The organism is Christiangramia echinicola DSM 19838, from assembly GCF_000423065.1.
Classification (GTDB): domain Bacteria; phylum Bacteroidota; class Bacteroidia; order Flavobacteriales; family Flavobacteriaceae; genus Christiangramia; species Christiangramia echinicola.
In genome coordinates this window covers 115,343-226,671 of record NZ_AUHG01000016.1, presented here as the reverse complement: position 1 = coordinate 226,671, position 111,329 = coordinate 115,343, and the positions used below count along the sequence as shown (strand labels likewise).

Genomic DNA, 111,329 nt, shown 5'->3' with positions numbered 1-111,329 from the left:
GAGACCGTTGGCAACAAGCTAAACATAATTCTAACTAAAACTTAACTTTGAAAAAAGCTGTCATTCTAATTTTAATCTTCATCAACTTAATTAGTTGTTCAAAAAATAATCAAGTTAATTTTGATACTGGTAATCTTTGGAAAATAACTTCTAAAAGTGGAACAGAATCGTTTATTTTCTCAACTATACATTTATATCCTAAAGATGAATTGGACATTGCCCAAGAAGCAATCTCCAGTCTTAAGAAATGTAATACTCTAGCACTTGAGTTCAATATGTTAGATTCTTTGGAACTACAAAAAATTAGTACTTACAAAATGCCTAAATCTTTATCTAATGGATATAGTGCGCTACTTTCAGAATACGATCCAAAAGAATTGAGTTCAATGGAAATTCAATTAATAGAAATTGCTAAAAAACATGAATTAAAAATTATTGGACTTGAATCGGCAGATGAAATGTTAGCTAATCTTGACAAGTTTAAAGAAACCGAAGATTCTAAAAAAGAAATGAGCAATCAATTGTTAATTGAAAATTTTCAAATGGCTTTTAAAATGTACAGAGAAGAAAATATTCATGGTATAAAGAAAAATATGTCGCAAGATGAACCTACTATGACAGAGATAATAGTTGATCAAAGAAATAAAAATTGGATTGAAGACATAATAAAAACCATTGAAAAAGAGAAAACCTTTATTGCAGTGGGAATGGCACATTTTGGTGGGGAAAATGGAATATTGAATCTACTACATAAAGAGGGTTTTAAATTAGAAAGAATAAAAAATTAATTGGTAACCCGCCAGTTGCCAACAACGATTCATCGCAAATAGCCGGTACCGTTAGTAAGAAAATAATTAAATTCACCAACAAACCAGGTCTAATCCGACAACACCGCGTTCCCTACTCCGCCAACTTGCGATAATCGAGAACGTTAGCTGCAATTATTTTTAGAGAAATTTGAGTAAAAAAGAAGAACTTAAAATGGAAATTGAAAAGGTCTGGCACATTTATACATATGCTAATGAATGCTTTCAAATTTCATATTACCTTCATAAACCAAATTCAGAAATAGAATCTGAATACGTAGAGAAATCCAGAATATTTAAATTTACAAAACATTCATTTTGGAGATTAACAGTAATTGAACTTGCGAAAATTTATAGTAAATCTAAAAATAGGGACCGTTTTAATCTTTTCCATATTATTTCAAAACTTCAAGAAAATGGAGATTACAGAAATTTGAAAATGAATCCTCAAATACTGAAAAAATGGGATACTCAATTAAAACAAAATGAGGATTCTATTAGAGAAGTATTGATTTTGAGAGATAAAATTTATAGTCATACTGATCCGAATAAAGAAAAATATATAGATTCAGATATTACTTTTGAAAAAACTGAAAAGTTGTTTTGGATAATAAGAATGGTTATAACTGATATTTACCTTGAAATATTTGATTCTGATCCACATTTTTCTAAATCATTAATTGGCGCTGACAATATAAAATTTGTAAAAGTTTTAGCCGATAACAAGAAAAAAGTAAGAGAAGAAACAGTTCGAAAATATATTGAAGAGGCTAACAAAAATAAAAGCAGCTAACAACGGTTAATCGCCAATAGACGGTAGCGTTAGTAAGAAAATAATTAACTTGACCAACAAACCAATACTAAGCCGACAAATCCGCGTCCCTTACTCCGCCAACTGGCGATAACCGGGACCGTTGGCTGTAATTATTTAGAGTGAGTATAACTAAAGCACTTTTATTAACCCTTCTATTGATATTCAACTTTCTCTTAGTTCAACTTGGAGTAATTGGTTTATTTGAATTATTTGATCAACCAATATCATTATCAAATTCCCATTTAAAAGGTGTCAGCAAAATTGTTGGGTTCATAATTAGCTACTTTGTTTTATTTAAAGTTTTCTGGAAAGTAGAATTTCCGAGGAAAGTTGACTTCAAAATAAATAATTATAAATTATCAATTCTAATATACTTGATAATAATGTCTATAGGATTAGAACTAATCTATCAGCCATTATTCGATATAGATAAATTAATGGAATTCTACAAAAATGGGTTTCTAGATATTCAAAATGAAAATTATTCAAATAATCGAACAGACTTAATTTACCAATTCTTAGCCGTTATATTAGTAGCTCCAATTTTAGAAGAACTATTTTTTAGAAAATTTCTAATATTAAAGCTTTTAAAAAAGAATAAGAAAATCACTTCTTTATTAATTTCAAGTTTTTGCTTTGCCTTAATTCATATAGAAACTCCTATTAACTTGATCCCCTCCTTCTTTTTTGGAATATTAAGCGGATTAATCTTCATAAAAACTAGAGAGATTCTGTATTCGATAATTTTTCATGCTTTGATCAATGCTTACTACTTGATATTTCTGGTAAATGCTACCAATTACAATAATTGGGTATATAACTTAAATTTTAATTACATCTACTGGAGTTTAGTGATATTAGGTTTAATATTAACTTTCGTGGGTGTGAAGAAAATAACTTCAGCCAACAACGATTCATCGCAAATAGCCGGTACTGTTAGTTAGAAAATAATTAAATTCACCAACAAACCAGGTCTAAGCCGACAATGCCGCGTTCCCTACTCCGCCAACTTGCGATAATCGAAACCGTTGTAAACAATATTTATATGAAGAAACTGCTTAAATTTTCTTGCATTATTACACTGATATTTTTTTCAAATTTCAGCATTGCTCAGAAAAACGAAATAGCTAAAAACCATAAATCTTCAGATTTCTACGAGTTATATAAACCAGATACAACAGAAGCTGTTTTAGTGCTTTTTGGGGGATATCCGGAAACTGCAGAAGATATTAAAAGAGAATTTGCTATAAATGAACTTGCTAATGAGAAGAATGTAGCGGTTGTATATTTAAACTACAGCGGTAAATTATGGTTAGAAGAAAATGAAAAAATAGAATTAGCAGAATCAATTAATAAATTATTCAAATCCAATGAACTTCCAATCACTAAGGTATTTCTTGGAGGTTTTTCAAGTGGAGGAAATATGGCACTCTTAATTAGTGATTTTCTAATTGAAAACTCCAATTCAATTAAACCAGAAGGGGTTTTCATTGTAGATTCTCCCATAGATTTATTAGCATTATATAACAGTGCAGAAAAAAATATAAAAAGCAATTATTCTCAACCAGCAATTCAAGAAGCAAAATGGATAATTAAGACGTTAAACGAGAATTTTGGGGAACCTGTAAAGAATTTAGATCAATATGAAAATTATTCAGTTTTCACTTCTAAAACAGACAACATTAATAATTTAAAAAATTTGGAAAATACCCGAATTCGATTTTACACAGAGCCGGATATTCAATGGTGGAAAGAAAATAGAAAAGCCGATTATGATCAAATGAACGCTAATTTTATTGAAAAACTTTCGCAAAATCTAAAAGATGCTGAGTTTGATCAAGTTGAATATATTCCCACAGAAAACAAAGGATATCGAGCGAATGGAGAAAGACATCCACATAGTTGGTCGATAGTAGATAAAGAAGATTTACTCCAATGGATGTTAGAGAAATAAATACAGTTTACAACAACGGTTAATCGCCAATAAGCGGCACCGTTAGTAAGAAAATAATTATCTTGACCAACAACAAAACACTAAGCCGACAAATCCGCGTCCCTTACTCCGCCAACTGGCGATAACCGAGACCGTTGCAAACAATGCCCAGAAAAATTCTGCTAGAAGAAAATTACGGACTTATCTCTGATTAAATAAGTTCTAGAAAAGTCATTAGATTCACGTAAAATAAATCATAACTGATAAAGGTAAAATAAAGATCTACTAAAATAATAATTGAAGCTAGACCAACTAAGAATATATAACGTCGTGGTAAGTCCGGAAGAAGTTTTTTGTAATAAATTCCACCTAATAATAATGATAATAGAATTACAATTAGAATATGTATTGCTTCTAGATTCTTCTCTTCTTCACAATAAACTCCTAGAATCATAAAAAAGGAAAGGGCTAAATAGCTATTAGATAAAACAGTTGAAATTGACTTAAATAGAAAATTCTTGAAAAAAACAGCTCCTACAAGAAAAATTGAACTGAGTAAAATTGGAAGTAGATAAAAAAGCCAGGATAAATACTCGAATTGTAAAAAAAAACGATTAAAAATGAAAAGATCAATAGTCAAAACATAGAAAAATAGAACTATGAAAACTATCAATATTAATTCAAGAATGAATTTCAAAAATTGGTTCAAAAAAAAAGAATTTATATTGATCGAATTTAGAAAAAAGAATCAACTATTAACCAGAATCATAAGAACTTAATTCTGCAAAGGCACAGTTAGCAACAACGGTTCACCGCAAATAACGGGTAGTTTTCTAAAAATGTTTATTTTAGAGACCAATTATTAAAAGAACTAATCCGACAAGTCCGCGTCCCTACTCCCGCAACTTGCGGTAACCGAAACCGTTGTAAACAATGCTCAAACATGTACTTTCCTGAAATAGGTTGACTAGAAATTAAACCTTTTAGTACTATACCTAATGAAACAACAAAATGAAAATTGTCGAAAAACTTCCTACAAAAAAGTAGGGTACGATCTTAAGCTGGTTATCATCGATCAGATTCAAAACGCACAGATATCTATCAATCATGCTTCCGATAAATATCAGGTTTCCAGAGCTTCCATCTATTACTGGTTGAAAAAATACAGTACTTTAGAACAAAAGAAACAAAGGATGAGTAAGAAAGATGAAATCAAGAAACTCAAAGAAAAAATAGAGGAACTGGAGTTTGTAAAAGACTTTCAACAAGACATTATTGCTGATATGGAACTTATCACCGGAGTCGATATGTCAAAAAAGTCATTGCCCAAAACATTAGCAGACGAGATCGAAAAAAAGAAGCAAAACCGTTTAAAAGAAAATGGTTGATCCAATGTTTTGGGGTTTCCAAACAAGCTTTCTATAAGCGGTTAAAATCTCATCAGAAAAGGCAAGCACAGCAACAGCTAATCATTCGGCTTATTAAAGAGTATCGGAGTCAGTATGGTCTGCGCACCGGTGGAATTAAACTATATCAGGAATTAAAGGCTGATATGAACCGACTCGGTATTAAAATAGGAAGGGATAAATTCTATCGTGTAATGCGAATGAATAACCTACTCGTTCCTAAATTAAAGCGATTCCATATCACAACCGATTCAAAACATCGATTCTTTAAATACAAGAACCTCGTAAAAGACAAAGTTCCCACCAGGCCGGAACAACTTTGGGTAAGCGATATTACCTATATCAAAACGCAGAACGGACACAGCTACCTGGCATTGGTCACAGATGCCTATTCTAAGCAAATTATGGGGTATAAATTAGCAAGCCATATGAAGACATCACTTTGCATCGATGCCCTTAGAATGGCCATTAAAAATAGAAAATACAAGAATCAGAAACTCATTCACCATTCCGATCGTGGAATTCAGTATTGCAACCCGCTATATACAAGCTTTGCTGAACAACATGGAATATTGATGAGCATGACCGAAAAGTATGATCCGTACGAGAACGCCGTAGCTGAAAGGGTTAATAGAACCCTTAAGTATGAATATGATTTAAAACGTACTATAAAAAATACTAACTTAGCTAAGAAGATGGTCAAAAGGGCTGTTGAGATTTACAACAACAAAAGACCACATTTTAGTCTCAAATTGAACACCCCTAACTTTGTTCATTTGAATAGAAATGTAGACTATCATTCCTACAAAAGGAACAAACAAAATTTAGAAATGTTGACTATTTAAACTGTCGAAAACTAGATCAAAAAAGGTCAACCTATTTCAGTACAATACATAATAGAAAGCAATCCCTTTGATGATTCAGCATCGGAAAGAGCTAAATACTGTAGACATCTACGAAATCTTCGATTCTCAGAAAATGAAATTGATATAAATGCTTTTAAAAAATATCCTAAACAATAAATACTAAACTTCAATCAAAATTCATCGCCCTAAGACGATAACCTTAGTGAAAAAGTAATAATTTCACTTATAACCAATTCAACGCTTAGCCTTACTGAACTACCTTGTCGGGGCGCAGCACATAAAAAACAAAAATTAGATTAATAATTTAAATTATGAATAAACACAATTATCAAGTAACTATAGAATGGACCGGAAATCAAGGCAGTGGAACTTCTGATTATAATTCATATAATAGAAATCATAAAATTAGCTCTGAAGGAAAATATGATCAAATTCATGGTTCATCAGATCCTTCATTTTTAGGAGATAACGCAAAATATAACCCTGAGGATTTATTTCTATCCTCTTTATCTGCTTGTCATATGCTTTGGTATTTACATGTATGTGCAACTAATAAAATTATGGTAATAGAATATGTTGACAATGCAAAAGGAGTTATGGAAATAATGGAAAACGGGATCGGAAAATTTGTAGAAGTAACCTTATACCCGACTGTAAAAATTACCGATAAAAAAATGATATCAAAAGCTAATGAATTGCACGCAGAAGCGGCTAAAATGTGCTTTATTGCTAATTCCTGTAATTTCGAAGTAAAACATAACCCAACAACTACATCTGACTAAAAGTTGCAGGCAATAACAATTCATCGCTAATTGACGGCACTATTAGTAAAAAGAATAAATTCAACGAAATCTGCCAGGCAGTGTCCCTTATTATATCAACGGGCGAAAATCTTAGTTATAGGTAAACGCATGAAATGAGAATGAAATTTTCAAGATTGTGCATATTTAAAATCTAAATTGACTTAGCGAACTTTGATTTAAAATTGATAACAAACGTCTTAGATAAAAATTCTTTAACTTTAATCCACATTAACATTCTGATTTTCAATCACGAATAGATTATTTAAAGATATGCCAGTTGAAAGAGGTCCAAAAAGTCTTCATGAACATAATAAGTCGCTATTATATTCAAACAGACCAAAATTTAAAGAAGATATAAGAGATAATATTTATGTTGATAAAATAAGAATGGATGGTGTATTGTTTGAAAAAATCGAAAAAGATCAATTAGAAAAAGTAATTGCTCAAATTAGAATTAATGCAAAAAGAGAATTATTAAAACAGTTCAAAATGCTAGCTATCTCAATATTCATAACCATTTTGATAATGATCTTTCTAAAAGATTATCTTGATCAAAGCTTTGCAGTTTAAATAGTAAGCAGGCAGTTAAAAAGTACTATCCATATAAACTTTTCCGTCTTTCATAACGAAAACTACTTTTTCAACAGATCCTATAAAGTCCTTTTCAATATCTCCTTTGATTGCAATTATATCAGCAAACGCACCAGGTATTAAAATACCAATTTCATTCTCCTTCTTAAGACTTTTAGCTGAAAGATAGGTAGCAGACTGAAGAATATTTAACGGTTTCATTCCAGATTCATAATAGGTCCTAAACATATCCTGAGAGGAAATTCCACGAGAAACACCAATATCTGTGTAATTATCTGAACCCGCCACGATGGTAACGCCCATTTCTATAGCGTTCATCAATCTTTCTTTCATATTAGACATATAGCCTTCAATCCATTTTAAATCGTCTGGATTACTGCCTGAAATTTTATAATAACGATCCATGTAACTTCGGCTATTTTCAGTTGGAACTAAAAACACATTCTTTTCTGCCATTAATTTCAGAGTAGAATCGGCTAGGAAAAAACCATGTTCAATTCCATCTACACCTGCTTTAATTGCATCCCAGGCAGATCTATTACTAATGGAATGAGCTGTTACTGTCAACCCATAGTCGTGGGCGGTTTCTGTAATCTTCTGCATTTCTCCCCTGGTTAACCTCGTGTTATTTGGTAGGTTATCTGCGCAAATTTTAATAACATTAACTTTCTGATTAACATGTTCACGAACAGCATTAACGGCGTCGTAGGGACTATTTATGATGCGGTATTCAAGGTCTACAATTTCTTCATACCCACTTTGAACTCCATAAATTTGACCGCCAAAACCAGACATGATTTTTCCTGCAGCAAAAATACGCGGACCCTCGATGGTCCCTTCATTAATAGCATCTCTTAATGCAACATCGAGAAATTGCCCTGAATTTCCAAGATCTTTTATTGAAGTAATTCCTACATCAAGATAAGACTTAGCTCTTCTATATCCCCTCAAAGTTCTTAAGGCTTGATTTTCTAAAACTAATGTACTAATGCTATGCTCGGCAAAATCATCTTGAGGTTCCTGATCGAATAAAACATGTGTATGTGCATCAATAAATCCTGGTAGAACTGTATAATCGCTTAAGTCTATAATTTTAGCATTTTCGGGAATTTTAATATTGTTTCCAATATTTGAAATTTTCCTTCCTTCTACATGAATTACTCTATTCTTAAGAATACTATTTTGTTCACTATCATAAACTGAACCGGCTAATATGAACATTTCATTGCTTTGAGCTAATGAACCTATAAATGAAAAAACTGAAAAAAGTAAGGTTAAAAAGGTAAATCTAGGCATGAGTAGAATTAAGAGTTCCCGAAACTGAAAAGATCGATAATTTAATGTGAAAAAGAGATAAAGATAGAAAACTTTGTAAAACAATGATTCATCGCAAATAGACGGCACCGTTATTAAAAAATAATTTCATCAAAATATTAGGGTTATAGCAATTCTATACAGTCAAGAAAATAATTATGGGCTAAATTGAAATCATATTGAAGTTTAACCAAAATAAAAATTCCTGTTTTCAGAGATTCAGGTTAAAAACCGACAGCTACAACAACTCTGATTATCAGTTTTTTACATATATTTACTCTATTAAAAAATTATATGATGAAAAAACTCTACTGCTTAGTTTAACTATTTGATATTCACAAAAATTATTTTCTTACATCTTTTTCTTTTTCCGCAGCGGAAAAAGCCGCAGTTAGAATTTCTCATTTCTCAAACTGAACATTAAATTCTATGCCGAAATTCTATTACTATACAGATGCAGTATTCGGTAATAAAAAATAAAACATGGCGGAATCAAATAATTACTCTCATTCAGCAACAATATTCCCCGTTAGCGACCTGGGAAAATCCATCGAATTCTATTTAGATAAACTAGGCTTCGAAAAGACCTTTGAATGGGGGGAGCCTATGTATTATGCCGTAGTAAAAAAAGGTGGAGTGGGTATTCATCTTACCAAGCGATCTGATGGAGGGAGACCGTCAAAATATCATCGTGCCCTTTACATTTTTGTTAATGATATAGAAAAGGTTTATAAGCAATGTAGAGATCAAAACGTGAAAATTGTGAATGATCTGGAAGATCGTGATTATAAAATGAAAGATTTTGACATTGAGGATCCTGATGGCTTTATAATCACATTTGGTAAAGCAGAATAACCAACCTTCTGCAACTTGTATCATATGATGCGAAGCAAATAATATTTTCTATTAAATACTTTCAGCTGAAAAAATAGAATAAAAATCAGCCACTATACGTCTTCATCGTAAATAATACTATTTCGACCTCCGAAGAATTTCCACAATTAGAAACTTAAAAACTTCTTCTGAAAAAACAATAAAAAAGACTGCCCAACGATTTCAATTCTAAGATCAAACCTTGAGATAAACTGATATGTAAAAAGAAAGGCTCGATGGTTTGTGCAACCTTTCAGCATACAGGAAAATCGGAGATTTAGAATATGATCTCAAACCAGATTTTCAGGAAAAGGCGATAATAAGCGAAGCATTTGTAACTGGAATAGATTATTGATTCAACCAAGCCCTTTTCGAAAAGATCAAGGCTTTTACCAATATTAAATATCCAGGATCTATGAAACTACCGGAAAGAAACATTTTCATTTAAAAAAAATCCCGAAATGATCCAGGTAATCCTGATAATATTATTTTTATATCCTTAAAAAATTGAAAAAGATCAATTAGAAAAAGTAGTTTTCGAAAAGCTTAAATTCATTTGCATTCATGACTAAAAGAATTATCAAGATTAGAAATGCCAACCCATCTGAATTTAAAGAGATTGGAGAGCTTATGGTGATGGTATATTCAAAATTAGAAGGGTTTCCAACACATAAGGAACAGCCAGCATATTATGAATTACTTTTAAATATTGGTGATCTAACTAAAAGACCTAAAACCGAACTAATAGTAGCAGTTTCAGATAAAGAGGAAGTAATGGGTGCATTGGTTTATTTTAGTGATATGAGCTATTATGGCTCTGGTGGTACTGCTACAAAAGAAAAGAATGCTTCCGGTTTCCGTCTGCTGGCCGTAAATCCAGAATACAGAGGTATTGGAATAGGCAAACAACTTACGTTAGCGTGCATAGGAAAGGCTGAAAATGACCAAAATAAACAGCTGATCATTCATTCTACAAGGTATATGAAAGTTGCCTGGGTCATGTATGAAAATTTAGGCTTTAAAAGATCTGAGGATCTTGATTTTATGCAAGGGCAACTACCTGTCTATGGATTCAGATTAAAGCTTTGATTCTTATTAATTTGGAATTAGATTTCAATTTGAATCAGGTTAAATTACTTTTTACATGATCGGTTTCATAATAATATTTTGCTAGCAACTTATAAATTCAAGATATGCTACAATTCCTCTAGGCCTTAAAATACTACATTCAAATTTCATTTTCTGAATTAAAATGTCATTCAAACTTTTTAGAATAAAATGATAAGAATCAGATTTTTTTTCGACCTAAATTCTTAACTTATAAATCGCTTCTAAAGAATAATTTAGAAGTTACAGCCCCCTCTCCCTGGCAGTAATTTTAAGCCAGATAATCTTTTTGCTTGTCTTTATTTACACGCATTTAATGGTATTTGTTCTCTTAATTAAAAAATAGATCGTCATGCAAACCAAAATATCTAATCCCTACGGATGGGAATCTCCCGAGCTCATACATAAGTATTCCGTGATATGGCATTCACGTTTGAACTTCATTCTAAAAGAACTTGAGTTCTTAAAAGATCTTTTAAAGAATAACGTCTACCCTATAGTAGAATCTCACTTAAATAATAAGGCTGAAAATTATCTTGAAGAACTTGATGTTTTGAATAAGGAAGTTTCAAGTTTATTAAAAACTGTTACTCTTCATAAAAATGGAGTAAAGATCCTCTTTGTCAAACAGGTTCCTTATGAGAATGAGTGGAATTATAAGCATGAGCATAGAAAGCTAATGATCAAAATGCATGAATTTGATAGTAAATATCAGATCATTAAAAAAGAAATTTTCAGGCTGGTTAAAGAAGCGATAAAGCATCAAAAGCAAAAAAGAATCACCTGAATAAAGAAAAATGGCAATTTATAATAACAAACGGCCTTCGAATTAGTTCAAAGGCCGTTTGCTTTAAATTCGCCGATCTATCAAGTTTCTATGGTAAATAAGACAAGCCATGTTTAGTCTTCCATAGAAAATATTTCTCGAACAGTACCTTATTGAAATCGTACAATACATTCGGAATCATTATGGCGAATTTTCTTGGCTTAAAGAGCGTGTCAGATATTATGATCACTTCTTTCTTTCCAGCATCCATGACACATATCCCGGGTATTCTTCCCCAAGCCTTTTCTTTCAGTTTAGTTTTCCCTTTAGATAATCGATAAATATTTTCTGCTACTATCTTACCTGTCTCATCTGAGGGATATCCGGTTTTAGGACCTGAAAAAGGAACTTTACCTGGTTTAAAAGGAAGTTTTACATCTACAGCAATACCGGCAGCCCAGACATCTGGATAACTTAAATGTCTGTAATCATTTGTTACTGGTATATATCCGGTTTCAGTAGCTCGAAGTGCCGGTGAATTCTTGACAAAATCCACTCCAATAAATGGAGGCATCAGCATCGTAAATTTACTTGGTAACACTTCCCCACTGGTTAATTCCACTTTATCTGGAAATACTTCTTTTACGCCAACTTCTGTACGGTAATGTATATGGAACATCTTCATAAAAGATTTTAGCATGGTTTCACCGCCAGGCATGCCATCTATCCCAAAATGTCCCAGGTAGGTTTCTGGAGTGGTCCAGTAAAGATCTACCTTTTTACGAATATGTTGCTCACGTAACCATTTTTCAATATTGAATAAAAATTCGTAAGCCGCACCCATACAACCTGCATTCTGTGTCGCTCCTATAACTACTGGACCTGGATTTTCTTTAAACTCTTCAAGAGCAGCTCTTGTCTTCATTGCTCCATTAGGAGTTCCTATATAATGTGCATGCTCCTTAACTCCTGGTGCTACATCATATTTTACTTTAGGTCCTGTTGCTATGACCAGGTGATCATAACTTACATCTCCCATACTGGTTTTAACGATCTTATTTTCAGGGTCCACGTTCAAGGCCTCTGTATTCATGAATTCCACTCCTTTTTTCCGAAGTAACGTGTCTTTTCTAAAAGAAATATCTTTGATCTCTCTTCTACCAAAAGGAACCCAGATCAACGAAGGAATAAATAGAAATAAAGGAGATTTATCTATAACCGTTACTTCATGTTGCTCTTTTCCTTTTCTTTTCAGCTCGAGGGCAGCAGTTAATCCTGCAAAACTCCCTCCAATAACTACTGTTCTCATGGCTTCTAATTTTATATTCTAAAGATACACCATGAGGTAAGATCCTACGGTAACAGGAGTTACAAACCGGTGTCTTTGAAAGCAATAAAAGTAAAATCATACTGATGAAACGTTGAGAATTTATTAATAAACAAAATGCCCTTTGATTTATTTTCAAAGGGCATTTTTATATAATAAGATCTAATTTATTATCTAACCATCTTAACTAATGTTGCCATATAGGTCCATCTTAGGTCTCTTGTAGTTATACCATCGTTCATTTTAGTTTGAAGATCTGGACTCATCCCTCCATCAAATTCCATCGAGTTAAGATATTGTTCCCAATCATCGAACATATTAACTGTCATATGTGTAGTATAAACTTCAGAACCCTGAGGTATTAATACCCTTAATAATTGCCAGTCTCCCTTGGCTCCTGCATCTATATACGTTTTATGATACGGTTTAAAGGTTTCACTTTCTGCTTTTTCATAATCTTCATAACGCCCTTCGGTGGCTTTCATGAGATCCATAGAAGCGATCATTCCTGTTTTCATTTCATAGTCTGCATTGGCCTGGTCAACGACTTTTAGGTACAACCTAACTGCAAGGTCTCTTGACCCACCTGCCAGATTAACTCTATTTTCAAGTTCTTCATCGCTGAGATCTGGATATGCCATTTTAGCGCTTTCCATAATTCCTTCACCAGCTTTCATCATTTTTATTGGATCATCAAATACTGTAACCGTGAGGTATTGGTAACCCTGATCCTCTCCGCCGGGCATCAATTGCCAGAGATCCCAGCCAACAATATCGCCACTAGCTAATCGTTGCTCATGTATCTTCTCCCAGAAGTCCTCGGTTTCAGTATAAAAGAGTTCCTGAGAATTATCAACTTTCATAAACTCAAAGGTCAGGTATGTTTCTCCCTGGGTAAATCCTGCGCTGCTAAATAATACTATTATAATCAAACAAAGTAAACGTCTCATAATTTCCAGTTTTTTACATCTACATAAAGATATTAAAATAACCACAATTATTTGATTATCAATTTTTTAAAAATTTCAAATTAATCAATGTCAATATAATTTATTAAGAAAGCATCTTTTGATTCGATTTAGGTTTTAGGGTGATTTCTGAATTTTATTAGTTAATTTTAATACTGCTCTAAACCTTCAGATAGTATCTCCTTTTAAATTAATTCTGCTATGCGACACCTATTAATTGAATTTAGTAGAAATAGAATTTATCTTAAATTGATACATTATGAAAACCACTGTGAATATATACCTGACCTTCAACGGTAACTGCAGAGAAGCGTTTGAATTTTATAGATCTGTATTTGGTGGGACGTTTCCCCATGTAAGTACTTTTGAGGAAATGCCGCCTCAGGAAGGAATGCCTCCAATTAAGGAAGAAGAAAAAGATAAAATTATGCATATGTCACTACCTATAAGTAAAGAAACTGTCTTAATGGGGAGCGATACATCAGGAGAATGGGCAAAAGGATTTAAACAAGGAAATAATTTTTCCATTTCGGTGAATACCGGGGATAAAGATGAAGCTAACAGGATTTTTAAAGAGCTTTCTAAAGGAGGTGAAATTATGATGCCTATGAGTAAAACATTCTGGGGTTCTTATTTTGGGATGTTCACAGATAAATTCAGGATTAACTGGATGGTTAGTTTTGATGAAAATCCTCATAATTAATTTAAAATAAGCCCATGACTTCAGAAGATCACAACCTTAGAATTTTTAAAATTCTCTATATTATTAAAGGTATTTTGACCCTTGTTTTTAGTATTATCCCGTTGCTATATATCTTTTTTGGAATTTATCTATTTCAGTTTCATGATAAACATGACGATGATTCCACAATTGGTGGTGCTATTGTTATGACCATTGGGATCGTGCTATTTCTATTCTTTGTCGCTATGGGAATATTAACTCTTTTAACCGCAAAATACCTTGGAGAAAAAAGAAATTATGATTTTGTATTTGTGATGGCTATTATCAATTGCCTTACCGGAATCCTGGGTATCATTTTAGGAATATTTACGATCATTGAGTTAAACAAAACGAATGTAAAGCGGCTTTTCGGAAAACCAGTCTAACTAACATTTTCAAAAATTATACATGAGAGATCTTGAACCGGATATTATTAAATCCTCAGGGGAGAAAGTGAAATTCTCATTCTCTAAATTGAGAAGATCTCTTTTAAAAAGTGGTGCAAATGAATCTATTGTCTCCTCAATAATAGATGAAATAAGAGATGAACTTTATCAGGGCATTTCTACCAAAGAATTATACAATCGTGCCTTTGCATTATTAAAGGATCATAAGGGAGCCTACGCTTCACGTTACAGATTAAAAAAAGCTATTTATGAATTAGGGCCTTCCGGTTTTCCTTTTGAAAAATTTGTAGCGGAAATACTAAATTTTGCCGGATATGAAGTTGAACTGAATAGGGTTTTACAGGGCGAGTGTGTTACCCATGAAGTAGATATCATTGCGAAAAAAGGTGGGACTGGACATCTTATAGAATGTAAATTTCATAGTGAAGAAGGCAGGAATTGTGATGTTAAGATTCCGCTATATATAAATTCAAGATTTAATGATATTCATTCTTTTGAGAAAGAAGAGAATCAGGGCTGGCTGGTTACAAATACCAGGTTCACTTTAGATGCCTTAACATATGGAGAATGCGTTGGTCTTAAATTATTGAGTTGGGATTATCCCGAAGAGGAAAGTTTAAAGCTACTAATAGATAATTCTGGTGCTTATCCAATCACTACTTCTACGCTACTTTCAGATTCCGAAAAACAATTTTTACTCGAGAAGGGAATTATATTGGGAAGAAATTTACTGGAGAAGTCCTATCTGCTGGATCACCAGGGAATTTCTGAAAATCGCAAGAAACGGATCCTTTCTGAGCTAAGTATACTCTGTGATATTTCTGTAAACGATGGAGAATAAATTAAAAATAAAATTTCTAGGTGCAGCGGGAACTGTTACAGGCTCCAGGTTCTATTTAGAACATGAGGATTTCAGCATTCTAATAGACTGCGGATTGTTCCAGGGATTAAAAGAACTTAGACTACTTAACTGGGAAGATCTTCAGGTAGATGTTTCTAAAATAGATTATGTGCTTATTACGCACGGTCATTTAGATCACACAGGTTATCTACCAAGATTGATTCAGCAGGGTTTTAATGGTGAAATTATTGCTACCGCGCCAAGTTTAGCCATCGCGGAGATCATTTTAAAGGATACCGCTAAAATTCAGGAAGAGGAAGCTGAAAAAGCGAATAAAGAAGATTACTCAAAACATTCTCCTGCCTTACCTCTATATACTTCTAAAGAAGTCGAAAAGACCATAGAACTCTTTAAGAATATCAACATTGATGAATGGTTTGACCTGGCTGAAAATGTAAAGTTTAGATTCATCAAAGCCGGTCATATTCTGGGAGCATGTTCAATTGAACTTCATATAGGAGAAAAAGTATTTATGTTCTCTGGAGACCTGGGTAGAAATGAAGATGTTTTACTGGAAGCACCTGTAAAACCAGAGTGGGCAGATTATCTTTTTCTGGAAAGTACCTATGGCAATAAATTACATCCAGAGGAAAATATCGATGAAGTCTTAGCTAATTTGATCCACGATACCATTAGGGAAAGAAGTATTCTTCTAATCGCGTCCTTCGCGGTAGAGAGATTGCAACTTTTAATATACATTCTATATAGATTATTCAAACAAAATAAAGTTCCTGAGATCCCTGTTTTTATAGACAGCCCCATGGGAATTAATGCAACACATGTTTTTAGCATGTTTCCAGATTATCACAAGATCCCTGCTCACGAATTTGAGGCTATGAAAAATAGATTTGAACTGGTTTCTTCCTTTAAAAGAACCTGGGAGATCATAGATAAAGAAGGCCCAAGAATAGTGATAGCCGGCAGCGGAATGATCACAGGAGGTAGAATTCTCACCTATTTAAAACAATTCATAGATGAACCTTCTACTCGTTTATTGCTCACGGGATATCAAGCTGAAGGAACCCGAGGAAGACAACTGGAAGAAGGTGTCCATGAAATTAAGATACGTGGGAAATATTATCCTGTAAAAGCAAAGATCTCCAGGCTGGAAAGTCTTTCAGCACATGCAGATCAAAAAGAGCTCCTGGAATGGTGTCGAAATATTAAAAATGTGCCGGAAGAGGTCTATCTTATACATGGAGAAAAACGGGTGACAGATGCATTCAGGGTGAAACTGGTTTCAGAATTTAACTGGAATGTGAAAATTCCGTCTTTAAACGATGAGATCGAGATCATTTTGTAAGTCTTTGTTTCTTCAAAATCATATTTCTTATATTTAGGAATAAGTAAAATCAGTTTCAACAAAACTTTACTCCAATGCGCAATCTTTCAATTTTAATATTCCTGATAATTTCAGGTTCTGCATATGCTCAATCTGAAATTCTTCCAGCCGAAATACAAATTGCCACAGCAATGCTAGCTGCTCCTGAAGATTCACGAAGCGGTGCGATGGTCTATGGATATAATGAACAGGGCGATTTAGTAGTTTTACGTAAAGGCACGAATAACCTGATCTGCATTGCAGATGATCCGGAATTTGATGGAATTAAAGTTACCTGTTATTCAAAAAAGCTAGAACCTTTTATGTCTCGCGGCCGTGAATTAAGCCTGGAAGGAAAGTCGGAAATTGAAAAAAGAAAGATCCGTCAGGAAGAAGTGGAATCCGGGAAATTGAAAATGCCCGATAGCCCCAGCACTCTTTATGTATTTTCTGGTTCTACTGATAATTATGATAAAACTACTGGAGAACTTAAAAATGGAAAATTCAGGTATGTAGTTTATATTCCTTATGCTACAGCAGAGTCCACAGGCTTACCATTAAAACCTGATAACCCTGGAATGCCGTGGCTTATGGATCCCGGAACTCATCGCGCACATATCATGATTAGCCCGGTAAGCAATTAAGATTTAGATCATTTCTACGACCCGTAGAAGCTTTTTAGCGATTTCCCTGGCCGTACCGTTTAGATCATCATTTTCTACAGCCTGCATAGATGCCACAGGATTTACAGCGGCAACCTCGATCTTGTTTTCTTCCCATTCCTGAATAATTACATTGCAGGGTAACATGGTTCCAATTTTATCTTCAGCCATTAATGCTTCGAATGCATAGGGAGCATTGCAGGCACCCAGAATGTGATATCTTCTGAAATCCTTATCCAGTTTCTTTTTGAATGCCTCTTCTAATTTAATTTCGGTTAATACCCCAAAACCTTCTTTCTCCAGTTCTTTTTTCACCCTGCTTTCAACTTCATCAAAAGTAGCCTCCAGGGTTCTTTTAAAATAATATTCCATTTTTAATTCTGTTTATATCTGTTAATCCTTACATACTTAAAACTATTCTAAAATATTGAATACAAGTTATTTAAAAACTGACAAAGGTCATGGTTTTTCTTTTTTTATTGATTTAAATTCAAGAGTGCAAAAAAAATAATATAAACTTAAATCTAAAGTTATGTCACTAGTTAAATCACCAAAACAAAGATTTCCCTGGATGAATGGCGGTATCGCCAGATCCTTTGGATTAGATGATTTCTTTGAAGATGAATTCTTTACTACTAGAAAAGATCTTCCTGCGATGAATGTAATGGAACATGAAGATGACTTTCAAATTGAATTTGCTGTTCCTGGATTTTCCAAAGAAGATTTCGAAGTGAGTATAGAAGATGATCTTCTGTATGTTTCAGCTCAAAAAAGCATGGAAGATATAGAAGATGAAGACGGTTACACCAGGAAGGAGTTCAGCTATTCTAATTTTCATAGAACCCTTCAATTACCAAAAAGTGTGGATACTTCAAAAGATGTAAAAGCCAAATATAAAAATGGAGTTTTAAAACTTCAATTGATGAAAGACGAAAAGGCTTTGAAACCTCATAAAAAACAAATTGAAATTTCGTAATCCAAATTAAAAAAGCTGAACATAAGGTTCAGCTTTTTTATGTTCTCATACCAGGCGTTACAGGCACGACACCCAAATATCCTGTATATAGGGCAGACACAAACAAAATCAGTTATCAGAAAGATAGCGGGAAAAGTTAACAGAAAATGGCAAATGTTCCAGCAATTATTTCCTGCACATAAAGCAAGAACTGACTCATGTTAGTAAAGAGGATATTCATGAAACGGTTGAGACCTTTTCCAATATAAAATCTACCGCTTTTTGAATATGCAGATCTGTGGTCGAAAATAACGGCAAATCAAAATCTTTTTGATCTAGAAGTATTGGTAATTCTGTACACCCAAGGATAATACCTTCTACCCCACGGTCTTTTAAAAGTTCCATTTGCTGCTTAAAAAATTTCTTGGCTTCATCGGTGAATTTTCCCTGGGTAAGTTCCGACGATATATAGTTATGCGCGCTATCAATATATTCAGCATCCGGGATTAAAGTTTCAATTTCATAACCTTTTTTCAATCTATCCTGAATAAAAGAACCTGTCATCGTGGGCCTGTTACCTAGTAAACCGAGTTTCTTAATATTATGTTTCCGAGCCTCCGCTCCTATTGCATCACCAATATGTATAATTGGAATCCTGATTAATGGCTGAACATATTCAAATACCATATGAGGAGTATTAGCGCAAATAATGATCGCCTCTGCTCCGGCATCTTCAAGTTTACGGGCGATCTTCAGATATTCTGCCTTGATCTTAGGAATATTCTGTTCTCGCATAAGTTTGATATTTAAACTGTAAATGATCATCGGTGGATTCTCCCAGCCTCCAATTTTATTGGCAACCAGCTCGTTGATCTTTCTATAATATACCACCGTGGAATGCCATGAGGTACCTCCTATTAAGCCTAAAGTCTTCATATCTAAAGTTTCTAAGTGAATAATTATTAAAATTAGTCCAGATCAATGTGAATAATCATGACAATCGTCATGATTATTCATCTATACCATCTCTAACTTTAAAACATAATTATTAGAAATCCTTTAAATAGATAAGCCATGATTTCCAAGAAAAATCCCAAAGCCGATTTAAATAAATATAAAATGATCTTCTTTCAGATTGGTTTGATCATTACCCTGGGAATTTCATATATAGGTATTGAGTGGTCGTTTGATAATCGTACAGAACTTGATGATCAAAAAGTTCAGGTAAAAATGACTTTAACGGAAGACATCCCAATTACAGAGATGAAAACTCCGGTAGCTCCTCCCCATCCACCTCCTCCGGTTCCTGAAATAATAGAGGTTGTTGAGGACCATCTGGAAATTGAGGAAACTGAAATCCAATCTACCGAGAGCAGTTTGGACGACAGAATGGAATATATCGTTGAGGTTTCACAGGTGGTGGAAGGAAATCTGGAAGAAGAAATAGAGGATATTCCCTTCGTACTTATTGCCAATGTCCCCATCTATCCTGGATGTGAAAATGAAGTTGGAAATGAAGCAAAAAAACATTGTATGTCTCAAAAAGTGCAGGATCATGTGGCCAAAGAATTTAATAATGGGCTCGGAGCCACTTTAGGACTAAAAGGTATTCACAGAATAATGGTTGTATTTAAAATCGATTCCTCAGGTGAAGTAACAAATATTAGGGCTCGGGCTCCGCATAAAGATCTGGAGGCTGAAGCCATTAGAGTGATCAACCTTTTACCAAAAATGACTCCGGGTCATCAGCGAAACCGTCCGGTTGGCGTGATCTATAGCTTACCTATTGTCTTTGAAGTAAGACCTCCCGCATAACTCAACTATAATTCAAAAAAAGGACACTGATGCAGCGGAAATCAGTGTCCTTTTTTTTTAAAAATCGCTGGATTAAGAAATTTGTGAATTTTTTTAAAAAGAATATCTTTTATCTTCTCTGAGTATTAACCTTCCCGAAATGCCTATATCTACTCATATCACACCTAAACCTCTTAACCATTGTTAATTAAATAATAATATTGCAGGCGTTAATTAAGGAGAATCCTGTTAATAGCTTTACCCCTATCTTGAAACCTCCAGCCAGGCCTATTATCTTATACCAATGGCCATCTCCTTAGGATTCGGGATCGTTTTTGCCACCTCGATAATTCTAATTATTGTGCCCTGTTTATATTTAATTTCTGAAGATATCAGGCTGTATTTTGAAAAGGGGAAAACGGTGGAAAAAGAAACAGCAACTTAGGCTTCAATCAAAATTTCTAAGTGGCAACTTCTTAATAATAATTGTATATAAATAATTAACACGACTTGAAATGGCGTTAAAACTTAATTACTTTGCAGGGTAAGTTCCATTACTATGAAAATACTCCACACTGCCGACTGGCATATTGGTAAAAAACTACATAAACACGAGCTAAATGAGGATTTCGATCTTTTCATAAACTGGCTTGTAGATTATATAAGGTCTGAAAAGATAGAGGTGCTATTGATCTCCGGTGATATTTTTGACCTGGCAAATCCTTCTTCTGAAGCACGAAAACAGTATTACCAGGCCCTGGTTAAACTTCAGCAATTAGAATGCAAGATCATCGCCACAGGTGGGAATCATGATTCTCCGGCAATGCTGGATGCTCCTAAGGATCTCCTTAGAGCTTTAGACATGAATGTGATTGGAGGCTTGCCTGTAGACCTTGAAGAAACTTTAGTCCCGATTTACAATAATAAAAAAGAGGTGGAACTTGTCGTAGCCGCTATTCCCTACCTACGCGATGCCGATCTAAGATCGGGCGCAGGGGTAACTAATTATGAGGATAGAATAGAAGCGATCAGGGAGGGGATCAAAGATATCTTTCATACTGTAGCCGAAATTTGTAAAACCAGTTATCCTGATATTCCGGTGATCACCATGGGACATTTATATACTGCCGGTATAGAATCTTCAGAAAGCGAACGGGATATTCAGATCGGTAATTTAGCGGCCTTTAAGGCTTCTGAATTTGGTGATCATTTCTCGTATGTTGCCCTGGGACATATCCATAAGCCTCAAAAAGTAAATGCTGCAATCCCGGTTTATTATAGCGGTTCTCCTATTCCACTTTCCTTCAGCGAAAGAAAGGATGATAAAAGGGTGCTGGTTTTAGATACTCAAAAAGGCTGGGAACCGGAAAGTATTCCTTTACCTGTTTTCAGGAAGCTGATAAGGATAAGCGGTACTATATCTAAAATTCAGCAAAAACTGAATGATCTGGTTGCAACTAATGATCTACATTCATTAATAGAAATAGACCTGATAGAAGATCAATATGACGCTCAGAAAATTTACGCGCTGGATCAACTCGTAAACAATTTTGAGAAACCCGGATTTGTCATTGTGAAGCAAAGAGCACAATTCAAAAATCAAACAAAAGGAACTTCAGAACTATATTCTGAAACTCAACAATTAGAAGATCTAAAACCAAAGGATGTTTTCCTGGAGCTTATCGAGAATCATGAATATGATCAAGAAGCTAAGAAAGAAATTTTAAGTGCTTTTGACGAAATTCTGGAAGAAGTACAGCAATCTGAAAAGCCGGTGCAATGAAGATCCTGAAAATATCTTTTAAAAATATCAATTCCCTACGTGGAGAACATGAGATCGATTTTACAGTGGAACCATTTATTAGCAGTTCGCTTTTTGCTATTACAGGACCAACCGGAAGCGGAAAAAGTACTATTCTGGATGTAATCTCACTGGCGATCTATGGCAAAATTCCCAGGATTCCGGGCAGCAGGCCCATCTCTAAAACAGATATTGAGAAATTCGGAACCATTCTTACCAGAAATCAAAAGGAAGCAATAGCCAGGGTTACCTATGAATGTAAATATGGAACATTTAGTTCTCAATGGAGTATTTCTACCAATCGCAATGAAAAGCTTCGCGATAATGACATGGAAATATATGACCATCAGATACAGGAACTAATCACCGATAAAAAATCTGAAGTTCCAGAGAAAAATGAGCAATTGATAGGCCTTAGTTATGACCAGTTCATCAAAGCCGCTTTGCTGGCACAGGGAGAATTCGCCCAGTTCCTGAAAGTGACCAAAAAAGATAGAGGCGCTTTACTTGAAAAAATTACTGGAACAGGTATATACAGGACTATAGGCCAGAAAATTTACGAAAAAAATAGTCTGTTAAATAAGGATATCGAGCAACAGCTTCATGAGATAAAGATACTTAAGGATAATCTCCTGGCAGATGAGGTCCTTGAACAAAAGAAAGCAGACCTGAAAAGTAAGACTGAAGTCCAGGAAAAGTGTAACCAAGAAATTGAAAAGCTTAAAAGATCCCTGGAGTTAAAAGAAGAAATTCAAAAGAAAACTAAAGCGACAGGAATTTCAAAAGATGAAGGGAATGCTGCAGAAAAGGAACTGAAAGTTTTCGATTCAGCTCATGGTGCTCCTTTAAAGCAGCATGAAAAAGTTCAGGATATTTCGGATTCACTACGAAGTTGGGACCTACTGAAAAAGGAAATCAAAAATTTAAATGCTGAGGTTTCCCAAGTCAAAAAAGATATTGAATCAAATTCAGAAAGAACCGCAACACTGATCGCTGAGGTTTCAGAATTCACGCATACAGCTACGAATTCAGATAATATTTCTGAAAACCTAAACCAATTCAGAACCAGGATCCAGGATCTACTGGAGAAGAAAAAAGAAAAAGGGATTGATTACAGGCTGGAAAAATCTAAACTAGATTCAGAGCTTAATGCCGTTGGACTATCACTAAACGAGTCCAATCCAGATCATTCAAGAAAGGAAATAATACAAGGCATTGAAGAAACCGGCAATTCTATAAGAACCTGGAAGGATAAATTTGAGGTCTCCAGTTCTGATGAAATTGAAGCATTAAAAAATAAACTTCAGCGGGAATATAAAATTACGCGGGAAGCTTCCAGGGAGTATGCTGTGATTGAAGAAAAATATAAGGAACTCAAAAGAAATTCTGTAGAATACGAGAAACTGCAACCTCATTTGAAATCCCTTCCTGCGGAAATAGAAAAGCAAAAAACACAGGTGAACTCAGGTAAAACGGTTCTGGAAAACCTTAAGTTAAAAAGGGAAAATCAACTCTTAAAAGCAAGCCTGGAACAGCACCGACATAAATTAAAAGATGGTGAAGCATGTCCACTTTGTGGTAGTTTAGATCATCCTTATGCTAAATACTTACCGGAAAAAGATGATCAGCTTGAACTGGAAATGAAAAAAGTAGAGACGCAGCTCGAAGAACAATCCCGCAAACTGAATATCTATGTTACCAACTTTTCTAATTATAAAAAGCAAGCAGAGGAACTTGAATTAAAGAATAAAGAAATAAACAAAGATCTACAGGATATAAAGACCGGGTTTAAAGAAAAATTCAGTGAATTAACCGAAGCCGAAAACTTACGTGAACTTGAAGATCGTTGTGACCAGCTGGAAAAAAAGCTTGAAGAATTATCTGAATATGCAAAAGCTCATTCAAAACTTCAACATTTAAAAACCTCCCTGCCAATACTGGAAAAATTACAGGCTATTCTACAGGAAGGAAAACTTCTAAAGGAGAAGCTTGATAAACTATATACCGGAAAAGATATACAACAAGATGTCGAACAATTTCAAAACCGATGGATTAGCCTGGTAAGCGAACTCAAAAATTTAAATAACCATCAGGAGAAACTTACGCAGCAAGTTGGTGAAAAGGAGAAGCAGTTGCAAATTCTGGAGAAAGAACTGGAACAAGTGTTGCTAGAGAAGGGCTTTGCATCTATCACAACAGGATTTTCTGCCTTGATGCCAGATGCCGAGGTTCATAGGTTACGAATAGAACGACAGCAAATAGAAAAGAGAATAAACGATGCCCGGGCTTCAATTAAGATCCTTAAAAACCAGCTGGAAGAATTCCAGAAGAAAGATTCCAATATTAAAGAAGAAGAGCTTAGGGAAAAACTCAAAGACCAAAATGAACAGGCTCAACTAGTAACTGAAACATGCAAGGAGTTGGATCGATTGATTAAGAATCATGAGCATGACCTTATAAAGATGAACAAGCTTCAGGAGGAAATTGCTGAAAAAGAAAAGCAAACCCGGAGATGGCGTATGCTCAATGAATTGATTGGTGATCGTACCGGTAATAAATTCAACGATTTTGCGCAGGACCTCACTTTAAGCCGACTCATAAAACTGGCAAATATCAGACTACAGGGACTAAGCGACCGTTACCTCATTGATAAACCAACCGAAGAAGAAGATGACGGACTGGTAGCCATCGATGAACATATGGGTGGACAGCGTAGATCTGTAAAAACCTTATCTGGTGGTGAAACTTTTATCCTCAGCCTAAGTATGGCTTTAGCTTTATCTGACCTTGCTTCAAAAAATGTAGAGATCAATAGCTTATTCATCGATGAAGGTTTTGGAACCCTGGATCCTGAAACCCTGGATCAAACTCTGGATACACTGGAAAAATTACAGGCAGAAAGCTCAAAAACCATTGGTATTATAAGTCATGTTGACTCATTGAAAGAAAGAATTTCAACACAGATAAAACTCAGTCGAAATGGACAGGGCTACAGTAGTCTCAAGATCAGTTAAAAATGAGCAATAAAAAAACCTCCTTGAAATAGGAGGTTTCCTACTGTTTTAGTCGAGATGACAGGATTTGAACCTGCGACCCCACGCCCCCCAGGCGTATACGCTACCAGACTGCGCCACATCTCGATTCTTCTGCAAATTAAAATGCTTTATTTTAAAATTCAAAAAGAAATAACTTCTTTGATCAATTTATTTGTTCAGAATTTGTCCTTAGGAAAGCTTTTACCTCTTTCAGATAAACTTCTGGCCTGTCCAGCCATCCATAATGACCACAATTACCCATAGTAACTAATTTCGAATTCGGCAGAATATTATGAGAATTCTCTGCGATATCTACTGGCACCACATCCTGCAAACCATGCATAATCAATAAATTCTTTTCAAACTCCTTCATTTCTTCTGTTTTGTCAAAAATATTCAAACGCATATCTTCCCATAACATGGAGTTTATTTCGCGGTTCACCTGAAGTAATCTTTCTGAAATAGTCTCTTCATGCTCGCTACCTACAACATAAGCTTTGGCCATGAACAGGGCTCTTTTCTTCTGAAACTCCTCATTTTCAGGATTTCTTTGTATTAATAGAGAATAATGATCTAAACTGTCATTTTCTGAAGAAGTAAGACCATTACGCACATTAAAACTTGCGACATTTCTCAGGCTCATCCCTCCACTATGGGACTGCACCATTGCTTGAACTCTATCAGGATGTTTAGCAGCATATGCATAAGCCAGCATGCCTCCGAATGATTGGCCCAATATAATCCAGCTTTTATACCCTAAATGCTCTCTAAGCCTTTCAATATCCCCCACCATAAGTTCTATGGTCATATTCGAAGCGCTCATTTCATTAAGAACAGATTTACCGGTACCTCTTTGATCATAAATTATGACTTTATTATTTTCTGAAAGTAATTTTGCCAGAGACTCAAATCCTTTACTATTCATACCCGGGCCACCATTGATTATAAGAACCGGAAATCCCTGACCAAAAGTTTGATAGGCTATCACACCGTCCTCAAATTCAAGGCAATCCTGCTCCTGACATGAAACTGATGAAAAGACTAATAGAAAAATAATAGCTAAATATTTCATATTTGCATTATCTCGGTGAATAGTGATCAAGCATAATTTTCCAGCCCTCCTCTGTTTTTGTCCATAGTAGTGAAAAGATCACTTTAGATTCAGAGATTTCACCCTCACTATTTTTCCAGGTAATTACAGAAATCCCGCGCTGCAAAGCATAATCTCCATCCAATTCCTTTATTTCGATATTCGATAAATTCCAGGTATTTCCACCTTCAAATCTGCCCCAGTATTCTCTTAGATTCTCTCTACCTACAACCTCAGTATTACTTCCAAGCATTACGGCATCCTTCGAATAGAAATCTGCTATCGCCCGGTAATTTTTATTATTGAAAGCCAGCTCCATCTCGCGGTTAACCATAAGAATTTCATTTTGCTTACCGGAATTCTGAAATTGTCTCTCCTTCCCTTCAGCTAACCAAAGCAAAACATTACGCACAAATTGCACATTATTTGGAGCTGCAGGTGAATTAAAACCTATTTTAAAAGTATTCCCATTCTGTTCTACAGTTTGAGCTGTAAACATAGCCGCCTCTCCAAAAACAGCTATTTTTCCCTTTCCAAAATCCAGCAACGCTCCCTGATAGCTACCTGAAAGATCTGTTGTAAGCGTACTATCATTGAATTGCCAGGCAACTTCAGGCTGCAAACATTTATCTCCAGAGCGAAATTTCATAACCGGAATTGCTTCCTTCGGAATTTTAAAAGAGGAACCGGTAAAAGAGACAATTTCATCTATTTTTTCTCCGTAAGTTCCATTAGTAACTGGATTATCTGTTAGTCTCTTGTTAGATATCCCGAATACATCATTCCTGTTCTGCTCTTTAGCTAATTGAGCAAATCCATCGCAATATTGAAATCCAAAACTTTCGGCCAGGCTACTTGCTGCACCTGCAAAGGGCATATGATCTGCTATAAGAAGTAAACGACCACCGCTTCTAACCCATTCATTAATATTTTTCACTTCAGATTCATCAAAAGCATTATAGATTGGTCGTTCCCAATTCCCCTGATTTTTAGCATTTATGGCATTGGCGACCACCAGGATATCAACTTCTTTCAATTCTTCAAGATTACTGGAAGCTTTTACTTTATAACCATCGGCTTCAGCAAGTTTTGCGAACGGACTAAAACCAGTATCAAGTTGATGTAAATTGTTGTGAATCCCGTCTATGTAGATAGTGGGAGCGTCTTCAGAATTAAAATTCGGAAATTCCAGCGAAGTAACAAATGCAGTATCGGCCTGTTGTTGAGAAAATCCAGAATGAAGGCTGAAAAATAAAATGCAGACAGCAATAAAATACTGTTTTGGAAAAGGATCGATGAACATATTCAATTGATTGATAAGCTTAAAAATAGCCGATTTTTTTCAATTAGACTGAATATTCTAGGATTTTGAAACCTTAAATCCTTTCCGAGTCATAGTTCCCCAGCCTGAAGTAATGTCAAAAATCTTTTTATAATACCCTAGCATTTGCCCATACAACAATAAGGGATGGTAGTAAAAAGGTTCAAGGTACGCGGCTAGTAATAATTCTATGATCTGTTTCGGTTTAGTATAATGATCAAAACTCTTAATATACATGAAGATCGCAATGGTAGAAAACACGCAACCTACCAGGTATGCCGCAAACGATAACAGAATGGCAAACGGCCAGTTGATCCAACCAAAAATACCAAATGCAATAAGGCAAATAACTCCCAGAAATTCTACAATGGGAGCACCAAATTCAAAAAGCAGCCAGTAGGGATAATAAAGCATTCCCATCTTCCCGTACTTTCTATTAAATAAAAGATCCCTGTGCAGACTAATGGTTTCCCATAATCCACGGGCCCATCTATCTCTCTGTCTTATTAATATGTTGTAATCTGAAGGTGCCTCTGTCCAGCATAAGGTTTCAGGAAGATAAACCACTTTATACGGGATCTTTTGCTCTTCCATATGTTTTCGAAGTCGAATACACAGCTCCAGGTCTTCTCCCACTGTCTTTGGGTTAAAACCTCCAACTTCGATCACTCTTTTCCTTGGATACATGCCAAATGCTCCTGAGATCAACATTAATCCGTTTACCTCACTCCAGGCCATTCTACCCAATAAAAATGCCCTGATATATTCTACAACCTGGTTCATAGGCACCAATCTGGAAGGCAGTTTTAATTCGGTTAAGATCCCATTTTTAATAACTGAGTCATTTGCAATTCCAATTCCACCTCCACAGCCAATAATTTCTTTATCATCTTCTTCAAGGTAAGGTCTTACCATTTTCAAGATGGCATCCTGTTCGATAATACAATCTACATCTGTAAAAATGACCAGCTCCGTATTTGCGAAATTCACACCGGCATTTATTGCATCAGCCTTACCGCCGTTATTCTTATCTATGACGGTTAGGTGGGTATATTTCTTTTTCCGGCTTTTATAAATATGCTTTACAGAAGCTGTTGGTATAGGTTGAGTAATAAAGGTAGCATCCTGGCGTTTCAGATCGAATTCATCTATAAGCCTTTGCAGGGAATCATCCTTACTACCATCATTTACAAGTATCAATTCATAATATGGATACTGTATGGAGAGCAGTGATTTTACATTCTCAATAATGGTTAAACCTTCATTATATGCTGGTGCTACAACCGTTACAGATGGAATATCTGTGGCGCTTACAACATCCTCTGCCCTTAAAAAAATTGAACGTTGTTTTGTTCGTTTAATTGATCTTCTCGCAAGGAAGATTCCAGATAAATAAAGGGTTAGAAGACTGGCACCATAGCCTATGAAGAGATAAACACTTATCCAGTAAATGTAATAACTCCCAAAAAAGCCTTCAGCACTATCCCACATTTAAAACTGCGTTTGGATATTGCTGATAATAGAATTCCTGAACTTTTTCTTTATACCCATTATTCCAAAGGATCTCAGCGACACTAAGTTTAAGATCATCATTAGTACCGTACAATTGTTTAAGGTAAAAGTCAAGATCTATATCTGAATTTTCATAGATATAATTAAGTAGCTGGCCCTGTTGGGTAGCATTAGGAATTTCATCATAAAGCCTCTTAATATAATCCATCGTCGGGGTAGAAACAGCGAATGTCTGAATGCAATAGATCGCTGTCTCCCTAACCTCGTAATCCGGATGATTTAGATTATTTATAATAAAATCTGTCTCTGCATGCAGCTCATATTTTCTAATGATTCGCATTAGTAATTTCTTACCGAATAATTTTTCGGTTTTATATGCGCGATGCAGCCATTTAAGTTCTGGTTTAGGATAATGATCATATAATTTTTCAACGATCTTGATCTGTTGCCAGAGGGTCATATTACGTTTAAGATAAGGCAGAAATCTAAGACTTTCCCAACCTAAAAATACTACCAGGGCGATCTGAGCCTCACGTCTTACATAGATATTTTTATCGTTTCGGTATTTAAATATCTCATCGAAATACTGGGATTGATTCATTTCATAGATCTCCCTGATTCCACGTGCTTTTCTATACCAGCTCCAACTTGATATTTTCTTAATTGAAACCCCGTGAGGAGGTATTTGAGCGTATAATTTTTGAAGTTTATAAAAGTTACTCCCAAGAATGGTTCTCTGGGTTCTTATCATCAACCTTATTAAATACTGTATATTATTTTTATTCTGCTCCTTAATACCCACATCTCTCAATGTTTGAGTAATTTCAGGTAAGGTAAGAGGATTTTTAGGGTCATTGTATAGATAACGACTCACTATATCTGCAAAGGTTAATTCAATTTGAGTTAGACTCGCAGTTCTTCTCCTTCTGTAAATAATACTTACGGTAATAGATACCCAGTAAATTACCAGAATAGAAAAAATAATAATTATGAAGAATAGTACTGTTGCTTCATTCATTAGTAGGCTTGTATAATGGCTTCAATCTCATCCAGGTCTATGGGAACTGCATAAAATCCAGTTACCCCTCTTAATGCAAAAATTTCTTTTTTAATTTTATCCTGCCCCATATTGGTGACAATCAATAGATTTTTATGCAACAAAACTTCCTGAACCTGGGCAACAAACTGTAATGGGGCAATTCCTTCAAATAAAATATCGGTTATTATGAAATCAAAATTGGTTTGCTGATCTTCTATATTAAGTGCGTCCAGGGATCTAATGGCTTTGCACTCATAGTCGTTCAACTCCACAAGTCTTTCCAGTATCTTAAGGATAATAATATCCTCTTGGATTACCAGGACCTTCCTCATTAGAATTTATTTGCTCTGAAATATACTAAATTCATCTCAAAACCTAGCTTTTTACAGTATTTAACTACCATTTATCCTGTTAATCAAACCAATCTTGTAAGAAATAACTTTCTATTAATTTCTTATATAATTCAGGATAAAACAATCAGTAAAATCCTACGCAAGAATACATTAATTGGTTCAAAATTTTAAAATTTTTTTTCACTTATTATAGAATCAAAAATTTTAAAAATATCCTCCTCAATTTCCTTAAAGCTATTATATTGCGATAACTTTTAGCCTGGCTCAACTGGATTTTAATTTGGAATGAAATCAATTCTTTATTGCTATTAAAAGCTTAAAAACAGGCTAAAAGGCAATAAGCCCTAAATATGAGAATTACCAAAACCTCCCCCCTACTTTTTATACTTTTTGCATTTTTTTCGCTACAATCGCTCACGGCTCAGGAAGAGCTAACTACAGATGAGCTTTTTATAAAGGCCAGAGCGGCAGCATTTGATGAAGATGATTACCCTAAGGCTATTGAGTTAACAAAACTTGCTTTGGAGAAAAGTCCGAACTATGCAGATGTTAGAATTTTTCTTGGCAGATTATATACCTGGACCGATAGGAATGCTGAAGCTCGCGAGGCTTTTGAAAGAGTTCTTAGTGAAAATCCTGGTTACGAAGATGGTTCTCTAGCCTATGCAAATCTGGAATACTGGAATGATAATTCTAAAAAAGCTCTGGAAATTTTAAATAAAGGCATCGAAAAAAATCCAGGATCTGAAGATCTCCTGTTATTACAGGCAAGGGTTCAAAAAGATTTAAAAATGTATGCTGAAGCCAGTACAACCTTGAACCAATTACTTAAAATAAATCCTAAGTTAACCGAGGCAAGATCCTTAGGAGAGTCAATTAGAAACGTCTCTTCTAAAAATCAGATAGGAGCAGATTATGAATATGTATATTTTGATAAAAGGTTTGATGATCCCTGGCATTTAGCCACAATCGATTATTCACGAAGTACTAAAATTGGTTCTATCATAGGTAGAATTAATTATGCTAATCGTTTCAACTCGAACGGAACTCAATTCAATATTGATGCTTATCCAAGTATTTCTGATACCTTTTACGCCTATGTAAGTGGAGGAATTGCAAGTAGCGGAAGTATTTTTCCAGAATATCGCGCCGGGGCTTCACTTTACGCAAATCTACCTGCAGCTTTTGAAGGGGAAGTAGGTTTCAGAATGCTGAGTTTTGATGAAAAAACCTGGATCTATACAGCTTCAGTAGGAAAGTACATAAGTAACTTCTGGTTAAACGCCAGAACCTTTATTACGCCAGATAATGAGAATGTTTCTCATTCCTATTCTCTAAATGTTCGCTATTACATTGCCGGAGCAGATGATTTTCTGAGTTTCGGAATAGGAACCGGAATAGATCCAGACGATAATGCCAATAATATCCAGTTTGGGGGAAGCTCAACTTATAAGCTTCAATCAAATAATATTTCTTTAGGATATCGAATGAGCGTAAAAAGCACGAATGTATTTTTTGTAAACGCCAGCCTGGAAGATCAGGAATATGCTCCAGAGACCAGGGGAAATCAATTTTCAGTAGGTGTTGGGTACTTTAAAAAGTTTTAAATGAGAAAAAAACTTTTCAGAGGAATCATTCTAATCATTCTAGCCATACCCCTTTTCATGTGGCTGGCCTGGCTTGTAACTCCAAATACCAAGCTGGTAATTGCAATTATAGATAAAACGGTACTTACCAAAAAAGGACAGGAACACATCTCTCTGAACTGGGTTCTAAATAACAAAAAATATACTAAAACCTCAGAAGATCCGTATGAGGTGAGCCATGATTATTTTGGCTTCTTCCCTAAGGATAATGAAGAATTCAAATTGAAAGGCCTGGAAAGATTCTCATATCCAAAATTAAATCAGCTAAGTGAGGATGCAGATCTGGTTTATTTCACCGACACCTATGGGATTTATAATAACGAATGGTTTCATGATGGTGATATAAATGAAAGGTCCGGTATATTATACGGTGGCCTCAGTGACAAGGATCTTCAGCTACTTCGCCTGATGAAGGAAAAGAAAAAGCTGATCATTACTGAATTTAATACCATTGGCTCTCCAACGGCCAGGGAGAACAGGGTTAAATTTGAAGAACTATTTCAGTTAAGATGGACGGGCTGGACGGCAAGATATTTCGAAAATCTGGATATACGCAGTAACGATGAAATTCCGGCTTGGCTAGTTAGAAACTATAAAAATGCACATCAAGGAAACTGGTCTTTCAAAAGATCCGGGATCGCTTTCGTTAATGATAAAGATGAGGTTGTGATCATTGAAGAAGGTGTGCATCTAAACAGAGCTATGCCTCAAATTGAGACAAAACAAGAATTTCAGGAAGAATATGGTCTCCCGGAAAGCATCAAATATCCTTTCTGGTTTGATATCATGATCCCTGATCCCAAGGTAAATACCATTGTTTCCAGCTTTGATATTGATCTTACGACAAAAGGAAAAGAAGAATTAAAAAAGCATAAAATCCCGGCATCATTCCCTGCGGTGACCAGGCATCTTCAGGATGACTATAAGTTTTTTTACTTCTCAGGAGATTTCGCAGATAATCCGGTATCAATTGAAAGCTCTTATTTTAAATGGATAGGGTTTTTCAAGAACTTCTTTTATGATCAACGTAATATCATGGAAAGAGGAAGTTTCTTCTGGAATTATTATAAGCCTTTACTAACCAATATCCTAGAGGACTATGATCAGGATAGACCCTGATTACTGGCTATATTTTCTTATTAAACTATCTGGCAAAATCTTTTTACCCTCGATAACCTCAGCATTTTTTCTTTTAAACTGGTTAAATGCATTCCTGAGTTCATCTTTTTTAGCTTCATCCTGGATTGGTTCTTCCTTAAAATCCTTGGTTAAGCGGTAAAGATTGTCTCCATTTAAGTGATATTCCCCCATAACGAAATCTATAAGGTCAGTCTTAGTCTGTTTAAGCGGAATATTATGAATATTCTGAAAACTCCTCGTGGTATCTAATCCTGCCCCTATAAAGCTATTGGATTCCGGAGCTTTTAAAGCATAATTGTTTTTCAGAAAAGAGATCAAACTTGGTGCGACATCAAAATGCGAAGAAACAGATTCAAATTCTGCCTCGCGTTTTAATAATGGGGAATAAATTAGCAATGGCACATGGTACCTGTCTATTTTTGAAGCCATTGGAATTTCAGGGATCCTGTGATCCCCGGTAATGATAAAAATGGTATTATTAAACTTATCATTCTTTTTATATTCCTGGAAAAACTGTCTTAAAGCTTCATCTGTAAAAAGCACACTGCTGTATTGTTTTTGATAATTTCTATACCGTTCTTTCTTCTCCTCGCTGAATCCAAAATCTTCCAGTCGCTCTTCAAACAGCAGTTCATATTTTTCAGTTTCATCAGTTATAAACGGGCTATGCATGCTAACTGTTAGCATTACATCAAGCTTGGGGCTCTTAGGGTCCTTCTTCTTTAAATCGAAATAGTACCGGAACATTTCTTTATCGCCATAACCCCAGGTAAATCCTGAAGCTGAAGCAGGAATCTTTTTATAACTACCAGGAAAGTCATTTTCATCAACAATGCGATCTACCTTATTCTTTTTAAGGTACATAGCCATTTTATCAAATTCCGAATTCCCTCCATAATAGAAGTTAGTATTATATCCATTTTCCTGAAGTAGATTCAGCAATGATAATTCACCCGGCATGTTTTTTTCCATTTCCATAAAACCATTTTCTCCAAATGGCATAGACCCTAATAGAGATGGTAACACGGCAAAGGTTCTACCTCCATTGCTCAGGAAGTTGGGCCAGTAAAGACTTTTATTAGATAGAGAATCCAGAAAAGGAGTGAAATTCCCAAGGTAAGCATCTCGATTTGTAAAGGCTCTACCTAAGCCTTCCACTATAATTATTACTAAATCTGGCGCTTGTTCTTTAGTTTCAAAAAAAGGAGTAAGCACATCTCTCTTTAATTCCTTGCGCAAAAAAGGATAATTTGTCTCATCCAGATATTCTATAGGTTCAGCTATGGAATAATTAGAATTGAAATCTCCCAGGTAACTTTCAGCATAGATATCTACTTCATATAATTCTGGATTAAAATGTCCATACGCGGCGGTATAGAAATGCTGAGATTTATTCCTGATCAGGTTCGATTCAAATTCAGATTTCATATTCGCAGTTCGCAACCTATCAGAAATCCCTAAACCAATGAATAAGAGAGAAATTACGGGCAAGACTAAAGCAATCTCTCTTTTTATAGTTATTTTCTTCGGAAGGAGTACCAGGGAAAAAATTAGAATAGAGATGAATAAGAAAAGAATAAGAAATGGGGTGAAACTTAAACTCCCTGAGGCTCCTACCGTTTGAATGATCTCTTCCAGGGAATACCCAAATATGTCGCTACCAAGCAATAACAAGGTGGTATTAAAATAGAAAACCAGTGAAAATTGAATAAGGAAAAATAATACTAATCCTGTTTTAAATATAATATTGGTAATGCGAGGTATTAATAAATGTAATGGTAAATAAACAATATATGCCGGCAATATAAAGCTGAAAAAGAATTTAAGATCTTCCAGGCAACTCCATCCCCACAGGCTAAAAAAGCTACTTTCAATACTGTGATTAAGTATACCCAATCCTATCTCAACTCCACTAAGAACAAAGAGAAAACCTAGAAATATAAATGATAATAAAGCAAATTTACTGGTAGAAAAAGCGATCTTATTTAAAACGCCGGTTTTTCCGGATTTAGATTTTAGGCTCATAGCAGGTTATTATGGGGCTAACATAATTTAGATTCAAATCAGCTTCGAAAACTGATTTTAAAAGGTTTACAAAAGAATGAAATTTTTTTGACTCATTTAAAATAAGATAGATCATTTCAAATTACCAGTCAGGCTGCTTGAGATTAGAATCTGATAATCAGTTTTTTGAATAACATTTATTTAACAAACAATTCGGTTTTCTTTCACATCCCGACCAATTGGTTGAGCGTAAGTATCCCTGTAAACCAATTTAAATTAATTATGAAAAATTCAATTTTTAAAATTCAAAATTTAGGCTTTGCCTTGATTATTGCTTTATTCTTCGCTTCCTGTTCAGAAGATGACGATTTTATGACCGGAGAAGATATGGATGATGACATGCCTGCGATGGCAACATGTGATGATGGAATAATGAACGGTGATGAAACTGGAATAGACTGTGGTGGAACTTGTGAACCATGTACCGCAGATACCGGCAGACGAGCCGAACTTTATGTTACAAACAATGAGAACGGAAATATTTCTCTTTACAGTGTTACTGGAGATTCACTGGTAACTTTTACAACCAATGCTACTGCAGCTGAAGGTATTTATTATGATGCTGCTAATGATATGGTAGTACAGGCTTCCAGATCTGATATGCGTTTAGATGCGTATTCAGATATTAGTACACTAATGGAGGATAGTGAAGTGACTGCAGCATATAGCAGTTCTGCAGACCTTGAAAGCCCTCGTGAACTAGCCGTAAACGGCTCAACTTATGTTGTTGCTGATAACGGATCGAATAAATTTTTCGTTTATACTAACAATGGTACCGGATTCTCTTTAATGAATACTATAGAAGTACCATTCCCGGTATGGGGAATTACTTTTAAAGGTGAAGACCTTTATGCCGTAGTAGATTCAAGTAGTGATCTTGCTGTCTTCTATGATTTCGAAGCGAATGCTATGGACGGTGAAATGAGGCCTTCTAAAAGAGTAACTATAGAAGGAATTGTTAGAACTCACGGATTAACTTATGATGGTACAGATGATGTAATGATCATGACCGACATTGGTGATGCAGCGAATGGAACAGATGATGGAGCTTTTCATGTTATTGATGATTTTTCTACAAAATTTGATGCCCTTTCAGACGGAGATCTTCTAACTGTAGATATGCAAACTCGTGTTGCTGGTGCGTCTACTATGTTAGGTAACCCAATTGATGTAGCTTATGATTCTGAAGAAAATGCGGTATATATTTCAGAGATCGGAAATGGAAAAGTACTAGGATTTACGAATATAGGTGACGGTGGAGATCTTGCTCCTTCTTATAGTATGGATCTAACTTCTGCTTCTTCTATCTATTTCTCAAGTGATGAGACAGATGGAAATACAGGAATGGCTTCATCTAATATGATGACCGAACTTTATGTAACTAATAATTCTGACGGAAATATTACCGTGTATGATGGTTCTGGTAATTTGATTAAATCTGTAATGACAGATGCGACTGCAGCAGAAGGTATTTATTATTCTGCAATGAATGATGCCGTAATTCAGGCTTCAAGATCTGGAATGATGTTAGAAAATTATTCTGATTTTTCAGGCGTGATGGATGGAAATACAGTTTCGGCTGATTTTACTGGTGATGCTGAATTAATGAGCCCACGAGAAATTGCGGTTTTTGGAAATAAGGTAGTGGTTTCAGATAATGACATGCACATGTTCTATGTGTATTCTTACGACGGTTCTTCTTTCACTTTAGAAAATACATTAGATCCTGGATTTAATGTTTGGGGAATTACCTTTAAAGGTGGAGACTTAATTGCAGTAGTAGATTCATCTAGTGATATTGCAGTTTTCAATGATTTCCTTGATAATGATACAGATGGAATGATCACACCCGATAAAAGAATCACTATTGGAGGTATCGTGAGAACTCATGGTATAGATTATAGTGAAGCAGATGATGTATTGGTTTTAACTGATATTGGTGACGCTGCAGATGCAAATACAGACGGTGGATTCCAGGTGATCCAGAATTTCAGTATGAAACTGGATGCCGCTACAGATGGAGGAATGATCGCTCAAAGTGAACAAACCAGAGTGGCCGGAGCTTCTACCCTTTTAGGTAATCCTATTGATATTGCTTATGACCATAAGACTGAAACAGTATTTATTGCGGAAGTTGGGAATGGTAAGGTTTTAGCCTTTTCTAATGCACTAAACCTGACCGGTGATGTTGCACCAGATGTAAACAATGATCTTGCAGCTGCGTCTTCACTTTACCTTTATAATAACTAAATAATTCCTGATATATAACCTATAAAGCCCTGAGGAGATCCTCAGGGCTTTTTTTATTTATAATTTTAAGACAAAAAATTATAGTATCTGTAACTTTTTCAGGAATTTAAGTCTATTATTATACATAATACTTTAATCTATTAAACAAAATCTAATTCTTATGAGAAAAATGTTTATGCTGTTTTTCCTGTTTGCCGGAATATATTCCGCACTTGCTCAGGAGAAAGAACAGCAAATAGAACAAGCTGGATTCAATGTTCCGGTAGAATATTACAAATTAGACAATGGTCTTAAAGTAATCCTTTCTCAGGACAAATCTTCCCCAACGGTAATAGTAGCAACATACTATAATATCGGGTTTAGAATTGAACCCCGGGATAGGACAGGATTCGCTCATTTGTTTGAACATATGATGTTTCAGGGATCTCAAAATCTCGGGAAAATGGAATTTATTAAACTTGTTCAGGAAAATGGAGGAGTTTTAAATGGTTCTACTCGCTTTGATTTTACGAATTATTTTGAGATCGTACCTAGCAATAAACTGGAAACCATGTTATGGGCAGAGGCAGATCGCATGAAAGGCCTTGATATTACCCAGGAAAATCTTACCAATCAGCAAGGGGTAGTTAAAAATGAGGTGAAAGTAAACGTACTAAATCAGCCTTATGGTGGATTTCCATGGTTAGACATGCCTCAATACGCAAATACCAACTGGTACAACTCCCATAATTTCTATGGCGACCTTAAGGATCTGGATGCCGCAAATTTAGAGGATGTAGAAAAATTCTTTGATACTTATTATGCACCAAACAATGCGGCTTTATCTATAGTTGGTGATTTTGAAATGGATGAAGCTAAGAAATGGATCGAACAATATTTCGGCGGAATAGCCAGTTCTGATGTTCCTCCAATTCCAGATATTTCGGAACCAAAGCAAACTAAAGAGAAGGATTTCGTGAAAAATGATTCTCTTGCTAATAAGCCTGCGCTTGCCATGGCTTACAATATGCCAGAACGTAATTCATCTGAATACTATGCAATGGGACTACTGGATCAAATATTAATTCAGGGTGATAATGCATTGTTACAGAAAAAACTGGTAGATGAATTGGGTTATACGTCAAACGTTAGCGGAGGTATCAATTACCTTGGAAATATGTTCAATTACAATGGACCAATGCATATGATGTTCAATTTTACGTATGACAATGAGACATCTAAAGAACAGGTCGTTACAGCAATAGATGAGGTTCTGGCAAAATTAAATGATGGAATTACCCAGGAAATGTTAGATAATGCCCTTGTAAAAATGCGTTCTCAGTTGTATGATAACCTGGGAAGTACATTTGGTCTTGGTCGCGCAGATCTACTGGCTAGTTTCGCGTTATTTGATGATAACCCAGCAAGAATAAATGACCTGGAAGCAGAATTTAAAAAGATCACACCAGAGGTGATGAATAAAACAGTTGAGGAATACTTACGAAAAACCAATAGAACGATCTTAACCGTAAATCCATTACTGGCTAATAACGAAAATAAGAATCAATGAGAACCACATATTACCTATTTATATTAGCGCTATTAGTTGTATTACCAGCTAATGCACAAAAGCAAACCCCGCCTAAAGGAGGAGAACCAAAAGGTTTTACCCTTCCTGAAAAAGAGGTGATTAGTTATGACAACGGACTGGAACTGGTATTAGTTCCTTACGGAAGTATCCCGAAGGCAACTATCAATATTACCATTAAAACAGGAAATATTCACGAAAAGGAAAATCAGGTTTGGGTTTCAGACCTGCTGGCAGATTTAATGGAAGAAGGTTCAACTTCAGATTATTCTGAAAAAGATAAACTGGCAGGAATGGGTGGAAACCTTAATATAGGAGTAGGTACGCACACTTCTACGCTAAGTACCAATGTACTTGCAGAATTTGCTCCTGAAGCTCTAAAGGTTTTAAGTGATGTACTGGTGAGTCCTGAACTACCAGAAGCTGAATTAGAAAGGCTTAAAAACAATATGAAACGTAATATCACAGTTTCATTATCCAGACCAGGCACACAAGCAAGAAAAGACTTTTTTCCGAGCTGTATCAAGATCATCCCTACGGAAGACTATATCCAACCATCGAGATGGTAGATTCTTATACATTGGCTGACGTAAAATCATTCTACGATGAGAATTTTGGAGCTGAAAGAACTACGGTTTACGTAGTTGGGCAATTTAATGCCGAGAAAATAAAAGAGATGGTTAAGCAGCAGCTTGGTTCCTGGAGAAAAGGAACCGAGGCTAATTATCCTGTAGCTGAAACAAGTTCAAAAGGTTCAGTGAAGATTATAGATCGTCCAGGTGCACCACAATCAACCATCTATTATGGTTTACCGGTAGCTGCTCCAGATAGTAAAGATTACATAGCCCTGGATGTTACGAACTCCTTACTGGGAGGTTCTTTTGGATCCAGAATAACCAGTAATATTCGCGAAGATAAAGGTTATACCTACTCCCCTAGCAGCTCTTTATACACTAACTATAAATCTGGAATCTGGTACGAGAGTGCAGATGTTACTACTGAATTCACCGGTGCTTCCTTAGATGAGATCAAAAAAGAAATAGTTCGTTTACAGAATGAAGCTCCAGGAATAGATGAACTTAAAGGGATCCAGAATTACGAATCCGGGATCTATGTTCTTCAAAATTCAACTCCAGGAGGAATTATAAGTCAGTTAAATTTTCTTGATATTCATGATCTACCGGAATCATTTCTGGTAGATAAAGTGAAGAATATAAATGCTGTTACTCCAGAGCAAGTTCAGGAAATGATGAAAAAATATATTCAGCCAGAGAAGATGACACTTATTGTAGTTGGAGATAAAGAAAAGATCAATGATCAAATCCAGGAAACTATAAAGTTGCCGGAAAATACCAAGAATTAAAATACACACATTTCAATTGAAAAGCCCGGAACTGCCGGGCTTTTTTGATTAATTGAACTACAAAGTAGAGCCGCCTGCAACCTAATTCTACTTAAGTAACATAAGTTACTTTCAGAAATGAAACAGAACCTTATTTTCGCCCTGGTGAGTTCAAATGCCCTCATATCGCTTTTCTTGATTCCCCTTTTTTTAGGGAAGTTATTTATTGTGGATGCCAGTGTGATCAATTTGTTATCTCAGGGACAGGTTTCTTTTGTAAAAAAATATTGTCAGAAGGATCAGTCAGGTGCTCATCTTCAGAAGACCTACGAGTTTCAGCAAGACCTGGACGCCAGGTATAGCATTACTGAAATTGGCAGTTTTTGCACTCCTCAGTTTAATTTCAATGTTTTTAATTGGTCTGCCACATCCATTGAGTTAATAACTAAAGAGGACATATCATTTACTTCAAAATTAAGCTACCTATATCTGGATAGCCAGTCCCCTCCTCCCAGGCTTATGTAATTGAAATTTTAGTGTTTTCTGAAGTCTATATTGATATTTCAGAACAAATTATCAATTACAATAACCTTTATAATGACGAACAAAATTCATATTAGTCGTCGTTCCATACAGTTATTACGAATTCTGGTTAGTGGGATTTTTCTGATCGCAGGTGGAAATCATTTGCTGAATACCACGAAAACAGTCAGCCGGCTTGAAAAGGCCAGTTTTAAAGGAATCGCCTATTTTTTCGGGGATCCAGAATGGCTGGTCATACTTTCCGGAATCGTAATGCTGGCAGCGGGTTTTTTATTCCTAATAGGATATAAAACCAGATGGACGGCAAGTATTCTAATACTCGTATTAATACCAATAACCCTATCTGTCCAAGTAGGGCAAATAAATACACTTGGACCACTTTTTAAAAACATTGCAATTCTAGGTGGTCTGCTGTTTTTTATAATTAATGACACCGATAAACTCTTTAAAATTAAATAATATGAAAACTATTCTTTATAGCAGTGTTCTACTGTTACTAATGCTTTTCACAGGAATTAAAGCCTGTGCACAGCAGGAAAATGACTCCAAACATAATTACGTGGTGCTCACTAAAAAAGTTCCGCAATTACAACCAATTTTATTAACTGCAGAAAAACTCAGGGAGGAAGATGGTTCCCAGTTTGGAAATTTTGAAATCATTATCTGCGGAAAAAACATCGGTGATATCACCGATCCTTCAAAAATGGAAAAATTCATCACTAAAGCTGAAAACTTAGGCGTGCAAATCGTCGCCTGCGGATTCTCACTGAATAAATTTAAAGTAGAAGAAGACGAAGTTCCCAAAAAAATGAAAATAGTTGAGAACGGTATTCTTTATAATTTTCAGCTTCAGAAAAAAGGATATAAAAGTTTAAGCCTGTAGATATATGCATAGATCTAGAACCCAAACACTAAGCTCGCTGAGTTTGTTTGCGCTACTTATTTTAACCCTAAGTTGCAAAACAGATAGAAAAGTTGAGAACAAAACTTCAGGCTCGCAGGATACCCTAAGTATAATTATTCTGCAAACCGCCGATATACATGGTCAACTGGATACGCATCCGGAACTTTTCTGGGAAGACGACGAGATCATCTTTAAGGATAGAGGTGGCCTGGCCAATATAAAAACGCTATTTGAGAAGGAACGTGCAAAGAACCCGAATACCATAATTGTTGATGGTGGTGACCTTATACAGGGAAGCGGCTATGCTGCTCTTTCAAAAGGCAGTATTTTTCCAGAAATCATAAAAAATATGCAATATGATGTCATAATTCCCGGTAACTGGGAGGTAGTCTACGGTAAAGAGATTATGCTCGACGTGATGAATTCTTATGACACTCAGGTTGTTGCACATAATATGTTTCATGAAGAAACTGAGAAACCACTGTTCCCAATATATTGGATCAAGGAAATTGAGGGTATTAAAATTGGTTTCGTTGGTCTAAACGACCCAGATGTTCCGGTAAGACAGAATCCCATCTTTAGTAAGGGCATAGATTTTAGTGGAGTAAATAAAGAATTTCAAAATACTCTGGATAAGCTGAAAACTCAAAAAGGAGTGGATGTTCTTTTCCTGGTGACTCATCTTGGTGTATTTAAACAAGTAGACCTGGCTAATAATCCAGTTGCCAAAAATGTGGATTATATCCTGGGGAATGACACCCATGAAAGAATCAGAGAACCTATCCAGGGAAAATTTGCCAAAGTAACTGAACCCGGTGCTTTTGGTTCCTTCGTTGGTAAACTCGAACTGGATTTTGTAAACGGCAAGCTAGTTAAAGACACTTACGAGCTTATTGATGTTGATCCGGAAAAATTCCCGGCAGATGAGGACTTACAAAAGATGATAGATAGCGCCAAGGCTCCTTATAAAGATAACCTGGAAACAATAATAGGCTATACCAAAACTCCGTTGTACAGGTATCTTACGGTAGAAAATCCCATGGACAATATGATCACTGACGCTGCACGATGGAAAACCGGAGTAGACATTGCAATTTCGAATGGATTCCGTTTTGGTAATCCAATTGTTCCAGAAAATGGAAAGCCGGCCCCCATAACACGGGCAAACTTGTGGAACCTGTTACCCGTGAATGAAAAGTTGAAAATCGGAAAAGCATCCGGAAAGCAGATAAAAGACTGGCTGGAAAAGGAAATGCATAATGCTTTTTCTCAACAACCGCTGGACCGTTTTGGCGGATGGTTAGTACGTTTTTCAGGGATGAAAGTGGAATTTGATAGTAAGAAACCCGAAGGCGAACGCATTGAGAAGATAACAGTGAATGGAGAACCTATACAGGATGATAAACTCTATAGTATTTCGGCCTGTGTGCGACCTGGCGATCCATTAGACAATCTATGCCGAATGACTGATGTAAAAGATGTCGAGCTAATGGATTACACCATCCACGACGTGGTGGAAGAATATTTAAGGGAACATTCCCCGGTCTCGCCAAGTCTGGAGCAAAGGGCTTATTGCCAATCTCTGGGAGAATATTCTTTCTCTACAGTTCCAGGTACTAAATATCAGTTTCAATAAGTCACATTTAGAAACCTGAAATAGTTAAAAACTAAAAGCCTGTTGAAAAATCAACAGGCTTTTTCAATTAATCTTTCCGAATCTTTTTATCCCAGTATATATAGCCTGCAAATAGGACGAGACTCACTATAGATCCCCACAACAAGCCCATTTTCAAACCCTGAGTACTTTTCCCCAGGATGGCTATAAATATGGTTAGGGGAGCAATTCCGGAAATTGTAGCCGTAATGAACTTTCTATAACTCATCTTTAGAATTCCGCCAACAAAACTTATCGCATCATTAGAAAGAAACGGATTTAATCTGGTAATAAAAATTGCCCAGAAACCATAATCTTCCAGAAAATCGGCTACTTTTTTTTCAGTTTTATGGCCAATGATCTTATCCACTATTCCAGGGCCAAAATAACGACCAATCCAATAGCCAACGCTGGAAGCGGTAAATACCGCGACAAATACGATGAGGCTTCCCCAAACCGGTCCATATGCTAAAATACTAACCACCATTAAGGCGATAGTAGGCACTACAATCAGGAACATTTGCGCTACCATGGCGAAAATAAGTACCAAAGGAGCGATCCAGCCAAAATCCTTAAACCATTGCTGAATCTTATTGGTATCGCCGCTTGTTAAAACGCTCCAGGCTTCATCCATAAATCCCTGGGCGGGCGGAATAAAAAAATATGCTGCTACAAGGCAACCTACTATCCCTATAGATAAGTACAATGGTAGTTTACTCTTATTTATATTTTGATCTTCTATTGCAAGACTTTGCATCACTTAACCGGTTTTAATTCTACCTGCAGAATATTCGCATCGCTATCTCCAGCCTCATTAGAAATATAAAGCCTGCCCTCAGTATCAAAACCTATCCCTTCAGGCTGCTCAAATTCATCTTCATCAAAAGTGATTAGTCGCAAAACCTGAAAAGTGGAATTCAATATCAATAATCTGGGATGTTTTGCATCAAGTACATAGAACTCCCCGGTTTTTGGGTTAATTTCAATTTCTGAAGGTCTGAAGGAACCTTTATAATCCTTGAAAATACCTTTTTCGGTTTCCAGTTTAAATGGGATATCCTTTTCAAATTGTTTTGATTTCAGATTAAAACTATACACATTCTTCACCCCATTTTTAACATCTTCATCCTTGGTAAGGAGTAAAAGTTTTTCAGCTTTCTTACTTAGGCAAAGCCCTTCGAAATTTACAGAATGTTCAAGGTCGGGCTCATAAGTAGTTACCTGGGGGGAGCTAAGAAAATCTTTAACCTCGAAAATAACCCCATCACTTCTTAAAATAAAAGCATCCTCCTCTTTGATCGAAATTGCTTCATAATCGCCGTTCCCGCCAAAATCTATTTCGCGTTCAATTTCACCTTTAGCCAGGTCGTATATAAAGATTATTCCATCTTCATCCTGCACTGCTGCCAGCTTATCATTTGCAAAGAAATTTATCCCCGAAACTTCTTCCAGGATTTCCGGGAGTACCCATCTTTTTTCTACAGAGTACTCCCTACTTTCCTTCACTTGTTCGTGAATCTCCTTTTCAAATTTATTGCTGAAGGAAAAAGCGACAATTCCTGCAAGGCCAAGAATAATAACCACGATTCCCAGAATTCTCATGCTCATTTTCATGATTTTTAATCTTAATCCCAAACTGGAATATCTGATGTCCTTTCACCACTGGCGGTAAATACCAGGTTCTTATCTTTCAGCATTTCATCAATTTCTACCTGGTAATATTTTTCACCATTGATATTCATCAGTTCAAAATCGTCATATTTTTTATCTGAAAATTCAGCTTCAAGAATTGAAACGACTGCTTCCGGAAGTTCTGCCTGGGTAATATCTTTCTTAGATTTCAATAGTTTTCCAGCGCTATCCAGAAGTGCTTTATGCTCTACCTCTGCGATCTCAAACTCCACTTCAAAATCCTTTCCCTTCTTTTCCCATTCCAGGTTTTCTGGATTATCAAATTCAGCTTCAAAGGCATTTAATACTACCGATGGGATTTCAGCCTTCGTTACATCTTTCTGTGCACAGCCAGTAATAAAAAATAGGGCCATTGCACTCATAAAAACTAGTCTTCTCATAATTTCAATTTTTAATTTGAGTCAAATATGAGACTGAAAACTGGAAAGAATCTGGAATATGCTAGTTGTGAAGAGGGAAATTTAAACTAAATACGTGCCTGTTATCGAAATTGTAAGAAATATGAATGTTATAGACGTCTGCAATAGCCTTGGAAATGGCCAGTCCCAGGCCCGAAGACTGCGAATTATCCTGAACGCTTTGAAATCTTGAAAACAGGTCTTTTGCTTTGATGGCAATTTCTCCAGGATTAGTGATCTCCCATTTATTATTACTGATGCTAATTTCTATCGAGCCTGAATCAGAATTATGAATAATAGCGTTCTTAATAAGGTTCGTAAGTAGGATTTGTGCCAGATCTGGATTGATCGAAAATTGTAATTGTTCTATTTCATTCAATTCTATTTTGATTTTTTTATGCCGCAGGAAATCATCAAAACTCTCTAGGATTCGATGCGTTAAGTGATTTATATCTACTATTTCAACCTCGGGGAACTGCTTATTTTCAATTTTAGAAAGAAGGGATAAGGACTGATTGAACCTGGAAAGTCGCTCCAGGTTCTCGATAACTGAAACGATCCTGGTGGCTTGCTGTTCCTGCAAATCATCCTCTTCCAGCAGTAGCTCCAGCTTATTGATACTAATAGCAAGGGGTGTTTGCAACTCGTGTGATGCATTTTCAATAAACTGCTTCTGGCTGCGATAGCTGCGTACAGACTTGTTTATGAGGTTTTCTATATTCTCATTCAACATATTGAATTCTTCGATCCTGGATTCCTGTAATTGAATTTCTGAATCCCTTTCAATTTTGAAATTTCCTAGATCATCGATTAGATTATAAAAAGGATTCCAAACCTTTTTAAGGATCAGATTATTAAGAATAATGATACTCAGGATCAACCCAACATATAACCAGATAATTGAGAAAAGAAGATCCTCAATAAGGTCATCTTCCTCTACCATCGAGGTAATCACCTTCACTTTATAGTACTTCTCATCTTTCTTAAATACACTTTCCAGCAAACGAACGGGCTCGTAATCTTTTTCATTTTTCATGTACATGAGAGTATCACGATAAGTATCCTTGAAGCCTTTTGCCGAATACTCACTAATACTATTCAAGGTATAATATCCATCCCTGAAGTCTGATTTCAAACGAACGGAATCCAGGTCTCTTAAATTATCTATTACCAGCATCTTCTGGTTTTCCAGACCATCATCCATGCTATCATAGATCTCGTCCAGCATCTGGAAATAAAATATCACGGCCCAGCCCGTTAGCACAAAAAATAGCAGCCAGGCGAAATATCTGGAAGTGTAATTAAGTAATTTCAAGATAGAGTCAATTTATAACCAATTCCGTAAACTGCTTTAATTTCGATATCTGCTTTGACTTCTTTGAGTTTTTTACGAAGATTTTTTATTTGAGAATAGATAAATTCAAAATTATCAGCCTGGTCTATATGGTCTCCCCATACATGTTCTGCCAGTGCCGATTTACTAACCAGGCGATCCTGGTTAGTAGCGAGATAGGTAAGTATATCGAACTCTTTACGATTAAGTTCCATTTCACCATGTTGGGTTGCAGAAGTATGCTTTTCAGAATCTATACAAAGGTTGCCAATTTTGAGTAGATCACTGCCTTCAAAATTTTTTCTCCTTAGCAAGGCCTTTACCCTGGCATTCAATTCAGCCATATGAAAAGGTTTGGCAATATAATCATCAGCACCGGTATTTAAGCCGCGGATGCGGTCGTCTAAAGAATTCCTTGCCGAAACAATAATAACTCCTTCGGTCTTGTCATTTTTCTTCAGAAAATCAAGAATATCCATTCCGCTGCCATCAGGAAGATTAATATCCAGCAGAATACAATCATAATCATAAACCCCTACCTTTGAAATTGCAGAATCTAGATCGCTCGCCGATTCTACGATATATCCCTGCTTTACCAGGGTATCCTGCATATTCTGAAGCATGTCTTTCTCGTCTTCTATGATTAGAATTTTCATAAGCCTAAATATAGCTCGTTAAAATAGAAAGCAAAACTGGAAAGAATTGGGAATGAACAAAAAAGCCAGTTGAAAAAACCATAGGTTTCGTTGGGATGGCAGAACGAATTCCTGAAAAATTTTATTCTTTTATTAAAAATGAATCGTTTAAGACCTACTTTGTTCATTAGGAATCAAATCATTTGGATCGATTTCCCTTAAACCCATTATTATCTTATTAAACTCTGCAATAGTTTCATCTATTTTAGATTTAATTTTTGTTTCAGAAATGCTTTTATCATCGAAATAACTTTGACATTCCTTAAGCAATTGAATGAGACGATCTGATTGAATGAAATAAGTGGACATCGTACTTTTATGAATTAACTCTGAAATCTGCTTACTGTCTGTAAGTTCTGCAGCTTGTAGAAACTCATCAAGATAATCTGCAAAAGCCTTTGAAGTATTACCAATAAACTTTTTTAAAAATACAGGTTTACTATTTGCCATCTTAACCAGGCGTGTGAGGTTAAAGGATTTTTGAGAAAATTCCAGATCATTTTTGAAATTATCGGCGTCATTAATGGACTCATATTTTTTAATATTCTTTTTTCTTTCGCCTTGCGTTATAATATAATTTGAAATGACCATATGTAAATCTCCCGGCCCAAAAGGCTTACTAATAAAATCATCAATTCCAGCACGATCCAGTTCAGATTGAATATTCTCTCTACTAGTAGCCGATAATGCTAAAATTACAGGCTGTTTATCCAGATTTAGATTCCTAATGGTAGAAGCAGCTTCAAAACCATCAATAACAGGCATATGAATATCCATTAGAACTATATCATAATTATTTGCTTTTACGGCTTCAATAGCCTGTTGTCCATTATTAGCGGTATCAAATTTAATTTTCCAATCATTCAAATATTCCGAGATAACAAAAATATTTATAGCATTATCTTCTACTATTAAAATTTTGGATCGAGCAAGTTTTTGCTTTTTCCTTTTATTTGTATCGATCTCTTTTTTTACTTGTTTTGATCCTGTATATCGCTCATAATTGATAGTAAAAAAGAATTTCGACCCATGGCCTAATTTACTCTTTACTTTAATTTCACTCCCATGTAATTGTAAGATTTTCTGAGAAATACTAAGACCAAGGCCCGTTCCTTTAGGTTCACCATTTACCTGATTATCTGCCTGTGCAAATTCTTCAAAGATACTCGCAACCTTATTTTTTGGAATACCTATACCCGTATCCTGTATGGTAAACTTAAGTTCAACCTGATTCTCATGAAAGGTTTCAAGGTCAAGAAATACTTTTACAAAACCATCGCAGGTAAATTTTATAGCATTTCCCACGAGGTTTGTTAAAACCTGATTAAGTTTAATTGGATCTCCTACAATATAATTAGGGATGTTACTATCAACCTGGGTTAAAAGTTGAATACCTTTTTCTTTGCATCTTATTTCAAAAGTATGGGTTATGCTTTTCACTAACGTACGAATAGCGAAGGGTTTCTTTTCAATCAGTACAGATTGTGCTTCCAGTTTGCTTAGATCAAGTAAATTATTTACGAGTCCTAAAAGATTCTGAGAAGATAACTTCAGGATATCCACATATTCTTTCTGTTTTGAATTAAGAGGGGTCTTGGCTAAAAGGTTTCCAATTCCAAGTACTCCATTTAAGGGAGTTCGAATTTCATGGCTAATGGTTGCAAGGAATTGAGCCTTCTCTTTGGCATTCTTTTCCGCCCTGATTTTCGCATTGAATAATTCCTGTTCGTATTTAGTTCGATCTGAAATATCAAAAACTGAAGCTCTGTATCTATTTTCTTCAGTATTAGAACCCTTTATTTCTTTTACATTTATAAGAGCTGCAAAAGAAGTTTAATCTTTTTTTTGAATTTCGAAATTGATTTCATTGGCAAACCCCTGCATCCTGATTAAAGGAAAAAAATGAGTTTCAAAATATAATCTCCCCCCCATTTTAAAAAAATCGAATATTTTCTTTTTTCCTAAAATCTCCTCTCTTTCATATCCCAGCCATTCTATCAGGGTTTGATTAATATTATATACGATCCCATCGTTTGAAAAAGAAACATAACCACAAGGAGCATCATGATATAACTCTTCTGCAGATTCAAATAATACTGTTTTATGCTTTTTATTATTATTCATTTATTCCTGTCCTTGCAGATATTGTTTAATAGCTCTAACAGTTTGCTTAGGAGCACTTAAGTTTGGACAATGACCTGTAGCATCAATAACTTCTAAGGTACTGGTCGGGATTTGATTATAAACATATTGCGCCACCTCTAATGGTGCAATAACATCCTCCTTGGATTGAATTATCAGAGTAGGTATGTGAAGCTTTGGCAAATCTTCCCGATTGTCTGATAGAAAAGTAACTTGTGCAAAGTGCTTAGCAATTTCAGGGTTAGATTGACAAAAACTATTCTTTAATTCTTCTCCTAATTCTGGTCTTTCGGGATTTCCCATTATAGCAGGGGCCATAGTCGCCGCCCAGCCTAAATAATTTTTATCTAATGTATTTAATAAATCATCAATGTCTTCCTGATTAAACCCGCCTCGATATCCATTTTTATTGACATAACATGGTGATGGACCAATCATGATTATGTTGCTAAATAGTTCCGGTTCCTTATTGGCGGCCAATAATGCAATCATGGCGCTAACTGAATGCCCTACGATTATCAACTCTTTTAAATCCAAAACCTTACATACTTCAAGTATATCATCGGCATAGCCCTGCAGGTTGCCATATTTCTGTTTACTATAGTAGGATTCATCTGAATTTCCTGCTCCCACATGATCCATAAGAATAACTTTGTAGTCCTCCAGAAAATCAGGAATTACAAATCTCCACATATTTTGATCGCAACCATAACCGTGGACGAATAATATAGCTTGTTCTCCATTTCCCTGAACGGTAATATTATTTCTACTTAAAACCTTGGTTTTATCAATTGAAGTCATAGTAGCTAAAAAATTATTTTCGGTAATAAAGATAAGGATTTAACCTGTCTTAAATTTAATACCATAAATAGTACAACGGGCTTGAAAAATTTATAAGAACGGCGGCTGGCTTAAAACCTAATTGTATACCTGTTGCTAAAATAAACAAATCATTTACTTTTTTCAGAGCCTTTAAATTCCCTCATTTTAGCCAAACATATTTACAGATTTAGAATTGGTAAAAGTGTCTTCTAGCTTAAGCCTTTGGTGCTATTATACTTTTTATTTTCATATCCTAAGCGCAAGTAATCATAAACTAGAACTATTAACAACTATTAACGCATGTGTTAATCTCTTGTTATACCTGTGAACCTTTGATTTTTTCTTAACCTTATTATCTATTATAACTCTTATTTTAGATAGCCTAAGCTGTTAATTTGATAACCTATGGCTTTAAGATTTGAACCAATATTAGCAGAAGGTATTGCTCAGGTTTCATATTTTTTATGTGATGAGAGTGCAGGTTGCGCAGCAGTAATTGATCCTGTTCCCGATGCCGATATCTACCTACAGAAAGCCCGGCAATACCGTGTTACTATTACACATGTTTTTGAAACCCACATCCATGCAGATTTTATGAGTGGGGCTTGTGAGCTGGTAGCCCGATGTAATGGAAGTGCTAAAATTTATGTTAGCGTTGAAGGTGACGCCACATATCATTTTGCTCATGAACCGGTTCGGGCAGGAGATAAGTTTGAATTCGGTCAGGTTAAAATGATGGCTAAGCATACACCTGGTCATACACCCGAACATTTATCCTATTTATTATTTGAATCGCACAAAGAAGATCCCTGGGGCATTGTAACCGGTGATTCACTGTTCGTTGATTCTTTGGGACGACCAGATTTATTGGGTGATGAGAAAACAGATGAATTAACCCAGGCTCTATATAACACCATGCGAGAAGTCTTTTGCAAGCTGGGGGATGAAGTGATTGTGTATCCATGCCATGCAGCAGGTTCGGCTTGTGGTCCTGATATAGGTGACCGTATGCATACTACCATTGGATACGAGAAAAAACATAATCCATTCATGCAGATCGAGAGTTTTGATGAATTTAAAAAAACCATTCAGGATAGTGCGCCTCCTGTACCTACTCATTATCCAAAGATGAAAAAACTTAACGCCAAGGGGCCAGAAACTTTTGGTCATACACCACCAGTTAGGTCTCTAAGCGTAAATGAGTTTGAAAAAGAAATGAAGAACCCAGATACGATCATTATAGATACCCGGGATATGTTGGCATTTGGAGGCGGTCATATAGAAGGCGCTCTCAACATAGGACAACGTCCCATTCTGTCGGTTTGGGCCGGTTGGTTAATAGATACAAAGGCACCTATACTATTAGTACTTCCTGACGATAAGGACCTTGAGAGGGTTGTAACTCTGCTTTGGCTCACCGGACACACCAATTTTAAAGGCTATCTGACAGGGAATATGCGCAGTTGGCAAGAATCGGGTAAACCAATAATAAAACTACCACAACTGAGTGTACTTGAACTTAGTCAAAATAAAGAGCAATATCAACCTCTGGATGTGCGTAAACAGAAAGAATGGAAAAATGGCAATATTCCAAATGCTACACATATATTTCTTGGTGAACTATCTGATAAAATAAGCACCTTGAATAAAAACCAAAAATTTGCCGTGTATTGCGCCAGCGGATATAGAGCCAGTATTGCGGCCAGTTTTTTACAAAAGAATGGTTTTCAGAATGTGAACAGCATTCCTGGTAGTTTTAAAGCTTGGAAAGCTGCGGATTTACCAATTGAAAATAAAAGTTAAATCGAATAAAGAAAGATACTATGGAAAAGGAAATTAAGAAAGTGAATGATGAAATTTCGGTAGCTGCATTTGATCCAGATGAAAACGGCTTTAAAAACTTTGCTGAAAAGGGTTTTAAATCGGTTATCAATTTGCAGACTGAGAAAGAAGAACAAAACGTTTCTACCGAAAAGGAAGAAAAACTAGGTAAGGAAAATAATCTCACATATAGACATATTGGTATATCTAAAGATAATTTATCAGAAGCTATGGTAGATAATTTCCGACAGGAACTTGAAACGCTCCCAAAACCTATCGTAATTCATTGCAAATCTGGAAAACGTTCCGGTGCATTGGTGATGATGCATATTGGTTGCCAGAAAAACATGTCTGGCGAAGAAGTGATTGAAAAAGCTAAAGAAATGGGTTTTGAATGTGATGTGCCTGAACTGGAACAGTTCCTCAAGAAATATGTGAATGAGCATTCTGATTCTAAAAATTAAATTGAAAAGATTTTTAAATGCTTGAGGTTTAAGGAAAGTCAAATAAACAAAGGGATCATTCAATTTCTAATTATATACAGTAAACAAACTCACGATCCAATCACAGACTTGCTAAATACTCACATATCATTTATCTAGAATTATATTAATTTAATCTACAAAAAAAGGCAATTACATGAACTTCATGTAATTGCCTTTTTTTATTTCTTATTAAAATTTTAAAAAGTCGGGGTGGCAGGATTCGAACCTGCGGCCTCCTGCTCCCAAAGCAGGCGCGATAACCGGGCTACGCTACACCCCGTAATGGCTTTTCAACCACAATTGGGCGGCAAATATAAGAATATTTAATCTCCCACAATGAAAACTTTTAATTTTTTATATCTTAGTTCACTTAATACGTTTTAGACCCTTAATATTATTGCTATGAAAAGAATTTTATTAATATCAGGACTTGCTTTAAGTCTTATTGCTTGTGGAGAAAATGGAAAAGATTCCGGAACTGCGCAAGTCGAAGGAAATATTGAAGAGACTGGTGAGGAACAAACTCAGGAGCCTACTGAAGTTCCAGACCCTATAGACGCTGAAAATTCAGATAAATACTCCTATGAAATGGTCGTTGAAGGGCTGAAAATTCCATGGGGTTTTACCTTTCTTCCTGATGGAGGTATGCTAATTACTGAAAAAAATGGTGACATCATCCATTTTAAAGATGGCCAAAAAACCAATATTCAAGGAGGACCTGAGGTTTATGATCGCGGTCAGGGTGGATTACTGGATGTAGTTCTACATCCCGATTATGAATCTAATGGCTGGATCTACTTTACTTACGCATCAAAAGAAGGTGAAGGTGACGGAGGTAATACTGCTTTAATGAGAGCAAAACTTCAGGGAAATCAGCTTACCAGTAAAGAGGTACTTTATAAAGCTACACCAAATACTACAAAAGGACAGCATTTTGGATCCAGAATAGCTTTCGATAAAGAAGGTTACTTATATTTCAGTGCCGGGGAACGCGGAGAGAGAGATGTTAACCCTCAGGATATTACTCGTGATAACGGTAAGGTTTACAGGCTTAATGATGATGGAAGTATACCTTCTGACAATCCTTTCGTTGGCCAGCAAGAGGCGGTTGAAGCGATCTATTCATACGGTCACAGAAATCCGCAGGGAATGATCCTTAATCCTGAAACCGGAGAGATCTGGGTTCATGAACATGGCCCAAAAGGAGGAGATGAAATTAACGTGGTAAAAAAAGGAGCAAATTTCGGTTGGCCTGTTGTTACTTACGGAGAAAATTATAGTGGTACATCTATCACCGATGAAACCTCCCGATCAAATATGGAAGATCCTATCTTTTACTGGTTACCTTCTATAGCGCCCAGTGGTTTTGCTTATGTGACTTCTAACAAGTTCCCGGAATTAAAAGGTAATCTACTCGTAGGTTCGCTTAAATTTCAATATCTAGAACTTTTAGAGCTGAATGGCAAAAAAATTAATAAAAGGGTTAAATTACTTGAAGATTCAGGAAGGATGAGAGATGTAAAACAGGGACCTGATGGTAATATTTATATGGCCATAGAAGGAAAAGGAATTGCTAAACTAACTAACAACCAGGAATAATGAGAAAACTACTTTTTATTTTCAGTTTGATCGCTTTCGTCGCATGTAAATCTGATAAAAAAGAAAAAGATACTGAAGAAGAATCTTATGTGATCCCGTCTTCAGAAAAATCAAGTACTAAAACACCACTTACAGCAAGTGTGGAAAGAGGAAAAACGATCTACAATGATCTTTGCGTCACCTGTCACTTACCAAACGGAAAGGGAATTGCTGGCACCTATCCTCCTCTTGATGGTTCTAACTGGCTTACCGAAAAACGAGAGGAAAGCATTAGAGGAGTAAAATATGGAATGCAGGGACCAATCGAAGTGAATGGAGAAAAATATGATAATATCATGACGCCTATGGGCTTAAGTGATAAAGAAGTGGCAGACGCCATGAATTATGTGATGAATTCCTGGAGCAACAATATAAAGGATATGGTTACAGAAGAGGAAGTTGCAGCCATTCAAAAAGAAACCGAGTAAATATTTTAAAACTTCATTTTAGAACCGGATTGTTATACAGTCCGGTTTTTTTGTGTTGATGGATTTCGTTCTTAGACAAATTGATTAAAAAATCATCAGAAGCTTTTTAAAAACTAATATTACCTTTGCGCAAATTTCAACTCTATGCTTATAATTGGTATTGCCGGTGGTACGGGAAGCGGGAAAACTACGGTAGTAAATCAGATCATTGATGAATTAAAGAACGAGGAAGTAGATGTGATCTCTCAGGATTCTTATTATCAGGATACCTCTCACCTATCTTTTGAAGATCGTAAAAAGATAAATTTCGACCATCCCAAGTCTATTGATTTTGAACTTTTAGCTGAACATTTAAAAGAACTAAAATCAGGAAAATCCATTCAGCAACCGGTATATTCTTTTAAAGAACACAACAGGACCGGAGAAACCATCGAGATCCATCCAAGAAAAGTGGTGATCGTTGAAGGGATTCTTATACTTACCCATCCTGAAATTCGTGAGTTATTTGACATTAAGATCTATGTACATGCAGATAGTGACGAAAGACTTATTCGAAGATTAAAACGAGATATTGCAGAACGTGGCAGAGATCTGGAAGAGGTGTTATGGCGTTATCAAACAACACTGAAGCCTATGCATCAGCAATTTATTGAGCCTACCAAAGAATTTGCAGATATCATCATTCCAACAAACCGCTACAATACGGTTGCTGTTGATATCGTTCAGACTATTATAAAAGATCGCTTAACCTAATTTTGTATCTTTAAAGCGTATGAAATTTAAAGACCTGCGTAAAAAGCCCTGGTTCAGGATAGTCAGTAACAAGTATGTACTGATTATTCTTGTATTTGCCGGCTGGATGTTCTTCCTGGATACCAATTCATGGTTTATTCATCATGAACTTGACCAGGAAATAAATGAATTGCAGGACAATAAGAATTATTATCAAACGGAAATTGCGAAAGATAAAGCAGTCATTGAAAAACTTCAGGATTCGGTAGAACTTGAAAAGTTCGCCAGGCAGAAATATTATATGAAAAGGCCCAATGAAGATATTTACATTATCGAGTACGATACGGTAAACTAAAGGCTTCGCAAACTTCCCGTTCAAAAACCAACTACTAATGAAACAATTGTTATTTCAGGACTTTGAAGAAGTTTCTGCAAAACAATGGAAACAGAAGATCCAGGCAGATCTTAAGGGTGCAGATTATAACGAGAAGCTTATCACCAAAACCCTTCACGGCATTGATATCAAACCTTTTTATTCTTCTGAAGATATAGAAGAAACCTTAAAGGTTAGCAATCCCGCACACTGGAATATATGTGAGAAAATATATGTTACTTCTGCAGAAGCTGCCAACACAAAAGCCCTGCAAAAACTACAGAAGGGAACGGAAGCGATCTGGTTTATTTTACCAAACAAAGAAATCGATTGCGAAACCCTATTTAAAAACTTTCCGGAAAAACTTTCTGTCTATTTACATCTTGAATTCCTGGATTCAGATTTTGTTCAGCTAATTGATAAAGCACTTTCAAGTAAAGATCTGAACGTTTTTCTTCAGACCGATATTATTGGAAAACTAGCCCGTACGGGAAACTGGTTTGATAATATGAATTCAGACCATGAAGAATTGGAAAAGATCACGCAAAATTCCAGGAATTTTGAATCTGTAATAAGCACCAATCTTGGCCTTTATCAAAATGCAGGAGCAAATATTCCTCAACAACTGGCGTATGCTTGCGCACAGGCCACAGAATATCTAAATTACCTTTCAGGATTAGATATTTCAGAAGATAAAAAGGCAAATTTCAAACTTCAGTTTAAGGTCTCGGTGGGATCAGATTATTTTTTCGAGATCTCTAAGATAAGAGCGCTGAGATGGTTATTTGGAAGCATTGCAAAGGAATTCGGGTTTAATACAGATTGTCACATTATAGCAGAGCCTACCAAAAGAACCAAGACATTATATGATTATAATGTGAATTTACTGCGCACAACTACTGAAGGTATGAGTGCGATCCTTGGCGGCGCTGATGCTATTTGCAATATGCCTTACGATGCTATTTATCATAAGGACAATGAGTTTGGCGACCGTATTGCGAGAAACCAATTACTTATCATGAGGAACGAAAGCTATCTTGATAAGGTGGGGAATGTAGCAGAAGGCACCTATTATATTGAATCTCTCACCAGACAGTTAGCTGAAAAAGCCCTTGACATATTTAAGGATATAGAAAAAGGAGGAGGTTTCCTGAAAGAATTAAAGTCGGGAATCATTCAGAAAAAAATAAAAGAGAGTGCGGCAGAGGAACAGGAGAAATTCAATAATGGAGAACTTGTCCTCATAGGAACCAATAAGTTCGAGAATCCTGAAGACAGAATGCAGGAGGATATTGAACTTTATCCTTTCCTGAAGAAAAATCCGCGTAAAACCTTACTTGAACCAATACTTGAAAGAAGGCTGAGTGAAGCGAGTGAAGAGAAAAGATTAGAAGAAGAGAAACAAAGCCAGCCAACCCAATTAAATTAAGATTTATGCAACGCAAAGATCTTCAAAATATAAGCCTTGCCGATAAGGACTTCTCACAGAGAAAACCGGCATCGGAAAAGGAAACATTTAAGACACCTGAAGAAATAGAGATCAAGACTTCTTATTCTAAAGAAGATATTTCTGAATCTGAACATTTGAATTTTGCTGCTGGAATTCCGCCTTACTTACGCGGACCTTACAGCACGATGTATGTTAGCCGTCCATGGACCATTCGTCAATATGCAGGGTTTTCTACAGCTGAAGAAAGTAATGCTTTCTACAGAAGGAATTTAGCTGCCGGCCAGAAAGGACTTTCTGTAGCATTTGACCTGCCAACACATAGAGGTTATGATTCAGATCACGATCGCGTGGTTGGAGATGTAGGTAAAGCAGGAGTCGCTATAGATTCAGTTGAGGATATGAAGATCCTTTTCGATCAGATTCCACTGGATAAAATGTCGGTATCTATGACCATGAACGGAGCGGTGCTTCCAATTATGGCTTTTTATATAGTAGCTGCAGAAGAGCAAGGTGTAAAACCTGAATTATTATCGGGAACTATTCAGAATGATATTCTGAAGGAATTCATGGTAAGAAATACTTATATCTACCCTCCTACTCCTTCAATGAAGATCATTTCAGACATATTTGAGTATACTTCTCAAAATATGCCGAAATTCAACAGTATCAGTATTTCCGGATATCATATGCAGGAAGCCGGTGCTACCTGTGATATTGAACTTGCTTATACGCTAGCAGACGGCCTGGAATACATCCGGAAAGGTCTGGACGCAGGAATGGATATAGACAGTTTTGCCCCTCGATTATCTTTTTTCTGGGCCATTGGAATGAACCATTTTATGGAGATCGCTAAAATGAGAGCGGGCAGAATGCTTTGGGCGAAACTGGTAAAACAATTCAATCCTAAAAACCCGAAATCCCTCTCTCTTAGAACACATTCACAAACCAGTGGCTGGAGTTTAACCGAACAGGATCCATTTAATAATGTTGCCAGAACCTGCATTGAGGCAGCTGCAGCAGCATTTGGAGGAACCCAGAGTTTACATACCAATGCACTTGATGAAGCCATCGCTTTACCAACAGATTTTTCAGCAAGGATTGCCAGGAACACACAATTATACCTTCAGCAGGAAACAAATATCACCAAAACAGTAGATCCATGGGCAGGTAGTTTCTACGTAGAAAAACTAACTGAACAGATCGCGGACCAAGCCTGGAAACTAATTGAAGAAGTTGAAGAACTAGGTGGAATGACTAAGGCTATTGAAGCAGGAATTCCGAAGATGCGAATTGAAGAAGCAGCGGCTAAAAAACAGGCCAGAATTGACAGTGAGACCGATGTTATTGTTGGCGTTAATAAATACCGTCTTGAAAAAGAAGACGAACTGGTCACTCTTGAGGTTGATAATCAAACCGTAAGAAAACAACAGGTTGCCAGACTTGAAAAAATTAGAGCTGAAAGAAACGAAGAAAAGGTTCAGGAAACTCTCGAAAACCTTAGAAGAGCTGCTAAAGAACAAAATGGTAATTTACTGGCTTTAGCCGTTGAAGCTGCACGAGAAAGAGCAAGTTTAGGCGAGATAAGTGATGCCCTGGAGGATGTCTACGGAAGATATAAGGCGAAAATCCAATCATTTAGCGGAGTATATTCAAAAGAAATGAAAGATAACAGTTCATTTAATAAAGCCAGAGAACTGGCAGACAAGTTTGCCGGAATGGAAGGTCGCAGGCCAAGGATCATGGTGGCAAAAATGGGTCAGGATGGTCACGATCGCGGAGCTAAAGTAGTAGCCACCGGTTATGCCGATCTTGGATTTGATGTGGATATAGGCCCACTATTCCAGACTCCGGCAGAAGCTGCCCAACAGGCAGTAGAAAATGATGTACATATCCTGGGAGTTTCTTCTTTAGCGGCAGGACACAAAACACTGGTTCCGCAGGTGATAGAAGAACTTAAAAAACTAGGAAGAGAAGACATTATGGTAATCGTAGGAGGTGTGATTCCTTCACAGGATTACCAATTCTTATTTGATGCCGGTGCCGTCGCAGTATTTGGTCCAGGAACCAAGATCAGTGAAGCAGCGATACAGTTACTGGAAATATTAATCGATGAATAAAAGATTTAAAACCAACCAAAAATATGGACTTTAAGAAAAAAATGCTGAGAGATGATGCTCTCGAGGGGAAAAACATAATTGTTACCGGAGGAGGTAGCGGACTAGGGAAATCAATGACCAGATATTTCCTTGAACTGGGAGCTAATGTAGCCATCACCTCCAGAAACCTGGAAAAGCTGGAAAAAACTGCTAAGGAGCTGGACGAAGAAACCGGAGGGAAGTGTTTTGCTGTTCAATGTGATGTAAGACATTACGACCAGGTTGAAGCTATGCGTGATGCGGTGGTTGAAGAATTTGGATCTGTAGATATACTCTTGAACAATGCTGCTGGAAACTTTATTTCTCCTACTGAAAGATTAAGTGCAAATGCGTTTGATACCATTATCGACATCGTTCTTAAAGGAAGTAAGAACTGCACGCTGGCATTAGGAAAACATTGGATAGACAAGAAAGAAGAGAACAAAACCATTCTAAATATTGTAACTACCTACGCCTGGACAGGTTCAGCATACGTAGTACCTAGTGCAACTGCAAAAGCAGGTGTCTTAGCAATGACCAGATCACTGGCTGTAGAATGGGCAAAATACGGAATTAGATCTAATGCGATCGCTCCGGGACCGTTCCCAACTAAAGGAGCATGGGATAGGTTATTACCAGGTGATTTGAAAGAGAAATTCGACCTGGCTAAGAAAGTTCCACTTAAGCGTGTAGGCGATCACCAGGAACTGGCAAATCTTGCAGCTTATCTTGTTTCAGACTTTTCAGCATATGTAAATGGTGAAGTGATCACTATCGATGGCGGAGAATGGTTAAAAGGTGCAGGACAGTTCAATTTACTAGAAGCAGTACCAGAAGAAATGTGGGATATGCTTGAGGAAATGATCAAGTCAAAAAAGAGCTAATATCGCCTCTTACTTTTTCAGTTTTCAACAAAAAATCTGAAGAAAATATTAAAAACCGGAGAAAGTCTTGATTTTACTAGGAACTTCTTCGGTTTTTTCTTTTGAAGCTGTTAACAATTTCATTTTCTAAACCTATAATAAATTGTATTTTTACCTTTCAAAAATCATACATTTTTAATGGGTAAAATCATTGCTATTGCCAACCAAAAGGGAGGCGTGGGTAAAACCACAACATCTGTGAACCTTGCAGCCTCGCTGGGCGTTCTGGAAAAGAAGATATTATTGATCGATGCAGACCCTCAGGCAAATGCCACATCTGGCCTGGGAATAGATGTTGAAACGGTAGAAAATGGAACCTATCAATTACTGGAACATTCTATAAAAGCTGAAGAAGCTATTATGGAAACCAGCTCCCCTAATTTAGATATTATCCCTGCGCATATAGACCTGGTGGCTATTGAAATTGAACTTGTAGATCAGGAAAACAGGGAGTCTATGCTTAAAAAGGCAGTAGAACCTCTAAGAGATAAATATGATTTTATTCTAATAGATTGTGCCCCTTCCCTTGGATTATTAACCCTGAATGCCCTTACGGCTTCAGATTCTGTTATAATCCCTATACAATGTGAATATTTCGCACTGGAAGGATTAGGTAAACTATTAAATACTATTAAAAGTGTACAGAAGATACATAACAACAAATTAGATATAGAAGGTCTTTTACTAACCATGTATGATTCAAGATTAAGACTTTCTAATCAGGTGGTGGAAGAAGTTAAAAAGCATTTTGATGAAATGGTTTTTGAAACAATCATTCAGCGAAATGTACGTTTAAGTGAAGCGCCTAGTTACGGTGAAAGCATCATCAATTATGATGCTTCTAGCAAAGGAGCCAGCAATTATTTGAGTCTGGCACATGAAATTATAAAGAAAAACTAATATAAATGGCGAAGGCTACCAGAAAACAAGCATTGGGGAGAGGACTTTCAGCCCTACTGAAAGATCCGGAAAATGATATAAAATCTGCAGAGGATAAAAATGCCGACAAACTGGTTGGCCATATTGTTGAACTGGAGCTTTCTTCTATAGAAGTAAATCCTTTTCAGCCAAGAACCAGTTTCAATGAAGAGTCTTTAAAGGAACTAGCTTCCTCTATCCGTGAATTAGGAGTAATTCAGCCAATAACGGTAAGAAAACTGGAATTTGATAAATACCAGTTAGTTTCAGGTGAAAGAAGGTACAGAGCCTCAAAATTAGTTGGTCTAAAGACCATTCCGGCCTACATAAGAATTGCGAACGACCAGGAATCCCTGGAAATGGCTCTTGTTGAAAATATCCAGAGGCAGGATCTGGATCCAATAGAAATTTCGCTTTCTTATCAGCGTTTGATCGATGAGATCCAGTTAACCCAGGAGCAATTAAGTGATAGAATTGGTAAGAACAGATCTACAATTGCCAATTATCTTAGGCTTTTAAAACTAGATCCAATCATCCAGACCGGCATGCGTGATGGGTTTTTAAGTATGGGACATGGTAGAGCACTCATCAATATTGACGATACTCAGAAACAACTGGATATCTATGAAAAGATCATTCAAAAATCTCTTTCTGTTAGGGAAACGGAACAATTAGTTAGAGAATTAAATTCTGAAGCAAAACCTGCTGCAGCCTCTAAAAAGGTTACAGTACCTATAACCTATAAAAAGGGGATTAAAGAATTCACTGAATATCTAGGAACTAAAGTAGATGTGAAGGTTACCAAAAAAGGTAGCGGAAAATTAACTATACCATTTTCTTCCGAAGAAGATTTCGAAAGAATCAAAAAATTAATCCGGGGTGAAGAGTAATCCTTATTTTTTCCTGTTCTTTTTCCTGTTCTTCCTTTCGGTTGCCTCAGCTCAACAAGACTCGCTTTTGGTTACACCTGAAAAGAAATCCAAAAAGGAATTAAAAAGAGAACAACAGGAAAAAGAATATGAACCATATAATGCTTTAGCACCGGCAAAAGCAGCATTTTATTCGGCAGTTTTACCGGGATTAGGACAGGCATATAACGGCAGTTACTGGAAAATACCAATTGCTTACGCAGGTATTGGCACCGGAATCTATTTTTACCTGGAAAATGACAAACAGTACGACAGGTATCGTGATGCCTATAAGGACAGGCTTGCGGGGAGACCAGATGAATTTGATAATAGGATCACCACCGACGGGTTGATCAGGGCTCAGGAATTTTACCAGAAAAACAAAGAGATCTCAATACTGGTAACTGTAGGTGTTTATATCCTGAATATCATTGACGCCAATGTCGAAGCGCATTTAAGACAATTCAATGTTGACGAAGACCTTTCGGTTAAACCAAATCTGGATTTTGACGCCTTATCTGGTAAAACCAACTACGGACTCACCTTAAATTATAATTTTTAATATGAATATCGCTCTTTTAGGTTACGGAAGGATGGGTAAAACCATTGAAGAGATCGCAGAAAATCGCGGTCATAAGATAGTTTTGAAGGTAAGTGACGATATAGAGAATCACGATCTCAGTGAATCCAATATTGATGTGGCCATAGATTTTAGTATTCCTAAAGCGGCTTTCAAAAATATAACCACCTGTTTTAAAAATAACATTCCCGTAGTTAGCGGAACCACAGGTTGGCTTGACGATTATGAGAAAGCCAGAAAGGTCTGCCAGGATGAAGATTCAGCTTTCATTTATGCTTCAAACTTTAGTTTAGGGGTAAACGTTTTTTTTGAATTGAATCAAAAACTAGCCGGAATGATGCAGGGTCTGGAAGATTATTCTGTTGATATCGAGGAAATTCATCATTTACAAAAACTGGATTCTCCAAGCGGAACAGCTATTACCCTGGCGCAACAGATATTACAGGAAAATTCAAAATTAAAAGGCTGGCAACTGGAAAATGCAGATGAGGATGAAATTCCTATTCATGCAAAAAGAGAAGAAAACGTTCCTGGAACGCATACGGTCACGTATGACTCTTCGATAGACAAAATAGAGATCACGCACACCGCAAAATCCAGACAGGGTTTTGCATTAGGAGCTGTAGTGGCTGCTGAATACCTTAAAGGAAAATCAGGGATATTCACTATGAAAGACGTGCTTTCTGATCTTTTTCAAAATTAAAATGTAACATTTAAAGGCAAATCCAGCCTTATACCGTAAAGAATATAAAATATGACTTTTACCGAATGGTTTATTTTCTTCCTGCTAATTCAGGTAGTTCATTTTCTAGGAACCTGGAAATTATATCAAAGAGCTGGTAGAAAAGCATGGGAAGCAGCAGTACCTGTTTATAATGCTGTTGTTTTAATGAAGATCATTAACAGGCCATGGTGGTGGGTGATCCTGATGTTCATACCCATTGTAAATCTTATAATCATTCCGGTTATCTGGGTTGAAACTATTAGAAGTTTTGGTCGAAATTCTACTGCTGAGACCTTTGCGGTGGTCCTCACTTTAGGGCTTTATATTTATTACGTGAACTACGCGACCAACGATGCTTATATTGTTGATCGTGATCTAAAACCAAGAACAGAAGCAGGAGAATGGATAAGCTCTATTCTTTTTGCAGTTATAGCTGCTACTATTGTGCATACTTATTTCATGCAGCCTTTTACCATACCCACTTCTTCCTTAGAAAAAACACTTTTAGTAGGTGATTTTCTTTTTGTAAGTAAGTTTCACTATGGAGCACGTGTACCACAAACGGCGGTAGCATTTCCTATGGTTCATGACACTATTCCTTTTCTTGGGGTAAAGTCTTATCTAAATAAACCTCAAATTCCATATTTAAGATTTCCGGGATTCGAGAATATAGAAAGAAATGATATTGTTGTTTTTAACTGGCCGGTAGACACGGTTCGGAAGTTCTTTGACCGCTCCGGTAAGCACTTTAAAAAACCTGTAGACAAGAAATCTAATTACGTTAAGAGAGCCGTTGGAGTGCCAGGAGATTCACTTTCGGTAGTTAATGGATATGTCCATATTAACGGGAAGCAATTGGAGCTTCCAGACAGAGCTAAGCCACAGTTCTCTTATGTAGGTCAAACAAAAGGACAACCATTCAACCCGCAAAGTCTTTATAAGCTTTACGACATTACAGATGGCTATTCGTATAACCCTAACAACAACGCTTTCTTTATTCAGTCACTTTCAGATGAAGGATTTGAAAGATTTAAAAATCACCCGAATGTCGCTACAATAAGGAAATATGTAGATTCAGCCGGAGTTAAAAATGCCAGTCTTTTCCCGAACGACGGTAAACGTAACTGGAACAATGACAATATTGGCCCTATCTATATTCCTGAAGCTGGAAAAACCGTGGATATTACGCCACAGAGTATGGCTTTTTATAAAGAGATCATTGAGACCTATGAAGGATCTGAAATGGGTCTGGACAACCGACTTACCATAAATGGAACCCAGGTTTTACTTAATGGTCAGCCTATAGATAGCTACACCTTTAAACAGAATTACTACTGGATGATGGGTGATAACCGAAACAACTCTGAAGATAGCCGTACCTGGGGATATGTACCAGAAAACCATGTGGTGGGTAAACCTGTATTTATCTGGATGAGCTGGGATACCAATGCCAGTGGTTTTGATAAGATACGATGGGAAAGAGTTTTTACTACGGTAAAAGGTGATGGAGAACCTACTTCATTTTTACCATATTTCCTTATCATATTAGTGATCTTCTTTGGTTGGAGATACTTTAAAAAACGTAGAGAAGAAGCTTAATTACTATGAAACCGGTTTTATTACATCCCTCCTATTTTGGGCCAATAAGCCAATGGACGGCAATTGCCAAAGCAGATAATGTTATTTTCGAAAACGAAGATAACTACCAGAAGCAGACATACCGAAACAGGATGTATATCTATGATGCCAATGGCAGGCTTACTCTCAATATTCCAATAAAGCATAGCTCGGCTTTAGGCTTAAGCAAAAAAGGACATCAGAAATACAAGGATGTACAGATCGAAAATGAATTCGATTGGCAAACTCAGCACTGGAGAGCTTTTAAAGCTTCATACCAGACCTCGCCTTTCTTTGAATTCTATGAAGATGAATTACATCCAATCTATTCCAGGAAGTTCAGGTTCTTAATGGACCTAAATTACCATTGTATGGATTTTGTAGCAGATTGCCTGCAATTAGACTGGGAATATGATAAAACTGATGAATTCATTCTAAAACCACAGGATAACACTAACCTGAGAAACCTGATAAATGCTAAATCCAATCAAGGGTTTGAGAACAACAAATACACTCAGGTATTCGAATCTAAAGCTGGTTTTCTACCAAATCTCTGTATTCTAGATCTTATATTTAATGAAGGAAATGCTTCTTTAGAATATCTCCTGGCGCAGGATCTAAAGACCGATCTTGGTTAGTACGGGGTAATGGTCTGAATAATCTATCTCGAACTTCTTAAACTCATTAATAGACAATCCATTTTCTATAAGGAGAAAATCTATTCTTAAGGGGAAGTAATTCAATTTAAAGCTTTTACCAAAACCACTACCTGCTTCCAGAAAAGCATCATTAAATCTTCCGTCCTGCTTAATAAGGTTATAGATATATGAGAAGCTCGTATTATTAAAATCTCCGGCGATAATGGTCTTGTAAGGAGATTGTTTTAAATGATCCAATAACATCTCTGCCTGTTCCTGTTGCAGCGAAAAGCCGTAACCAATTCTACCAAGCAACTTCTTAGAATCTTCCTTTTGGAGATCATCGATACCTGGCTTTATATTGAGTGACTGAAAATGTACGTTTACTATACGAACAGTATCCTTTTTATTAATGACGATATCTGTATAGATCGCGTTATTATTTCCGTGCTGTGGGAAATCCAGTGAAGCCTGGTTAATGATGGGGTACTTTGAAAAGATAGCTGAACCAAATTCAGCATTCTTACCCTTTAATTTTATGTACTCATAGGGATACACATTTGCGAGTTCAGCTGCGCCTATATAGTGTTCCTGCACACAAAGAATATCAGGATTCTTCTCATTTATGAAACCGGTAATTTTTTCAGGAATATCTTTCCGCTCAGACCATTCATAAGCATTGAACATCCTCACGTTATAGCTCATCAGGGAAAAATCTGAAACTTCTTCGTCATCTTCCTCAGCACTGGAAAATTTCACGAAACCAGTTACATAATTATAACCTAATAGCAACACTATAAGCGAGAGCAACAACTGCCTTTTGAATCTCAGGATCCAGTAAATAAGAAAAATTGTATTCAATATAATAAGCACCGGAACACCAAGGCTTAAAACTGAAAGTAACGGGAATGATTTAGGAGGAATATGCGGCAGCAAATATGAGAACAGTAATGCAGTTGCTGCCAGAGAATTCAGAATAAAGATGAATTTATCGAATAAGCTTAATTTCTTCATCTAATCTTCTTTACCGGCCTGGAACAAAAAGTCCTTTTCAGCTTTGCTCAAACTCTCGTATCCGCTTTTACTTATTTTATCAAGGATCGCATCTACCTTTTTTTGTTTCTCGTCCTTATTAAAATTACTCTTAGCATTATTAGATCGCGTTTGTGTCTTAGCTGTTTTACCGGTTCTGTGAACAGTTTTCATTCTCGCTTTCTTCTCTCTGGGTTTAAAAACAGAAGCTAAAGAATCCATCAGGTTCTCAAACCATTTACCAATATCGTTTCCTTTTTGCAGCTGGTTAGTATACAAGTAACCAAGACCAGCTCCACCCAAATGAGCAAGATGCCCACCAGCATTCCCCATTGGGATCTGAATAATATCCAGGACAACCAAAAATGCGGCGATCCACCAGAACTTTATACTTCCAATAAGCATTAACCTAACCCTCATATTAGGAATATGGGTAGCGATCCCTATAAGAACTGCCATTACTCCGGCCGAAGCTCCCATAAGGTAAGATCTACCAGTCCCCTGAAATGCAGGAAACAGGTTATAACTTAACATATAGACTAAAGCTCCAATGATAACGCCCAGAAAGTAGTAATTCAACAGACGTTTAGCTGAAAAGTAATTCAGAAAATAAATACCTGAAAAATACAGGATCAACATATTGGATAAAATATGCCAGATACCGCTATGTAAAAAAGAATAGGTAATTATAGACCACGGCTTTAGTAAGAATTCCATTGGCTCTTTTGGAAAAACAAACCACTCCAGTAAAAAATCTGAAGGAAGCTGAAATAAATAAGCGATGGTTCTAAGCAGAAAGAACAATATAAAGACCAGCACATTGATAGCAATGAGCTTTTCTGTGACCGTGGCGGTCTGGATCTTATATTTAAATCTATCTGATGATCTCATCAATACCAGCGATTATCGTTAAACTGATTCTTTTTCCAGTAATACATCATTATGAAGCCAAATAGCGCACCTCCTATGTGGGCAAAATGAGCAATAGAACCTCCAAATATTGAATAACCGGTAAAGCCTGAAAACAAATCTAAGGCAATTAATCCGGGAATAAAATACTTCGCTTTAATTGGCACAGGTACAAAAAGTAGAAATAATTCTACATTCGGGAACATCATTCCAAACGCCACCAGTATCCCATAAATTGCCCCGGAAGCTCCTACCGCGGGATTAGAGAACGCTTGCAGCATAGAGCGTAGTGTACCTTCGTCTATACCTTCCGGAATTCTGAATCTATTGGTAGTATAAGCCTGTTCTATAAAACTCATCACTTCGGGCGGGGTCCATCCTAATTCCAGGAGTCCGTTAAATCCTTTTTGATACGCATAAAAGTTCACTAAAGTATGCAACAGCGCCGCACCTATTCCTGCTGAAAAGTAGAAGAATAAGAAACGCTTCTGACCAAGCATTTGTTCAATAGGGCTTCCAAATGCCCAGAGCGCATACATATTAAAAAGTATATGCATAAACCCACCATGCATGAACATGTGAGTGAATAGTTGCCAGAACTGGAAATTCGGATTTTTTATAAACCACAACGCGAAATACTCGTATGCTGCATCACCAATTAACTGGCTCCCGATAAAGAATATTACGTTGATTATCAATAAAACCTTAACGGTTTCGGTCATTCTTCCCATTAGGCAAATTTTTTATCTAGTTCGTCTACAGACAAGGTAGTAAACACTGTCTTATTAAATGGATTAAGCCCCGGCTCCTTGCAGGCAAATAATCTATTCACTATATGTTGTTGTTCGGCTGAATTTAATAAAGTTCCAGATCTAACCGCCATTGATTTAGCTAAAGATTTAGCTAATAGATCTGTCTGTGAAAAGCCATTATCTGGCACATCTTTTTCAAAATCGGCCACTAATTGTTCCAGTAAGATCTCTACCTCACTTTCTGAAATCAGGGTAGGAATACCTGTAATTCCAACTTCATCTTGCTTGATCTCAGAAAAAATAAATCCCGTCTGCTCCAGTGAATCTTTGATCTCTTTCAGCATTTCAACTTCATGCCTGTTAAACTGAAGTCTTAATGGAAATAACAATTGCTGACTAACTGCAGATGAGACAGTTATATTCTTTAATAGTTCTTCGTAAAGAACTCTTGTGTGTGCTCTATGCTGATCTATAACAAGAATGCCGCTTTTAAGAGTGGAGACAATATATTTCTTCTGAACCTGGAAAGTAGACTTCTCTGCCTGCTCCTCTTTAGCTCCGAACAAATTGCCGGTTACCTCTTCACTTTCAAATTCAATTTGCTTTAAGTCAACCTCTGGTTCACTTTCAGATTGCAACCCTGAATACAAGCTTTCCCATTCTGCCGGTTTCTCTTTTTGGTAGTTTCCACCTCCTGCATATTGAGCTTTATAATTATTCTCACTCTGGAAAGGATTGAAATTTCTATCTACTTCCACCTGCGGTACATCTGCTTTCTTATTTTTATATTCATAAGGCGTATCCAATTCAGAATCTCTTTCGAAATCCAGCATCGGGGCTACGTTGAACTGGCCAAGACTATGCTTTATAGAACTCTTTAAAATGGCATATAAAGCGTGTTCATCATCAAACTTGATCTCTGTCTTCGTTGGATGAATATTAATATCTATAGACTTGGGATCTACTTCCAGGTAGAGAAAATAACTAGGATAACTCTTATCTTTTAACAGGCCTTCAAAAGATGCCACCACGGCATGATTTAAATACGGACTTTTAATGAATCTATTATTCACAAAGAAGAACTGCTCTCCCCTGCTCTTCTTAGCAAACTCTGGCTTACCAACAAAACCTGAAATTTTCACAATTTCAGTATCCTCTTCTACCGGAACCAGTTTTTCATTGGTTTTCCCACCTAGAATATTCGTAATACGCTGACGGAAATTAGTAGTGGGAAGTTGAAATAGTTCATTCCCGTTATGTATAAGTGAAAAACTGATATCTGGATGGGCTAAAGCAACCCTTTGAAACTCATCGATAATATGACGGCTTTCAACATTATCAGACTTAAGAAAATTTCGGCGGGCTGGAATATTGTAAAAAAGATTCTTTACGCTAATTCCGGTTCCTTTTGGAGTCACACAGGCATCCTGAGAAACCACCTGGCTGCCTTCTACCTTTAAACAGGTACCAACCTCATCATCTTCAGTCCTGGTCTTTAGCTCAACATGAGCGATTGCAGCAATAGAAGCAAGTGCTTCACCACGAAACCCTTTAGTTTTAAGACTAAAAAGATCATCTGCAATTTTTATTTTGGAGGTAGCATGTCTTTCAAAACTCATGCGGGCATCGGTAAGGTTCATACCAACACCATCATCAATGACCTGAATAAGCGATTTACCGGCATCCTTTATCACAACCTGGATGCGGCTGGCTTTTGCGTCTATTGAATTTTCGAGAAGTTCCTTTATTACCGAGGCCGGACGTTGCACCACTTCACCCGCAGCGATCTGGTTGGCAACGTGATCGGGCAACAATTGAATTACGTTACTCATTTAACGGGGATTCGAGAAAATGGACAAATCAAAATCTAATATCCACAGACATATGAAAATTAAGACTACAATAATATATACTACACGCTTATTAATGCTTCGGTTTCCCCGGGTACGACTGTTTGTACGAGCCTCTGCCCAGTGAGAACCAAAATCTATAGCGTTGGTAGCTTCTTTATATTTATTGAATTTATTATCAAAGTCATAAATGTTACCGGTATCCTTACCCTTGTAGTAACGCGGGGTGTAGTTATACCTGGTATTTTTTCTAACTCTGTTTAAATTGATTTTCAAAACTGTAGATTGTTTGCTGATCCAAATTTACTCAAAATGCTTCAAAAATCCGAAGCATGTGGGTATTAATAAATAAGCAATAACAATGCCGTTTTAAAATCACCTGGAGACCTGCTCTTAGCCCTTGTAGAATTTAGCGTCTTGCCTTAATTGCGCCATTTTAATGGCTGCTATGGCAGCTTCTGTTCCTTTATTACCATGCTTTCCACCGCTACGAGCTCTTGACTGTTCGATATTATTATCTGTAAGCACACAGAAGATTACTGGAATGTCGGTTTGAACATTCAGGTCTTTAATACCCTGAGTTACTCCATCACAAACAAAGTCAAAGTGCTTAGTCTCTCCCTGGATCACATTTCCTACTGCTATAATTGCATCAAGCATTTCGAAGCTTTCCTGCATCTTCTTGCATCCATAGATCAATTCAAAACTTCCCGGAACATTCCATCTAACGATGTTTTCCTTTTGAACTCCGTTATCTATCCAGGCATCAAATGCTCCCTGGAAAAGTCCTTCTGTTATTTCATCATTCCACTCAGAAACAACGATCCCAAACCGAAAGTCTTTCGCGTTTGGGATCGTATCTTTATCGTATTGTGAAAGGTTATTACCTTCTGTAGCCATATTTTAGTTTTTCATAGCGCGGGCCTGACCAAGGTAAATTGGCACCTTGTCTGCCTCAGGAGCTTCAGAATATTCATCTTCAATTTCAAGAAGATGTTCTTCAGCCGCATCTGCCTCACCTAATTTAATAGCAGTGATCGCAGCTTTTAATAAAAATCTTGGAGTCGTAAATGAATTAGCTCTCATTTCAGCAGCTTTCTCATAGTAACCTAAAGCTTCCTCAGGTTGATCAAGTTGCAAGAATGCATCTCCAATTCCTCCGGTTGCTAAAGCTGAAAAGATCTCATCATCACTCTCAAATCCTTCTAATTGCTCAATAGCTTCCTGGTATTTACCAGTTCTTAAGTAAGCAAAACCAGCATTGTAATGTGCTAGATTAGCAGCATCGGTACCTCCGTAGTTTTCGATAATATCTAAAAACCCGAATTTACCTTCTCCTCCGTTCAACGCAAGGTTATACAAAGAATCACTTTCGGTTCCGTTTGCTCTTAAGGCAGACGCCATGTAATCCTGTGCCTGTGCCATTTCATTTGCAGCCTCATTTTGTTTCGGCTCATGAATGAAACGGTTATATCCTAAATATCCTAAAACAGCAACTATAGCCACACCTACGATGATGTAGATCCACTTTTGATTATCGGCTACCCATGTTTCAGTTCTACTTGCTCCCTCGTCTAAAGTATTAAAAACTTCTGCAGTTGTAGATTCCTGTTCTGCCGTTTGTTCTCTTTCCTCCTTATTGGAAGGCTTGTATCCTCTTTTCTTATACGTTGCCATAAAAATTTGTTAATGCGTGGCAAAAATAGAATTTTTTGTGAAAATTAAAAGATAAATTATTTGTATTTTTTATATAATTTCAGCTTCTTCGAGAGCGAAAATTAGCTTTTAAAAATTAACAGATTTCCAGCTGAAACACAGCGATTTATGCATTTAAAAAATCTAAGCCTGCTTAATTATAAGAATCTTAGGACGGCTGAATTTGATTTCGATGAAAAGATCAACTGCCTGGTTGGAAATAACGGGGTGGGTAAAACTAACGTTCTGGATAGTATTTACCATCTCTCCTTCGGAAAAAGCTATTTTAACCCAATTACTTCTCAGAATATAAATCATGATTCAGACTTTTTCGTGATCGAAGGTGAGTTTGAAAAGAATGATAAATCTGAGAAGATACTTGCCAGCGCCAAGAAAGGCCAGAAAAAGATCATTAAGAGAAATAACAAAGCTTACGAAAAATTAAGCGAGCATATAGGCTTCATCCCTACCGTAATTATTTCGCCGGCAGACAGAGACCTTATTATTGAGGGGTCTGAAACCCGTAGAAAATTCATGGATGGCGTGATCTCACAAAGTGATCAGGTTTATTTGAATAAATTACTACAGTATACAAAACAGGTATCACAGAGAAACTCCCTTTTAAAATATTTCGGCGCTAATAATACATTTGAAAGAGACACATTGGAAGTTTATAATCTTCAGATAAGCAGCCTGGGACAGGATCTATTTGAAAAACGTAAAGAATTCCTGAAAGAGTTCATACCTATTTTTAATAAGAGATATTCAGACATAACTAATAATAAGGAAGAGGTTCATATTAATTACAAGAGTCAGTTATTTGATAATTCGCTTTCGAACTTACTGGAAGAGAATCTACAGAAGGATATGGCTTTACAATATACTTCTGTAGGAACGCATAAAGACGACCTTAGTTTTGAGATTGAAGGGCATCCAATTAAAAAATTCGGGTCTCAAGGTCAGCAGAAATCTTTTCTGATCGCTTTAAAACTGGCACAATTCGATTTTATCAAGCAAATAAGTAAGGTAAACCCGATCTTACTTTTAGATGACATTTTTGATAAACTTGATGAGAATCGTGTTGCGCATATTGTCGCTTTGGTGGCCACAGATGAACTGGGACAAATATTCCTTAGTGACACGCATGCCGACCGAACTGAAAAAGTGGTAAAAAGCAGTAATCAATCCTATAAAATATTCAAGCTTTGAAAAAACTGATCTTAATAATATCAATTATTGCCATGGCTTCCTGTTCTAATAATGACCCGCAGGAGCAAATCAAGAACCTCAACGGTTACTGGCAAATTGAAAAAGTAGAAATTGAAAAAGATTCGGTCATAGAATATCAGCTGAGTCAGTTAATAGATTATATAGAGATCACAGATTCAACGGGTTTCAGAAAGAAACTTAAACCAAAGATCGATGGTGGCTTTATAAATGCTTCGAACGATTCAGAAAAAGTAACCGCAAAAGTAGAAGATAACAGCCTTTTTCTTTTTTATGAAACTCCATTTGATGAATGGAAAGAAGAAGTTCTGGAAGCCACAGAAGACGAATTAGTGGTCCTGAACAGAGACGACAAAAAATACTACTACCAACGATATAAACCTTTACTAAGCCAAGATGAAGAAGAGACGCAAGAATGAAGAAATGAAGCTGGGTGATCTGCTCAAGAGTTTCGTAGACGAGAACAAACTGGATACAAAGGGCCTTAACCAGGTTAAAGTTAGAGATGTCTGGAACAGCCAGATGGGGCCAGCAATTGAACGATATACTACTAACCTGATGCTGAAAAAAGATACACTGTATGTTCAGTTAAGTTCTTCGGTTTTGAGGGAAGAACTGAGTTACGGAAAGGAAAAGATCATAAGAAATTTAAACGAGGAGATAGGTCAGCAACTTATTTCGAAACTCGTTTTAAGATAGTTATTCAATCAGATTTTAAAGACATTTTATGAATCATAAAATTAAAGTATTCCTGATCTATTTTCTATCGTTTATAATCATATTTACCCTGAGTAGATATTTGATAAGTTTATTAATTCCAAATATGGATCATCTCTATCTAATGATCATTTCTATAGTAATTACAACAGTGATTTCTCCCAGGCTGGACAAGGATCAAAATGGAAAATATGTATTAAAGTCGGTTTTTCGTAAGGAACCGATCATTAAATAAAAAAAGGAAGATTTAATTTGTACAGATTTTAGAAACTCGCGTAATAACTTTAAATGAAGACAAAGAGTAATAATAGAATTTTTTATTTCATCTATTTTATAGTCATATTTCTTGGGTCTTGGATTCTGGGTTACGAATTCTTAGAGATGATTTTTGAAGAATTAGAGCCAATATATATCACTATACTAACCGGCCTTTTTACATTATTAGTTTCTCCAAGGCTACATCCTACAGATAGGCAATATTATCGGTTTAAATGGTTTTTCTTTACAAACCCAATTTTCATATAAACTTCGACTGTGCTCAGTTTCACAGACATCATTTTAGAAATTCAAAACACTAAAACTTAGATCCTGAAACAAGTTCAGGGTGACGTATTAATTAAAGAATCCTGTCATGCTGAATAAAATTCAGCATCTCATTTTTCAATTTCTACTGCGCTCAGCTAAGCAAAATTTAAAGCATAAAAAAACCGGACTCAAAAAGTCCAGTTTTTTATTTATTGAAATGGTTCTTTTTAGAACATCTCTCTACCTGCGAAATGGAAAGCACCTTCAATTTGTGCATTCTCATCGCTATCACTTCCGTGAACTGCATTTTCTCCAATGCTTGTAGCGTATTTTTTTCTAATAGTTCCCTCAGCAGCATCTTCTGGATTTGTAGCTCCAATAAGAGTTCTGAAATCTTCTACAGCGTTATCTTTCTCTAGAATAGCTGCAACGATAGGACCGCGAGTCATGAATTCAACTAATTCTCCGAAAAATGGACGCTCTTTATGTACTGCATAAAAAGTTTCAGCATCTCTCTGAGTCATTTGTGTAAGCTTCATAGCTACGATTCTAAATCCTGAAGCTGTGATCTGGTCTAATATTCCACCAATATGCCCGTTCTCAACTGCATCTGGCTTAATCATGGTGAATGTTCTATTATCTGCCATTATATGGTTTTTAAATTCCGTGCAAAAATAAATAATTCCTTTCCATAAACAAGCCCTTTAAGCTTTTATGTTCAACTACTGAAATTCAACCATATAATCCTGTAACAACTTATTATTCCCACCCCGCATTTCCATCTCAACTTTATTTTTATCAAAATCGAATTTTAGGAGGCCGAAACTCTTTGCTGAAATAACCTCTCCTACTCTATTGCCATTAGGTTCACCTCCAAAATTGCTCCAGTTATTATTGAGTCCGCTGGAGGTAAAATCGAATAATGGATAATTTAATCCTTCTACCTCTATTTTTGAGAATTCTGAAATATGACGATCTCCGCTTAAAAGCATCACATTTTTTGCTTCCGATGAAATTATCAATTCCTTTAGCTTTTTAATTTCTGAAGGGAAATTTCCCCAGGTTTCATATCCGTGTTCTACTGAAAGTATTTGAATGCTGGACATTATAATATTAAAATCTGCATTGCTAATTACAAGTTCCGCCGCTAGCCAATTCCATTGATCTTCCCCCAATATAGTACCTCCTGGTGAAGGCTCATATCGCCTGTTGGGATCTTCACTCCTTATTAATGCATCTCTAAAGTATCTTGTATCTAAAACAATCACTTTCACGCTCCCTTTTGCGGTTTCAAAAATCTCAGCATGATATACCCCCTCCCTGTTCCTGCGCGGACTATTTTGAGGCACATCGAAAAAATCTAAAAACAACTGCTGACTCTCTTCCTTGAAATGCCATTCCTTTCCGCCGTCGTTGAGACCATAATCATGATCGTCCCAGGTTCCCATAACCGGTATTTTATCAAGAACCTTTTGATATCCCAGATTTTGGTTTTGCAAAAGATATTCAGCTTTCATTTTTTCAGGATCATCGGTGTCTGAATATATATTATCTCCACCCCAAATAAATAGATCTGGGTCATTCAATAATATAGGGTTCCATAATGGCTGTGGTTCATCTTCCTTATTACAGCTGCCGAAGGCTATCACAAAATCAGCATCTTCTTCAGAAATTATTTTAGAGTTACTTCCACAGGAAAGCATTAATAAGAATACAGGTAAAACCTTATAAACAGACTTCATTAAAGGGATTTTAGAACATAAATTTAAAGGTAGCATTATTTCTTAAGTGTGATTAAATTGTATATTTAGCCTCGCATATGATAGACACAAGAATACTCGAAATAACGGCCGAGCTGGCCAGGGCAGAAAATATAGTAATTGTTCCACACAAAGGCCCGGATGGCGATGCGATGGGGTCTACCCTTGGACTAATGCATTTTCTAAGAGATAAAGGGCATACGGCAAATGTGATCGCTCCCAACGATTATCCGCATTTCTTAAAATGGTTACCCGGCAACGAAGAGGTGATCATTTATGAAACTGATAAGGAAAGATCAGACAGGCTCATCTCTGAAGCTGATATCGTTTTTACTTTAGATTTTAATCATCTTTCCAGATGCGGTACCATGCAGGATTCGCTTCTGGCATCAGAGGCGGTATTTGTAATGATAGACCACCACCAGGAACCTTCAGATTATGCTCATTATACTTATAGTGATTCAACTATGAGTTCTACCTGTGAGATGGTTTATAAATTCATTGTAAAACTAAGAGCAAGTAAAAAGATCACTCCGGAAATTGCTACCTGTCTTTATGCGGGAATCATGACCGATACAGGTTCATTTCGTTTTAGTTCTACTTCAAGTGACACCCATAGAACTATTGCAGATCTTATAGATAAGGGCGCTAAAAATGACCATATCCATAACAACATATTTGATACTAATTCTGAAAATAAACTTCAATTATTAGGAACAGCCCTTCAAAACCTTAGGGTTAACAAGGAGCTAAGAACCGCATATATAAGTTTATCACAGGCAGAACTGGATAAACACAATTTCCAAAAGGGAGATACCGAAGGATTCGTGAATTATGGCCTTTCTCTTGACGGAATTATTTTTGCAGTAATATTTATTGAGAAAGAGAACGAGAATCTTATTAAAATGTCTTTTAGATCTAAAGGAGATTTTGATGTTAATAAATTTGCCCGGGCGCATTTTGAAGGTGGTGGCCATATAAATGCTGCCGGCGGAAAGAGCAATCTATCATTAAATGACACCATCGTTAAATTCAACCAGGTATTACCTCAATATTCTGAACAACTGACAAAATGAGAATTTTAATCGCACTTGTATTTATTATATCCATTGTGGGATGTAAATCTCCTGAGGCCAGGTATCCGGTTTCGCAAAATTCAGGTTCTTATATAGACGAATCTGTAGAAAGAAACAAAGAGATGATCGCCCAGGAAGAGGATTACATCAAACAAGTAATGGGAAAAAATACCGATACTGAATATTTGAATTCAGCAGATGGGTTCTGGTATTATTATAATAACAAATCAACAGACAGCACCAATACCAGGACTCCGGAATTTGGTGACATTGTTGTTTTCGATTATACTATTTCCAGTATCGAAGGTGAACCTATTTACGCTGAAGGCGAAAAACCTACCCGTGAATACGCCATGGATAAAGAGAAGTTATTTACCGGCCTAAGGCAAGGCTTAAAACTTATGAAAACAGGAGAAACTGTAACTTTTCTTTTTCCATCTCATAAAGCTTTCGGTTATTACGGCGATCAAGAAAAAATAGGTAGTAACGAACCTATTACCGCAAAGGTAACTTTGCATGAAATAAAAGAAGAATCAAATCAAGAACCCAAAAATTAAGAATGAAATGAGCCAAGTACTAATTTTGGTAAATCACCAGAATACTGCTGGCGAATTGCATTTGATCAAAACCAAAATAATTAATTACAAATGAAAACAAAAAGCATTTTTTTACTATTAACAGTAGCGCTTTCCTTATTCGCCTGCAATGAGGAATATCCTGATTTAGAAGATGGCATGTATGCTGAATTTAATACTTCACTAGGACCGGTGGTTGCTGAACTATATTTTGAAGAAACTCCAATGACCGTTGCTAGTTTTGTTTCCCTTGCAGAAGGAAAAAGCAAAATGGTAGACAGTACTTATAAAGACAAAAGGTATTACGATGGCCTTATATTCCATAGAATAATCGATGGTTTCATGATCCAGGGTGGTGATCCAACCGGAACTGGCAGTGGTGGTCCAGGTTACAAATACCCAGATGAATTCGTAGACACTTTGAGTCACGATTCTAAAGGTGTTCTTTCCATGGCTAATGCTGGCCCTGGAACTAACGGAAGTCAGTTTTTCATCACCCTTGCACCAGTTAAACAACTGGATGGGAAACATACCGTTTTCGGTAGAATCGTAAAAGGACAGGATGTTGTAGATTCTATAGGGAAAGTTGAAACAGGACCTCGAGATAAGCCAGTGAAAGATGTAGTAATGAATGAAGTAAACATCATTAGAAAAGGAAAAGCGGCTAAAGACTTTGATGCGCCAAAAGAATTTGAAGGTAAGCTAGCCGATCTGGAAGCTGAAAAAGAAGCTGAGCAGAAGAGAGTTCAGGAAATGGCACAAGCTAAAGTTGATGAGTTTGAAGAGCTTGAAGCTAAAGCAGATTCATTGAGCAGTGGATTAAAGATCTATTTCACTAATAAGGGTGAAGGTGAAAAACCTAAAAATGGCCAGAAGGTAAAAGTAAATTACGAAGGGTATTTTGAAGACGGTTCTATCTTTGACACTAACAAAAAGGAACTGGCTGAAGATTACGGAATCTACGATCATCGTAGAGATACTCAGGGAATGTATAACCCAATGCCTATGGTATATGGTCCAGATGCGCCTATGATCCCAGGATTTAAAGAAGGCATTCAACAAATGAGCATTGGTGACGAAGCGGTGATCTTTATCCCAAGTCATCTAGGATATGGTGAGAGAGGTTACGGAAGAGCAATTCCACCAAATACAGATCTAATCTTTAAAATAGAATTAGTAGGGATGGCTAATGGATCTCAGGCAGATTCAGAATAAATTCAACCTCATAAATAAAAAATCCCTTAACGCGCGTTAAGGGATTTTTTAATTTATAGATCTTAGTAGCATTCTAATTCTCTGGAATACTCTTTAAAACTTCAAGTAAGAACTTCCAGTATTTCTGAGCTGAAGAAATACTTGCTCTTTCATCTGGAGAATGCGCCCCTCTTATCGTAGGGCCAAATGAGATCATATCCATTTCAGGATAATGACTTCCTATAATACCACATTCAAGACCTGCATGACAGGCAGCAATATCTGCCTTCTCTCCATTCATTCTCTGATAGATCTCATCTAAAGTTTTCAGGATTGCTGAATCGCTATTAGGAGCCCAACCAGGATATTCGCCGGAAAGCTTCACTTCAAATCCCGCAAGTTCAAAAACTGCTTTCAATGAACCGGCAAGATCATTCTTAGAAGATTCAACAGAACTTCTGGTAAGACACTTTACATATACCTCACCATCCTTCAGGGTTACATTGGCCACATTGTTTGAGGTTTCAACAAGGCCTTCAATTTCAGGGCTCATTCTATAAACTCCATTATGTGCACCGGCAAGTGCAAGAAGAACTTCTTTTTGTGATTTTAGGTCCATGATACTTTTCTGAGTTGGGATCTTCTGAATTTCCACAGATAGATTTGGCTCCAAGGAAGTATACTCAGCTTTTATGTCTGCCGCACGAGATTCGATCTCTTTCTTGAAATTTTCCTCTTCAGTATCTGGAACAGCGACAATAGCTTCACTTTCTCTCGGGATTGCATTCCTAAGGCCACCACCGTTAATTTCTGAAATTCTCAATTTAAGATCTTCAGAATTATTTATAAGTAAACGGTTCATCATCTTATTAGCATTACCAAGTCCTTTGATAATATCCATTCCAGAATGACCTCCCATTAATCCCTTTACTTTTACCGAGTAAGAACGGTACGTATCGGGCAGTTTTTCTTCGTCATATTTCTTAGTAGCCGTGATATCTACTCCTCCGGCACATCCAATACCAATCTCATCATCCTCTTCGGTATCAAGATTCAAAAGAATATCTCCTTCAAGAAGATCTGGGCTCAAACCTTTAGCACCGGTCATACCCGTTTCTTCATCTATGGTAAAAAGCGCTTCAATCGTAGGATGCTCAATAGTATCGCTTTCCAGAATCGCCATCATAGTTGCAACACCAAGACCATTGTCGGCACCTAGAGTTGTTCCCTTTGCACGAACCCAGTCACCATCAACATACATATCTATACCCTGGGTATCAAAGTCAAAATCTGTATCATTATTCTTTTGATGAACCATATCAAGGTGGGCCTGTAGAACGATCTTTTTACGGCTTTCCATTCCCTGGGTCGCCGGCTTATAGATCACTACATTTCCAACGCTATCAACTTCAGTTTTAAGATTAAGATTGTTACCGAAGTTTTTTATGAATTCTATTACTCGTTCTTCTTTTTTTGAAGGTCGTGGAACAGCATTCAGGTCTGCAAATTTATTCCATAAAACTTTGGGTTCCAGCCCTCTTATTTCTTCATTCATTGATCTAAATTTTGGTATCTTGACAAAGGTATTCGAATTTACGGATTTCTAAAATTTGAAGCCTCCCGAATATTTGTATTTTTAAATCGTGAAGAGAAAATCTGTCCTACTACTCGCTATTCTATTTCCGGTGCAGATCATTGGAATCAATATACTTTCCAGGTTTCCCGTTTTTGTTGAAGAATATTATTCTCATGGCCTTTATCCCATAATTTCAAAAGTTATGCGCTATAGCCTGGGCTTCGTTCCATTTTCATTAGGAGATCTGCTCTACGGAATATTAATAGTTCTAGCCATTAGCTGGTTTGTAAGAAGAGTCTCGCAAAGATTCAGACAACCAAAGGTCTGGATTCCAGATACACTGGCAACCTTATCTGTAATATACTTTTGTTTTCACCTATTCTGGGGCTTTAATTATTACCGGTTGCCTTTACACAAGAACCTCGAAATTGAAAATGATTATACCACAGAGAAGTTAATTAGCTTAACAGAAACCCTTATAAAAAAGTCCAACGAAATCCACTTAGAATTAGCTCAAAATGATTCTTTAAAGGTCGAATATGATTTCTCGAAAAAGGAATTATTCCAGATTACACTGGAAGGATATGATCATATTAAAAAGGATTATCCTGAATTGGCATATAACGGTGAGGCTTTAAAACGGTCTATATATAGTCTACCGCTTACTTATATGGGATTTAACGGATATTTGAATCCACTTACCAATGAAGCACAGGTAAACACCATAATTCTACCCTACAAAATTCCAACTACTGCCAGTCATGAAGTAGGACATCAATTAGGTTTCGCTAAAGAAAATGAAGCAAACTTCATTGCCTGCCTGGTCACCATGAATCATCCTAATAAACATTTCAGGTATTCAGGATACACCTATGCACTTAGTTACTGTCTTAGTGAGTTATATAGAAGAGACCGTCCTAAAGCAGAGGCTTTGATAGAAGATTTAAATCATGGAATCATTGCAAATTACAGGGAAGTAGATGAATTCTGGTTGAAACACCAAAATCCCTTTGAACCAATTTTTAAAGCCACATACAACCGCTATCTAATAGCCAATAACCAGAGCGACGGAATGAAAAGTTATAGCTATGTAGTTGCTTTACTGGTAAATTATTTTGACGATTCACGAAACGCCTTTTAAAACCAATAGATTTAGGGAATTTTTACTAATTTAAGGCTCTTAAATTTTAGACCAATCTTTTTTATATTAAATCCACTTAATTTTATGAAATTAAAATTACTGATGTTTGGGGTATTCCTCTGTACTTTTTCGATGCAGGCCCAGGAATACTTCCCTACAAACGATGGTGTGAAGACCCGAAACACCAATTACACTGTTTTTAAAAATGCGAGGATACATGTAGATCCTCAAAATGTGATCGATAATGGAATGTTTGCGATCAGGGAAGGGAAGATAACCGCCGTTGGAAAATCCATAAATGTTCCTAAGAACAGTATTGTGATAGATCTTAAAGGCAAGGAGGTTTACCCATCTTTTATTGATCTATATAGTGATTTTGGCATTTCTAAACCTAAAAGAGCCGAAAATGGGAACGGACCTCAATATGACGCAGGCCGTGAAGGTTATTACTGGAATGACCATATTAGACCAGATACAGAAGCCATCGCAAATTTCAGTTTTGATTCTAAAGAGGCCGAAAAATTTCATAAAGCTGGATTTGGTGTTGTAAACACTCATGTCCCGGATGGGATAATAAGAGGAACCGGAATGTTGGTTGCTTTAACTCCCGGTGTTTCTGAAGGAGACAGGATCCTAAATGAAAGATCCTCTCAATATTTATCATTCGATAAGAGCGTGAAATCCAGGCAGTCCTACCCTACTTCTACTATGGGAACTATGGCTTTGATCAGACAGGTCTATCTGGATGCGAAATGGTATGCTAATGGAAATGCCAGAAATAAAGATCTTGCCTTAGAGGCACTTAATAAGAATAAAGACCTGGTACAGATATTTGCTACAGATAATCTATTGAATGAATTTCGTGCTGATAAAGTTGGAGACGAATTTGGTATTCAATATGTGATCGTTGGTAGTGGAATGGAATATCAGCGTATAGACGAAGTAAAAGCTTCGAATGCAACTTATATTGTTCCGCTTAAATTTCCAGATGCTTTTGATGTGGAAGACCCATATCTCTCCAATCAGTTAAGTCTAGAAGAGATGAGGGAATGGAACCAGGCTCCGGTAAACCTGAAAATGTTATCAGAAAACGAGGTTCCTTTTACTTTAACTACTCATTCTTTAGATGCTGAAAAAGACTTTAAAAGCAACCTGCTAAAAGCCATTGAATATGGTTTAGACAAGGAAGCTGCGTTGGCTGCCTTAACTACAGTTCCAGCGAAAACTATAGGTCAGGATGGCAAAATAGGGGTAATCAAAGAAGGTGCCTGGGCGAATTTCCTGATTACTTCCGGGGATTATTTTGATAAAAAGACCACTTTATATGAGAACTGGATCCAGGGAGAAAAGAAAGTATTAAGCAGTATGGATGTTACCGATATTACCGGTAATTATGACCTTAAGGTTGATGGCGAAACTTATGAACTGAAGTTAAAGGGCGAGCCTTCAAGTCCTAAAGCTGAAGTGAAGCTGGGTGAGACTAAGATCGGATCAAAATTATCCTTCAGTGATAACTGGATGAACCTGTTGCTTTCTTCACCAGATACTACTAAAACGGAATTTATCAGGTTAGTAGCCAACATCCCTTCAAAGACAGATCAATTTTCAGGAAAAGCTATTTTACCAAACGGGAATGAAACCAGTTTCCAGGCGGTAAAAAAAACAGACACGAAGATTGAAAAAGAAGACGAGAAAAAAGAAGAAAATGAAACCTCTTCTACAATAGCGGTCACCTACCCTAATATCGCCTATGGCTTTAAGAATAAACCAAAACAGGAAAATGTACTTTTCAAAAATGCCACGGTATGGACTAGTGAAGATGCTGGTGTACTTGAAAACACAGACGTACTGGTAAGAAATGGAGAGATCGCAAAAGTTGGTAAAGAACTTAATGCCGGAGGAGCTAAAGTTATTGATGCTACCGGGAAACACCTAACCGCAGGAATTATAGATGAACATTCGCATATTGCTGCCTCAGCTATTAATGAAGCTGGTCATAATTCTTCCGCAGAAGTTACTATGGAAGATGTTGTAGACCCTACAGATATTAATATTTACAGAAATCTTGCCGGTGGTGTAACCACTATTCAGCTTTTACATGGATCGGCAAATCCAATAGGAGGACGTTCTGCCATTTTAAAACTGAAATGGGGTGAATCTGCTGAAGATATGATCTTTGAGCAGGCACCTCCATTTATAAAATTCGCCCTGGGCGAGAATGTAAAACAATCTAACTGGAGTGGATCTAGATTCCCTCAAACCCGTATGGGTGTGGAACAGGTTTTCACCGACTACTTTAGCCGTGCTAAAGCATATGAAAGCACAAGAAATGATGAAGATTTCAGAAAAGACCTGGAAATGGAAACTATTTTGGAGATCATTAATGGGGAACGATTTGTTACTTCTCACTCTTACATTCAAAGTGAGATAAATATGCTTATGACGGTAGCTGAGAAATTTGGATTCAACATCAACACGTTTACCCATATTCTTGAAGGTTACAAAGTAGCCGATAAGATGAAAGAACACGGAGTTGGAGCTTCTACATTCTCTGACTGGTGGGCTTATAAGTATGAAGTGAATGATGCGATCCCTTATAATGCTGCTATCATGAACGAAGTTGGGCTTACCGTAGCTATTAACAGTGATGATGGTGAAATGAGTCGCAGACTAAACCAGGAAGCAGCCAAGAGTGTAAAATATGGAGGCATGAGCGAAGAAGATGCCTGGAAAATGGTCACTATTAATCCCGCGAAATTACTTCATGTAGATGATCTTGTGGGTAGTATTAAAATCGGAAAACACGCAGATCTTGTACTTTGGAACGACCATCCGCTTTCTATCTATGCAAAACCAGAAAAAACAATGGTTGAAGGAGTTTTTTATTTTGATATAGACCGCGATTCAGAAATGCGTAAAGACATCAAAAAAGAACGAAACGAACTTATAGGACAGATGCTTAAAGCGAAAAACAATGGCGTAAAAACTCAGCCGGTAACCAGGAAGGAAGAGCAAAGAGTTCACTGTGATCTTTTAGAGGAGGTAAAATAAAATTTAGAGCAAAATGAAAATTTTCAACACATATATATTAATAGCATTCCTGATCATTTCAGGAAACAGCTTCGCCCAGCAAACTCCGGCAGATAAACAGTCTGAAGCGGTTACTATTGTAGGAGCCACAGCTCATTTAGGTAATGGAGAAATTATCGAGAATAGCCTTATCATTTTTGAAGATGGTAAGCTAACGGAAGTCACTTCTAAAGACCTAACCAAAAGACAGTATCCTGGTGAGATCATTAATGCTGAAGGGAAACATGTATATCCCGGTATCATCGCGCCAAACTCAACTTTAGGATTGGTAGAGATAGATGCGGTAAAGGCAACTGTAGACCAGGATGAAATGGGAGAAATGCTTCCGAATATTAGAAGTTTGATCGCTTATAACGCCGAAAGTAAGATCGTGGAATCCATGAGACCAAATGGAGTACTTATGGGACAGATAGTACCTAGAGGCGGAATGATCTCAGGAACGTCTTCTATCGTTCAGTTTGACGCATGGAATTGGGAAGACGCTGTGATTAAAGAGGATGATGGCCTGCACATTAACTGGCCAGATTCTTACCAGCGTGGGCGCTGGTGGCGTGATGAAGATCCTGGGCTTAAGCCAAACAAGGAATATACCGAGGATGTTCAGAAACTTTCAGATTTCTTTGCTTCTTCAAAAGCATATCTTGACGGAAACAGGGAATACAAGAATTTGCCATATCTGGCGATGGACCCTGTTTTTAGTGGAAATAAAAAGGTATTTGTTCATGTAGATGGAGAGAAAGAAATACTTGATGTGATTCAGTTCAAAAAAGATCAAAACCTGGAACATGTAGTAATCGTAGGTGGTTATTATTCGCTGGATGTAGCTGATGCTTTAAAAAGCAATGATATTCCTGTTTTAGTGAACAGACCTCATAGCACGCCAGAAGAGGCTTACGAGGATTATGATTATCCTTATAAATTAGCAAATCTACTGCATGAAAAAGGGGTCTTAGTTGCTATTGAAAGTAGCGGACAAATGGAACGAATGAATTCCAGGAACCTGCCATTTTACGCAGGAACCGTTGCTGCTTTTGGATTGGATAAAGAGAAAGCTCTGAGTTTGATCACGTTGAATACAGCTAAGATCCTGGGTATCGATGAAAATTATGGAAGTTTGGAAAAGGGCAAATCTGCCACTTTATTCATTTCTGAAGGAGACGCATTGGATATGCGTGGAAATATCCTTTCTCATGCATTCATCGACGGAAGAAAAGTTAGCCTGGAAACTCATCAGACTGAACTATGGAAAAGATATTCTAAAAAATATAAAGAGCAGAAGGATAGTAAATAATCCTATACATTTTTAAAGTTGCCTGAGAAACAGAATACGTCAAGCTGAAATTACATCAGCTTCTAATTGAAAGTTAATATTCAATTAATCAGGATCCTGAATTAAATACAGGATGACGATAATTCGTTTTTTAGGCAACTTTTTTTACGCCCAATATCTACGTACTTTTACGCCATGTTAAAACAGATCACCAGCCCGCATAACAAGGAGATAAAATGGCTGCTTCAACTACAGGAGAAATCCCGTAATAGAAGAAAAGAAGAGGCGTTTATAGTCGAAGGACAGAGAGAAATTTCCATCGCGATAAAGGGAAAATATTCACCACTTCATCTTTATTTTGTTCCTGGACTTATCGATTTTCAGGAAGTGCTGGAAATTGCCAGATCTAATGCTCAACAACCAGCTTCTATCACAGAAATAAGCCAGGAAGTTTACGATAAAATTGCCTACCGCGGAAGCACAGAGGGATTGGTAGCCGTATTCAGATCTAAAGACCATAAATTACAAGATCTCAAATTTTCAAATTCTAATCCATTGATACTGGTTGCTGAAGCACCAGAAAAACCGGGTAATATCGGGGCTATATTAAGAACTGCCGATGCTGCTGCAGTAGACGCGGTGATCATTGCCAATCCAAAAACCGATCTCTATAATCCAAATATTATTAGAAGCAGCGTTGGATGTATTTTCACCAATAAGATCGCCACAGGTGAAACTTCTGAAATTATAGCGTTCCTGAAACGAGAGAATATTAGTATCTATTCCGCAGCACTGCAAGCTGCAAAACCTTATCATGAGATAGATTATAAAGAAGCTTCAGCAATTGTAGTGGGAACAGAAGCAACTGGATTAAGCGAGGAATGGCTGAAGAATTCCACCCAGAATATTGTTATCCCTATGCATGGCGAAATAGATTCCATGAATGTTTCTGTAGCAGCAGGAATACTTATTTTTGAAGCTAAAAGACAACGAATTACATACCCTGAATAAATCAATTTAAACTTGACACCAGAAACCTTATTCTATATTATTATCGGAATTATTATCCTGGATTTCATCATCGATAAAATTCTTGAGGCGGTAAACGCTAAACATTTTAATGATCCTGTACCAGCAGAGTTAGCAGATGTATATGAGAAAGAAGAATATGAAAAGTCCCAGGGGTACAAAAAAGAACGATTCAAATTCGGACTGATCTCAAGTACATTTTCAGTTTTATTGACTTTGGCTTTTATCCTTTTTGATGGTTTTGCTTTTGTAGACCAGATCGCCAGAAGCATCAGCGATAATTCAATATTGATCGCCCTGATCTTTTTTGGAATAATCATGCTTGGAAGTGATATCCTAATGACCCCGTTTTCCTGGTATAGCACTTTTGTGATCGAAGAAAAATATGGTTTCAATAAAACAACAAAGGGAACATTCTTTTTAGACAAAATTAAAGGCCTGGCCATGACTGCGATCATCGGCGGAGGGATTTTAGCGTTGATCGTATGGTTCTTTCAGATTGCCGGTGATAATTTCTGGTGGTACGCCTGGATCTTAATAGCTGTATTTTCAGTTTTTATGAATATGTTTTACGCTAAGTTAATCGTACCATTATTCAATAAACAAACACCTTTAAGTGACGGTTCACTTAGATCAAAGATCGAGCAGTATGCTAAAAGTGTAGGTTTTAAACTGGATAACATTTTTGTTATTGATGGTTCTAAAAGAAGTACAAAGGCCAATGCATATTTCTCCGGATTTGGTAGCGAAAAAAGGATCACTCTATATGATACTCTAATTAACGACCTTGAAGAAGAGGAAATTGTTGCTGTGCTTGCTCATGAAGTAGGACATTATAAGAAAAATCACATCATCGTAAATCTTTTTGCTTCAGTAGTGACTACAGGGTTCACTCTTTGGTTATTATCGCTATTTGTTGGCAATCCTTTACTTTCAGAAGCTCTTGGGGTTGCGAAACCTAGCTTTCATATTGGATTGGTTGCCTTCGGAATTTTATACAGTCCTATTTCAGAAATTACTGGATTAATCATGAATTATATCTCCAGAAAATTTGAATATCAGGCAGATAATTTTGCAAAAAACACCTATAATGGCGATTCCCTTATTTCAAGTTTAAAAAAACTATCTAAAAACACTTTGAGTAATTTAACTCCCCATAAAGCCTATATTTTTGTACATTACTCTCACCCCAGTTTGCTACAGCGATATCGCAATTTGAAGACTGGAAATTAGTTGTTTTCTATTAATCTTAATTTGTATTTTTAACCTATGACAGAGGCGGCTATAGAAAAAGAAAACAAGCAAATTGCAAGGCAGTATAAAGAACTGCTGCGCATTAGTTATCAAACGTTGACAGATGATGATAAAAAGCTCATTCGTTATGCTTTTGATACGGCTGTTGACGCCCATAAAGATCAGCGAAGAAAATCTGGCGAAGCATATATATTTCATCCTATAGCGGTTGCAAAAATCGTAGCTTCAGAAATTGGTCTGGACGCGACTTCAATCGCCGCTGCCCTACTTCATGATGTAGTTGAAGACACAAAATATACCCGTGGGGATATTGAGAAAATGTTTGGTGAAACCGTCGCTAAAATTGTTGACGGACTAACTAAAATATCAAGTCTTAAAAAAGATAAAGATGTTTCTCAACAGGCAGAGAATTTCAGAAAAATGCTACTCACCCTGAATGATGATGTGCGGGTTATTATCATCAAAATAGCAGATAGGTTGCATAACATGCAAACCATGGATGCGATGCGTCCAGATAAACAAGTTAAAATTGCTTCTGAAACACTTTACATTTACGCTCCCCTGGCCCACAGAATTGGCCTTTATAATATTAAGACAGAGCTTGAGGATCTCGGCTTAAAGTATACCGAACCTGAAGTTTACCAGGATATTCTAACTAAGATCAAGGAAAGTAAGGAAGAGCAGGATGCCTATATAAAGGAGTTCAGTAAAGTGATCGAAGATTCTTTAGATAAGGAAGATCTGGATTACGATATAAAAGGTAGACCTAAATCTATCTATTCTATAAACCGGAAGATCAAAACCCAAAATATTAGTTTTGATGAGATCTACGATAAATTCGCCATTAGAATTATATACCGTAGCGACCCTTCTCAAGAGAAGTTTTTAGCATGGAAGATTTATTCTATAGTTACAGATCATTTTAGACCAAATCCAACGAGGTTAAGAGATTGGATCTCCTCGCCTAAATCTACCGGATATGAGGCTTTGCACATTACAGTCATGGGGCCAAAAGGCAGATGGGTAGAAGTTCAAATTAGAAGTGAACGAATGAATGAGATCGCGGAGAAAGGTTACGCCGCTCATTATAAATACAAACAGGGTGCTGAAAATAAAGAAGAGCGAGGTTTTGAAGAATGGGTAACTCGTTTGCAGGAAGCCCTTGAGAGCCCGGATGTAAACGCGGTAGACTTTGTAGAACAGTTCAAACTGAACCTGTATTCTAAAGAAATATTCGTGTTTACTCCGCAGGGAGACCTTAAGTCTTTACCAAAAGGATCTACACCACTGGATTTTGCTTTCAGTATTCATACAGAAATTGGAATTCATACCAGAGGCGCCAGGGTGAACAACAAACTTGTTCCCTTAAGTCACGAACTTAAAAGCGGCGACCAGGTAGAGATCATTACTTCAGATAACGCAAAACCGAATGTTAACTGGCTAGATTACGCCAATACTGCCAGAGCGAGGGCTAAAATAAAATCTTCACTTAAGGATGAGAAAAAGGAGATTGCGGAAGAAGGCAAAGCTGTACTGGCTAGAAAACTGAAAGCTCAAAAGATTCAATTCAATGAAAAGTCTATAAATGAACTGGTAGTTTTCTTCAATTTAAAAACAAGCCTGGATCTTTTCTACCGGGTAGGAATTGGAAAGATCGACAATAAAATGCTGAAGGATTTTGCCAGTTCCAGAAGCAACTCACTGGTTAGTTATTTCAAAAGTAAGATCAAGAAGCCTTATGTATCCACAGATCTTGATAAAGAAGAAATTACAGCCAAGTATGATCAACTGGTATTTGGGAAAGAAGAGGAAAAACTGGAATACAAATTATCCAATTGTTGCAACCCCATTCCTGGTGACAATGTATTTGGTTTCATTTCAGTGAATGATGGTTTAAAAGTTCATAAAAAGGATTGTCCAAATGCTTTACAATTACAAAGCAATTACGCCTACAGGATCATTCAGGCCAAATGGATAGACAGTTCGCAGCAGGACTTTAGAGCCGTTATAAACCTTCAGGGAATAGACAACCTGGGGCTGGTTAGCGAGATCACCCAGGAAATCTCCAGTAACCTGCACGTGAATATGAAAAACCTGAATTTTGATAGTTCAGATGGTGTATTTAGTGGGCGTATAACTCTGGTTGTAAAAAATAATAATATCCTCAATACCATTATCCAAAGGCTGAAAAAAATTAACGGGATAGACAAGGTTAGCCGTGAATAAACTTTTACCTTTGCAAAGCAAATTATGAGCAAAAAAGTCGTAAATAAAAACGATCAGGCGGTCGTTAAAAATGTTTTCACCAAATATCTTGAAGAAAAAGGACACCGGAAAACTCCGGAACGTTTCGCTATTCTTCAGGAGATCTATAATTCTGACGATCACTTCGATATTGAGTCTCTTTATATTAAAATGAAGAACAAAAAATATCGTGTGAGCCGGGCTACTTTATATAATACGATTGAATTATTATTAGAATGTGGACTGGTTAGAAAACATCAATTTGGTCAGAATCAGGCACAATATGAGAAATCATATTTTGACCGTCAACATGATCATATCATACTTACAGATACCGGAGAAGTTATAGAATTTTGCGATCCCAGGATCCAAAGTATCAAGCAAACTATAGAGGAAGTTTTTGATATAGAGATCAAAAAACATTCTCTTTACTTTTACGGAAATAAAAAATCAACCAATTAAGTTTCAAAATTCATGGCAGTAGATTTACTACTAGGTCTTCAATGGGGTGATGAAGGAAAAGGCAAAATTGTTGACGTCCTTACCTCTAAATACGATATTATTGCCCGTTTTCAAGGTGGTCCCAATGCAGGACATACTTTAGAATTCGACGGTCAAAAACATGTTTTACATACAATTCCTTCAGGAATTTTTCATGATGACAGTATCAACCTTGTTGGTAATGGCGTTGTGATAGATCCAGTGATCTTCAAAAGAGAACTGGACAATCTGGCCAAACATGGTATTAATTACAAATCCAAGTTACTTATTTCAAGAAAGGCACATTTAATTCTGCCAACTCACAGGTTACTTGATGCTGCTTCTGAAGCTTCAAAAGGTAAAGCCAAAATAGGTTCTACTCTTAAAGGTATTGGTCCAACATACATGGACAAAACCGGTAGAAATGGCCTTAGGGTTGGAGATCTTGAACTGGAGGACTGGAAAGACAGATATCGTGCTCTAGCCGATAAGCATGAAAAAATGATCGCATTTTATGATGTAGACATTCAGTATGATCTTCAGGAATTGGAGAAAGAATTCTGCAATGCGGTTGAAAGTTTAAAGGAACTAACATTTATTGATAGTGAGGAATATCTTCACCAGTCAATGAAAAATGGCAAAACGATACTTGCTGAAGGCGCACAGGGATCATTACTGGATATAGATTTCGGGACTTACCCTTTTGTGACTTCTTCAAATACAACTGCAGCCGGAGCCTGTACAGGTTTAGGTGTTGCTCCCAGAGAAATTGGCGAAGCTTTTGGAATTTTTAAAGCTTACACTACCAGAGTGGGTAGTGGCCCCTTCCCTACTGAACTTTTTGATGAAGTTGGTGAAACCATGGGTCAGGTTGGCAATGAATTTGGTGCAACTACCGGGAGAAAAAGACGTTGTGGATGGCTAGATCTTGTAGCATTGAAATATGCAGTTCAGGTTAACGGTATTACTCAGCTTATTATGATGAAAGGTGACGTACTCAGCGGATTTGAAACGCTGAAAGTTTGCACCGGGTACATATATAAAGGAGAAGAGATCAAACACCTACCTTATAATATAGAACCTGAATATCTTGAGCCTGTTTATACTGAAATTAAGGGCTGGAAAGAAGATCTTACAAAAATGACCGATGCTTCTTCTTTACCTAAAGAGTTTAATGATTATGTTGAGTTTCTGGAAAAAGAACTAGAAACACCAATTACAATTGTTTCGGTAGGACCAGATAGAAAACAAACGATCATAAGATAACATTGATCTGCTTGATATAAAAAAAGGCTGCCAGTTGGCAGCCTTTTTTATTATAGAATGGTTATGTGATCTTATCCATCAGAATCATCACCGTCAGAGTCTGATACTATAAACAAACTAGCAATTGCTGTTGCTTGCTCTGCCGTAATAGGTTCATCAAAGGCCTGAGTTACCGCCGCGTTAAGATCACCAACGATCTCGCTAGCGTAAGTAATATCTGTCGTTAGATCTAACCCGCCTTGCATTGTATTTCCTTCACCTTCATAAACCGCTGCGTAAGCATTTTGCGCAGTTTCGCTGTTAGCAGGTGCAGCTGCATTATCTCCGTTCCCGGTAATCCATCCTTCGACTCCTCTAATCTGTCGGATTTCAGAAGCATGGCGCGCCTCAACAGAGTGAATTTGCAGTGCTGGCTCAAGGAATGCTGTCCCCATTAAATTACCAGCCTGACCTTTATATGCTCTAACTCCGGTATCTTCAAAAGCCTGCGCTAATGCCAGTAACTGTGCATAAGCAGTCTCCTGCCCAATACCGTTATCATTAAAAGGGTCAAAAGCTCCTCCAGCCGTAAAATCGAAAGTAGGTGATTCTACAGGAGTTGCTCCTGCGCCTTCCAGGCCAGCTTTGAGAAATGCCACGTGTGCATCCTCATGCTTGGAAATTTGCATATAAGCATCCATTGCTCTCTGGTTTCCATTAAGAACACCAGAATCTAACGCTTTCATATAAAACTCAGCTTCCAGGTACTCTAAAGTTAATGCAAGTTGTAAAGCGTCTACAGCAGGGTTTTCCTGGAAAAATGCAGCTGCGCTAGCTTTATTTGTCGCCAGTCCAAATGGTACAGCAGCCATTGCCGCCTTCTTCCCAAAGGAAGATAACGTAGAGAACATTTCTCTCCTGGAACTGGATTTTGTAGTTAATTTTTCAGATGTAAATTCATCTAATAATTTTATAATACTCATAATTATGTCTTTTTAGTGTTAGTAGATTAGGATCCAGTCATTGGTTCTGGCAGGTTATTGGCAGTGAACTCTGTAGTAATAAATCCACCTGCTGCTGCAAGAACATCTGCAGGATCTCTTGCCACATCTAAACCATTACTAGGATCAACTATATCATCACCCGCAAAATATCCTCCGGTTGGATCGATAAGTGATCTAATTGCTGCCGCATGTCTAGCTTCAACTGAAACAATCTTACCAGCAAGGGTTAAATAAGTTTCATCGGCAATTCTATCGCCAGCACCATTATATGCGCCTACTCCTGTATCTTCTAACAACATAGCCGTTTCTAAAACCGATGTTCTATCATCAAAATTAATTGAAGAAACATCAAATTCCAGATCTGGAAGTGTATTATCTTCTCCCGCCGCAGCAATAATGGCTGCTTTAAAAAAGTCTCTATGAATTACTTCGTGGTTATATAGAGCATCAAATATATCTTTTTCATCCTGCGGTGCACCATCATAATAGTCTCCTGCACGCACCTGAGTATAGAAAGCAGCTTCTAATTGTTCCAAGGCATATGCATAATTAAGGATACCTACATCCCCACTTCCTAAATCAAATGCAACCGGATCTGGATCTGGATCTGGGTCTGGAGTTGGGTCTGGCTCAGGCGTTTCAACCTCTCCACCTGGGTTAAACTCTTCTTCGCTACATCCATAAAGTAAAAATGTTGAACCGGCAATTCCCAGTCCTCCCATTTTAATGAATTTTCTACGCGAATTGTTTTTCGTTTTTTTGGAGGATGTGCCTACTACATCCACCTTAACTAAGGGTTTTTTCATAATTAAAATTTTAGTTTCATAGAAACTTACGAACGCTAAGAGGTTATGGTTTGCAAAAAATTGTTAAGCTTATCTTAAAGCAGTGGCTTTTGGGAAAGGTTTAAGCTTTGTAGGAAAAATTTTTATTTTAATTAAGTTAATTTTTTTGGATACTCCTTAAATATGCATGGCAAGACAAATAATTTGATACCTGTAATTTTCTTACTTTTGAAAAAAATTCAGCTTCTTGAAAACTTATTTATTTTCCATTATAATTCTTCTTTCATCATTACCAATTCTGGCTCAAAAAAACCAGGAGATCAATTATGATTCAGACCGAACTTTGAAGAACGAAGAACGATATCCTGGTGCATTGATCTTAAGCAAGGTTGATAACCAGGTCTATTTTGATCATGACGGTATTGAAGTTTGGTGTGATAATGCTGTTTTCTACAAATCTGATAACTTTTTTAAGGCTTATGGGAATATTAGAATGCAACAGGGTGACAGTGTGAGAATGACCAGTAATTATGCTGAATATAATGGAAATACCGAATTTGCCTTTGCTAGTGGGAATGTAAGAATGGAAAGACCACAAACTACTCTCGAAACTGATAGTCTCTTTTTTGACCGAATTAAGCAACAAGCCTACTATAGAAGCGGCGGAAAAGTTACCGATACTGCCAGTGTCCTTACAAGTAAGATTGGCAGATATTTTATGGAAGAGGACAAATACAGTTTTAGAAATGAGGTCTTAGTAACTAATCCAGATTACACTATTAACTCTGAACAACTGGATTTTTATTCTGAAAGTGGTCACGCCTACCTATATGGCCCTTCAACAATTGTTAGCGAAACCAGCACCGTATATTGTGAAAGAGGGTTTTATGACACAAGGGCAGATAATGGATATTTTGTGAAGAATTCCCAGATAAATTATGACAACCGCATATTAAAAGGTGATAGTCTGTATTTTAACCGGGAAAACAATTTTGCTTCTGCGACAAACAATATCCGGGTGATAGATACTATTAATGATAGTCGGGTTACCGGCCATTATGCCGAAGTATATAGGGATAAAGATTCAGTATTTATTACTAAAAAAGCTTTAGCAGCAAGCCTTCAGGATCGGGATACCTTATTTATACATAGTGATACCATCATGATCACCGGGAAACCCGAAAAGCGCGTGATAAGGGGTTATTATGACGTGCGAATTTTCAAAGAGGATCAAACCGGTGAAAATCCTATGAGCGGGCGAAGCGATTCTATTTTTTCTGATCAGCAATCTGGCCTAACAAAACTTATAAATATTAGCAGTAGGGGTAACGGAAAACCAGTACTATGGTCTGGAGAGAATCAAATGAGTGGTGACAGTATTCACCTAATAAGTAATACTAGAACAGAACAATTAGACTCCTTACTGGTTTTTGATAATGCCTTTTTAATTCAAAAAGATAGTATCGAGGGTTTTAACCAGTTAAAAGGAAAAGAACTCACTGGTTATTTTAAGGAGAATACCCTAGAAAAGGTTGTTATCAATAAAAATACAGAGACCCTGAATTATATGCGAAATAATGAAAATCAATTAATTGGCATTAATAAGACCCTGGCCAGTTCAGTTGAAATTCTATTCGAAGAACAGCAGATCAAGGATATTTACTATTATAATCAGGTAGACGGTGATCTCACTCCAGAAGCCGACTTTCCTCCAAACGCGAGAAAACTCCAAGGTTTCAACTGGCGCGGCGAGGAACGCATACTTAGTAAAGAAGGACTTTTTGAGGGAGAAGCTGAACCTGAACTAACAAAGATCAAGGGTATAGATCTGCCAGATGCACCAGAAGAATTTTTTGATGAAAGAGAAGATGATGATCTTTTGTTAAATGAAAATTCCAGATTAAATCCTAAGGTTCTAAAGAATAGAAAAACAGACAGCATCAAATTCAAAAAGAAGGTATTGCCAGATTCTATTAAAAAGAACATTATAGAAAAAGATAGTATTAATAATAAGGCAGCCCAGAATCAATAGATTGAAAAAGGATTTTTTAAAATATCAGGCGCAAACAACGCCACATCCTCTGGCGCTGGAAGTATCACACGCTAGCGGATCATATATAGTTACTACAGACGGGAAGGAACACCTGGATTTTGTAGCCGGAGTTTCTGCCTGTAGTGTAGGTCATTCCCATCCCCGGATAGTTTCAGCAATAAAAGAACAGGCAGAAAAATATTTACATGTGATGGTCTACGGAGAATATGCTCAGAAACCGGCGGTAGAACTAACCAAGCTACTTTCAGAACATTTGCCTAATCCTCTTAGTAAAACTTACCTGGTAAATTCTGGAACCGAAGCTATTGAAGGTGCAATGAAACTAGCCAGAAGAGCCACTGGAAGAACAGAGATCATCGCAGCAAAAAAAGCCTATCACGGCAATACCATGGGCTCTTTAAGCCTTATGGATTTCGAGGAAAGAGTTAAACCTTTCAGGCCTCTAATAGGAGATATTTCTTTTATTGAATTCAATCGCGAAAAGGATCTGGAGAAGATCACTTCTAAGACCGCAGCAGTAATTCTGGAGACCATCCAGGGAGGAGCTGGTTTTATAATGCCAACCAATGATTACCTCAAAAAGGTGAAAAAGAGATGCGAAAAGGTAGGCGCACTTTTAATCCTTGATGAAATACAACCTGGATTTGGAAGAACCGGAAAGCTTTTTGGTTTTGAAAATTTCGACCTGGTTCCAGACATAGTAGCTCTGGGCAAAGGAATGGGAGGAGGATTACCTATAGGAGCCTTTTCAGCATCTGATGAGCTAATGGATCTATTGATGGATAATCCTAAAATGGGGCATATAACTACTTTTGGTGGTAATCCATTAATAGCAGCTGCAGCTTTGGCAACTCTTCAGGAAATTACTGAGTCAGATCTTATGGAACAAAGCCTGGAGAAGGAGAAATTATTCAGAAAACACCTACAGCATCCTCTTATTGAAGAAATTAGAGGAAAAGGTTTAATGCTAGCTTTGATTTTAGAATCTGCCGAAATTGCTGATAAACTGATCCTGAAGGCCAAGGAAAAACAACTCATTTTATTCTGGCTACTCTTCGAAAAACGAGCAGTACGGCTTACTCCCCCACTTACCATCTCTGAGGAAGAAATATTGAAAGGTTGTGGCATTATTGTTGACATACTCAGGGAGATAGAGAAAGATGAAATGGAATGTTAATTATTTTGTTAACAACAATAAGACGTAATTTCCAATTCACCTTTAATCATTTATAACTTTAGTACAGTAGAAATCCCTTAATCACTCTCTTATGCAGCTAAGCCATAACGAAGAAGATAATTTCTCACTTTCCCGCTTCGAATCTATGCTTAAAACAAATGACGTTTTATTTTTTGATTCGAACGAATTTGAAAATATTATCAATCACTATCTTGAGAATGGTAAGTTCTCTCTTGCCAAAAAAGCGGTGAAAATGGGCCTTGCCCAGCATCCTACTTCGGTGAACCTTAGACTGTTTAAGGTGGAGATCCTTGTATTTGAAGACAAACTGGATCTCGCTGATGGAATTCTAAATGAGCTGAAAGAATTAGAAACTTCTAACGAAGAGATCTACATTCAAAAAGCACAGATTTATTCTAAAAGAGATATGCATGCGGAGGCAATAACTATGCTTCAGGCCGCACTTGAAATCACCATGGAAGATGCAGAGATCTTTTCTCTTATAGGGATGGAATACCTTTTCCTGGAAGATTTTGAAAATGCCAAGTATAGTTTCATGAAATGCCTTGAGGCAGATGAAGAGGATTATTCAGCATTATACAATATCATGTACTGTTTCGACTTTTTAGAACAGAAGGTGGAAGCGATAGATTATCTTAATTTATACCTGAACAAGAATCCATATTGTGAAGTTGCCTGGCACCAGGTAGGGAAGCAATATTTTGACCTTAAACAATACACAAAGGCATTAGCCGCTTTTGATTTCGCAATAATTAGTGACGACAGGTTTGTAGGCGCTTATCTTGAAAAGGGTAAAGTGCTTGAAAAACTTAAGCGTTATAATGAAGCTATAGAAAATTATAACATTACGCTGGAACTTGAAGATCCTACTTCCTTTGCTTATTTAAGGATAGGAAAGTGTTTTGAAAAGTTAGGTTGTGACGATCTGGCATTGAAGAATTACAAGCAAACGGTCCATGAAGATCCATTACTTGATAAGGGGTGGATCGCTATCACAGACTTTTACATCAAAAAACTGAATTTTCAGAAGGCTCTTTATTACATCAATAAAGCTATAAATATTGATGAAGAGAATGTCTTATACTGGAAAAGATATGCTAAGATAAACAGCAGGCTTAATTTCTTTGAAGAAGCAGAACAAGGCTATAAAAAGAGTCTTGAGCTTGGAAATTATGAGCTGGAAACCTGGATTAGAAGATGTGATATTCTAATAGGTCTGGGAGAATATGAAACTGCTATAAACAGTATGCTCCAGGCATTAGAGTTTTATCCTACAACTGCGGAAATTGAATACCGGCTTGCTGGTTTGTTTTTCTGCACTAATAAAGGAGAAAAAGGCTATTTTCACCTAAACAATGCTCTAAAAATAGACTCAGAATACTATATAATTATAGAAGAATTATTTCCTAATATTTTTGACCGTAAAAGCGTCAAACAAATTATAAATTCCTTCGTAAAGCTCTCTTAGTAATTTTGCTACCTTTGGCGAATTCATAAAAATAGAAGATGCAACGAAGTTTTTTGGATTACCTCAAGATCACTTTTAAGGGAATGGCCATGGGTGCGGCAGATGTTGTCCCAGGAGTCTCTGGAGGTACCATAGCCTTTATTTCCGGTATATATGAAGAATTAATATCTACTATAAGCGGAGTAAATCCTGCTCTCCTTGCAGTTTGGAAAGAAGATGGATTTTCAGCTATGTGGAAAAAGCTGAACGGTAATTTTATAATAGCACTTTTCACCGGGATCCTTATAAGTATTTTTACGGTAATGCGCCTAGCGAATTACCTATTAGAGAACCATCCTGTTCTTATATGGTCTTTTTTCTTCGGGTTGGTAATTGCAAGTATCTGGTTTGTAGCCAAGCAAATTCCGAAATGGAGCTGGAAGATCATTCTAGCGCTGGTAATAGGTGCAGGAGTGGCTTTTTACATTGTTAGCCTACCTCCTCTCGCAGCCAACTCAAGTTATACATTTCTATTCTTTGCAGGTGCCATTGCAGTATGTGCAATGATATTACCAGGTATTTCCGGAGCTTTCATTTTAGTACTACTTGGCGCTTATAAATCTGTTACTGAAGCCGCGCATGACTTCGATATTAAAACATTAGGTATAATTGGTCTGGGAGCTGTATTTGGCTTGCTTACATTCTCAAAAGTTTTAAAATGGCTTTTTGTACACTACAGTAGCATCACATTAGCGGTGCTAACAGGATTTATTGCCGGTTCACTCAATAAGATCTGGCCCTGGAAGCAAGTTTTGGAAACTGCCATTTATGGTGATAAAGAAGTTATTCTTAAAGATGCTTCTGTTCTACCATGGAATTTTGATGGAGACCCACAAACCTTGTGGGCGGTATTACTGATGCTGGCAGGTTTTCTTTTGATCATCATACTAGAAGCGGTAGCTACCAAAAATCCCGAAATTCCAGATGCAGCAAACTAGAACGTTTACCGATAAGATCCTGCTTGTTCTTAAGGGTCTTGCCATGGGTGCTGCGAACAAGGTTCCAGGTGTTTCCGGTGGTGTGGTTGCGTTCGTTGCAGGTTTTTACGAAGAGTTTATATACTCTCTGCAAAAAGTAAATATAAAGGCCTTTAAACTTCTAATATCAGGGAGGTTTAGAAGTCTATATCGATATCTAAACGGAAGGTTCCTTGGATTGCTTATCCTGGGCATGTTGATAAGCTACTTTAGCGTTTCCAAAATTCTGGATTATCTAATTGTACATTTCGAACTTTATGTGTGGTCGGCTTTTTTTGGAATGATCATAGGTTCTATCTACTACATTAGTAAGGATTTTGATGAATGGGATAGAAACTCCGTAATATTTGCCCTTTTAGGAATTATATGCGGTATCGGCATCAGTTTTCTGGAACCTGCCAGAGAAAATGACAATCTCTGGTTCGTTTTTATCTGCGGAATGATAAGCGTTTCAGGAATGACCTTACCGGGACTTTCCGGTAGTTTTATCCTTATTTTACTGGGTAATTATGTATTGCTTTTAGTAGATTCTGTAAATGCCCTTTATGACACTATGGCTGAGATCATTCTTCTTGATTTCAGCTTTATTGATAATAGTGAAAGAATAAGAATGCTTCAGGTTCTTTTTGTTTTTGCCGCCGGTTCACTGGCGGGACTTGTATCCCTGTCACACCTCCTGGGATATGTACTGAAAACCAGAAAAAAAGAAACATTTGCTGTAATAATTGGTTTTATTGCCGGATCACTGGGGGTAGTGTGGCCCTGGAAAGAAAAGATCTATAAATTAAATGACGCAGGCGAAATTCTTATTGATAGAGAAGGAAATAAAATAATAGATAATTATGACCGGTTTCTACCTCAATTCGATTCTTCTGAAACCTGGCTCGCGGTATTTTTTATTCTTATAGGGATATTTATAGTTTTAGGCCTGGCCTGGTATGAAAACAGAAATTCAAGGAAATGAGAATTTACGGACTAATTGGGAAAAATATAGATTACTCTTTTTCCAGAAAGTATTTTACTGAAAAATTCAGCATTGAAAATTTAAAATGTGAATACAGAAATTTTGACATTCCTGATATAGAAAAGTTCCCCTCAATTATCAGGGAAAATGGGGTAGCTGGATTTAATGTCACAATTCCCTATAAAGAGGCCATCATTCCTTATCTAGATCAATTAGATACTCATTCAGAAAAAATTAAGGCTGTAAACACCATTAAACTCGAAAAGAATGGCAGCCTAACCGGCTATAACACAGATTACTGGGGGTTTTTAGAAGCACTAAAACCACATTTAAAACCTCATCATAAAAAAGCACTGATCCTGGGTACTGGTGGCGCTTCTAAAGCCATTGCTTACGCCCTCGAATTATTAAGGATAGATTATAAGTTTGTATCCCGAAAACCTGAGGAAAATCAAATAGCTTATTCAGATATTGATGGGGAGATCCTGGGCAACTACCACCTTATCATTAATTGCACCCCCCTGGGCACCTTCCCAGATATAGATATTTCCCCTAATGTCCCTTTCCAATTTATTTCAGAAAAGCACCTTGTTTTCGACCTTATATATAATCCTTCAGAAACTAAATTAATGAGGCTTGCTACAGAAAATGGAGCCAAAACTCTAAATGGTTTGCAGATGTTAATATTTCAGGCAGAGAAAGCATGGAAGATCTGGAATTCCTAATTCAGCTCAATAATTACCTGATCTTACCCAGATAAATAAAACTAATCGCTTGTTCAATTTTAGGGGAGTTGTTATCTTTCAGCAATAATTGATTTAGAGGAACCTTAACATTGAAATATATGTCACAGCAAGAAAATGAAAACAAGAAAAAAGAGCTTTCTTCCGAAGATTTAAAAAAGTCTGAAAGTATTAAAAAACAGGAAGAAAATTCTTTGAACGAGGAGAGTAAGGAGAATATGTCGGCAGAGTCTGTTGGTGACCAATCAAAAGAAACTACTGGGAATACTAAAGATGATTCAGTAGAATCGTCAAACACGGAAAATAAAGAATCTACAGATCACGAAGACGCGATGTTAGATGAATCGGCTTCAGGTAAAGCTACTTCAGACCAGAAAGCCCTTGAAAAGGAAAACCCAGATGCAGATCCTTATACTGATATTGAAGGAAAGGAAGAACCGGAAAATCCATTCTTCAAGGAACCAGAGGTGATCAAAGAGAATTCTGAAAAAGAGGAAAAATCCGTTAAGAAAATTTCAGATTCTACCGATAATGAAGACGCCATGGTTTCTGAGTCTGAATCCAGAAGTAAAAAAAACGGTGAGCAGGATGACGAAGATGATCTGGATAGTGATATAGGAGATGCAGTAGTTGGCGAGAAGAAAAAAGCCTCTGGCAATGACCATGAAGAGGATATGGAAAGTGCGGTAGCTGAAGATAGTGAGGATGAAAGTGCCAACGAGCGACACGATATCGAAAAGAAAGATTATCATTCCATGAACATGGAAGCTCTGGCAGATGAACTTGAGAAGCTTCTGAAAAACGAAAAGATCCAGGCAATCAAGGAACACGTGGCAGAAATTCGTCATGAATTCAATGCGAAGTTCGATGAAGAAATGGAAGAGAAAAAAGAAGATTTTCTGGCTGAAGGCGGAAATATCATAGACTTCCACTACTCCACTCCGCTAAAAAAGCGTTTTAGCTCAATTTATTTCGACTATAAAGAACAACGAAATAATTACTACCAGCGGCTTAAAAAAGATCTTAACGAAAATCTGCATAAAAGACTTGAACTTATTGAAGAGTTAAAAGGTCTTTTAGATGTAGAAGAAAATATCAATACTACTTATAATCACTTTAAAGAGATCCAGGATAAGTGGCGTACTGCGGGACCAATCCCAAGAGATCGCTATAACAATGTTTGGAATACCTACCACCATCACGTAGAGAACTTCTATGACTTTTTACACCTTAACAGGGAATTCAGGGATATGGATTTTAAACATAACCTGGAACAAAAGCTTAAGGTGATAGACCGTGCGGAAGAACTGGTGCAGGAAGATAACACGAACCGGGCATTTAGAGAACTCCAGATGCTACACAAAATGTGGAAGGAAGAACTGGGGCCTGTAGCAAAAGAATACAGAGAAGATATCTGGGAGAGATTCAGTACCGCCACTAAGAAAATTCATGATAAGCGGCAGGAGTATTTTAATCAGCTAGATGAGGAATACGAAAAGAACTGGGAACGTAAACAGGAGATCATAGAAAAGATCAAAGTGATTGCTGAGGAGGACTTTGACAGTCATAATAAATGGCAGCAAAAGATCAAGGAGATCGAGGCACTTAGAGAGTTGTTCTTTAATGCCGGGAAAGTTCCACGTAGTAAAAATCAGGAGACCTGGAATGCTTTCAAGGAAAACGTTCGTAAGTTCAACAGGAAAAAGAACGCTTTTTATAAAAATCTAAAGAAGCAGCAGTACGAGAATTTAGAAAAGAAAAAAGAACTTATTCAGATCGCTGAGGATAATAAAGATAGTGACGACTTTAAGACTGTCACTCCACTTATGAAAAAAATCCAGGCAGACTGGAAGAAGATTGGTCATGTTCCTAGAAAAGATAGTGACAAGGTTTGGAAACAATTCAAAAAAGCCTGCAACCACTATTTTGATCGTATGCACGCTCAGAAAAATGAGGATAATAAAGAAGAGGTCGAAGCCTTTGAAAAGAAAAAGGAGATCCTGGACCAGGTAAAAGGCATCGAACTTACCGGTAATAAAAAAGAAGATCTTCCAAAGATCAAGGAACAGATAAATGCCTGGAAAGAAATTGGCAAAGTTCCTTATAACAAGAGGTTCATCGAAGGAAAATTTAATAAAGCCCTGGATCAATTATTCAAGAAAATGGATATTGATAACACCAAGGCCGAAATGATGAAGTACGAAAATAAGGTACAGGCACTTGATGATGCAGATGACGACAAGAAAATTAGAAATGAGCATTATTTCCTTACTAAAAAGATCGAGGAGACAAAAGCAGAAATAAGACAGCTTGAGAATAACCTGCAGTTCTTTTCTAATGTAGATGACAAGAACCCACTAGTACAGGATGTACATAAAAATATTGCAAACCATAAGGCTGATCTTGAAGTCTGGAAGGAAAAACTGAGAAAAATCAAGTCCTTATATTAATAAAATGAAAATGCCTTGCAGTTTATGCAATTGCACTACCCGTGAGTTTGAAAAAGCAGATGAAAGGGTATATGTGCAATGCACAGGTTGCAAGGCAATTTTACTTTCCCCTGAGAATTATCTTACCCCAGAGGCCGAAAAGTTCAGGTATAGTTTACACAATAATGATGTGAATGACCCCGGCTATATTAACTTTGTTTCACCTGTAGTTGAACAGATAAAAACCGACTTTAGTTCAGACTCAATCGGTCTCGATTTTGGATGTGGCACGGGACCTGTAATCACTTCAGAATTAAAAAAATCTGGATTCCAGATATCACTTTTTGATCTCTATTTCCAACCTAATAAAAAGGTTTTAGAGAACAGTGTTGATTTTATAATCTGCTGTGAGGTAATGGAGCATTTTAAAAATCCGTTAAAAGAGTTTAAATTACTGCGCTCATTACTCAAAGAACAGGGAAAATTATACTGTAAAACTGAAGTCTGGAAGGAGACGATAGATTTCCACAACTGGCAATATAAAAATGACAAGACTCACGTATTTTTTTATAGTCGTGAAACTCTTGAATGGATCAGGGAGAATTTACAGTTTTCAGATCTGGAGATAAAAAATGGTATTATCGTCTTCTCTGCCTGATCATTGTGTTTTAGCTTCATTCCAGAAAACATCCATCTCTGCCAGAGTCATGTCCTTTAAAGCCTTGTTATTTTCTTTTGCTTTACCTTCCAGGTACTGGAAGCGTTTAATAAACTTCTTATTAGTCCTTTCTAAGGCGTTCTCCGGGTTTACATTCAGGAATCTGGCATAGTTTACCATAGAGAAGAGAACATCGCCAAATTCGGCTTCTATTTCATCCTTATTATCCATGCTAATCTCATGTTGAAGTTCTTCCAACTCTTCCTTAAGTTTTTCAAAGACTTGTTGCGGTTCTTCCCAGTCGAAACCTACACCGGCTACTTTATCCTGGATACGATTTGCTTTTACTATTGAAGGTAAAGATCTGGGCACTCCTTCCAGAACACTTTTTTTACCTTCTTTGAGTTTTAGATTTTCCCAGTTCCTTTTCACTTCTTCCTCGTCTTCAACTTTTACATCTCCGTAGATATGCGGATGGCGATCTATGAGTTTATCGCAAATACTATTGGCCACATCGGCAATATCAAAATCATTGGTCTCACTTCCTATTTTAGCATAAAAGACCAGATGCAATAAAACATCCCCTAATTCCTTTTTGATCTCCTCCATATCCTTATCCAGGATGGCATCGCCCAACTCGTAGGTTTCTTCAATTGTAAGATGCCTTAAAGACTCCATAGTTTGCTTTCTATCCCACGGACATTGCTCTCGAAGCTCATCCATAATGGTCAATAATCTATCAAAGGCTTTTAATTGTTGTTCTCTGGAATTCATGGAAAAATGATTTTGGTAAAAATAGGATTTCGTTGTTTGAAATCTGAATGAATTCATCAAAAAACCTTCTTAAGCTTTATATTCATTCGGAATTTCCTCAAAGATCAGTCGTCAAAGAAACGGGGAAAATTAAAACAAAGAGTATATAAACGACAAAACCCCCAGTAAAACTGAGGGTTTTTATTGAAGGGTGGAAGACCGGTTTCGAACCGGCGACCTCCGGAACCACAATCCGGCGCTCTAACCAGCTGAGCTACAACCACCATTTGATTAGCGGATGCAAATGTAAGTTATTTCAACTATTTCGCAAAGAAAAATTTTCAATTAAATAAGGTCGAAGATAGAATCTACTGCCACATTGCGATCAACATTAAAGCCTTCTGCATGTTCTTTATTAATAAGTCTCCCCATATCCTGAGCTCGGTAAGTGATGCTATCCAGAAAGTTACTGCTGGAAATCGGCGTTTCTGGTTCGTTACTTTTTTCGTCAAAAAACTGGGATCGGTAAGCCAATACAGATTCAACTTTTTTATCTAAATAACCTGAAATATCCACTACAAAATCAGGTTTCAGGTTTTTCCATTGTATATAATGAAACACATGTTTAGGTCTCCAGGCTTCCTGTTTATTCCCGTTCATAATGGTTTCGATCTTCCTTAAACCACTAAGGAAACAGGCTTCACTTACTAATTTAGCTCCTTTCCCATGATCTATATGGCGATCTTCAATAGCATTACATAAAACGATCTCCGGCTTGTATTTTCTAAGGATCTTTATGATCTCTAATTTATGCGCGGTATTATTCTCAAAAAAACCATCACTAAATTCAAGGTTATGACGCATCACCACTCCCAGAATTTCAGCAGCTGCTTTTGCTTCTTTATCTCGAATTTCAGCCGATCCCCTTGTACCAAGCTCTCCTCTGGTTAGGTCAAGTATTCCAACTTTTTTTCCGCGATCTACTTCTTTCGCTATGGTTCCTGAGCAGCTCAATTCAACATCGTCTGGATGTGCTCCCACCGCCAGTATATCTAATTTCATTTGTTCGTATTTATAATTTATTCAATCGGTCAAATATAATTTAGTGCTCTACTTTGTTCTATCAATAGCTTGTTTGAGATCTTCAATAAGATCTTCTACCTCCTCTATACCTGCAGAGAACCTGAGCAAATTATCTTTAATACCTTGTTTCATTCTTCCCTCTTCACTCAACAATCCATGAGATGTTTTTGAAGGCAGTAGAATGGTACTTTCTACTCCAGCCAGACTCATGGAAGGTTTAATTAAATGAAGGGCTTTCATAAATGCTGAAGCATCTATTTTTTCATTCAATTCGAAAGACAGCATCCCACCGAATCCTTTCATCTGTCTTGTAGCCAGCTCATGATTAGGGTGGCTCTTCAATCCTGGATAATATACACGACTAACTTCTGGATGAGAATTTAAAAATTCTGCCAGTTTCAATGCATTTTCGTTCTGCGCTTTCACTCGAATTCCCATCGTTTTAATACTACGCTCTAACAACCAAACCGTATAATCACTTAGACTTCCACCAAAATTCTTGGCCATTTGGAAGATCCTTTCAATATTCTCTTCAGAAGAGATAACGGTTCCAGCCAGAATATCACTATGACCGCCCATATACTTAGTTGCAGAATGTATCACTACATCTATCCCAAAATCTATAGGGTTTTGATTCACTGGTGAAGCAAAAGTATTATCTATCATACTCACCACTTCATATTCCTTAGCCAGTTTTGCTACAGCTTCAAGATCTGTTATCCCCAATAATGGATTTGACGGTGTTTCAATATAGATCACTTTCGTGTTCTCCTTAATCTCATCTTTTAAAGATTCGGCTTGCGCATCTTTAGCGAAAGTATATTCAATTCCAAATTTATCGAACTCTTCCGTGGCCAGATTACTAGTCCCTCCATATAAAGAATCCTGAAATACAACGTGATCTCCAGCTCTAAGAAATGCCATAAGGGAAGTGCTTACGGCTGCCATTCCGCTTCCAAATATCAAGGATGCTTCTCCATGCTCCAGTGCTGCCATTTTCTTCGCCAAAGCCACCTGATTAGGGGTATTAAAATACCTGGGGTAGCGTTTGGTCTCTACGTCTTCAAAAGCATAAGAGGTAGACATATAAAGTGGAGAAACCGCTCCTCTAAATTCCTTATCTTCTAACTCTCCAACATGGGTACAGATCGTGTTGATCCCTTTGCTCTTATTCATAGATTATCATTAAAAAAATTGAGCCCTAATGTACTAAGAATTCTGCTAAATGCAGTAATAGCCTAATAATCCAGTTCTATACCTGAGACAGAAGTTAATTAAAGTTAAACCTTAGCCATTGCCTCTGGTGAAACCTTCTATTTTGACTAACTTTCAATTTGAATAAAAAATTGAAATGATGAAGTATGTAAATGCATATGCAGCTAAATCTAATGACGCCGATCTGGAACCATTTGATATTGAAAGAAGAGAAATATTAGCAAATGATGTAAAGATCGAGATAGATTATTGCGGAGTATGTCATAGCGATATTCACCAGGTTAGAAATGACTGGGGAAATAGTAAATATCCTGTTGTCCCTGGCCATGAGATCATTGGTAGGGTAATCGAAGTTGGTAAAGATGTAAAAAATTACAAAGAAGGCGATCTCGTAGGGGTTGGATGTATGGTAGATTCCTGCCAGGAATGCCAGTCCTGTAAAGATGATCTGGAACAGTATTGTGAAAATGGAATGACGGCAACTTATAATGGAAAAGATGAACATCTGGGAGGTCATACCTTTGGAGGTTACTCTGAATCTATCGTAGTACGTGAAAAATTCGTTCTAAAAGTACCAGAAAACCTGGACACTAAAGCGGTAGCACCACTACTTTGTGCAGGTATTACAACATGGTCTCCGCTTAGACAGTGGAATGTAAAGAAAGGCGACAAAGTTGGGGTTGTAGGTCTTGGAGGTTTAGGTCATATGGGTGTGAAGTTTGCCAGTGCGCTAGGAGCTCATACCGTAATGATCACTACTTCTCCTGGAAAAGCAGAAGACGCTAAAAGATTGGGTGCAGATGAAGTTCTTATCTCTAAAAATGAAGATGAGATGAAAAAACATCAGGGCACTTTTGATTTTATCCTGAATACCGTTCCAGTAGGGCATGACACCAACCCTTATGTTGGGTTATTGAAAAGAGATGCAACTATGACCCTTGTAGGTGCTATTGACGAGGTAGATATTCACGGTGGAGGTTTAATTATGGGTAGAAAACGACTTGCCGGATCACTTATCGGAGGAATTAAGGAAACTCAGGAAATGCTGGATTTCTGTGGAGAGCATGATATTGTTTCAGATATTGAAATGATCGATATTCAGAATATCAATGATGCTTTTGACAGGGTCGTAAAGTCTGATGTAAAATACAGATTCGTTATAGATATGAAATCTATCAGGAAATAATATGAGCATACTTTCTTCCCTTTTAGGAAATGCTGGTGCAATAGATAAAAGCACGCTTCAGGAGAAATATGGTAAATTATTGATCCCTTCTGAAGAGATCGAAGCGGGTTTCAAGATCATCAGGGATACGTTTATTTTTACAAATAAGCGATTAATCCTTGTAGACGTTCAAGGTCTTACCGGCAGTAAGATCGAATATTTTTCAGTCTTATATAAGAGTATCACCAGGTTTAGTGTTGAGACAGCAGGAAGTTTTGACCTGGATGCAGAACTAAAGATCTGGATCTCGGGAGAACAGACTCCTTCTATCTCCAAACGTTTTAATAAGAAGGTAGATATATATGAAGTTCAGAAATTATTAGCGGAGTTTACGCTCTAAGAAGATTCTGTAACAAGGACAGATCAACAAGGTTTGATTAAGTTTAGTATCTAACTATTTTATCAAGCTTTATTTATAATTAAAAGCCACGTATATCTATAAAATTACGTGGCTTTTCTTATTTAAAGATATAACAGGATCTTATTTATTCTAAGACGAGTTTATATCTTTGTTTTTTTAGCAATTGTTGAACGATCATCTATAAAATAAATGAACTTATTAATAACCAATATCAAAGAATTACTTCAGGTAAGAGAACCAAATATTCTAAAAGTTTCAGGTAGTGAAATGAAGGAACTTCCTACCATCAAGAATGCATGGTTGTTGATAGAAGATAATAAGATAGCAGATTACGGTTCCATGGAAAACATTCCTGAAATAGTTGCTGACGAAACTATTGATGCAACTGGTAAGATCGTTTTACCAACCTGGTGTGATTCTCACACCCATATTGTATATGCCGGAAATAGAGAACTGGAATTCGCAGATAGAATCAATGGTTTAAGTTATGAAGAGATCGCCAATCGCGGGGGTGGAATTCTGAACAGCGCTAAAACGCTTCAGGACACTCCAGAAGATGAAGTTTATGACCAATCTGCCAAACGGCTGGAGGAAGTTATGAAACTCGGTACCGGAGCTATCGAAATAAAATCTGGATACGGTCTAACCGATGAAGCTGAACTTAAAATGCTAAGAGTAATAAGAAAGCTTCGTGAAAACTATGATCTTCCTGTAAAATCTACTTTTTTAGGAGCACATGCAATTCCGAAGAATTATAAAAATGATCCTGACGCTTATATGGATCTGGTGATTAATGAGATCCTTCCTGAAGTTGCCAAAGAAGATTTAGCTCAATACATCGATATATTTTGCGAGAAAGGATATTTTTCACTTGATGATACCCATAGACTTTTAAGTGCAGCTAAAGAATATGGATTAAAACCGAAAATTCATGTCAACCAGTTCAACGCTATTGGAGGTGTTAAGGCCGGAGTTGAACATGATGCTCTAAGTGTAGAGCACCTGGAGGTAATGAATGATGAGGATATTGAAGTTTTAAAAGGTAGCCAAACCATGCCGGTAGCACTTCCCTCCTGCTCACTATTCTTAAGTATTCCTTATACTCCTGCGCGACGAATTCTGGATGCAGGACTTCCATTAGCCCTGGCCACAGATTTTAATCCCGGTAGCACACCAAGCGGAAATATGAATCTTGTAGTTTCCCTGGCTTGTATTAAAATGAAAATGACTCCTGAAGAGGCTATAAATGCTGCAACTATTAATGGAGCTTACGCCATGGAACTAAGTGAAACACACGGTAGTATCACCAAAGGAAAATTTGCTAATTTCATTATTACCAAAGAGATCCCCTCCTATACTTTCTTACCTTATGCCTTTGGGACCAACTCTATTGAATCGGTTTACATAAATGGAAAAATAGTTTAAAATGAAAGGGCTAAAGCTATATAGAGCGGCAGACATACAAAAGCTGATCTCTACAAGAAAAGGAGAAGTGAAATTCGGTGAGAATTTAGGATTTATCCAAAGTTTAGATGAATTAGAACAACATCCAGCTAAATACTTTCTCTTCGGAATCCAGGAAGATATTGGAGTAAGAGCTAATTATGGTAAACCAGGGACTTCGAATGCCTGGAAGGCTGCTTTACCGTCTTTACTGAATATCCAGGTGAACAGATTTAATAAGC

Annotated in this window: 106 protein-coding genes, 3 tRNA genes and 1 pseudogene (1 of these 110 cut by a window edge); 73 read left to right on the top strand and 37 right to left on the bottom strand. The window is 36.8% G+C overall.

All coding sequences use genetic code 11. From position 1 onward, the window contains the following. The first annotated feature begins 47 nt into the window (after window positions 1–47). The 8 genes from G530_RS0112770 (at window position 48) to G530_RS0112730 (ending at window position 7,198) form a co-directional block, all read left to right on the top strand. Entirely contained in the window at window positions 48–788 is a 741-nt protein-coding gene (locus tag G530_RS0112770) for a TraB/GumN family protein (protein WP_026934910.1), read from the top strand. A gap of 169 nt (window positions 789–957) precedes the next feature. Continuing rightward, window positions 958–1,599 carry a hypothetical protein gene (locus G530_RS0112765; RefSeq protein WP_026934909.1) on the top strand — a complete coding sequence of 214 codons (642 nt, stop codon included), beginning with the start codon at window positions 958–960 and terminating at the stop codon, window positions 1,597–1,599. 140 nt (window positions 1,600–1,739) lie between these two features. Next, the gene (locus tag G530_RS0112760) at window positions 1,740–2,564 is read left to right on the top strand and encodes a CPBP family intramembrane glutamic endopeptidase (RefSeq protein WP_156888633.1); all 825 of its coding nucleotides are present in this window, start codon (window positions 1,740–1,742) and stop codon (window positions 2,562–2,564) included. Between the two features lie 101 nt (window positions 2,565–2,665). Further along, window positions 2,666–3,574, top strand: a complete 909-nt coding sequence (locus tag G530_RS0112755; RefSeq protein ID WP_026934907.1) for an alpha/beta hydrolase family protein — start codon at window positions 2,666–2,668, stop codon at window positions 3,572–3,574. A 977-nt stretch (window positions 3,575–4,551) separates the two neighbouring features. Continuing rightward, window positions 4,552–4,941, top strand: coding sequence for an IS630 transposase-related protein (locus G530_RS16910; protein ID WP_035716391.1), 390 nt, complete (start codon window positions 4,552–4,554; stop codon window positions 4,939–4,941). Then, complete coding sequence (locus G530_RS16905) at window positions 4,938–5,804, top strand: IS3 family transposase (protein WP_035716388.1); 867 nt, start codon at window positions 4,938–4,940, stop codon at window positions 5,802–5,804. Before G530_RS16910 ends, G530_RS16905 begins: the two co-directional genes overlap by 4 nt. A gap of 332 nt (window positions 5,805–6,136) precedes the next feature. Beyond that, the gene (locus G530_RS0112735; RefSeq protein ID WP_026934905.1) at window positions 6,137–6,607 is read left to right on the top strand and encodes an OsmC family protein; all 471 of its coding nucleotides are present in this window, start codon (window positions 6,137–6,139) and stop codon (window positions 6,605–6,607) included. Window positions 6,608–6,898: 291 nt separating this feature from the next. Further along, window positions 6,899–7,198 (top strand): hypothetical protein, encoded by a 300-nt coding sequence (locus G530_RS0112730; protein WP_026934904.1) that lies wholly within the window; start codon window positions 6,899–6,901, stop codon window positions 7,196–7,198. A 15-nt stretch (window positions 7,199–7,213) separates the two neighbouring features. Here the strand turns inward: G530_RS0112730 and G530_RS0112725 are convergent, their stop codons facing one another. Further along, window positions 7,214–8,440: an amidohydrolase family protein gene (locus G530_RS0112725; RefSeq protein ID WP_240472160.1), complete on the bottom strand. Its 1,227-nt coding sequence runs from the start codon at window positions 8,438–8,440 to the stop codon at window positions 7,214–7,216. A 576-nt stretch (window positions 8,441–9,016) separates the two neighbouring features. On the opposite strand from G530_RS0112725, the gene G530_RS0112720 reads away from it, so the two are divergent. From G530_RS0112720 to G530_RS0112710, 3 genes are all read left to right on the top strand, one after another. Further along, on the top strand, window positions 9,017–9,388 hold the full coding sequence (locus G530_RS0112720; RefSeq protein ID WP_026934902.1) for a glyoxalase superfamily protein: 372 nt from the start codon (window positions 9,017–9,019) through the stop codon (window positions 9,386–9,388). 582 nt (window positions 9,389–9,970) lie between these two features. After that, window positions 9,971–10,495, top strand: a complete 525-nt coding sequence (locus tag G530_RS0112715) for a GNAT family N-acetyltransferase (RefSeq protein WP_026934901.1) — start codon at window positions 9,971–9,973, stop codon at window positions 10,493–10,495. Between the two features lie 370 nt (window positions 10,496–10,865). Continuing rightward, window positions 10,866–11,300 carry a hypothetical protein gene (locus G530_RS0112710; protein WP_026934900.1) on the top strand — a complete coding sequence of 145 codons (435 nt, stop codon included), beginning with the start codon at window positions 10,866–10,868 and terminating at the stop codon, window positions 11,298–11,300. A gap of 88 nt (window positions 11,301–11,388) precedes the next feature. Here the strand turns inward: G530_RS0112710 and G530_RS0112705 are convergent, their stop codons facing one another. Together G530_RS0112705 and G530_RS0112700 are read right to left on the bottom strand one after the other, a co-directional pair. Next, window positions 11,389–12,588 (bottom strand): NAD(P)/FAD-dependent oxidoreductase, encoded by a 1,200-nt coding sequence (locus G530_RS0112705; protein ID WP_026934899.1) that lies wholly within the window; start codon window positions 12,586–12,588, stop codon window positions 11,389–11,391. Window positions 12,589–12,776: 188 nt separating this feature from the next. Beyond that, entirely contained in the window at window positions 12,777–13,556 is a 780-nt protein-coding gene (locus tag G530_RS0112700; protein ID WP_026934898.1) for a hypothetical protein, read from the bottom strand. Between the two features lie 277 nt (window positions 13,557–13,833). On the opposite strand from G530_RS0112700, the gene G530_RS0112695 reads away from it, so the two are divergent. The 5 genes from G530_RS0112695 (at window position 13,834) to G530_RS0112675 (ending at window position 17,568) form a co-directional block, all read left to right on the top strand. Further along, window positions 13,834–14,277: a VOC family protein gene (locus tag G530_RS0112695; RefSeq protein WP_035716384.1), complete on the top strand. Its 444-nt coding sequence runs from the start codon at window positions 13,834–13,836 to the stop codon at window positions 14,275–14,277. A gap of 14 nt (window positions 14,278–14,291) precedes the next feature. Further along, the gene (locus tag G530_RS0112690; protein WP_026934896.1) at window positions 14,292–14,681 is read left to right on the top strand and encodes a hypothetical protein; all 390 of its coding nucleotides are present in this window, start codon (window positions 14,292–14,294) and stop codon (window positions 14,679–14,681) included. 22 nt (window positions 14,682–14,703) lie between these two features. Then, on the top strand, window positions 14,704–15,543 hold the full coding sequence (locus G530_RS0112685; RefSeq protein WP_026934895.1) for an ATP cone domain-containing protein: 840 nt from the start codon (window positions 14,704–14,706) through the stop codon (window positions 15,541–15,543). Beyond that, window positions 15,533–16,906 carry an MBL fold metallo-hydrolase RNA specificity domain-containing protein gene (locus G530_RS0112680; RefSeq protein WP_026934894.1) on the top strand — a complete coding sequence of 458 codons (1,374 nt, stop codon included), beginning with the start codon at window positions 15,533–15,535 and terminating at the stop codon, window positions 16,904–16,906. Before G530_RS0112685 ends, G530_RS0112680 begins: the two co-directional genes overlap by 11 nt. Window positions 16,907–16,980: 74 nt before the next feature. Continuing rightward, the gene (locus G530_RS0112675) at window positions 16,981–17,568 is read left to right on the top strand and encodes a hypothetical protein (RefSeq protein WP_026934893.1); all 588 of its coding nucleotides are present in this window, start codon (window positions 16,981–16,983) and stop codon (window positions 17,566–17,568) included. A 3-nt stretch (window positions 17,569–17,571) separates the two neighbouring features. Here the strand turns inward: G530_RS0112675 and G530_RS0112670 are convergent, their stop codons facing one another. Further along, on the bottom strand, window positions 17,572–17,958 hold the full coding sequence (locus tag G530_RS0112670) for a DUF302 domain-containing protein (protein ID WP_026934892.1): 387 nt from the start codon (window positions 17,956–17,958) through the stop codon (window positions 17,572–17,574). 160 nt (window positions 17,959–18,118) lie between these two features. On the opposite strand from G530_RS0112670, the gene G530_RS0112665 reads away from it, so the two are divergent. Next, window positions 18,119–18,562 (top strand): Hsp20/alpha crystallin family protein, encoded by a 444-nt coding sequence (locus G530_RS0112665; protein WP_026934891.1) that lies wholly within the window; start codon window positions 18,119–18,121, stop codon window positions 18,560–18,562. Window positions 18,563–18,778: 216 nt separating this feature from the next. On the opposite strand, the gene G530_RS0112660 is transcribed toward G530_RS0112665, so the two are convergent. Then, entirely contained in the window at window positions 18,779–19,477 is a 699-nt protein-coding gene (locus G530_RS0112660; RefSeq protein ID WP_026934890.1) for an aspartate/glutamate racemase family protein, read from the bottom strand. Window positions 19,478–19,615: 138 nt separating this feature from the next. On the opposite strand from G530_RS0112660, the gene G530_RS0112655 reads away from it, so the two are divergent. From G530_RS0112655 to G530_RS0112640, 4 genes are all read left to right on the top strand, one after another. Further along, window positions 19,616–20,356 (top strand): energy transducer TonB, encoded by a 741-nt coding sequence (locus tag G530_RS0112655; RefSeq protein ID WP_026934889.1) that lies wholly within the window; start codon window positions 19,616–19,618, stop codon window positions 20,354–20,356. A gap of 283 nt (window positions 20,357–20,639) precedes the next feature. Then, complete coding sequence (locus G530_RS17650) at window positions 20,640–20,780, top strand: hypothetical protein (protein WP_156888631.1); 141 nt, start codon at window positions 20,640–20,642, stop codon at window positions 20,778–20,780. 114 nt (window positions 20,781–20,894) lie between these two features. Next, complete coding sequence (locus G530_RS0112645) at window positions 20,895–22,118, top strand: exonuclease SbcCD subunit D C-terminal domain-containing protein (RefSeq protein WP_026934888.1); 1,224 nt, start codon at window positions 20,895–20,897, stop codon at window positions 22,116–22,118. Continuing rightward, entirely contained in the window at window positions 22,115–25,150 is a 3,036-nt protein-coding gene (locus G530_RS0112640) for an SbcC/MukB-like Walker B domain-containing protein (protein ID WP_026934887.1), read from the top strand. The genes G530_RS0112645 and G530_RS0112640 overlap by 4 nt, the downstream gene beginning before the upstream one ends. Window positions 25,151–25,202: 52 nt before the next feature. On the opposite strand, the gene G530_RS0112635 is transcribed toward G530_RS0112640, so the two are convergent. The 6 genes from G530_RS0112635 to G530_RS0112610 form a co-directional block, all read right to left on the bottom strand. Further along, window positions 25,203–25,276: transfer RNA gene (locus tag G530_RS0112635), tRNA-Pro, on the bottom strand. A 58-nt stretch (window positions 25,277–25,334) separates the two neighbouring features. Continuing rightward, window positions 25,335–26,243: an alpha/beta fold hydrolase gene (locus tag G530_RS0112630; protein WP_035716379.1), complete on the bottom strand. Its 909-nt coding sequence runs from the start codon at window positions 26,241–26,243 to the stop codon at window positions 25,335–25,337. 7 nt (window positions 26,244–26,250) lie between these two features. After that, entirely contained in the window at window positions 26,251–27,564 is a 1,314-nt protein-coding gene (locus G530_RS0112625) for a YybH family protein (RefSeq protein ID WP_026934885.1), read from the bottom strand. Between the two features lie 57 nt (window positions 27,565–27,621). Further along, complete coding sequence (locus G530_RS0112620) at window positions 27,622–29,073, bottom strand: glycosyltransferase family 2 protein (RefSeq protein ID WP_026934884.1); 1,452 nt, start codon at window positions 29,071–29,073, stop codon at window positions 27,622–27,624. Next, window positions 29,063–30,112 carry a HEAT repeat domain-containing protein gene (locus G530_RS0112615; protein ID WP_026934883.1) on the bottom strand — a complete coding sequence of 350 codons (1,050 nt, stop codon included), beginning with the start codon at window positions 30,110–30,112 and terminating at the stop codon, window positions 29,063–29,065. The genes G530_RS0112620 and G530_RS0112615 overlap by 11 nt, the downstream gene beginning before the upstream one ends. Next, complete coding sequence (locus G530_RS0112610) at window positions 30,112–30,465, bottom strand: DNA-binding transcriptional response regulator (RefSeq protein ID WP_026934882.1); 354 nt, start codon at window positions 30,463–30,465, stop codon at window positions 30,112–30,114. The genes G530_RS0112615 and G530_RS0112610 overlap by 1 nt, the downstream gene beginning before the upstream one ends. Before the next feature lie 371 nt (window positions 30,466–30,836). Between G530_RS0112610 and G530_RS0112605 the strand changes: the two genes are divergently transcribed. Together G530_RS0112605 and G530_RS0112600 are read left to right on the top strand one after the other, a co-directional pair. Then, on the top strand, window positions 30,837–32,093 hold the full coding sequence (locus tag G530_RS0112605; protein ID WP_026934881.1) for a YaiO family outer membrane beta-barrel protein: 1,257 nt from the start codon (window positions 30,837–30,839) through the stop codon (window positions 32,091–32,093). Next, on the top strand, window positions 32,094–33,251 hold the full coding sequence (locus G530_RS0112600; RefSeq protein WP_026934880.1) for a hypothetical protein: 1,158 nt from the start codon (window positions 32,094–32,096) through the stop codon (window positions 33,249–33,251). Here G530_RS0112600 and G530_RS0112595 read toward each other — a convergent pair whose 3' ends face one another. Continuing rightward, window positions 33,252–35,297 (bottom strand): LTA synthase family protein, encoded by a 2,046-nt coding sequence (locus G530_RS0112595; RefSeq protein ID WP_026934879.1) that lies wholly within the window; start codon window positions 35,295–35,297, stop codon window positions 33,252–33,254. Window positions 35,298–35,558: 261 nt separating this feature from the next. Here G530_RS0112595 and G530_RS0112585 point away from each other — a divergent pair, with 261 nt between their 5' ends. The 8 genes from G530_RS0112585 to G530_RS0112555 all read left to right on the top strand — a co-directional run bounded on the left by G530_RS0112585 (window position 35,559) and on the right by G530_RS0112555 (window position 43,578). Continuing rightward, entirely contained in the window at window positions 35,559–37,586 is a 2,028-nt protein-coding gene (locus G530_RS0112585) for a YncE family protein (protein WP_026934878.1), read from the top strand. A 160-nt stretch (window positions 37,587–37,746) separates the two neighbouring features. Then, entirely contained in the window at window positions 37,747–39,135 is a 1,389-nt protein-coding gene (locus G530_RS0112580) for a M16 family metallopeptidase (protein WP_035716376.1), read from the top strand. Continuing rightward, the gene (locus G530_RS17850) at window positions 39,132–39,722 is read left to right on the top strand and encodes a M16 family metallopeptidase (RefSeq protein ID WP_240472159.1); all 591 of its coding nucleotides are present in this window, start codon (window positions 39,132–39,134) and stop codon (window positions 39,720–39,722) included. Before G530_RS0112580 ends, G530_RS17850 begins: the two co-directional genes overlap by 4 nt. After that, on the top strand, window positions 39,716–40,516 hold the full coding sequence (locus G530_RS17845; protein ID WP_240472158.1) for a M16 family metallopeptidase: 801 nt from the start codon (window positions 39,716–39,718) through the stop codon (window positions 40,514–40,516). Before G530_RS17850 ends, G530_RS17845 begins: the two co-directional genes overlap by 7 nt. Before the next feature lie 117 nt (window positions 40,517–40,633). After that, on the top strand, window positions 40,634–41,020 hold the full coding sequence (locus tag G530_RS0112570; protein WP_026934876.1) for a hypothetical protein: 387 nt from the start codon (window positions 40,634–40,636) through the stop codon (window positions 41,018–41,020). Between the two features lie 72 nt (window positions 41,021–41,092). After that, window positions 41,093–41,497, top strand: coding sequence for a DoxX family protein (locus G530_RS0112565; RefSeq protein ID WP_026934875.1), 405 nt, complete (start codon window positions 41,093–41,095; stop codon window positions 41,495–41,497). Between the two features lies 1 nt (window position 41,498). Next, complete coding sequence (locus G530_RS0112560; RefSeq protein ID WP_026934874.1) at window positions 41,499–41,921, top strand: DsrE family protein; 423 nt, start codon at window positions 41,499–41,501, stop codon at window positions 41,919–41,921. A gap of 4 nt (window positions 41,922–41,925) precedes the next feature. Beyond that, window positions 41,926–43,578 (top strand): bifunctional metallophosphatase/5'-nucleotidase, encoded by a 1,653-nt coding sequence (locus G530_RS0112555; RefSeq protein ID WP_026934873.1) that lies wholly within the window; start codon window positions 41,926–41,928, stop codon window positions 43,576–43,578. A gap of 67 nt (window positions 43,579–43,645) precedes the next feature. Here the strand turns inward: G530_RS0112555 and G530_RS0112550 are convergent, their stop codons facing one another. The 8 genes from G530_RS0112550 to G530_RS0112515 all read right to left on the bottom strand — a co-directional run bounded on the left by G530_RS0112550 (window position 43,646) and on the right by G530_RS0112515 (window position 50,657). Continuing rightward, entirely contained in the window at window positions 43,646–44,353 is a 708-nt protein-coding gene (locus tag G530_RS0112550; protein ID WP_026934872.1) for a TVP38/TMEM64 family protein, read from the bottom strand. Further along, window positions 44,353–45,204: an SdiA-regulated domain-containing protein gene (locus G530_RS0112545; protein ID WP_169514042.1), complete on the bottom strand. Its 852-nt coding sequence runs from the start codon at window positions 45,202–45,204 to the stop codon at window positions 44,353–44,355. The genes G530_RS0112550 and G530_RS0112545 overlap by 1 nt, the downstream gene beginning before the upstream one ends. A 17-nt stretch (window positions 45,205–45,221) precedes the next feature. Further along, window positions 45,222–45,668 carry a PepSY-like domain-containing protein gene (locus tag G530_RS16895; RefSeq protein ID WP_051199783.1) on the bottom strand — a complete coding sequence of 149 codons (447 nt, stop codon included), beginning with the start codon at window positions 45,666–45,668 and terminating at the stop codon, window positions 45,222–45,224. Window positions 45,669–45,729: 61 nt separating this feature from the next. Further along, a complete protein-coding gene (locus G530_RS0112535; protein WP_026934870.1) occupies window positions 45,730–47,001 on the bottom strand; it encodes a sensor histidine kinase in 1,272 nt (423 codons plus the stop codon). Next, window positions 46,998–47,675 carry a response regulator transcription factor gene (locus tag G530_RS0112530; protein WP_026934869.1) on the bottom strand — a complete coding sequence of 226 codons (678 nt, stop codon included), beginning with the start codon at window positions 47,673–47,675 and terminating at the stop codon, window positions 46,998–47,000. The genes G530_RS0112535 and G530_RS0112530 overlap by 4 nt, the downstream gene beginning before the upstream one ends. Window positions 47,676–47,822: 147 nt before the next feature. Beyond that, entirely contained in the window at window positions 47,823–49,418 is a 1,596-nt protein-coding gene (locus G530_RS16890) for a response regulator (protein ID WP_276202554.1), read from the bottom strand. A 129-nt stretch (window positions 49,419–49,547) separates the two neighbouring features. Continuing rightward, window positions 49,548–49,838 (bottom strand): PAS domain-containing protein, encoded by a 291-nt coding sequence (locus G530_RS16885; protein WP_026934868.1) that lies wholly within the window; start codon window positions 49,836–49,838, stop codon window positions 49,548–49,550. Continuing rightward, the gene (locus G530_RS0112515) at window positions 49,839–50,657 is read right to left on the bottom strand and encodes an alpha/beta fold hydrolase (protein ID WP_026934867.1); all 819 of its coding nucleotides are present in this window, start codon (window positions 50,655–50,657) and stop codon (window positions 49,839–49,841) included. It lies immediately after the preceding gene. Window positions 50,658–51,083: 426 nt separating this feature from the next. Between G530_RS0112515 and G530_RS0112510 the strand changes: the two genes are divergently transcribed. Further along, complete coding sequence (locus G530_RS0112510) at window positions 51,084–52,481, top strand: MBL fold metallo-hydrolase (protein WP_026934866.1); 1,398 nt, start codon at window positions 51,084–51,086, stop codon at window positions 52,479–52,481. Between the two features lie 20 nt (window positions 52,482–52,501). Further along, the gene (locus G530_RS0112505) at window positions 52,502–52,963 is read left to right on the top strand and encodes a protein tyrosine phosphatase family protein (RefSeq protein ID WP_026934865.1); all 462 of its coding nucleotides are present in this window, start codon (window positions 52,502–52,504) and stop codon (window positions 52,961–52,963) included. A gap of 226 nt (window positions 52,964–53,189) precedes the next feature. On the opposite strand, the gene G530_RS0112500 is transcribed toward G530_RS0112505, so the two are convergent. Further along, window positions 53,190–53,264: transfer RNA gene (locus G530_RS0112500), tRNA-Pro, on the bottom strand. Between the two features lie 122 nt (window positions 53,265–53,386). Here G530_RS0112500 and G530_RS0112495 point away from each other — a divergent pair. The 13 genes and pseudogenes from G530_RS0112495 (at window position 53,387) to G530_RS0112435 (ending at window position 66,048) form a co-directional block, all read left to right on the top strand. Continuing rightward, a complete protein-coding gene (locus G530_RS0112495; protein ID WP_026934864.1) occupies window positions 53,387–54,583 on the top strand; it encodes a PQQ-dependent sugar dehydrogenase in 1,197 nt (398 codons plus the stop codon). Continuing rightward, window positions 54,583–55,050, top strand: coding sequence for a c-type cytochrome (locus G530_RS0112490; RefSeq protein WP_026934863.1), 468 nt, complete (start codon window positions 54,583–54,585; stop codon window positions 55,048–55,050). Before G530_RS0112495 ends, G530_RS0112490 begins: the two co-directional genes overlap by 1 nt. Window positions 55,051–55,188: 138 nt before the next feature. Beyond that, window positions 55,189–55,803 (top strand): annotated as a pseudogene (udk, locus tag G530_RS0112485) (uridine kinase); the annotation flags it as partial. A gap of 19 nt (window positions 55,804–55,822) precedes the next feature. Further along, a complete protein-coding gene (locus tag G530_RS0112480) occupies window positions 55,823–56,137 on the top strand; it encodes an FtsB family cell division protein (RefSeq protein ID WP_026934861.1) in 315 nt (104 codons plus the stop codon). 37 nt (window positions 56,138–56,174) lie between these two features. Continuing rightward, the gene (locus G530_RS0112475; RefSeq protein ID WP_026934860.1) at window positions 56,175–57,584 is read left to right on the top strand and encodes a methylmalonyl-CoA mutase subunit beta; all 1,410 of its coding nucleotides are present in this window, start codon (window positions 56,175–56,177) and stop codon (window positions 57,582–57,584) included. A gap of 5 nt (window positions 57,585–57,589) precedes the next feature. Then, window positions 57,590–59,722 carry a methylmalonyl-CoA mutase gene (gene scpA, locus G530_RS0112470; protein WP_026934859.1) on the top strand — a complete coding sequence of 711 codons (2,133 nt, stop codon included), beginning with the start codon at window positions 57,590–57,592 and terminating at the stop codon, window positions 59,720–59,722. Between the two features lie 23 nt (window positions 59,723–59,745). Beyond that, a complete protein-coding gene (locus G530_RS0112465) occupies window positions 59,746–60,624 on the top strand; it encodes an SDR family oxidoreductase (RefSeq protein ID WP_026934858.1) in 879 nt (292 codons plus the stop codon). A 177-nt stretch (window positions 60,625–60,801) separates the two neighbouring features. Continuing rightward, window positions 60,802–61,563 carry a ParA family protein gene (locus tag G530_RS0112460; RefSeq protein ID WP_026934857.1) on the top strand — a complete coding sequence of 254 codons (762 nt, stop codon included), beginning with the start codon at window positions 60,802–60,804 and terminating at the stop codon, window positions 61,561–61,563. Window positions 61,564–61,568: 5 nt separating this feature from the next. Beyond that, window positions 61,569–62,471, top strand: coding sequence for a ParB/RepB/Spo0J family partition protein (locus G530_RS0112455; RefSeq protein WP_026934856.1), 903 nt, complete (start codon window positions 61,569–61,571; stop codon window positions 62,469–62,471). Further along, entirely contained in the window at window positions 62,461–63,051 is a 591-nt protein-coding gene (locus G530_RS0112450) for a DUF5683 domain-containing protein (RefSeq protein WP_035716372.1), read from the top strand. Before G530_RS0112455 ends, G530_RS0112450 begins: the two co-directional genes overlap by 11 nt. 1 nt (window position 63,052) lies before the next feature. Further along, window positions 63,053–63,772, top strand: a complete 720-nt coding sequence (gene dapB / locus G530_RS0112445) for a 4-hydroxy-tetrahydrodipicolinate reductase (RefSeq protein WP_026934854.1) — start codon at window positions 63,053–63,055, stop codon at window positions 63,770–63,772. Between the two features lie 51 nt (window positions 63,773–63,823). Further along, the gene (gene lepB, locus G530_RS0112440; RefSeq protein ID WP_026934853.1) at window positions 63,824–65,392 is read left to right on the top strand and encodes a signal peptidase I; all 1,569 of its coding nucleotides are present in this window, start codon (window positions 63,824–63,826) and stop codon (window positions 65,390–65,392) included. A gap of 5 nt (window positions 65,393–65,397) precedes the next feature. Then, window positions 65,398–66,048, top strand: a complete 651-nt coding sequence (locus G530_RS0112435; protein WP_026934852.1) for a WbqC family protein — start codon at window positions 65,398–65,400, stop codon at window positions 66,046–66,048. Here G530_RS0112435 and G530_RS0112430 read toward each other — a convergent pair. The 7 genes from G530_RS0112430 to G530_RS0112400 all read right to left on the bottom strand — a co-directional run bounded on the left by G530_RS0112430 (window position 66,028) and on the right by G530_RS0112400 (window position 72,268). After that, a complete protein-coding gene (locus G530_RS0112430; protein ID WP_026934851.1) occupies window positions 66,028–67,062 on the bottom strand; it encodes an endonuclease/exonuclease/phosphatase family protein in 1,035 nt (344 codons plus the stop codon). The two genes, G530_RS0112435 and G530_RS0112430, sit on opposite strands and share 21 nt — an antisense overlap. Beyond that, complete coding sequence (locus G530_RS0112425) at window positions 67,063–67,971, bottom strand: rhomboid family intramembrane serine protease (RefSeq protein ID WP_026934850.1); 909 nt, start codon at window positions 67,969–67,971, stop codon at window positions 67,063–67,065. Then, on the bottom strand, window positions 67,971–68,720 hold the full coding sequence (locus G530_RS0112420; protein ID WP_026934849.1) for a rhomboid family intramembrane serine protease: 750 nt from the start codon (window positions 68,718–68,720) through the stop codon (window positions 67,971–67,973). Before G530_RS0112420 ends, G530_RS0112425 begins: the two co-directional genes overlap by 1 nt. Continuing rightward, a complete protein-coding gene (gene mutL / locus G530_RS0112415) occupies window positions 68,720–70,573 on the bottom strand; it encodes a DNA mismatch repair endonuclease MutL (RefSeq protein WP_026934848.1) in 1,854 nt (617 codons plus the stop codon). The genes G530_RS0112420 and mutL overlap by 1 nt, the downstream gene beginning before the upstream one ends. Beyond that, window positions 70,574–70,867, bottom strand: coding sequence for a hypothetical protein (locus tag G530_RS0112410; protein WP_026934847.1), 294 nt, complete (start codon window positions 70,865–70,867; stop codon window positions 70,574–70,576). It abuts the gene before it with no gap. Between the two features lie 117 nt (window positions 70,868–70,984). Further along, window positions 70,985–71,491: a 6,7-dimethyl-8-ribityllumazine synthase gene (ribH, locus tag G530_RS0112405; protein ID WP_026934846.1), complete on the bottom strand. Its 507-nt coding sequence runs from the start codon at window positions 71,489–71,491 to the stop codon at window positions 70,985–70,987. Window positions 71,492–71,494: 3 nt separating this feature from the next. Continuing rightward, window positions 71,495–72,268: a tetratricopeptide repeat protein gene (locus tag G530_RS0112400; protein ID WP_026934845.1), complete on the bottom strand. Its 774-nt coding sequence runs from the start codon at window positions 72,266–72,268 to the stop codon at window positions 71,495–71,497. Window positions 72,269–72,415: 147 nt separating this feature from the next. Between G530_RS0112400 and recF the strand changes: the two genes are divergently transcribed. From recF to G530_RS17760, 4 genes are read left to right on the top strand one after another with little or no spacing between them, the layout of a single operon-like run. Continuing rightward, window positions 72,416–73,495: a DNA replication/repair protein RecF gene (recF, locus tag G530_RS0112395; RefSeq protein WP_026934844.1), complete on the top strand. Its 1,080-nt coding sequence runs from the start codon at window positions 72,416–72,418 to the stop codon at window positions 73,493–73,495. Then, window positions 73,492–73,932, top strand: a complete 441-nt coding sequence (locus G530_RS0112390) for a lipocalin-like domain-containing protein (protein ID WP_026934843.1) — start codon at window positions 73,492–73,494, stop codon at window positions 73,930–73,932. Before recF ends, G530_RS0112390 begins: the two co-directional genes overlap by 4 nt. Next, a complete protein-coding gene (locus G530_RS0112385; RefSeq protein ID WP_026934842.1) occupies window positions 73,910–74,212 on the top strand; it encodes a DciA family protein in 303 nt (100 codons plus the stop codon). Before G530_RS0112390 ends, G530_RS0112385 begins: the two co-directional genes overlap by 23 nt. 28 nt (window positions 74,213–74,240) lie before the next feature. After that, window positions 74,241–74,465 (top strand): hypothetical protein, encoded by a 225-nt coding sequence (locus G530_RS17760; RefSeq protein WP_035716368.1) that lies wholly within the window; start codon window positions 74,241–74,243, stop codon window positions 74,463–74,465. A 517-nt stretch (window positions 74,466–74,982) separates the two neighbouring features. On the opposite strand, the gene G530_RS0112375 is transcribed toward G530_RS17760, so the two are convergent. Then, the gene (locus G530_RS0112375) at window positions 74,983–75,402 is read right to left on the bottom strand and encodes a nucleoside-diphosphate kinase (RefSeq protein ID WP_026934840.1); all 420 of its coding nucleotides are present in this window, start codon (window positions 75,400–75,402) and stop codon (window positions 74,983–74,985) included. Window positions 75,403–75,477: 75 nt separating this feature from the next. Beyond that, window positions 75,478–76,497 (bottom strand): alkaline phosphatase D family protein, encoded by a 1,020-nt coding sequence (locus G530_RS0112370; RefSeq protein WP_026934839.1) that lies wholly within the window; start codon window positions 76,495–76,497, stop codon window positions 75,478–75,480. Window positions 76,498–76,574: 77 nt separating this feature from the next. Between G530_RS0112370 and G530_RS0112365 the strand changes: the two genes are divergently transcribed. The 3 genes from G530_RS0112365 to G530_RS0112355 all read left to right on the top strand — a co-directional run bounded on the left by G530_RS0112365 (window position 76,575) and on the right by G530_RS0112355 (window position 79,381). Beyond that, window positions 76,575–77,591 (top strand): DHH family phosphoesterase, encoded by a 1,017-nt coding sequence (locus G530_RS0112365; RefSeq protein ID WP_026934838.1) that lies wholly within the window; start codon window positions 76,575–76,577, stop codon window positions 77,589–77,591. Continuing rightward, window positions 77,588–78,148, top strand: a complete 561-nt coding sequence (gene gldI / locus G530_RS0112360; protein WP_026934837.1) for a gliding motility-associated peptidyl-prolyl isomerase GldI — start codon at window positions 77,588–77,590, stop codon at window positions 78,146–78,148. Before G530_RS0112365 ends, gldI begins: the two co-directional genes overlap by 4 nt. A 90-nt stretch (window positions 78,149–78,238) precedes the next feature. Next, window positions 78,239–79,381 (top strand): peptidylprolyl isomerase, encoded by a 1,143-nt coding sequence (locus G530_RS0112355; RefSeq protein WP_026934836.1) that lies wholly within the window; start codon window positions 78,239–78,241, stop codon window positions 79,379–79,381. Window positions 79,382–79,454: 73 nt separating this feature from the next. Here the strand turns inward: G530_RS0112355 and G530_RS0112350 are convergent, their stop codons facing one another. Continuing rightward, a complete protein-coding gene (locus tag G530_RS0112350) occupies window positions 79,455–80,915 on the bottom strand; it encodes an aminoacyl-histidine dipeptidase (RefSeq protein WP_026934835.1) in 1,461 nt (486 codons plus the stop codon). A gap of 88 nt (window positions 80,916–81,003) precedes the next feature. Here G530_RS0112350 and G530_RS0112345 point away from each other — a divergent pair, with 88 nt between their 5' ends. From G530_RS0112345 to G530_RS0112310, 8 genes are all read left to right on the top strand, one after another. Then, window positions 81,004–82,077 carry a DUF3810 domain-containing protein gene (locus G530_RS0112345; RefSeq protein WP_026934834.1) on the top strand — a complete coding sequence of 358 codons (1,074 nt, stop codon included), beginning with the start codon at window positions 81,004–81,006 and terminating at the stop codon, window positions 82,075–82,077. An 84-nt stretch (window positions 82,078–82,161) separates the two neighbouring features. Beyond that, window positions 82,162–85,128 carry an amidohydrolase family protein gene (locus tag G530_RS0112340; protein ID WP_026934833.1) on the top strand — a complete coding sequence of 989 codons (2,967 nt, stop codon included), beginning with the start codon at window positions 82,162–82,164 and terminating at the stop codon, window positions 85,126–85,128. 13 nt (window positions 85,129–85,141) lie between these two features. Then, entirely contained in the window at window positions 85,142–86,458 is a 1,317-nt protein-coding gene (locus tag G530_RS0112335) for an amidohydrolase family protein (protein WP_026934832.1), read from the top strand. Window positions 86,459–86,632: 174 nt separating this feature from the next. Then, window positions 86,633–87,448 (top strand): TrmH family RNA methyltransferase, encoded by an 816-nt coding sequence (locus tag G530_RS0112330; protein WP_026934831.1) that lies wholly within the window; start codon window positions 86,633–86,635, stop codon window positions 87,446–87,448. A 12-nt stretch (window positions 87,449–87,460) separates the two neighbouring features. Continuing rightward, entirely contained in the window at window positions 87,461–88,699 is a 1,239-nt protein-coding gene (locus tag G530_RS0112325; protein WP_026934830.1) for a M48 family metallopeptidase, read from the top strand. 36 nt (window positions 88,700–88,735) lie between these two features. Continuing rightward, a complete protein-coding gene (locus tag G530_RS0112320; RefSeq protein ID WP_026934829.1) occupies window positions 88,736–90,946 on the top strand; it encodes a RelA/SpoT family protein in 2,211 nt (736 codons plus the stop codon). 24 nt (window positions 90,947–90,970) lie between these two features. Then, complete coding sequence (locus G530_RS0112315; RefSeq protein WP_026934828.1) at window positions 90,971–91,426, top strand: Fur family transcriptional regulator; 456 nt, start codon at window positions 90,971–90,973, stop codon at window positions 91,424–91,426. A gap of 12 nt (window positions 91,427–91,438) precedes the next feature. Next, a complete protein-coding gene (locus tag G530_RS0112310; protein ID WP_026934827.1) occupies window positions 91,439–92,710 on the top strand; it encodes an adenylosuccinate synthase in 1,272 nt (423 codons plus the stop codon). Window positions 92,711–92,781: 71 nt separating this feature from the next. On the opposite strand, the gene G530_RS0112305 is transcribed toward G530_RS0112310, so the two are convergent. Then, complete coding sequence (locus G530_RS0112305; protein ID WP_026934826.1) at window positions 92,782–93,672, bottom strand: ferritin-like domain-containing protein; 891 nt, start codon at window positions 93,670–93,672, stop codon at window positions 92,782–92,784. 26 nt (window positions 93,673–93,698) lie between these two features. Continuing rightward, window positions 93,699–94,499: a ferritin-like domain-containing protein gene (locus tag G530_RS0112300; protein WP_026934825.1), complete on the bottom strand. Its 801-nt coding sequence runs from the start codon at window positions 94,497–94,499 to the stop codon at window positions 93,699–93,701. A 226-nt stretch (window positions 94,500–94,725) separates the two neighbouring features. Here G530_RS0112300 and G530_RS0112295 point away from each other — a divergent pair, with 226 nt between their 5' ends. The 8 genes from G530_RS0112295 to G530_RS0112260 all read left to right on the top strand — a co-directional run bounded on the left by G530_RS0112295 (window position 94,726) and on the right by G530_RS0112260 (window position 105,007). Next, complete coding sequence (locus tag G530_RS0112295) at window positions 94,726–96,510, top strand: OstA-like protein (RefSeq protein ID WP_026934824.1); 1,785 nt, start codon at window positions 94,726–94,728, stop codon at window positions 96,508–96,510. A gap of 1 nt (window position 96,511) precedes the next feature. Further along, complete coding sequence (locus G530_RS0112290; RefSeq protein ID WP_026934823.1) at window positions 96,512–97,708, top strand: aspartate aminotransferase family protein; 1,197 nt, start codon at window positions 96,512–96,514, stop codon at window positions 97,706–97,708. Between the two features lie 91 nt (window positions 97,709–97,799). After that, entirely contained in the window at window positions 97,800–99,197 is a 1,398-nt protein-coding gene (locus G530_RS0112285) for a tetratricopeptide repeat protein (RefSeq protein ID WP_026934822.1), read from the top strand. A 38-nt stretch (window positions 99,198–99,235) separates the two neighbouring features. Further along, window positions 99,236–100,174, top strand: a complete 939-nt coding sequence (locus G530_RS0112280) for a DUF368 domain-containing protein (RefSeq protein ID WP_026934821.1) — start codon at window positions 99,236–99,238, stop codon at window positions 100,172–100,174. Then, window positions 100,161–101,177: a DUF368 domain-containing protein gene (locus G530_RS0112275; RefSeq protein ID WP_026934820.1), complete on the top strand. Its 1,017-nt coding sequence runs from the start codon at window positions 100,161–100,163 to the stop codon at window positions 101,175–101,177. The genes G530_RS0112280 and G530_RS0112275 overlap by 14 nt, the downstream gene beginning before the upstream one ends. After that, a complete protein-coding gene (locus tag G530_RS0112270) occupies window positions 101,174–101,902 on the top strand; it encodes a shikimate dehydrogenase family protein (protein WP_026934819.1) in 729 nt (242 codons plus the stop codon). Before G530_RS0112275 ends, G530_RS0112270 begins: the two co-directional genes overlap by 4 nt. Window positions 101,903–102,021: 119 nt before the next feature. Then, window positions 102,022–104,370: a DUF349 domain-containing protein gene (locus G530_RS0112265; protein ID WP_026934818.1), complete on the top strand. Its 2,349-nt coding sequence runs from the start codon at window positions 102,022–102,024 to the stop codon at window positions 104,368–104,370. A gap of 10 nt (window positions 104,371–104,380) precedes the next feature. Then, complete coding sequence (locus tag G530_RS0112260; RefSeq protein WP_035716403.1) at window positions 104,381–105,007, top strand: class I SAM-dependent methyltransferase; 627 nt, start codon at window positions 104,381–104,383, stop codon at window positions 105,005–105,007. Here the strand turns inward: G530_RS0112260 and mazG are convergent, their stop codons facing one another. The 4 genes from mazG to G530_RS0112240 all read right to left on the bottom strand — a co-directional run bounded on the left by mazG (window position 105,008) and on the right by G530_RS0112240 (window position 108,019). Then, on the bottom strand, window positions 105,008–105,781 hold the full coding sequence (gene mazG, locus G530_RS0112255; protein ID WP_026934816.1) for a nucleoside triphosphate pyrophosphohydrolase: 774 nt from the start codon (window positions 105,779–105,781) through the stop codon (window positions 105,008–105,010). A gap of 188 nt (window positions 105,782–105,969) precedes the next feature. Next, a tRNA-His gene (locus G530_RS0112250) sits at window positions 105,970–106,045 on the bottom strand. A gap of 60 nt (window positions 106,046–106,105) precedes the next feature. Next, window positions 106,106–106,822 (bottom strand): bacillithiol biosynthesis deacetylase BshB1, encoded by a 717-nt coding sequence (gene bshB1 / locus G530_RS0112245; protein WP_026934815.1) that lies wholly within the window; start codon window positions 106,820–106,822, stop codon window positions 106,106–106,108. Between the two features lie 48 nt (window positions 106,823–106,870). Next, entirely contained in the window at window positions 106,871–108,019 is a 1,149-nt protein-coding gene (locus G530_RS0112240) for a trans-sulfuration enzyme family protein (protein ID WP_026934814.1), read from the bottom strand. Window positions 108,020–108,197: 178 nt separating this feature from the next. Between G530_RS0112240 and G530_RS0112235 the strand changes: the two genes are divergently transcribed. From G530_RS0112235 to G530_RS0112220, 4 genes are all read left to right on the top strand, one after another. Next, the gene (locus tag G530_RS0112235; RefSeq protein WP_026934813.1) at window positions 108,198–109,244 is read left to right on the top strand and encodes an NAD(P)-dependent alcohol dehydrogenase; all 1,047 of its coding nucleotides are present in this window, start codon (window positions 108,198–108,200) and stop codon (window positions 109,242–109,244) included. Window position 109,245: 1 nt separating this feature from the next. Further along, a complete protein-coding gene (locus tag G530_RS0112230; RefSeq protein ID WP_026934812.1) occupies window positions 109,246–109,623 on the top strand; it encodes a PH domain-containing protein in 378 nt (125 codons plus the stop codon). A 210-nt stretch (window positions 109,624–109,833) separates the two neighbouring features. Next, window positions 109,834–111,069: an imidazolonepropionase gene (gene hutI, locus G530_RS0112225; RefSeq protein WP_026934811.1), complete on the top strand. Its 1,236-nt coding sequence runs from the start codon at window positions 109,834–109,836 to the stop codon at window positions 111,067–111,069. Window position 111,070: 1 nt separating this feature from the next. Continuing rightward, a protein-coding gene (locus G530_RS0112220) for a formimidoylglutamase (protein ID WP_026934810.1) crosses the window boundary here: on the top strand, window positions 111,071–111,329 show its start. Its footprint extends 737 nt past the window's final position; the window shows 259 of its 996 coding nt (coding positions 1–259); its start codon is at window positions 111,071–111,073; its stop codon lies beyond the right edge, outside the window.

Bases quoted from the DNA above. Each gene is read 5' to 3' on its own strand.
- G530_RS0112755 (WP_026934907.1), top strand. From the start codon at position 2,666: ATGAAGAAACTGCTTAAATTTTCTTGCATTATTACACTGATATTTTTT.
- G530_RS16910 (WP_035716391.1), top strand. From the start codon at position 4,552: ATGAAACAACAAAATGAAAATTGTCGAAAAACTTCCTACAAAAAAGTA.
- G530_RS0112735 (WP_026934905.1), top strand. From the start codon at position 6,137: ATGAATAAACACAATTATCAAGTAACTATAGAATGGACCGGAAATCAA.
- G530_RS0112730 (WP_026934904.1), top strand. From the start codon at position 6,899: ATGCCAGTTGAAAGAGGTCCAAAAAGTCTTCATGAACATAATAAGTCG.
- G530_RS0112725 (WP_240472160.1), bottom strand. From the start codon at position 8,440: ATGTTCATATTAGCCGGTTCAGTTTATGATAGTGAACAAAATAGTATT.
- G530_RS0112720 (WP_026934902.1), top strand. From the start codon at position 9,017: ATGGCGGAATCAAATAATTACTCTCATTCAGCAACAATATTCCCCGTT.
- G530_RS0112715 (WP_026934901.1), top strand. From the start codon at position 9,971: ATGACTAAAAGAATTATCAAGATTAGAAATGCCAACCCATCTGAATTT.
- G530_RS0112710 (WP_026934900.1), top strand. From the start codon at position 10,866: ATGCAAACCAAAATATCTAATCCCTACGGATGGGAATCTCCCGAGCTC.
- G530_RS0112705 (WP_026934899.1), bottom strand. From the start codon at position 12,588: ATGAGAACAGTAGTTATTGGAGGGAGTTTTGCAGGATTAACTGCTGCC.
- G530_RS0112700 (WP_026934898.1), bottom strand. From the start codon at position 13,556: ATGAGACGTTTACTTTGTTTGATTATAATAGTATTATTTAGCAGCGCA.
- G530_RS0112695 (WP_035716384.1), top strand. From the start codon at position 13,834: ATGAAAACCACTGTGAATATATACCTGACCTTCAACGGTAACTGCAGA.
- G530_RS0112690 (WP_026934896.1), top strand. From the start codon at position 14,292: ATGACTTCAGAAGATCACAACCTTAGAATTTTTAAAATTCTCTATATT.
- G530_RS0112685 (WP_026934895.1), top strand. From the start codon at position 14,704: ATGAGAGATCTTGAACCGGATATTATTAAATCCTCAGGGGAGAAAGTG.
- G530_RS0112680 (WP_026934894.1), top strand. From the start codon at position 15,533: ATGGAGAATAAATTAAAAATAAAATTTCTAGGTGCAGCGGGAACTGTT.
- G530_RS0112675 (WP_026934893.1), top strand. From the start codon at position 16,981: ATGCGCAATCTTTCAATTTTAATATTCCTGATAATTTCAGGTTCTGCA.
- G530_RS0112670 (WP_026934892.1), bottom strand. From the start codon at position 17,958: ATGGAATATTATTTTAAAAGAACCCTGGAGGCTACTTTTGATGAAGTT.
- G530_RS0112665 (WP_026934891.1), top strand. From the start codon at position 18,119: ATGTCACTAGTTAAATCACCAAAACAAAGATTTCCCTGGATGAATGGC.
- G530_RS0112660 (WP_026934890.1), bottom strand. From the start codon at position 19,477: ATGAAGACTTTAGGCTTAATAGGAGGTACCTCATGGCATTCCACGGTG.
- G530_RS0112655 (WP_026934889.1), top strand. From the start codon at position 19,616: ATGATTTCCAAGAAAAATCCCAAAGCCGATTTAAATAAATATAAAATG.
- G530_RS17650 (WP_156888631.1), top strand. From the start codon at position 20,640: ATGGCCATCTCCTTAGGATTCGGGATCGTTTTTGCCACCTCGATAATT.
- G530_RS0112645 (WP_026934888.1), top strand. From the start codon at position 20,895: ATGAAAATACTCCACACTGCCGACTGGCATATTGGTAAAAAACTACAT.
- G530_RS0112640 (WP_026934887.1), top strand. From the start codon at position 22,115: ATGAAGATCCTGAAAATATCTTTTAAAAATATCAATTCCCTACGTGGA.
- G530_RS0112630 (WP_035716379.1), bottom strand. From the start codon at position 26,243: ATGAAATATTTAGCTATTATTTTTCTATTAGTCTTTTCATCAGTTTCA.
- G530_RS0112625 (WP_026934885.1), bottom strand. From the start codon at position 27,564: ATGTTCATCGATCCTTTTCCAAAACAGTATTTTATTGCTGTCTGCATT.
- G530_RS0112620 (WP_026934884.1), bottom strand. From the start codon at position 29,073: ATGTGGGATAGTGCTGAAGGCTTTTTTGGGAGTTATTACATTTACTGG.
- G530_RS0112615 (WP_026934883.1), bottom strand. From the start codon at position 30,112: ATGAATGAAGCAACAGTACTATTCTTCATAATTATTATTTTTTCTATT.
- G530_RS0112610 (WP_026934882.1), bottom strand. From the start codon at position 30,465: ATGAGGAAGGTCCTGGTAATCCAAGAGGATATTATTATCCTTAAGATA.
- G530_RS0112605 (WP_026934881.1), top strand. From the start codon at position 30,837: ATGAGAATTACCAAAACCTCCCCCCTACTTTTTATACTTTTTGCATTT.
- G530_RS0112600 (WP_026934880.1), top strand. From the start codon at position 32,094: ATGAGAAAAAAACTTTTCAGAGGAATCATTCTAATCATTCTAGCCATA.
- G530_RS0112595 (WP_026934879.1), bottom strand. From the start codon at position 35,297: ATGAGCCTAAAATCTAAATCCGGAAAAACCGGCGTTTTAAATAAGATC.
- G530_RS0112585 (WP_026934878.1), top strand. From the start codon at position 35,559: ATGAAAAATTCAATTTTTAAAATTCAAAATTTAGGCTTTGCCTTGATT.
- G530_RS0112580 (WP_035716376.1), top strand. From the start codon at position 37,747: ATGAGAAAAATGTTTATGCTGTTTTTCCTGTTTGCCGGAATATATTCC.
- G530_RS17850 (WP_240472159.1), top strand. From the start codon at position 39,132: ATGAGAACCACATATTACCTATTTATATTAGCGCTATTAGTTGTATTA.
- G530_RS17845 (WP_240472158.1), top strand. From the start codon at position 39,716: ATGGTAGATTCTTATACATTGGCTGACGTAAAATCATTCTACGATGAG.
- G530_RS0112570 (WP_026934876.1), top strand. From the start codon at position 40,634: ATGAAACAGAACCTTATTTTCGCCCTGGTGAGTTCAAATGCCCTCATA.
- G530_RS0112565 (WP_026934875.1), top strand. From the start codon at position 41,093: ATGACGAACAAAATTCATATTAGTCGTCGTTCCATACAGTTATTACGA.
- G530_RS0112560 (WP_026934874.1), top strand. From the start codon at position 41,499: ATGAAAACTATTCTTTATAGCAGTGTTCTACTGTTACTAATGCTTTTC.
- G530_RS0112555 (WP_026934873.1), top strand. From the start codon at position 41,926: ATGCATAGATCTAGAACCCAAACACTAAGCTCGCTGAGTTTGTTTGCG.
- G530_RS0112550 (WP_026934872.1), bottom strand. From the start codon at position 44,353: ATGCAAAGTCTTGCAATAGAAGATCAAAATATAAATAAGAGTAAACTA.
- G530_RS0112545 (WP_169514042.1), bottom strand. From the start codon at position 45,204: ATGAGCATGAGAATTCTGGGAATCGTGGTTATTATTCTTGGCCTTGCA.
- G530_RS16895 (WP_051199783.1), bottom strand. From the start codon at position 45,668: ATGAGAAGACTAGTTTTTATGAGTGCAATGGCCCTATTTTTTATTACT.
- G530_RS0112530 (WP_026934869.1), bottom strand. From the start codon at position 47,675: ATGAAAATTCTAATCATAGAAGACGAGAAAGACATGCTTCAGAATATG.
- G530_RS16885 (WP_026934868.1), bottom strand. From the start codon at position 49,838: ATGAATAATAATAAAAAGCATAAAACAGTATTATTTGAATCTGCAGAA.
- G530_RS0112515 (WP_026934867.1), bottom strand. From the start codon at position 50,657: ATGACTTCAATTGATAAAACCAAGGTTTTAAGTAGAAATAATATTACC.
- G530_RS0112510 (WP_026934866.1), top strand. From the start codon at position 51,084: ATGGCTTTAAGATTTGAACCAATATTAGCAGAAGGTATTGCTCAGGTT.
- G530_RS0112505 (WP_026934865.1), top strand. From the start codon at position 52,502: ATGGAAAAGGAAATTAAGAAAGTGAATGATGAAATTTCGGTAGCTGCA.
- G530_RS0112495 (WP_026934864.1), top strand. From the start codon at position 53,387: ATGAAAAGAATTTTATTAATATCAGGACTTGCTTTAAGTCTTATTGCT.
- G530_RS0112490 (WP_026934863.1), top strand. From the start codon at position 54,583: ATGAGAAAACTACTTTTTATTTTCAGTTTGATCGCTTTCGTCGCATGT.
- G530_RS0112480 (WP_026934861.1), top strand. From the start codon at position 55,823: ATGAAATTTAAAGACCTGCGTAAAAAGCCCTGGTTCAGGATAGTCAGT.
- G530_RS0112475 (WP_026934860.1), top strand. From the start codon at position 56,175: ATGAAACAATTGTTATTTCAGGACTTTGAAGAAGTTTCTGCAAAACAA.
- scpA (WP_026934859.1), top strand. From the start codon at position 57,590: ATGCAACGCAAAGATCTTCAAAATATAAGCCTTGCCGATAAGGACTTC.
- G530_RS0112465 (WP_026934858.1), top strand. From the start codon at position 59,746: ATGGACTTTAAGAAAAAAATGCTGAGAGATGATGCTCTCGAGGGGAAA.
- G530_RS0112460 (WP_026934857.1), top strand. From the start codon at position 60,802: ATGGGTAAAATCATTGCTATTGCCAACCAAAAGGGAGGCGTGGGTAAA.
- G530_RS0112455 (WP_026934856.1), top strand. From the start codon at position 61,569: ATGGCGAAGGCTACCAGAAAACAAGCATTGGGGAGAGGACTTTCAGCC.
- dapB (WP_026934854.1), top strand. From the start codon at position 63,053: ATGAATATCGCTCTTTTAGGTTACGGAAGGATGGGTAAAACCATTGAA.
- lepB (WP_026934853.1), top strand. From the start codon at position 63,824: ATGACTTTTACCGAATGGTTTATTTTCTTCCTGCTAATTCAGGTAGTT.
- G530_RS0112435 (WP_026934852.1), top strand. From the start codon at position 65,398: ATGAAACCGGTTTTATTACATCCCTCCTATTTTGGGCCAATAAGCCAA.
- G530_RS0112430 (WP_026934851.1), bottom strand. From the start codon at position 67,062: ATGAAGAAATTAAGCTTATTCGATAAATTCATCTTTATTCTGAATTCT.
- G530_RS0112425 (WP_026934850.1), bottom strand. From the start codon at position 67,971: ATGAGATCATCAGATAGATTTAAATATAAGATCCAGACCGCCACGGTC.
- G530_RS0112420 (WP_026934849.1), bottom strand. From the start codon at position 68,720: ATGGGAAGAATGACCGAAACCGTTAAGGTTTTATTGATAATCAACGTA.
- mutL (WP_026934848.1), bottom strand. From the start codon at position 70,573: ATGAGTAACGTAATTCAATTGTTGCCCGATCACGTTGCCAACCAGATC.
- ribH (WP_026934846.1), bottom strand. From the start codon at position 71,491: ATGGCTACAGAAGGTAATAACCTTTCACAATACGATAAAGATACGATC.
- G530_RS0112400 (WP_026934845.1), bottom strand. From the start codon at position 72,268: ATGGCAACGTATAAGAAAAGAGGATACAAGCCTTCCAATAAGGAGGAA.
- recF (WP_026934844.1), top strand. From the start codon at position 72,416: ATGCATTTAAAAAATCTAAGCCTGCTTAATTATAAGAATCTTAGGACG.
- G530_RS0112385 (WP_026934842.1), top strand. From the start codon at position 73,910: ATGAAGAAGAGACGCAAGAATGAAGAAATGAAGCTGGGTGATCTGCTC.
- G530_RS17760 (WP_035716368.1), top strand. From the start codon at position 74,241: ATGAATCATAAAATTAAAGTATTCCTGATCTATTTTCTATCGTTTATA.
- G530_RS0112375 (WP_026934840.1), bottom strand. From the start codon at position 75,402: ATGGCAGATAATAGAACATTCACCATGATTAAGCCAGATGCAGTTGAG.
- G530_RS0112370 (WP_026934839.1), bottom strand. From the start codon at position 76,497: ATGAAGTCTGTTTATAAGGTTTTACCTGTATTCTTATTAATGCTTTCC.
- G530_RS0112365 (WP_026934838.1), top strand. From the start codon at position 76,575: ATGATAGACACAAGAATACTCGAAATAACGGCCGAGCTGGCCAGGGCA.
- gldI (WP_026934837.1), top strand. From the start codon at position 77,588: ATGAGAATTTTAATCGCACTTGTATTTATTATATCCATTGTGGGATGT.
- G530_RS0112355 (WP_026934836.1), top strand. From the start codon at position 78,239: ATGAAAACAAAAAGCATTTTTTTACTATTAACAGTAGCGCTTTCCTTA.
- G530_RS0112350 (WP_026934835.1), bottom strand. From the start codon at position 80,915: ATGAATGAAGAAATAAGAGGGCTGGAACCCAAAGTTTTATGGAATAAA.
- G530_RS0112340 (WP_026934833.1), top strand. From the start codon at position 82,162: ATGAAATTAAAATTACTGATGTTTGGGGTATTCCTCTGTACTTTTTCG.
- G530_RS0112335 (WP_026934832.1), top strand. From the start codon at position 85,142: ATGAAAATTTTCAACACATATATATTAATAGCATTCCTGATCATTTCA.
- G530_RS0112330 (WP_026934831.1), top strand. From the start codon at position 86,633: ATGTTAAAACAGATCACCAGCCCGCATAACAAGGAGATAAAATGGCTG.
- G530_RS0112320 (WP_026934829.1), top strand. From the start codon at position 88,736: ATGACAGAGGCGGCTATAGAAAAAGAAAACAAGCAAATTGCAAGGCAG.
- G530_RS0112315 (WP_026934828.1), top strand. From the start codon at position 90,971: ATGAGCAAAAAAGTCGTAAATAAAAACGATCAGGCGGTCGTTAAAAAT.
- G530_RS0112310 (WP_026934827.1), top strand. From the start codon at position 91,439: ATGGCAGTAGATTTACTACTAGGTCTTCAATGGGGTGATGAAGGAAAA.
- G530_RS0112305 (WP_026934826.1), bottom strand. From the start codon at position 93,672: ATGAGTATTATAAAATTATTAGATGAATTTACATCTGAAAAATTAACT.
- G530_RS0112300 (WP_026934825.1), bottom strand. From the start codon at position 94,499: ATGAAAAAACCCTTAGTTAAGGTGGATGTAGTAGGCACATCCTCCAAA.
- G530_RS0112285 (WP_026934822.1), top strand. From the start codon at position 97,800: ATGCAGCTAAGCCATAACGAAGAAGATAATTTCTCACTTTCCCGCTTC.
- G530_RS0112280 (WP_026934821.1), top strand. From the start codon at position 99,236: ATGCAACGAAGTTTTTTGGATTACCTCAAGATCACTTTTAAGGGAATG.
- G530_RS0112275 (WP_026934820.1), top strand. From the start codon at position 100,161: ATGCAGCAAACTAGAACGTTTACCGATAAGATCCTGCTTGTTCTTAAG.
- G530_RS0112270 (WP_026934819.1), top strand. From the start codon at position 101,174: ATGAGAATTTACGGACTAATTGGGAAAAATATAGATTACTCTTTTTCC.
- G530_RS0112265 (WP_026934818.1), top strand. From the start codon at position 102,022: ATGTCACAGCAAGAAAATGAAAACAAGAAAAAAGAGCTTTCTTCCGAA.
- G530_RS0112260 (WP_035716403.1), top strand. From the start codon at position 104,381: ATGCCTTGCAGTTTATGCAATTGCACTACCCGTGAGTTTGAAAAAGCA.
- mazG (WP_026934816.1), bottom strand. From the start codon at position 105,781: ATGAATTCCAGAGAACAACAATTAAAAGCCTTTGATAGATTATTGACC.
- bshB1 (WP_026934815.1), bottom strand. From the start codon at position 106,822: ATGAAATTAGATATACTGGCGGTGGGAGCACATCCAGACGATGTTGAA.
- G530_RS0112240 (WP_026934814.1), bottom strand. From the start codon at position 108,019: ATGAATAAGAGCAAAGGGATCAACACGATCTGTACCCATGTTGGAGAG.
- G530_RS0112235 (WP_026934813.1), top strand. From the start codon at position 108,198: ATGAAGTATGTAAATGCATATGCAGCTAAATCTAATGACGCCGATCTG.
- G530_RS0112230 (WP_026934812.1), top strand. From the start codon at position 109,246: ATGAGCATACTTTCTTCCCTTTTAGGAAATGCTGGTGCAATAGATAAA.
- hutI (WP_026934811.1), top strand. From the start codon at position 109,834: ATGAACTTATTAATAACCAATATCAAAGAATTACTTCAGGTAAGAGAA.